The organism is Alteromonas abrolhosensis (assembly GCF_001953635.1).
Lineage (GTDB): Bacteria > Pseudomonadota > Gammaproteobacteria > Enterobacterales > Alteromonadaceae > Alteromonas > Alteromonas abrolhosensis.
This window is the reverse complement of the sequence record NZ_MEJH01000003.1, coordinates 576,715-692,057: the sequence shown is the minus strand read 5'-3', so window position 1 is coordinate 692,057 and position 115,343 is coordinate 576,715. Positions and strand designations below refer to the sequence as shown.

Sequence of the window (115,343 nt, the reverse complement as noted above, 5' to 3'; positions counted from 1 at the left end):
TTCACAAACGCTACAGTGCCCACATTCCTTTGGCACTTGAGTATCATCAAAATACGCTGATAGGTTGTAGCTTAAACAGGTATTAAGTTCGAAGAAGCTTACCAGCGCGGCAATGCGCTCAACTTCTTTTCGCTCGTTTTCAGCGAAATAGCGAGCCAACTTTTCTGCCAAATCGGCAGCTTGCAGTTTCTCGTAGTCAACGCGGTATACGTCAGTAATCAAGCGCGAGGCAAGCTCAATATGATTGTGTTCATGTAAATACTCTAACGCTGCTACTACTCTTGCGCGCTCTGCGCCGTAATGCTGGTAAATACTGTCGAAATCAACAATGCCCCACATCTTTTTCATGTTTGAGTGTGTGAATACGGCATCCAAAAAGCGAGCACGTTCTTCTGAGAAAAGGCCGAGTATGGTGGCTTTCTCTGAAATAAAGCGAAATTTGTATTCAGCAAAATAGGCATATAACGGGCGTATAACGTCGGCGAGCTCTAGCTGCACGAGTAGGGTTTTAAGTGGAAGCTGTCGGATATTGCTAGCACTCGATAAGCTATTTATTTGCGTCTCCCACTGGTAAATACCGTTTTCGCCATTAGCCGTTGAACTACTTTGCGCTGCTGAATTTATATGAGCAGGGGCTTGTGACTTAATATCGTCAATTACGCGTTGTATGGCGCTTTTATCTGGTGTGTCGCCATAAACGAAGTTTTCTATGGTGACTAACCCATCAAGGTTTGCTAATACCGTGCAGTTTGCCGCTTTACCGTCTCGTCCACCCCGGCCAATTTCTTGGCTGTAGTTTTCAATAGACTTCGGCAAATCATAGTGAATGATAAAGCGAATATCCGACTTATCAATGCCCATCCCAAAGGCGATAGTAGCCACAACAACTTGAAGCTTATTGCTCATAAAATCTTGTTGGATACTTTGTCTTACTTCATTGTCGAGGCCAGCGTGATAGGCCTTTGCAGCAAACCCATGTTGTTGTAGGTAGTGCGCTACTTCCTCAGCACTACTTTGAAGCGTAACGTAAACAATGCCTGCTCCTTGTTGCTTGCGAATCTCTTCGAGTAGGGCTTGGTTTTTGTTTGGTTCAAGTACGGGGCGAACACGTAGATTTAAATTAGGGCGATAAAACCCTGTTTGAATAATGTTGGCTGGCGCAATATCAAAGCGAGCCGACATATCTTCTTTTACTTGTTTAGTGGCAGTAGCAGTGAGAAGCAGCACCAAAGGAATATTTAGCTCTTTTTGATACGCCGGAAGCTTTAAATAGTCTGGGCGGAAGTTGTGGCCCCACTCAGAGATACAGTGTGCTTCGTCAACTACCAACATACTTACCTGAACAGATTCAATGAACTGTCTAAAGCGTTCGTTCTTAAAGCGTTCTACCGATACCATCAGAATTTTACACTGGCCCGAGCGTACGTCGCTCATCACTTGCTTGTTTTGCTCGGGCGTTAGCGTGGAGTCGATACTGGCCGCTGCAATGCCTTTGCTATGTAAAAAATACAGCTGATCTTTCATCAGCGCCAATAGCGGCGACACAACCAAGGTCAAATGCGGTAACTGTGTAGCAACAAACTGATAGCACAGTGATTTGCCTGAACCAGTAGGAAAAATCGCTAATGTTGAATGTCCACCAAGCAGCGATTCTACGACCTCTTTCTGGCCCTCACGAAACGCCGAAAAACCAAACAAACGCTGCAAAATATTGGGGTCAGAGTACATTAATAAACTTCCAAATCGCGCTATAAAAAATGGGGTCAGAGTACATTAATTTATTTCCAAACAGTTTGTGGTTAAGTGTTCGCAGGTTTGAGCTAGTCGGCCCAAAGCGACGCGCGTAAAAATAAAGGGGTCAGAGTACATTAAGCTATTTCCGAGCAATCAGCGGTTAACTGCTCACTGATTTGCGGTGGCCTACCCAACGCTTCATGTTTTAAGCGGTGCCCAGTTAGGCTTTCAATTTGCTGTTTAAATGTATCGCTTCCTAGTACTAGTCCTCTTCGAGTACCGCTTTGAATTTTATCAATGTCAGTTTGAGGGAGTTCATCATCAAACAGAGCGCGGTAAGCGGCAAGACGCTGGTTGCCTGAAGCTCCTAAATTTAGGTATACAGGATGAGGACTGTGCAGTGACGAAGGTGTGCCTAACGCATTTATTCTGTAGCTTGACCATTTATATTCAACCGGCTTTTCGACCATGTTCGCTCTTACAGGGTTCAGCTCGATATATCTATAAACCGTGAGAAGATATTCGTCGTTAGAGACAAGACTGGAATGAAACCTTCCTTCCCACAACGTTCCAGAGCGCTCATATTTGTGGTTAAAGTACCTCACATACATGCGGCCAAGCGCTTGCATCATTTTGCTTACGCCAAGGTTATCAAGCTTAGGAGTGCAAAGTAAATGAACATGATTGGTCATTAATACCCAAGCATGTATGCCTACATTATATTTTACAGAGAACTTTTTAAGCCAGCTGATGTAAGCGATGTAGTCGTTTTCACACTTAAAGCAAATTGAGCGGTTATTGCCTCTTTGGATAACATGTTGAGGATAGCCAGCGGGAGCTAAACGGGGTTTCCTTGCCATACTTTAATCAAATCCCTTTCGATATTCTCTCTATTAAAATGAGCGAGTTGAGCAAAGGCTACAACCCTGTACCTGTCAAAACTGGTCTAACGGGCAAGCTGGAAGAATGAAATGAATGGCTTAGCTGGCTGTCCTAAATTAGAAAATGTACTCTGACCCCATTATTCGTATCCCCAGGGGGCGGTTGGCGTTGCTATGGGGTTTTCGAGATCAAAATCTACCTGTACTTCACGGGCAGGACGAATTAGTCGATAGCTAAAGCGGGTAGGGTAGATCATCATTTGCCAGACGTTATCTGTTGATGCCGCAATCCCCGATTCTATAAAAAGCGCTTTTGAGTATGCATCTGCAGGAAACGACTGCACCTGGGGGAACCCTTCATCTACAGTGTGGCCGCCATACATGGTTGAAGAATGAAAGCTGCCATCTTCATTTCTATGATCGTGCTTCAGCATAAGACCTGCGCCGGTTTTCGTTAGAATCCAAGTGCGGGATGCATCGTCACCCACGTGAAAAGGAATTTGAATTTCCGAGTCTGTGCACTTTCTTACGTGCATAACAAGCTTTGCATCACCGAACGTATTACCCACATTGTCTTTGCTAACGTTGCCCTGAAATGCTTTACCGCAGTGCGCCTTTATCGTATTAAAAAACATATCGTGGTTAGGAATCGAGACTAAAGGTGCCTCTTTAGCAAGCGCAGCACTGCTTATTACAGCAAGTCCATAAAAGAGATAAGCACAATATTTTGTCATTTCTTAATTCGTCATTACAAATTGATACATGCTTAGCAGTGTAACCCATCTGAGTAATGGGGTCAGTGTACTTTATTAATAAGGACTGTGGCGTAATGTGAGATAGGAGAGTGGCTGCATTACTTGGTGAAGCCGTGGGGTTGCCACGGGGAAATACTCGGAAAAAATGTACTCTGACCCCATTTTTTCTGAGGGGGCAGTTCAATACTTGGAGTAATGGGGTCAGAGTACTTTATTAATAAAGACTGTGGCGTAATGTGAGATAGGAGAGCGGTGGTATCACTTGGTGTAGCTGTGGGGTTCCTGCGCGGAAATACTCGCAAAAAATGTACTCTGACCCCATTTTTCAGCGTGCGGGAAATGTACTCTGACCCCATTTTTTGGGGTGTATAAGTGGTCGAAACGCATATGTATTCGCAATATAAATATTGCTGATAGTTGTGGCGTGTTAGCTTAGCACTACATTCAGCGTTTAATTTTCAGAGCGAAATAATCACATGAATAAATCAAAACAACTGTTTACGCTAATTACCTCAGAAGGTGAACTTCAGGTATCGTTAAAAGAAGTTGATGTTCCAGAGCCGAAGCCGCACGAAGTGATTGTGCGTATGGAAGCATCTCCTATTAACCCGTCAGACATGTGGCCAATGTTTGGCCCGGCAAGCTTGGATAAAGCGACCTTCGACGCAGACAAAAAAGCATTGATTGCACCTGTACACAAGCCATTGTTAAATCGAATTAAGTCGCGTTTAGACCAAACTCTGCCTATCGGAAACGAAGGGGCTGGCACTGTGGTTAAGGCGGGTGATAGCCCAGAAGCACAGGCGCTAATGGGGAAAACCGTATCTATTCTTACTGGCGCAGCGTACACCGAGTATGCATGTGTGCCTGTTCAGGCATGTTTGCCTCACATGGACAGCACCACGCCACAACAAGCCGCATCGTCATTCGTTAACCCACTGACCGCGCTGGGTATGGTTGAAACCATGCGTATGGAAGGCCACAAGGCGCTAGTACACACCGCAGCGGCATCGAACCTTGGGCAAATGCTGAACAAGATTTGTTTAGAGCAGGGCGTAGAGCTTGTAAATATTGTTCGCAGCCAAAAGCAGGTAGATATGCTTAAAGAGATCGGCGCGAAAATTGTGCTCGACTCAAGTAGCGAGAATTTCAAAGCCGAGCTTTATCAGGCTATCGACAGCACGGGCGCAACCCTAGCGTTTGACGCAATTGGCGGTGGTGAGCTAGTTAGCGATATCCTTACCATGATGGAAGCGTCGGGCAGTAAAGATGCAAAAGGCTTTAACACCTATGGTTCTGACAGTAATAAGCAAGTGTATATCTACGGTGGTTTAGACTTCTCACCGACTATTTTGAATCGCGCTTATGGCATGACGTGGAGCATCGGCGGTTGGCTACTTATGCGTTTCTTAGGCAAGCTTGATAAGAAGCGTGTAGGCGAGCTTTACCAAAAAGTGGCTATGGAAATTAACACCACTTTTGCGTCGTCTTACACCAAGGAACTCAGTCTTGAAGAAGCGTTACAGCCTGAGAATGTAGCGCTGTATAATGCTAAAAAGACCGGTGAGAAATATCTGATTGTGCCAAACAAGGGATAATCAGCGCAGCGTTTAAATACAGCAATTTCAGCTTAATTTTATTCAATAATAGGGTCTGTTGATCTTTGGTGTACAAACTGCGGTTTAAAGTACATCAAGGGGCTACAGACCCTTTTTGTATTCGTTATCAGTCAGCTGCAAAGAAGCTGAAATACGCTTAAAATGATGCGAAGTAACCAGTAAACAGTAACCAAAATAAAAGGTATTTCAGAAAACATGCCTGAAGGCCCAGAGATTCGTCGCGCTGCAGATAAAGTCGAAGCGGTGATAAAAGATATCCCCCTAGAAAAAGTAGAGTTTGGATTAACTCAGCTGAAACCCTACGCGAAACAGCTAGAAGGCGAAAAAGTCTTGCGCATGGAAACCCGCGGCAAGGCGTTAATTACCCATTTTAGCAATGGGCTCTCTATGTATTCACATAACCAACTCTATGGCGTGTGGCATACCTGTAAACGCAATAGAATGCCGGATACAACCCGCCAGCTAAGGGTGGGGCTTCACACTGAAACTCACAGTGCTATTTTGTATAGCGCGTCTGACATTAGTATTTGGCCAACGCAGACTATTCACGAGCACCCTTTTTTACAAAGAGTTGGACCCGATGTACTCAACAATTCGGTGACAGAAGAGTTGGTATTAGAACGTTTACGTTCAAAAGCTTTTTATAACCGCGCACTAAGCGGCTTATATTTGGATCAGCGCTTTATGGCAGGGCTGGGCAACTACCTTCGCAGCGAAATATTGTTTGCAGCAGGTGTTCACCCCTCACTTAAACCTTCTCAGTTAGGTGATGATCAGCTACGCAGCTTGGCACATCACACCTTAGCAATATGCAAACGCAGCTATGAAACCGGTGGCTATACCGTGTACACAGAACTACGCGAAGTGCTTGAAGCAAAAGGCGTTAATTTTGAAGGTACGCGGTTTATGGTGTTCGACAGGGAAGAGCAGCCTTGTAGAATCTGCGCCACTCCAATAAAACGCCAAATGTATAATGGGCGGCGCCTTTATTGGTGTAGCCAGTGCCAGGCGAAGTAATCTACCCCAATTTTTTATGATCAATAAATAATCTGTTTGACTTATTTCCAATTACAATTAATTATATCCGTAACTGGTTACGGAGTTTTGTGAAGTGAAGTCATTTAATGAATTGGGGCATATTGCATTAGGTACTGCCTTACGTCAGCTAGCCGCGCAGGTGTCAAAGGATGCGGAAAATACTTATGCGAAATTTGGGTTTGCGATAGAGCCAAAGTGGTTCCCCGTATTTTATGTGCTCGCGTCAAAAGGTGCTGATTCCGTTGTGAATATCGCTAAAGAGATAAATCATTCTCACGTGTCGGTGAGTAAAATCGTAAAAGAAATGAAAGCACGCGACCTAATTGAAAGTTACAAATCGAGCGACGATTCACGGGTTACGTTGGTGGCTTTAAACGATAAAGCGAAAGCGATGGTGCCCCAAATGGAAAAGCAGTGCGATGCCATAGACGCTGCCATGCGCGAACTAAAGGAAGAAACGGGTATCGATTTGTGGGAAGCGGTGAGTGTAGTTGAAAGGCATCTTCGATATCGCCCCATAAGTGCCAGAGTAGACGGTGACTCGCCTGATATTAAGGTAGTTGATTATGCGCCAAAATATCGCGATGCATTTAAATCGCTCAATGTTGAATGGATAAGCAAATATTGGGAGCTCGAAGAGCCCGACTTTAAAGCGCTCGACGACCCTGAAGGCTACATTTTGAATCAGTCGGGTGTGATATTGATCGCGTTGGATAAGGGCGAACCCATAGGCTGCTGTGCACTTATCAAACAAACTGACGATACGTTTGAACTTGCCAAAATGGCGGTGTCTCCCAAAGCTCAAGGCAAAGGGGTAGGGCTGCTGCTAGGTAAAAGTATTGTTGAAAGAGCGAAACTGATGGGATTAAAGCGGCTTTATTTAGAGAGCAACTCGGTGCTTAAGCCCGCAGTAAGTTTGTACGAAAAGATAGGGTTTAAGCACATTAAGGGGGCGTCATCGCCTTATGCGAGATGTGATGTGCAGATGGAGCTACAGTTAAAATAGTCAGGGTGTACAAGCGCACAAAGAAAGTACGCGTAAGAAAAGGCAGGCTACTAACGACCTGCCCGGTGCTTTACGTACATGAACACTAACATCACGTTTAAGCCAAATATGGCAATATACAACGACCCAATAGTGGCATCTCTGAAACTAAAGAATTGGGCCACGGTGCCTGCGCCAATGGTGCCTAGCATCATACCCACCCGAGTGGCGTTTGAATAAAACGCTGAAGTAAAACCTGTCAAATCAGGCGCTTGTCGTTGCAGTAAGGTCAATCCAATACCGGCATATAAACCGTAGAACAGCGCGTTCAATATTTGAAGGGTCAATAGCTCCCAACTCGACTGAGAAAAGTACACGCCAACGTAGAAGCAACAGCCGAAAATAAATGCTACTGCCATGATACCCGCAGGAGGGAAGCGTCGGGCTAATTTGGCTGCTAGCAGCATAGTAGGTATCTCAAGTGCAGCCACAACACCCATCATTAGCCCGGGCAAATTTTCCGGCAACCCCAGTTCATTCATTACGTACAAAGGCATAGATGATAAATACATGACATTGCCTGCCATTCCGGCAAGTATGGCCAACCCAACAAGCCAAAAAGGCAGCGATAAAGAGCCCTTTAGAGTAGTGTTGAGTGAGTGTTGATTGGCTTTTTGTGGAGGCACAACCTTAACCACAAAAAGCGTCGCAACAACCACGCACGCGATAGCCACAGAAAAGGACGCTGCAAAGCCAAAATTGGCAACCAGCGTAAATGCCAGCGGCGGGCCTACCACCCAAGCGAGAGAGATGGCCGCGCGAACTTTTGAGTTAAATGCGGCTAAGTCGATGTCTTGGTTTTTTGCCCATAATCCTGAAACAGTCAGCATTTGAGACACTGCCCCAGCGCCTACTGACATAAACAATACGCCAGCAAGGAACACGTGCCAAAACTGCTTGCTAAAGATAAAGGCGATCATGGCGATGCCCACGCAAACCATGGTCAGCCCGTAAAGGCGATTTGCGTTAAAACCTTTGTCTGCCAAGTGCCCTAGATACTGACTGATCACCAACCCTGATAGCGTAACGGAAACCATATAAATACTTATATAAATGGGCTCAACGTTGATCTCGTCGATGAGAAAGTAGCTCATGAGCGGCGTAACAAACGACGATGTTAGCCCTGTTAATAGACTTAACAGTAAAAAAGGAAGTTGTGGAGAGAATGCGTGACGCGATGACATGAGGATACGAGCTCCGAGGGACTGTTAAACGTGGTTGACCGAAATTCGTAAAGAAAAGGTCGCAGCCCTTAATAACGAGGGCGCATTATAAGTGCTGCGTATCTCATGTCTATGACAAAGCTTTTATTAGTTATACCGTTTTAAATACTTAGTTTACTTCATGCGCCCAGGCCCATAGCGCTTTTTAAATTTAAAGAAAGCTCGCAATTTCGCTAAGCGACTTTTTTTGCATGGCGTGTGCAGGAATTGTGGCGTTATCCGCCGGATAGCCCGCAATAATAAGCATATAAGCACGCTCGTTATCAGGCCGTTGACAGACTTCGGTTAAAAAGTTCATTGGTTTTGGTGTGTGGGTCAAGGTTGCTAAACCTGCGTTGTGAAGCGAAGTAATAAGCATACCCACCGCGATACCCACCGATTCGTGCACATAGTAGTTTTGGCTTTTTTCGCCCGTTTCTGTTTCACCAAATTTTTGACTGAATACGGCAATAAGCCAAGGCGCGGTTTCCAGATAAGGTTTACTTGCATCAGTGCCTAACGGCTTAAGGTCATCTAGCCATTGTTGCCCAGCACGCCCATTATAAAAACCGCGCTCATGCGCTTCAGCCTGTACGCGTATTTGTTGTTTTACTTCACGCGACTGTATTGCGGCAAAATGCCAAGGCTGATGATTCGCTCCACTAGGTGCAGTGCCAGCGGTCAAAATACAGTTTTCAATTACCGCTTTATCAACGGGTCTGTCGCTAAAATGGCGAATGCTGTGGCGACGCTGCATGGTTTTCAAAAACTCCTCGCTGCGAGTAAGCATTTGCTCTTCAGGGTATTCAATAAAATCAGTTAGCGGAGAATGGTCGTGAGGCTGCATTTATTATCTCTTTTTTATTCCTTTTAATTACTCTAACGTTTGTGGCACGTTTATAAAAATAAAAACGCGCTAAACCGACTCTGTTGCACACTGCGAAATAAAAAATGGCGTAAAGAAGTATGCACAATAAAAAAGCGACTCACTCAGGCAAAAGTGAATCGCTTTGGTGCAATATGTTGATAGTAAAAAGTACTGTTAGTGGCGTTTGAACGGCGGGCGAGTACCGCGTTTCTGAGTATCAGTTTGCTCTTCTAGCATTTCAAGTTGGGCAACGTCATACACAGGCATCATGGTTGTCACTCTGCGATACGGTGGCTTGCCGCGCATGATGACTTCTTTCACTTCTACGTATTCAATTGCTTCTTGCCCTACAGATTCCAATTGCGCCACATCGTTCACCGATAAGCTTATAACCTTACGTTTAAACGGTGGCTTCCCTGAATAATCAACAACTTGTACATCAACTGTTTCATCAGTTGATGATGTCATAGCTTGCGCCGCGTTTGCAGAAAAACCAAGTGAAACAGCCGTAATTAATGAACCCAATAGATAGCGTAATTTCATGTCGTGTCCTCTGGTTGACATATTTACTTTTCTACATTGTATGAGCGAAAAAGTTCTAAACAATGGCGATTGGTGATAGCTGATTACTATCACCTAATTGAATATGAAGAAGTTGAGTAATCAAACGAATTTAGAGCGGTTAAACGGGAAGTCGCATTGTGATGACGGTATGTTTAACAATGGTGCGAATGAGGAGTGGGTCTGCACTAAGATGGTGCTTTGGCTGGGCGTATTTTCAAAGAGTATCGCTAAAATCAACCAGTTACCCTTTGGTCTTTATCTTGCTGCGAATTAATACCTTTTGAAGAATCGACAACGGGTTTACACGCGGTGAACGTTAAAGTCAGAGCTCCTTTATTAACCCTGCTTATTTTTTTAATAGGGTGTACGTCTGCCGTGTCAGCGATAGAACAAAATATTCCACTTTCACAGAGCAAGGGCGGTACACTATATCTAGAGGCAACCTTGGAATCGAATATAAAGGCCTCGTTTTTATTGGATACAGGTTCAAGTTTGCTTACTCTCAACCAAGCAACGTTTGATGCCCTAACGCAAAACCAAAAGCTACTTGCCACCCGAACCTCTGCTGCCAGAATGGCGAACGGAAAGATCGTTAAAATATCTCAGTATCAATTAAATTCGGTTCGCATAGGCAATACATGCGAAGTAGGGCCGGTGGAAGTGGCCGTGCTTCCCAAAGGGAACAATATTCTGGGTATTAACACCTTGATGCGGGTCGCGCCTTTAACTATTACTTCAGATTTCGTGACTTTAGCAGGCTGTGAGTAGTGTCAGTTACCTGGCCTGCTGACGACAGCGCTAACAAATACTAATAAAAAAGCGAACCCGTAGGTTCGCTTTCAAATTTACTTTCTTTGCTGGAAGGTTAAATTAATCGTCGCACTCGCTAACGTCGCCGCCCATTTGCTCTTTCATTTTTACGCAAGCTTCATAAGCTTTCTTCGCTGCGGCGTCTTTAAATTCGCCTGCTTTCTCAGCCGTTGCGTCATACGCGTCAGAGGCCATTTTCTTGCTATCTTCGTATGCGTCTGAAGCCATCTCTTTGCTGTCATCAAAGGCATCAGAAGCCATTTCTTTACCGTCTTCATACGCCTCAGAGGTCGCGTCTTTGGTTTTATCCCAAGAATCTGCAGCACTTTCTTTTGCACTGTCATAGGCATCAGCTGTTGCTTCGCCCGCTTTTTCCATCTCTTTTTTTACTTCGCTTTTTGTCTCTTCGCTAGACTCAGTACAGCCCATTAAAGACAGTAACAGTGCTAACGCCATTGCTTTAGTTTTCATTGTGAAGCTCCTTTTGCTGGGATAGTGGCTTATTTCTAAGCCAGTCAACATGGTGTGGCCGAATAGGCATTGTGAAACCACTTGCTACGTGCCATTTTATGGTCATATTCGGCAAGCTGCATATTCGACGAATCCAGTCTAGCCTACTTACCAGGTAAAGTGTAAGTAGACTTTATGAGGAAAAATGAAAGGTTTATAACCAAAAACAAACCTAGCTAAGATGGAACAAAGAAGTTGGATATCCTGTTCTGCAAAGCGTGATGTGGATTACTCTTCTGGGCCTTGTGTGGTGAATATAAGATGTCGACGCACATCTTTTAACACTACGCCTTTTTTAAGCAGCGCTGCGCTTAATTTTCGCTGCCACTTCTTTAGCTCGGGCTCAGCGTTTGACACCGCCTCTTCATTTTCGAATTGAAAGCGAAGCAGTAAAGAACCCGGGAATTGATGATACTGAACGTCAAACCAACACTGTTGCATACCTTTTAACTCTTCAAGCGCTTGTGCTTCAAGGCTATCGGCTACACTAAAAACCAGTGCTTGCTGTTTGAGTTGAACGGCAGAAAGTTTTTTCATTACAACTGCTTCTCTATAGACACTTCAACGCTCTCGGTGACATCCGCACCTTCAATAGTTAGCCACATTTGTCCATCTTGAATAGTAACCTGTATTTGCATAGAGCGATGAACAGCATTGGCCAAAGTAGAGGCGAGTGATTCAGGCAAAGTAAACACCGACAAATTCTTTCTTGTTTGCAGCTTGTTTTGCTCCTTCTTCCACCACGCATCGAAGCTGTTGTCAGCGTATGAATAAATCATCATTTGCTGGCTTTGATTACAGCCCTTTTTAATGCGCTGTTCAGAGGGTTGGCCAAGTTCAATCCACAGTTCAATTTCATCGCTAAAGCTTTTCTGCCATAGATCTGGAACATCATCGTCAGAAAGCCCTTTGGTAAACTGCAGGCGTTCATGAGCGTTAGCAATAAAGGCGATAATGCGCAGCATCATTCTTTCGTCGTTCTCAGACGGATGACGGGCAATAGTTAAGTTGTGATCGTTGTAGTAGTTGCGATCCATATCGGTTATGGATATGTCAGCTTTAAAAATGGTCGCTTTAAGAGCCATGGTGTTCCTGCTTAATTCTTTTAAGGTTTTTGGTAAACCTCTCGTGCTATGTAAATTGAGTCGCATAGCTAGTTATGGCGCTATAGTACCAGCAAAATGCGCACTTCGCTGTAGATGAGTGTTACATCTTGTGAGGGCGTGTTGATTTTCGCTGAAAAACTGCGCAGTAACGTTCAACACCCCCTAGCAATAGTGCGTTTATTTTTAAGCTTGGTGAAATTTCTCATTGTTCATCTCGGTCATATGTTGGCGTTTCGTACAGCGCGACTAATTGCAACAGTAAACAAACTGAAACCTGAATATGAAGGCGGAGAACGATTAATGAAGAGACTTGTAGCCATGGCAGCGTTGGTATTTGCCACTATTGTTGGTACCCCGAGTGTATTTGCGCTTGAACGCGGTATTATTGCAGAAGACGCGAACTCGGTAACGCCACTGCTTAATGGTCAATTTGCGCCTAAAACAACCCTTAAAACGGCAGACGGTTCGCCAGTTAGCTTACAAGCACTCACCATGCAAAAGCCCAGTATCGTATTATTTTATCGCGGCGGGTGGTGCCCCTATTGCAATGAGCAACTAGCACAGCTAAAAGATATCGAAAAAGATTTGGTGGATATGGGCTACCAGATTTTGGCAATTTCGCCTGAATCACCTGAACGTTTGCAAGAGCAAAAGCTTGAAACTGAGTTCTTGGTTACGCTTTTATCTGACGACAAATTGAACACCATTCGTGAATTTGGCGTTGGTTTTTATTTAGATACCGTGACTGAATTAAAGTACAAAACCTATGGTATTAATTTAACAAAAGACGAAAGCGGTAATAGTGTTTTACCTGCGCCCAGTATTTTCATTCTCAATAAAAAAGGGCAGGTTTTGTTTAACTATGTTAACCCAGACTACAAAGTTCGCCCGTCGGCAGATTTAGTGTTAGCGGTTGCGAAAAGCCTCAAACAAGAAATGTGATGTTCTGCGCAAGCCTTATCAAGGTGTAGTCCTTGGTAAGGCTTGTCACCAGTACGCCATTGCACGGTGAACGTCTTTTTCGCTGCCATCATTTTTTGATGAAGTAAAACTGGTTAGTGCATAATCAATTACACGATCAGTACAAGGTCCTTCAGCAGGCCCGTTTAGTTCAACGCATTAAACTGCTAGCCATTAAAAACTCACCCGGCAAGTAAAGAAGTGATTTGTTTAGCTAGACGTTTGGGCTCGATGTAAGTATCGCCTTTACAATTGTTCACGACATTTAACAGCAGAGTGAGTAGCCACTTGTTGGCTACGCTTCGCTGACAAACAGCATGAAGGGTATTGAGTTCTAGCTCACTTGCCAACGCTAGCAGTCCATCAGTGTTTTGCGCCGCTGAAAAACTATTTAAAAGTCGGTTAGCGGTGTAACGACGCCACGCCATGTGACAGCTGTCGAACTCGCAGGTCAGGTCAACGGTAAGCGCTATTTGTAGAGCCCAACTCAACGGCCGATAGTGTAATAGGTGTTCGGTGAGTAGAAATATCTCAAGTGCGTGGTCAACAAATAAAGAGGGCTTAGCAAGTTCACTTAGCTCGATAATAGGAAACAACCCTTCCGTAGCGAACATCGACTCGACAAATTCAAACGTGTAATAGCCATTTCCATGAATTGTGATAAGACAGTCTTCAATTTCATCTAGAAGCGCTTCACTGGAATGATTGCCGATGTGGTCAAGCGCTAAATTATCCAAATAATTAGCTATGTTCGGATAGGTATTATTAATCTCTGCCCAATCACTTTCTTTCGAGTTACGACGAATTCGCTGACTTTCTAAATAGCCGTCATATTTCCTTAAATCGATAGGGGAGTGCGTAGCGTCATTTGCATAAACCCATGCTGCCCATCCCATCATTGGCGACGTGCTTAAACCTAGCGCATGGAGCTCGTTAATGGAAGAACCTGGTGAATCGACCACTTCAACCAAACCATGAGCCGCCATTACGTCCTTTCCCATAAAATTTTGTTCCTCTTGCATATATTCGAACGAATACACGCCATTACGCCAGCCAGCTAAATAGCAGCCTTCAATACATTTTCCGCACATGGTTGTTTTCCTGTTTTTAGTTTCGTTAAAAAGTAAGTTGGTTTTCAGGCAATAAGATTGTTTGTAAATAAGGGGGCACCGATGGAAGGGGAAGGCGATGCATTGACCGAACTTAAAACAATTTTGCAGTAATAAAAAGCACTGTTTTGTCCCGCTATAAAAAAGTTATTTCCCACCTTCAACGAAAATAAAAAACTTACTTTGATTATAAATGCCACCGGTGGCATTATTGGTTGATGTGAATGATATGTTTGCTAGAAGTAATAAAAATATTAACCGGAACAATGGAGCTTTTATGCCGCGCTTTATTTCAAAAAAAGGTCACTTGGGTAATCGACGAAAGCGACACGTCGTCGGCCGTCTCATCGTAAATTGCATGGTCTGTATTATTCCTTTATTCAGTTGTGCCAATGCGTCGGCATCTACTGACGAAGACTGGAAAATTGCTGAGCAAATTGTAAATCAGATTCAGCTGCCGAATATTCCAAATGAAAAATTTGTGGTTGATGTGAGTGATACTTCACTAAGCGCAGCGCGAGCGCCAATTCAAAGTGTAATTGACAAGGCTTCGGCCAGCGGCGGCGGTATTGTTGTGGTGCCTAAAGGAACATGGCAAGTAGACGGTCCTATTCGTCTTAAAAGCAAAGTGAATTTGCACCTAGAGGAGGGCGCTACTCTGCTTTTTTCCGGCGACCCTTCGCACTACCTACCCGTGGTTAAAACCCGTTGGGAGGGGACTGAGGTATTCACCTACTCACCGCTAATTTACGCGCTAAATGTAGAAGATGTGGCCATTACAGGTAAAGGTACTATCGACGGAAATGCCCAATCGGCGTTCATTGGCTGGTATGAGAAACAAAATACAGATATGCATGCGCTTCGTAAAATGGGGTTTGATGGTGTTCCAGTAGAGAAGCGTCAGTTCGGAGAAGGGCATTACTTGCGCCCTCCGCTTATTCAGTTTTTCCACGCCAAGCGAGTGCTGCTTGAAGATTATACGGCCCTGAATTCCCCGTTTTGGGTTAATCATCTGGTTTATACGTCTCATGCTACGGTAAGACGAGTGAAGGTAGAAAGTCACCTGTACAACAACGACGGGTTAGACATTGAGTCGAGCCAGTTTGTGCTTGCTGAAGATAATCACTTTAGAACCGGTGATGACGGTATCGTTATTAAGTCTGGCAGAGACGCAGACGGTCGAAATATAGGTATACCTAGCACAGACATTGTTGCACGAAACAATGATTTAGGCGGGGAAGACGGCATTGGTCTTGGTTCGGAAATGTCTGGCGGCATTATGCGCGTATTTTTCGAGAACAATGTCTTGCATGAGGGAGACTCAGCATATCGTTTTAAAAGCAACTTAGACAGAGGCGGGCGCGTAGAAATGGTTCGAATTAGAGGCAGTAAAGTGGCTTCGTTTAAGCACTTATTCTGGTTCCAGCTAAACTATCCCAGTAATTTACATGGTAATTTCCCGGCTACCTATACCGACATTATTATTGAAGATCTAACGGTAGAAAATGTGGGAACGGTTTTGGAAATTCACGCTCCGGACGCAGCCCCTGTGCACAACGTTAAATTCAAAGACATTAAAATTAAGGAAGCAGAAGAAATTCTTATCCTAGAAAATGCCGACGATATTAGCTTTGAAAATGTCACCATAGGTGAGCAGGTCTGGAATAGCACGTTTTCTTCGCTGCACATTGAATCTGTTACTCGCTAGAAAACAGGTTAAACGCGATAGGTTGTTCGCATTGGTCGTGTATTTTTGATAATTTATTGACGACTCCCTTAAGAGATATGGATTGTGAACCGAAACTTTGCTGTCAAAATACTGCTAATACTAGCGATTGTGTTGCAATCGTCTAATGCAGTGTCAGCTTTGTTAGACGCTCACCAAGTCGATGCACAGCATCTTGAGACGGTTCACGATCATGCCTCTGATACTAAAAGTGTTATTGAAGATCAAGTCACAGACGCCGGTGATGATGATCACAATATAAACGACTGCCATCACTGTGGGCATTGCAGCGGCAGTCACTTTTCTTGGGTTTTAGTAAAAGCTTTTTCACCACATACCGCTTTCAATAACTCGGGAAAAATTCTTAAAGAAGGGGCTTCTCCCTTCCGCATTAGTGGATTCATTTACCGCCCTCCCATTGCTTAACGTTTGAACTAATTGGCCCTTTGGCGCCGTGGAAAAAATTTAGTTAAAACAAACGTTGAGATTATTATGAAGAACTCTAAAACGGTCGTAGGCTCAGTCCTGACGACATTGTTGTGCGTGCCTGTCAGCCGCGCAACCACAGCGATAGAAAACGACAAAAACATTGATGCACCTATTCAGTACTTCCTAGCACAAGAAAGTGGCTCGCATCAGCATGAGAAAGCGCACGAGTCTGAGGAAAATCATAAGCCTAAGGTAAGTCATCAATCTGAGGAGGTAGTCCTTACTGAGCAGCAAAGGCAACTTGCAGGCGTTCAAACCTCCGTAATAGAACCTCGTATTTATCACCAACGCGTTTACGCGCCTGGTGAAGTAAAAGTAAATGGATACTCAAGCTCATTGGTGTCTCCTCGGACTGATTCGGTAGTGATTAGTCGACACGCGGCGCTTGGGGATGAAGTGGAAAAAGGGCAGGTGCTTGTCACCTTGTTCAGCGAAACCATTGCCCAGTCTCAAGCCGAATTTCTTATTGCTTCATCCAATTACAGTCGGGCAAAAAAGCTAGACAAAAACACCATAAGCGAAAGCGCGTTAGTTGAAGCTGAGAATCGTTACAAAGCGAGCTACGGTGAGCTAATTGCATTTGGACTTACTCCTAACGCGATTTCAAGCATCACTGCTTTAGACGTTGACGCTTTCGGTCAGTATGAGCTTGTCGCCGTGCGCGATGGCGTGGTGTTGCAAGACAACTTCATGCAAGGGCAAAGGGTGTTAGCTGGCGAAACAGTCATGTTGCTGGCAGACGAGAGCGACATTTGGATAGAGGCCAGCTTGCCAGCCACCAGCGCGTTTCCTGTTCAGGTAGGCGATACGGCGCAAGTCATATTTAACGGTGAACATTTTACCGCGCAGGTTATTCAACAGTCGCACATTATCGATCCACTTACCCGCACTCGCACTGTCCGCTTAGCTATACGCAATACCACCCATAGCCTTCATGCCGGTATGTTCGTCGACGTACTGTTTAGTGTGCCCACTCCATCTCCTGTAATGGCAGTACCTGAAACTGCAATGGTGAGAAGTACCGACGGAGACTGGCTTATCTATGTTGAAAACGAAGCATCGGGGGCATTTACCCCTGTTGAGGTTCAGCGAGGGGAAGCGCTAGGCGAATATCGACGCATAGAGGGCGTAGAAACTGGAACGCGGATCGTTACCCACGGTGCATTCTTTGTCGCCTCTGAACTAGCGAAAAGCGGATTTGATCCGCACAACCATTAGGAGGCTAATTATGTTTAATCGAATAATAGATTGGTCGGTAGACAATAGTATTTTAGTGGTTGGGCTGCTGTTAGGTGTAATTACGGGGTCAGCGATGCTTTTGCCGTCGCTGAATTTGGACGCTTTCCCTGATGTAACCAATGTTCAGGTAAGCGTTAATACCGAAGCGCCGGGGCTTGCTGCTGAAGAGATTGAGCAGCTTATTACCTACCCAATTGAAGCTGTAATGTATGCATTGCCCAATGTTGAAGAAGTGCGCTCCATCTCAAAAACCGGGTTTTCAGCGATTACCGTTGTGTTTAAAGAGGGGACCGATATTTACTTTGCCCGTCAGCTTGTCTTCGAGCGCTTGCAAACAGCAAAAGCCTTCATTCCTGAAAACGTAGGAACGCCAGAAATGGGGCCAAATACGTCTGGGCTAGGTCAAATTTATCAATACTCCCTCATTGCAGATGACAGGGCGAAATATGATGCAATGGCGCTGAGAAGCCTTAACGACTGGGTAGTAAAGCTACTGCTTATGCCCGTAGATGGCGTGACAGATGTGCTGTCGTTTGGTGGGGAAGTTCGCCAGTACCAAGTGAACGTAGATCCGTCAAAGTTACTTGCTTATAGGTTATCTCAACAGGACCTTGTTACAGCGTTGCAACGCAATAACACTAATGTTGGCGGGTGGTATCTTGAACGGGGGCAAGAACAACTTGTTGTGCGTGGAACGGGGTGGTTCGCAAGTGGTGAGCAGGGAATTCACGATATTGAGCAGGTGCCGGTAAAAACGGTAGATGGCGTGGTGGTAACTGTGTCTGATCTTGCTGATGTTAAAACAGGGCCTGAAATACGACAGGGCGCGGTCACACTGTCTCAAAGGGCATCTGATGGCAAGCTAGAACAGTTTGGTGAAGTGGTAACAGGCATAGTATTAAAACGGATGGGGGCTAACACCAAAGCTACCATTGATGGTATAAATTCAAGAGTTGCGCTTATTAATCAAGCGTTACCCGAAGGGGTACGTTTCACGCCTTTTTATGATCAGGCAAACCTGATTGAAAAAGCAATTTCTACCGTAGTTAAGGCATTGACCATCGCCTTCGTTTTTATCACCATCGTTCTCGCTCTATTTTTAATGAACGTGGGCGCAACGTTTCTTGTGCTAATTACCATTCCAATCGCCATAGCAATGGCGTTGGCCATCATGGCTTTCATGGGGCTGTCTGCAAATTTGATGTCGCTTGGCGGAATAGCGGTGGCTATTGGTATGTTAGTAGACGGTTCCGTTGTGATGGTTGAAAACATCTTTAAGCGATTAAATACCAACACTTCGAGCTCGCATGAAGATGCCCAATCTTTCAAATCATCTGTAAAACTAGCGGGGAAGGAAGTTGCCAGACCTATCTTTTTTGCTGCATCGATAATTCTAGTGGTCTTTGCTCCTTTGTTTAGTTTTGAGGGAGTAGAAGCCAAGCTTTTTCAGCCTATGGCTATCAGTATTATGCTTGCTGTACTTTGTGCCACTGTCGTTGCGCTGTTCTTCGTTCCAGCCTTAGCCACATTTCTATTTAAACGAACTAGGGATGTGAAGCCGAGCGCTATGTTGATACCTGTTGAGCGCGCTTATCAACGGGCACTTTCTTTTACGTTGCTGCATACCAAGTGGCTAGTGTTAGTGGTTGGTCTGCTTCTGGTTTCTGCTGTTGCCCTTGTGCCAAAAATTGGCACCGAGTTTGTTCCTGAGCTAGAAGAAGGAACAATAAACTTGCGTGTTACCTTGGCACCGTCTTCAAGCCTAGAGACTTCATTAGCGGTAGCCTCAACGTTAGAAGAAAAGCTGTTGGCATTTCCCGAAGTAACTTATGCGCTAAGTCGTATAGGCCGCGCTGAAATAGGCGGCGACCCAGAACCGGTCAACAACATCGAAATTTACATCGGGTTGAAACCTGTTTCAAAGTGGGAAAGCGCGAGAAATCGTGATGAGCTACAGCAAAAAATGCAGGCTGAATTGTCGCAGTTCCCCGGCCTTCTACTTAACTTTTCTCAGCCTATTGCCACCCGTGTAGACGAACTGCTTTCCGGTGTGAAAGCACAGCTAGCGGTTAAATTATTTGGGCCAGACTTAGCTGTTCTAAGTGCTAAGGGACGTGAAATAGAGAGCGTTATTCAAAACGTAAAAGGAACCAGAGACGTGGCGATAGAACAAATTGTGGGGGAAGCTCAGCTGGTTATTGCTCCTGACAGACAAGCGTTATCACGCTATGGCTTATCGGTGAGTGACATAATGGAAGTGGTACAAGACGGGGTAGGAGGTGTCGCTGCAGGTCAAATCATTAACGGAAATGAACGCTACGATATTTACGTTAGGTTAAAAGAAAGCGCACGAAAAAGCAGCGACACCATAGCAGATATTCGACTACAATCGCCCAGTGGTGCCTGGCTCCGTATTGGCGATATGGCATCGGTATCTTATGAATCCGGACCTCCGCAAATACGCCGAGATGACGTTCAGCGTCGCGTAGTGGTGCAAGCGAACGTCCAAGGAAGAGATATGGGCAGCGTGGTTCAAGAGATACAAAGCGCCATATCTTCAAGGGTGGATTTGCCCTCGGGATACACGGTTCAAATAGGTGGGCAGTTTGAGAGCCAACAGCGAGCTCAGAAAAAATTGTCGCTCATCGTGCCGCTTTCTTTGATATTGATTGCGGTTCTGCTTTTCCTCGCGTTTAATTCCCTGGGTCAAGCGATGCTCATACTGGTTAATGTGCCACTTGCCATCATCGGAGGCGTGTTCTCTTTGTACTTTTCCGGCCAATACCTGTCAGTACCAAGTTCAGTCGGCTTCATAACACTATTCGGTGTTGCCGTATTGAATGGCGTAGTGATGGTGGAAAGTATTAATCAACGGGTGAAAGGGGGAATGGCTGTTGAAAGCGCTGTTTTCACTGGTGCTACATCCAGGCTAAGGCCGGTTCTGATGACGGCGGTAACGTCTGCATTAGGGTTGATACCCATGTTGATGTCTAACGGTGTCGGCGCTGAAATTCAGCGGCCGCTCGCAAGTGTTATCGTAGGTGGGCTGGTTACTGCAACGCTTTTAACACTCTTTGTGTTACCTGCCTTGTACAGCGTATTTTCGCCGAAACAAGCGGCTAATTAATTGTGGGCGAACCTATTTAGGTTCGCTGGCTTTCAGTTTCGACCAGCTCAACAACAAGGCGTAAATTACTTTGTGTTGATACCGCATTAAATGGGTAGCAGGTAACTAAATAGAGCTGCTGCCCATTTACATCTACTTTCATTGCCGAGGCGGCATCGACTATCGTCTTCGATACAACCCGATAGGTTACCCACTGTGAGTTCGGCAACTGTAATTGCATAATATCTCTGGCTCTCACCTTCTTTAAGAACGTGAAGTGAGTATCTCTATGCCCGCCTATCACACTACCACCCTGTCCGAGTGGGGGCGAGTCGGTGTGGTGTCCAGGGCCAAATGCAAGGGCATTTCCTTGTGCGCCTTCTAGTACATACAACTGTGTTTCGCTTTTGGCATGAACCAGCTTGCCCACTGGCCAAGTATCAGACCAACGCCAAGGCTTCTGGTTAGCGCCAGTGGCTAGCGTTTCTTCCCACGAAGATTGAATTAAATATTGCGCCAGCTCAGCTTTCAGTAATATCCAGCCAGCTTTGCCAAAGCTGGCTGTGGCGACCAAGACTAAGATGATGGTAAAAGAGTATTTAATCATTGTTTGTCCAAGCAATGTTCAGTCAAAAAATAAAGAAATGAGCTTAAGGTGCTAACCTCGTCCCCCCTTTGTTTCGCAAAAAGGCGATGCTGTGAAAAAGCGACAATAAAAGCATGGCAATCATGCCTAATACGACATGTTCAGATACACCCGCTGCGGTTTGGGGGTAACTGATTTGTCTGAATTGCATTCCCTGTGGCATTAAGTTTCTTACGTTTTCGGTGGAAGACGGTATGCCCTGTGTATTTGCTATTTTTTCTTCAATAGCAACGAAGCTGGTGAACTCTGTTATCAGTTTATGGGGCAGGGCTACAGCAAGTATGTCTTGTTTTACTTCTTCTACATTTCGCCCTAATGCTTTTTCATCCATTAACGCCGCCACTTTCTTTCTTGCCCAAGCAGTCGCTACGCCAAGGTGTTGAGTAGAACCTGTCGACGATGGCGATATAGCTACCGAACGGGTCCACTCGCGAGTAGTGCCCTGCTTGTCTACAAGTGCGCCCTGAAGAGTTATTTTTCCGCTTGTACCGGCGTTATGAGGCAGTTTCACATTCAAAAGCAAAGGAACACCCGCGTATAAATCAGGGATCTTAGAAGGGTAAATCTCTGCTGACTGTGCATAGCCAGCCGGAAGAGTGAGGCTCAAATCACTCAACACAGGGCTTTCTAATTTATAAAGCAAGCTATCCATTTGCTGTTTAATATCTGCCGTATTGCTAACAAAAACATAGCTTCCGCGACCAAATTGAGCGGCTCGCGTCATAAAATAGCTATTAGGCGCGCTTCCTATGCCCACTGTAAAAAGGCGCGCATCACCGAGTTCGTTCTTTATTTGGGAGAACAATGCAGCTTCATTGCCTACCGCCCCATCGGTGATAAAGACAACTTGTTTTATATAGTTTTCAGCTGTCGTGCGTTTAAGTGCGGCATTAAGGGCTGGCGCCATTTCAGTGCCGCCACCTGCATTGAGGTGCTTTACAAAGTCCCTCGCATATTGCTTGTTTCGTGTTGTTCCCTCTACCGAGGTTTCAAACAAACGCGTGGTATCATTGTTAAATGCAACAACATTAAATCGGTCTTTCTCACTCAAGCGGTCTATCGCTAATTGTAAACTCTCTTTTGCGTCGACAATCGGGCGACCTCCCATCGAGCCTGACGTGTCGATAACGAAGGTGATATCGCGATCAAAATCCTGTAAATCTTGGCTCTTCACTTGTGGCGGCATTAGCATAACAAGGGCGTAGTCATGCTGACCTTTCGATTCAGTGAAAATAGCTGCTTGTGGTGCACTAGAGGGCGAAGGCTGCCACTCTAGCCAAATGTCTCGGTCCATTTTGATATTGCTTTGATTAAAGGTGACAAGATAATTACCTGTCGATTCTGACCAATTCACACGGTGATTTCTGCTAGTGACGCTATTAAGCGTTAAACCGGTATTTAGTGTTGCGTTGAACGTAAGTTGCGGGCCTTCATTGCCTTCTCTCATAAAAGGCGTGATAGCTCTGGCATCGGGTACCTGATCTGTGGGTTCTCCCCAACCTGTACCTGATATTTCAGCCTCTATATTCTCGTTAAACTGATTTAGCGGAATGCCGGGCGAATAGCGAGGAGTGAGCGTAGTAGGCAAGTGAAAAGTAAATTTTCCATCGCGGTAGTCTACCTGTTGGACATACTGAAGTGTCACCGTTATTTCCTCACCCGGCGCTATATTCGCGACCTGCTGAGTGAATAAGTTTGGGCGTTGTTGCTCTGTTAAACTGGCTTTTTTTCCCGCTTTTTTGGCCGCTTCAAATGCTTCTTTCGCTTCTGCCTTCGGCTTAATTTGCCCCCGAATTATTCTGTCTCCTATACGCATTTCCATACTGTTAATCGCCGCGTTTTCATTAAGCGGAAAGGTGTAAACGGCATGCTTCCATTCATTACTGGTGTTAGTGAATTTTTGAGAATAGGTAACATGAGCAATCATGCCATTCACCTGTAAATCCACGTCAGTTGAATGCAATAGAGCGGGGGAAGACTCACCGTCCACGCTTTGCAGCATCAATTCGCCAGACTCAGCGCGACTTAGCGGGCTAACTACTACACCAAGCAAAAAGCACAGGAAGGAAGCAAGGATAAGCAACCTGTGATTACGCGGCTTGGCTGCATGTTGCCGTTCCCTAAACCAAGGTTTGTGAGTATTGGCAGGCATTAAATAATCCCGTTTGGGTGTTTTGGAAAATAGCATCAGGTAAGCTCGCTTTAGTATCGATACTTACCATTTAACACCCTGAATAGGGCGAATTGTGAACAGAGATTATGGCAATCTAATGGGCAATGGTGGCGAATAACAGATTTTAGAAATTAGTCATTTGTTGGTCGAAGCAAGATGGTCGCTGAAGTCCCGCGATATCGGAATAACGAAAAAAGTATGTAGTTTGTACTTTTACTTTACTGGCCCAGAGCATCAACCAGCGTATTGAATTTAGTTCTTCCTACTGGAACACTCGCGCCCGAGTGCAGGTGTGCAATGTACTTCGCGCCTGAGTGTTGTTCAATATGCTTAACTTCATCAAGAGGTAACGCATAAGAGCGATGAACTCGCATAAATCCTTGAGGTAGAATTTGCATTAACCTGTCTAAGTGCTTGTCATGCAATATGGTTTGATTGTCTTTAGTGGTTATTTCACTGTAGTGCCCAGCGGCTTGAATGAATTGAATGTCATCAACTTGAATAAAACAGAGCACATTGTTTTTGCGATATGACAACCGCTGACATTGGCCCTTAAATTGATGCAGAGAAAAGCGTTCTATCGCTTTACTTATTCTTTCTTGAGTAAATGGCTTACCAATAAAATCGAGTACGCCAAGCTCAAACGCTTCTAAAGCCCTGTCGGTATTCGCTGAAACCACCACGGTGTGATAAGGAGCGGCAAGCTGTTGATGAATTAATGAAAAACCGTCTTTTCCATGCAAATTCAAATCTAGAAAGAGCAAGTCTGTGTCGCGGTTAGACAAATGCTCTTCTGCATCATCGAGGCTGGAAAAGCGATGAATAGTGGTTTTATCGTCGGTACACTGGTCTATAAAACGAGCAAGTCGTTTGGCAACCATGGGTTCATCTTCTACTAGGGTAATATTCATCATAGCGTTTGTAAGGTGATTTGTTCGGTCTGCTCGGCGTGCGCGTTACTTTGCCCACCCGAAACGAACGATGTTGGAAATGTGAGCTTAGTTACCCAATAATTGTCTTCAATAAATTCCACTAGCTTCCAGTCATTACCAAACGCTTCTGTGAGCCGGGCTTTAATGTACTTGGTGCCAACACCGGTTCCATCTTTATTCTCTGATGCTAATGTCTGGGAAGAATAGTGTTGAGTAAGCTGAGCTTTAAACAGCAAGGTAGTTGAAGGTCTTTTATTCTTATCATGCCTGGCATTCTCTACGGACACACCCTGTGCTTCATCCTCTTGGTGTTCAGAAAAGCTAAGACTAAATTGATACTCTCCCGAGCCGTATCTGTTGTGGCTAAACGCATTTTCTATGAGGGTGAGTAATACTCCGGGAGGAATAAGCTGCTGCCCTTTGTTTTCTGACATCTCCGGCTTTTGCAGTGAAAAGTGTGCGTCGAAGCGGTATCCCATAATTTTGAGGTGACTTTCACAAAGGGCGACTTCCTGCTGTAAAGTAATTAAGGCTCTATCGCTTAAGCTGGCCATTTGGCGAAACTCCGATGCTAATGCCTGAATAAACCCAATGGCTTCTTTAGGGGCGATTTCAATCCACTCTTCAATTGCGGTTAGGGTATTGAGAATAAAGTGAGGCTGTAGCTGCTTCTTTATAAGCTCAAGCTGCAGACGCTGGGTGGTAAGCGTTGACTGCGTAAGTGCACGCTGTCTCTCAGCATGGGTCTGGCTTAGCACGAGTAGTAATAAAAGCGCTAAGCCACTAAACGAAACAAAGAAATATTGGTCCATAAACGAAAATCGGTTTATAAGAACCGGTGAAACAAATACCACTATTCCCATGGTCATTAACCACGCGTACTTCTTCCGTTTATAAATACTGGCCACACCAATAATAAAGCTAATGAGCAAAGACACACTGAACAACAAAAAGCTGCGGTAATCGTAACCATCGAAATATAACAGTACCCCACAACTAGCCATAACCAACACAAGCAAGGTACTGATAAACCAAGTTTTTGAATAGCGGAAGAAAGACAGGAAAAAGAGCGGTAGCACCAGGCTGATAACAAGGGTTAATCCAAGGACGATTTCCATTCTAAGGATGTGCCACTGGTAGCTGTAACCGAATAGACCTCGCCATGACTCGGCCAAGATTAATAGAATCAGCATGGTGCATAGGCAGCTAAACCACAGGTATGCAGGCTCTTTGAGCGATGAAAAGTACACCACAAATGAATACATGGCGACAAGAACCAAGCCACTTAGCATCATTAAGGGCAATCGGATACGCCACTCATTAATGGCGGCAAGAGTTTCGAAGTCGTCTGCAAATACCCAAAATCCACTACTTTGCGCGGTATCTGGACGAAACTCGCTGCTCAGCCTTACCATCACCGTGTTATCACCAGTATTCAGGTGCTGTGAAGGTAGAATGAATATACTGTCTATTTCACCTGGCAATTCTTTGCTATCGGCTGTTGCAGGCATGCCGTTATCACCAATGTGATAGCCGTTCAAATAAACAGAAAACGCGCCAAGTATAGAAACAAACAAGCCTTTAGGCGCACTCTCGGTCTGTTGTACACCTTGCGACCCATTTGATGTTGCGTTGAACGCAAGTGCGAACTTGAGCCACCTTACTTCATTAGACAGTTCGATGTCCGACTGGGAGTGAGCCTGCCATCGAGGATCGTTCTCCGCTGGTACTTCCTCTTGCCCAGAATAGAGGATGCTGACCTGAGAAGGAAATGTCAGTGAATGGGTGGGCTGTTCGTGCAAAAGTACAACGCCCCAAATGAGCATTGTCATTAGCATTAAGTAGAACCAATTGAGTTTTTGCACGGGAAGTTAGGGCGTGTTGTTTGTTGTTATTGTTAACACAGTACACAGTTTTTAACTGTTAATGAAGTCGAAGTAATGCACTTGGGGAATGCCTGATGCAGTTCAGGAAATAGGTTGCCGTAAACCGAATAATTGACGCTACATTTGGCTGAAATTTATACGGAGAGTAATGTATGACACCCATTAATAAACTAGTAGCCTTTATCCTTTTACTTTTGTGGTATGCGCCACTTGAAATAGCCCACGCAAATGACAACCAACTGTTGTCTCAAGCAGAACTCAACGAGCTCTTAAAAGAATACAAATTAAGTGGCGTAAGCGTCGCGGTAATCGACGACTTCAATGTTGTCTATTCCGCCACAGCTGGGGAAAAGGTGTTCGGCTCAGGTGATGCCATTAACCAGTCAACGGCCTTTTCTACCGCTTCTATTTCCAAGCCAGTTACCGCGCTACTAGCGGCTATGCTCGAAGAGCAAGGCAAGCTTAGTTTAGACGACTCTGTAGCTAAGTATCTCACCCGTTGGACACTGCAAAAAGAGCAGTTTCCCAACCCAGAGGAAATTACCTTTCGTCGGTTACTCAGTCACACTGCGGGCACCACACAAAGTGGGTTTGCTGACTTTTATAAAGGAGACGTTGTGCCAACGGCTATCGATAGCCTAAACGGAGTAAACGTACCTCGTTATGACTCGCCTATCAGCTTAGCATTTAAGCCTGGTGAAACTTGGTCGTATAGCGGCGGTGGCTACGTTATTGTGCAAATTGCGCTGGAAGATCTAACTGGAAAGACATTGCCTGAATTAGCAGAAGAAATGCTATTTAAGCCCCTTAACATGGCAAACACTTCAATGTATCAACCTGACAGCCCGCTATTTTTGAAAAATGTGGCAAGCGTTCATCACGACGATTTGAGCGTGATCCAATCTGGATATCCAATTTGCCCGCAAATTGCGCCTTCGGGAATGTGGAGTAATGCCCTTGATATGGCAACATTGATTATCGAAATGCAAAGAGCACTAAATGGCGATGATACAAAGGTAATCTCGCAAGCAGTGGCGCGTAATACTACTCAAATTGAAACCCTCGATGTTGTAGGTGGTTGGGGACTAGGCTGGATGCGTCTTGAGGCTAAAGGCAACCTAGAGTGGTTCTCTCATGGTGGTTCAAACACGGGAACAGGAGGGCAAATCATGGGCACAATGCGCGATGGTAGAGGTATCGCTATATTCGGTAACGGCGGCAACCCTGCTCGAATTCCGGTTATTGAAACAGTTATTGCAACGGTTGCGGAAAAGCTCGACTGGAAGAAAAGCTTGCCCGTGGTAAAGCAAAAGGTTCCCCTTGAACTGTTAAATGACTTTGAAGGTAAATATCTTGCAGGCTTTGGAGAAACCATCGAAATCAGCAAGCAGAATAACCAGCTTTTCTACCAAGGAAGACTGTTGCTGTGGAGTCATATCGAAAGTGGGGAGCTTGTTTACCTTGGTGACGGAGAATTTGGTGTGGAAGGTTATCCAAACCGACTTTCTCTTGAAACAGTAAGCGGTAAAAAGCGGCTGAAAGTGTCGCGAAAGGGGAGCGATAAGGTGTCGTATTTTGAATCTGCCCCAGAATAGGGGCAGTAAGATGGACAAGGCGAGTGTGTTACTCGCCTGCCATAGCACGACCTTTGGTTTTAACACTGGCTATCAGCATATAAATACTGGTAGCAAGTAAGCACGCAAATAAGTAGCCCATCAACCCTTGAGGGCCTACTAAAAAGTTATCGGCAATGAGTGGGCCTACTACTGAACCCACGCTGTAGCTGAAAAGCATGACCTGTGTGGCGCATACAATGAAGCTAGCATCTAGTTTGTCGCAGGCGAGATTTATTGCCACTGGGTATAGGGCAAATATTGCCATACCTAATAGAAACAGACCTGCTCCCAAAGCGTATATACCGCTAACCGCTGCGGTTAATGTTATGGCGGCGACACCCAGTAAACAAAATAGTGCCATGAGTAACGTGCGGCCTAAGTACTTGGATAGCGCAGGAATTAAAGGTTGAACTGCCATAGCGCCTAAAATAATTAAGGCCATTAAGCTACCCAAATCGTCATGAGCAATGCCGCGGTTTAATAGTTCAAGAGGCATTAAGCCGTAAATGGCACCTAGGGTTAAGCCCGACACTATGCAACCAATAATTGCGGCATGATTTAGTTTCGATATTTGCTTTAGTGACAGCGGCGTACTGTGGGAAGCTTCAGGCTGTTCGCTCTTTGCAAACAAAAGTACGCCAATGGCTAAAATCAACATGGTGAAAATGGCAGCAAAAGGAAGCATGCCGCCTACGCCAATAGCGCCAATACCTAATTGACCTAAAGAACTTCCCCCGTAAAGTGCGCCCATGTATAAGCCTAAACGTTTGGCTCTATCGGCTTCGTCGCCGTGTAAAAGCCACGACTCTACGATAACAAATACACCCGCTACAGCAACGCCAGCCACTAACCGAGCCACAAGCCAAACCGCGGTGTGAGCAAACAAAGGCATTACTGCGACAGTAAGTACAAGGATGCCTAAACACAGTGCAAAACCGTGCTTGTACCCAATGCGGGTGACCAGCGGTTCAATGCTAAGGGCACCTACAAGTAATCCTGCGTAAAAGCTACTGGCAAGCCAACTGGCGATAGCCGTGTCTAGGTTGTAATGGCTGAGCATTAGTGGGATCAGACTCATCAAATAGCCAGACGCAACTGCGTACATACCCAGCGCAATAACAGGAACAGAGATTCGCGCTTTGGCTGGCGGAATTAAGGTGTTGTCCAAGGTAATGCCTTACATCAGAGGAAAGAGAAGATAATTTCGCGGCGCGAATATGAGGCAAATTTTGATATAGGTAAAATGAAAAGAAATGCTCGTAAAGATGCTAAAAATTGATGGTGAGGAAGGCGCTGCTAGATAGTGCATGCGCCTCAGATAGTTTAAGCATTAGTGCCTTAAATCATCCGGTGTATGATCTGCCACAAATGCATTTCTTTCGCCCATGGGTCTGTCTTCACCCACCGTACTGTCTGCAGTAGTTTGGAGCTCTATCGACGAGTTCACCTCTGCACCGATTAGAATGATATACGCGGTTAAATACAACCACATGAGCAAGATAATAATTCCCCCAACGGAGCCGTAGGTTTTGTTGTAACTTCCAAATTCATTGAGGTATATCGAAAAGCCATACGAGGCTACTACCCATAATAACGTGGCAAAAACTGAACCCGGCGTCACCCAGCGCCACTGGGCTTCTCTTCGGTGAGGCGCATAACGATATAAGGCAGAGAGCGCAATATTAAATAGGGCCAGCATCACCGGCCAAGTCACCCACATGGCTTGCTCGGTACTAAGGGCATTTGACGTCATCCAGCTTATTGCTTCGGGTAAAATAGTGATGCAGGCAAGGGACACAATTACAGTAAGGATCATAAATATGGTGCAGGTGATGCGTGCCAGGATACCTTTGAAAAAGCCTCTTCCTTCCGCCTCGCTATAGGTAATGTTGCATGCTTTTATCAGGGCGTTAGCGCCTTTGCTGCTGCTCCACAGTGATAAGAGCAGAGTAAATAAAAAACTCCAGCCTAATGCAGTATCCGACTTCTCGGTTAAATTTTTAAGCTGTTCTTCAATGATGTAGCGACTGTCATTTGGTACTACATTTACCAGCAACGCCATATGACTTTGTAGTTCGTCGGGTGATACAACAAGGCCATACAAGGCAATGGTTGCCCCTAGTAAGGGGAAGATAGCCAGCAAGCAGTAAAAGGCAACGCCAGCGGAGATAAGAGGAATGTTGTCTTTTTGCAGGCTAGTGAAAATGCGCTTTGTAATACTCCACCAACTTTTCAAAGAAAGCTCAAATGCAGATTTAGCGTGGTTAAAACGTTCCTTGCTCATGTGTCCTCATGCCTTGCCTAAACAATAAAACTCTTAAAGCTTGATACATGAAAATTTCGCTGTCGGCTTACATCACCTTAAAAAAAGAAGCGAGAAACAAGCTCTGTAAATCGTTCACAAAATATGAATATGTGCGTGGCTATCAATGGTGGTGAAATTGTTGGTGTTTCATTTATTGCAATTGAATCAATGGCTTGCGTTTCTTGGTTTGGATGGTTTGTAATTTGCACCTTCAACAGCATCGTCGCTAGATAGTAAGAGCTAGGTTATGCCATGCACAAACTAACGCGTTCACCTGATGTGATTTGCTAAAGGTGGTTGGCGGACAGTTATTCCTGTCGTGTGGCGACCCCTGTTTTTACTAGCTTTACATTTCGTCTTTCAGAAGGAGAGAACACTATGAGCAACACCCAAAACCTTAAAGGCAAAAAAATCGCTATTTTGGCAACCAATGGTTTTGAGCAAAGCGAGTTGATTCAACCAAGAGACAAGTTTATTGAGCAAGGTGCTGAAGTTGATGTGCTATCTATTGATGATCAGTCCACGATCAAAGCATGGGACGAAGACAACTGGGGAAAAGAAATTAACGTTGATAAACAAGTTACGTCTGTAAACCCTGAAGATTACGATGCCCTTGTGCTACCCGGCGGTCAAATCAATCCCGATGTGTTGCGTACCAATGAAGATGCTATTGCCTTCATCAAAAGTGCAAACAGCGCGGCAAGTATTAAAGCTATAGGTGCTATCTGTCATGGTCCATGGTTGCTGGTGGAGTCTGGGTTAGCGAAAGGTGCAACACTCACTTCGTTTCCTAGTATCCAAACAGATCTCAAAAATGCTGGTGCGACCTGGGTTGATGAAGAAGTGGTGACCCACTCAAAACTAGTCACTAGTAGAAACCCAGATGATATTCCAGCTTTCGTAAGCAAAATTAGTGAATTGGTCGCCCAGTAAAAAGGAGGAAGTGTATGTCCACCTCAGCTACAGATAAAAAGGTTATCGCGATAACGGGGGCTTCCAGCGGCATTGGCGAAGAAACGGCAAAGCAACTGGTAAATAACGGTTTTAACGTTGCCCTCTTAGCGAGAAGTGAGGACAAACTGCGTGCCTTGGTTGAAGAGCTTGGCAATGATAATGCATTTGCTGTCAAAGCTGACGTAAGCGACTTTAATGAGTTAGATAAGGCGTTTAAACAGGTAAGCGAATATTTCGGTCGTATTGACGGCATTTTCGCCAACGCAGGGCGCGGCGCGAAAGCCGCCGGCATTGAAAAGGGGGACGTAGATGACTGGGATGGCATGCTGGGCGCAAACGTAAATGGACTGCTTTATACCGCAAAAGCCGGATTGCCGTACCTGCGCGATACGCAAGGCCACTTCATCATTACGTCTTCGGTCGCCGGTCGAATAGCTCTCAAAGGCTCTGTATATGGGGCAAGTAAGTGGTTTGCTTATGGTTTCGGTCAGAACCTCGCAGAAGAAATGCGCGAGTGGGGCGGCCGCTGTACCACTATCTGTCCTGGTATGGTGAATACGCCATTTTTCGATGAACCTAAGGAAGATAAGCTTCAGCCAGCGGATATCGCAAAATCGGTATTGTTTGCCCTAAGCGCAGAAGAGTCAGCCTGCGTTCGCGAGGTTTATGTTATGCCGGCGAAGTAAACGAACTAAACACGGGCAAGAGATAGTCTATTCAAGCAAAGGGCAGGGTTAGTCACTGCCCTTTTTTATTTGCGCCTTTACGTTTAACCTGACTTATTAATTTCATGAAGCTATTCAGATTAGCCAAATAAAGTATTTTCCCCATCCTGTTACCCCTAATCTAGGCTGTCAATAAGCGCTAGCTGAGTGAGATAGTCGATTTCTAATTCCTCTTTGAAATGGCTTTCCCAAAGGGCTCGCGGCGCAAGAACGATAACAGGAGAGTAAGATGTCTAACGAGTTTACAGGTAAGACCGCTATTATTTCCGGCGCCGCTGGCGGTATAGGATTAGCGCTGGCAGAGGAATTGGCTAGGCAGGGTATGAATATCGTCATGGGCGATATTGATAATGCTGCATTAACCGAATCGGGTAACGACTTACGTGAGAAAGGTTTCGATGTATTGACTTGCACCCTTGATGTTACCGATTACGCTCAATGGGAAGATATTGTAGCTAACGCCAAAGAGAAGTTTGGCAAGGTACATATGGTCATCAATAACGCTGGTGTTGGCGGTACGCCGGGGAAAGTTGAAGATTCGGAGCATGAGACCTGGCGCTGGGTAATGGACGTCAACGTTATGGGCGTACTCTATGGCGCACAAGCATGCGTGCCAGCTATTAAAGAGCACGGCGAAGGAGGCTGGGTGCTAAACGTGGCGTCGATGGCAGGAATGATGGGCATGCCATATGCGGCGGCCTACTGCGCGTCAAAGGCTGCGGTTGTCTCTATGACAGAAAGCTGGGTATCAGAACTGAAACCTTTTGGAATCCATACTTCTGTATTGTGTCCAGCATTCGTGAAAACCCGCATTCACGAGTCGTATAGAAATAGGCAGCAAAAATACGCAGTAGCAGCTGAAAAACGCATTGATAAAGAAAAGCTTAAAGCAGGAGCTCAAGCAGCCACTAAGGCAGTAGAGTCGGGTATTGCTGCAACAGTACTCGCGGAGCGTGTGGTAGAAGCGCTAAAGGCCAAGCAAACCTATATTTATACTCACCCTAATTATCGCAAGGTTACCACGGCGCGTTTTGATGCTATCGACAGCGCTTTTGTGGATGCCGAGCAGAGTCCGGTTGTTGGTCACCTTATCAATGACGAAATTGTTACTTTTTAGAACTACGCACACTGAGGAACAAGATTTTCGTTTTCAACTTTTGTAATGGGTCGTTGGTCGTGTGCTACATTGTAACTTTAAGCATTTGTTAGTAATGCTATAAAGTGGTAATGCTACAAATTCATAAAGGGGCTTGAGCCTCTATAAAAACACACTGGATAACAATAATGAAAAAGCTTCTTAAAGCGGCAGTTGCTGTATCAGTTGCACTTTCGTGCACGCCCGCCTTTGCAGACAAAAACGAAAAAAATGAAGTCTTCACCAGTTCAACGTTCAAAGCTATGGAGCTTAGAAACATTGGGCCTGCATATATGTCTGGGCGTATCGCTGATATCGCAATCGATCAGAATAATCCCTCAACATGGTATACCGCGGTTGGCTCAGGTGGCGTATGGAAAACCACCAATGCGGGCACGACCTGGACGCCAATCTTCGACGACCAGCCTGTTTACTCTATCGGTGATGTAACGATTGCGCCAAGTAACTCAAACATCATCTGGGTGGGAACCGGCGAAAACAACGGCGGTCGACACATCAGCTTCGGCGATGGTGTATACAAATCGTTAGACGGCGGGCAAACGTGGAAGAACATGGGGCTGTCGAAGTCAGAGCACGTTTCAGACATTATTATCCACCCGACTAATCCAGATATCGTATGGGTGTCAGCTCAAGGACCATTGTGGAGTGGAGGCGGCGAGCGCGGTCTATACAAAACCACTGATGGTGGTGAAACATGGAATCAAGTGCTTAAGCCTGCTGACAAGTGGACTGGAGTAACGTCGCTACTTATAGATCCGCGAAACCCAGATAAACTTTATGCTGCTACGTGGGCACGCCAGCGTTCAATTGGCGCCTATGTGGGCACCAACGAAGGTGCAGGTATCCACACTTCAAATGACGGAGGCGAAACCTGGACCGAACTTAAAACAGGTTTACCGGAAGGTAACATGGGTAAAATTGGCATGGCTATTTCGCCCATGAACCCAGACGTTATTTACGCCACCATTGAAACAGACAATCGTGGAGGCGGTTTCTATCGCTCAGCCGACCAAGGCGCTAGTTGGACCAAGATGTCAGATGAAGTAGGTGGCGGAACAGGACCACATTACTATCAGGAAATTTTCGCAGACCAACATCAATTTGACCGGGTTTATATTGCCAGCAACTACAGCAAAGTGTCGGATGATGGTGGTAAAACGTGGACGCCCATCAATACCAAACGAAAGCACGTAGACGACCACGCTATGGCGTTTCATCCTACCGATCCAGATTTCGTGTTAATGGGGTCTGACGGCGGTATCTATATGTCTCACGACAGAATGGCAAACTGGCGCTTTATGGCCAACTTACCACTCACGCAGTTCTATAAAGTGGCGCCAGACGACTCTAAACCGTTTTACAAAATTTACGCTGGCGCACAGGATAACTCTACTCAAGGTGGCCCTTCGCGCACCATGCGTGAAGAAGGGATAAAGAACAAAGATTGGTTCTTAACCTTGGGCGGTGATGGACACGGCCCTGCGGTAGAGCCTGGTAACCCTGACATTATGTATTCGCAGTGGCAGCAAGGAAATTTGGTGCGTGTTGATACGACTACCCGAGAAGGGGTGTATATTAAGCCGCAGCCACTGCCAGGAGACCCGGCAGAACGATACAACTGGGACGCGCCAATTAATGTGTCGGCACACGACCCGGCGCGTATTTATTTTGCCTCTCAGCGGGTTTGGCGAAGCGATGATCGCGGTGATAGCTGGACGGCAGTGTCGGGCGATCTGACTAAAAACGGTAATCGCATGCACTCGCCACTAATGGGGCGCACGTGGTCAGTGGAAGCAGGTTGGGACCTGTACGCCATGACAGAGTTTCATACGATTGCCAATTTTGCTGAAAGCCCGGTAGATGAGAACATTCTATGGGCGGGTACCGATGACGGTATTATTCAGGTGACCACCAACGGTGGTAAATCTTGGAAAAAGATTGAGCTAGACGATATTAAAGGTATTCCAGCTAATTCTTACGTTAACGATATTCGCGCTGACTTATTCGACTCCAATACTGTATACGTAGCGCTTGATAATCATAAATACGGTGACTATAAGCCTTACTTAATCAAGTCGACTAACTTAGGAAAAAGTTGGACTTCATTGGCCGATGACTTACCTGAAAAGCATCTTGTATGGCGTATCGTGCAGGACCACGTAAACAAAGACTTATTGTTTATCGGTACTGAGTTCGGTGTGTTTTTCTCGATAGATGGTGGCAAAGACTGGGTAGAGTTAGACGGTGGAATGCCAACTATCTCGACGCGCGACGTGAAAATTCAGCGCCGTGAGAATGATTTAGTCGCTGGTACGTTTGGTCGTGGGATTTACATCCTTGATGACTATGCGCCACTGCGCTCATTAACCAAGAAGTCGATGCAACAAGACGCGATCTTGTTTGCGCCAAGCCGCCCAGTAAAGTGGTTCCAGCTAGATGATAATCACACAGATTCTGACGGTGACGATCGCTTTGTAGCCGAGAATCCGGAACACGGTGCCACGTTTACCTATTACCTTAAAGACAGCTTGCTTACGTCAAAAGAAAAGCGTCAGGAAGCAGAGAAGAAGTTAATCGAAGACAAGAAGTACCCTAAGTATCCGAGTTGGGAAGCGGTAGAAGCGGAAAATCAAGAAGCTGCACCAGCAGTATACGTGGAAGTTCGTGACAGCGATGGCGATTTGGTTAAGCGTGTTGAAGGTAGCACGAAGAAAGGCTTACACCGAATTACGTGGGACATGAAATACTCACTAACTATTCCGCTTACCGACAAAGACAGCGATAACGATGGCCTAATGGCATTACCAGGTAGCTATACCGCGACATTATTTAAGCGTGAAGGTGCTACGGTAACGGCATTATCCGAGCCTGCTCAGTTTGTGTTGGAGCCTATCTATCAAGGTGCGCTTAAAGGAGCAACACCTGCTGAAATTGAAGCATATGGAAACGCGGTGACCGACGCACAGAAGCGCGCCATGTCATCGACAACAGTGCTTAAACAGTTGAAAGAGACCATGGAGCTACTACGCACGGCAATTGACCGCACGCCTAGTGATGTGAAAAATCTGGAAGCGCAATATGCTGCTATTCAAGATGAAATCAATGGCGTGAACAAAATTCTATTTGGTCTATCGTCTCGTGACAAAATGGGAATTAAGCCTGCCAATGTGTTAAGCCGTTTAGGCTATGCTCGTTCTGCATTGGGTTCGTCTTACGGCCCAACTCAGCAGCATAAAGACCAGCTTAGTTATGCTAACGAAGGGTTGAATGAGGTAGTAACTCGAATAGGTGCCTTACAACAGCGCACTGTACCATCATTGCAACAAGCTGTGGTTGATGCTGGTGGTCCTTGGACTACAGGGCTACCTGTAATCGCTAAATAGCGACGTAGCAATTTGCTTGTTAGTACGCGGCAGTAGACTTGCTGCCGCGTTTTCCTTTTTTGCCAAGTTTTATCGGTACTTACTTTTTCTTAATTGCGTACCGGTTAGTGAGACCATCATTGTTTTCTTTTTCATTAGCTTCCAATCGCTTTTCTCCCTTTAAATCATCATCTGGCTTACCCGCATCCTTTGCAGCATTATTTTTTCCACCTATATCACCTTTCAGTTATGCCCAAGACACACCGAATAAAGATGTCGAGCGCTACACGGTAACGGCTGCCAGGCCCTATTACGATGAGACCCTTTCGCGCATTTTTACTCAATATGCGTTTGATAAAAGCCGTCTCGTTACTCCCTTGCATAGCAATGACGTGCTGCTTCAATCTCCATCTGTGTCGCTTAATGGACAGGGTGGACAGATTCAAAGTATCAATATCCGAGGGTATTCGCGGTGGCGAATTCAAACACTTCTCGACGGCGTACCGATTGTCAGCGACAGGCGGGCAGGCTCTAGCATAGGTTTTATTCCGCCTGATTTTATATCGACAGCTTCGGTGCTGCCGGGAGCCGCTTCGACTTACCTCGGTTCAGGGGCAATTGGAGGTGCGGTGAACATGCACCTTACTGAGACGCCAACCCCATACTTAAGCGTGGGCTACAGTAGCAATCAGCAAATGAAAGCCTTGAGCTATGCTGGCACTACAAGCCGCTTAGACAATAACGGCACTCTATTTGAAGAGAGTGGGACTGACTGGAGTATTTCATATAGAAACGCGAATAACGGAAACGATGCCGCCGGAAACCCGCTATATGATCAGTTTGAGCAAACAGGGCTATTTGTGAGACACAGGCCTGAAGAGGGCGTAATAAAAGAAGTCTGGACGCTTTATTCTGACAATGTAGACATTGGCAAGTCGAGCAGTGATTTTCCAGATAAAAGAGTGAGTACCTACCCAAATAATACCCATTGGCTTGGTAAAGTAACTTTCGCCCACAATCTATTTGCTGGAGATGTGTGGTGGCATCAGTCAAGTCTTGATACCTCTGTATTACGGCCAGAAAGCCGCATCAACGAAAGTAAAAACAAGGCTTTTGATTATGGCTTCAATGTAACCACCGATACTCAGTGGCAAAACTGGGATCTGAATTGGCAAATTCAAGTTTCAGGGCGTGAAGGCGTTGTGGCAGATGAACGAGAATTTGCCTTAAACCCAACAATTGGAGTGATGCCAGACTCTATACCGAAGAGCCTTCCGTCACAATCAGTGTCGCCTGAACTCGCGTATGAAGTGCGCACCCTTGATGCCAGCGAATTAAATACCGCAGTGGTTATTGATATTTCACGTCAGTGGCAGCGCTTGTCACTTGCGCTGGGTACAAGGGGGGATTGGCAGCGTCAGTCTGATAATGCGACGGTTAAAAACAGCCAGTCAAACACTAATCTAAGTGGTTACGCGGGAGCGAATTACCTGCTCTCGCCGCATTGGTCGGCGAGCGTTTATGTTTCCAGTGCGTTTCGAAATCCGTCTTTAACCGAGCGCTTTTTTGCTGGCGAAACTCCGCGTGGTACGGTGCTAGGCAGTGTAAGACTTAAGACGGAACAAGCCCTTGATACCCAAGTGAGTCTAAATTACAGCGGTGAGGAACTGCAGGGCTCCATAGAAATCTTTCATCAGCAAATTGATAATTATATTGAGCGCACAACGATTGCCGAAGATGTACTGCAATATGCAAATTTAGACAGCGCAACCATTGAGGGAGTGAGCTATCAGCTTCGTTGGCAATCAGTTACTCATCCTCTGGATGCCCGCCTAAGCGGCATGTGGATTAAAGGTGAAGACAACCTCGGTAATACCATCGCAGATATTCCTGCAAATAATCAGCGGTTAGATGTAGGTGTGAATTGGCAGGCTACACGCTTTTTTACGGTTATCGCGTATCGTGCAGGTAAGACAGATATCGCCGATGGAGAGCGTAGTCTTCACGAAGTATTTACACTGGATATTGGCGCCGAGTGGCAGATGAATGAGCGAATTCAGCTTCAAGCAAGTTGGAGCAATCTTACTAATCAACACTATTACTCGAGTGCCGATGACAAAGCGGCGTTCGCACAAGGTGAAAGTGTGCAGCTGGCACTAACTTACTTGTTATGAGTTGCGAAAGGACTGTTGGTATTTATTCTTTCGGTACTTGCTTTTTAGTGTGGTGATCAACATAACAATACCCGTCACCCAAAGTACGAAGAGTAAGATAGCAGCGGGTAAAAACAGCCATAATTTGGCACCGTCGAAGAACCAACTGCCGTCATGAATGGCTTCGATGGTGTCTGTCCGACGATAAGCTACCTGAAGCACGTCACCAGTTTGTGCATTGAGCTGAACTTCCCAGTGGTTCTTTCCGCGTACTTTAATGATGCCTTTGGCGGGGCGCACATCTAAACGGTCGATGTCATCCCAGTCGTTTAAGTTGGCTTGAGGCACCTGCCTTACAGCATTTAAGACGTTGTCGAAGGATAGGGTAGGTCTGCTGTTTTGCGCTTTTTGTGTGGGAGGTTGGATCCAGTCGAATTCTTTCTTAACTTGCAACAGCAAGCCGCTAGCGATAACGATGATCACAGGGATAAATATAACCAGCGACAGCCACAAGTGAATGCTTCGACTGTATTTGCGAAATGAAACCGACATTTAGAGCACTTAAAACAAACGAGAAAACTCGCCTACTATAAGCGAAACCTCACGCCCCAGTAAAACGCTCTGGCGTGAGGTTTATACACTTTGACGAAATTTAGTTGTGCTTTAATCCCTGCATAACTTTATCTAGCGTTATCGGAAAATCTCTCACTCTCACGCCACACGCGTCAAAAATTGCGTTAGCGATAGCGGCACCTGCACCGGTTATTCCCAGTTCACCGATACCCTTTGCACCAACTGGCGATGCTGCAAAATCGGGCTCTTCTAGAAAGTCTAGGCTTACTTCAGCAATATCTCGATTCACCGGTATGTGGTATTCAGCGAAGTCTGGGTTCACAAAGCTTGCGCTATCTCTATGGTGGTGTATACCTTCCGTAAGGGCATAACCGGCTCCCCACACCATACCGCCTTTAATTTGAGAAGACGCGGTTTTTAGATTCAAGATTCGACCCGCGCTGAACATACCGTACTGACGAAGCAGTCGAACTTCGCCAGTTAGTTGGTCAACTTCCACCTCGGCAAAGTGCGCACCGCATGAGTATTGCTCATCATCACTAGTGTCATCTTCAGACACTTCTCCTGTAGCTGATAGCGGGTACTCACTTTCTGAAATATATTCAGAAACAGAGGCGTAGTTTGCTGATGCCTGCATATCACTTGCTCCTGTATTGGCATCGTTATTCGATGGTCCAGGAGCTACAACTTTAATTTCACCATCTTCAATGGATAACTGTGCATCCTTAAATTGGGTGGGAAGTTTGCTACGGATATCGTTAACAAGTGACTCACACGCCCGCTTCACGGCTGAACCGGTGCTAGCTGCCCCAAACGAGCCACCAGATCCGGAAGACGCGGGGTATCGGCTATCGCCAAGTTCAACCGTCACGTTTTCGATAGAGGTTTGCAGGGCGTCGGCAGCTATCTGAGTGAGTATGGTATAAGTTCCCGTGCCGATATCAGTCATGTCTGTGCGTACGGTCACTTTCCCTTGCTTATCAACTTCAACTTGCGCTGAGCTTTCTACCAGCATGTTAACGCGCATGGCACTGGCTACGCCGTGGCCAATCAATTTACCTGGGTTAGGTTGCGCTTTATGCTGCCAATTAAATTTCTGTGCACCTTGGCGAAGGCATTCACCCAGGTTGTGCGTGGTAAAAGGTTTACCACTCATAGGGTGTACAATTGGTAAGTTTTGAATTCGGAAGGTTAGGGGGTCTACCCCTGCGTTGTGGGCAAGCTCATCTATTGCAGATTCAAATGCTAACGAACCTATAGCGTCACCAGGCGAACGCGTTGAATCGATAAGCGGTAAATCCACGTCTTTTACCCTGTGTGTACTTTCGATATAGGACGAGTTGTAAGTGACGCGAGCACCAGCGCCAGTAGCCTCCGCAAATTCGTAGCCTTTCGCTCGGGGCATCGCACTTTTGTGAACAATGCTCGTAAGTGCGTTATCTGAATTCGAGGCTAGAGAAATTTTCTGAGTACTGTGACCACGGTGTGGAGTGTTATAAAAAAACTGGCGTCGGCTTAACACCACCTTTACCGCCCGTTTCAGATATCGCGCACCGATGCACGCTAAAATAGCATCGTAGTGCAACCCGAGTTTAGAGCCAAATCCGCCACCTATAAACGGACTTTTAACAACAATATCATCTGCGTCCATTTCTAAAGTAATAGCCAGTGCCTCAACGGCAGATGCAATAATCTGAACACTGCTATAAACCTCAAGTTTTCCATCGTTAAACTCTGCCACGGTAGCATGCGGCTCCATAGCGGCAGAAATTTGCGACGGGGTGGTGTATGTGGATTCTATCCCGTTAGCGATGTCATTCTTACTGGGCTGCTCACCACTGGTGGCATCGGGTTCAAAACCACCGTCTAACGAATCGGGTTTCTGAGTTGCTTCCTCAAAGCCCGTAAGCAGATCTGGTTTTTTTCCTTCAATAGTGAAAGAGACTAAACTCGCTGCGTAGCGCGCCTGCTCTAAAGTGTCTGCCACTACCAGCGCTACTGGTGCTCCAAAGTGACGAATGTGGGGCTCGTTTAGTACCGCGCGGCTTTGTGTGAATCGGCTTTCATCAGCCGGTTTACTGAAGGCCTTAAGTGGCCCAGCATTTTTGTAGGTGATAACAGCGTGAACGCCTTCTGCCTTTTCGGCTTGGCTTGTATTAAGCGAGGTAATTTCGCCTACTGCCGTGTCACTGGCCACTAGCCAGCCTATAAGTGGCGTGCGCTCACTCATGTGTTCAGCAGCATATTTTGCCTTGCCAGTGACCTTTTTAACACCGTCTACGCGGTTTACCGCTGTTCCAACAGTCTGAGAATTAGGCGTTGTCATACAAAGCTCCTTGGTGATTAGGGTGCTCTAGTTGATGTGCTGATAGCTCGGTAAGTACTTTAACTAGCGTGCGGCGCAGTAGTTCAGGTTTGAAATCGTTGCTTCCATAGGTTTTCGTGTGAGATAACTCAGCGTCGGCCGCGTGTGAAATAACTTCTGGTGTTATTTCGGCGCCATCCAGCACGCGTAAAGCTTTTTCAGGATACCAAGGCTTTGTTCCCACACCACCAAACGCAAGACGGATAGACTTAACGCTGCCACGTTCCAAAGTGAGTGCCGCGGCAACAGAGACAAGCGCAAAGGCATAAGAAGAACGGTCTCTTACCTTATGGTAATACTGGGTTCCAATGTCTGACTTCTTAATGGTGACGTGGGTGATCAGTTCACCGTGTTCTAGAACGTTTTCAATATGCGGCGTATCTTCGGGCTCTTTATAAAACTCTCTCAGCGCAATTTGGCGGGTGCTGCCGTTTGCCTGTTGAGTATGTACTTGCGCGTCAAGTGCAATCATGGCTACTGCCATATCAGAAGGGTGTGTGGCGATACAATGCTCACTCGTTCCAAAAATGGCGTGAATACGGTTCATACTGTCAATAGCCGAACACCCTGAGCCAGGCTCCCGCTTATTGCAAGGCTTGGTTGTGTCGTAAAAGTAGTAGCACCTTGTTCGCTGGAGAAGATTGCCAGCGGTAGTCGCGCGGTTACGAAGCTGCACGGTGGCACCACTTAAAAGTGCTTGAGCTAGAATGGAAAGGTTTGGCGTAGTATGGGCGAATTTTGCCAGACTTGAATTACTCACCATAGCGCCGATATGGTAGTGGGTGTCGTCTTCTGTGATCGTATCAGCGTTCTTCCACTTAGCAAGATTGATAAGTGTATCTGGGGTTTCAACCTGTAGCTTCATCAGGTCGATGAGGTTAGTTCCCCCTGCTAAAAATCGCGATGATTCTTCAAATGGCAAGCTGCTAAGTGGCGTTTTATCGGTAAAGTGATGGAGGTCGAATGGCTGCATTATTGTTTCTCCAAAGCAATGACGTCGGTTATTGCATCAACAATGTTGGGGTAAGCCCCGCACCGGCAAAGATTGCCACTCATTCGTTCACTAATGTCCTCTTTCGCACTCGATTTACTGCTATAGGTCACAGCGCTTGGATCGCCGTTCGCCATTTCGCGAAGTAAAGAGACGCCTGAACATATTTGGCCGGAGGTGCAGTACCCGCATTGAAATGCATCTCTTTCAATAAAGGCTTGTTGAAGCGGATGGAGTGAATAATTAGCATCGCTTTGGCTTATACCTTCAATAGTGACTACCTCACAGCCCTCAAGCTGAAAGGCAAATACCAAGCAGGCGTTAACTCTCTCGCCGTCGACAATAACGGTGCATGCACCACACTGGCCGTGGTCGCAGCCCTTTTTTGTGCCAAATAAAGACAAATGCTGATGAAGAAAATCGAGAAGTGTAGTTCGTGGATCTTGAGGAAGACTCACGTCTTTCCCATTAAGGTTAAGTGTTGTCATGGAAGTGTCCTTTTACCAATGAGCGCAATTTCGATACTCCGTTGAAATAAGCGCGACTAGAACTAAACATCCCTACGGCGAAGTACCACTTTTGGTTTCAACACGCATACGTAATTTAATGAAAGTAAAAATGAAGCAGATAACCTTGTAATAGATGCATCAGTCGAAGTGGTGTAAAATGGGCAGAATGAGCTCTTAGGGTGCAGTAATAGCAATTCAACCACGCTATTGACTCTATGCCATAACATCACATCAATTTATTCAATTACACGTCAGGCCCTTTTCATGATCCACAACGATGTTCTACGTCGCCTTCGTTACGCTTTAGCTATAAACGACACCGCTGCTATAAGCATTTTTAAATTAGTGAATTACGACATGGAAATTGACTATTTACATGCTGTGATGAAACGAGAAGGTGAGGAAGGGTATCTTCCGTGTCGAGACAAAATTATCGCGCTATTCCTCGATGGCTTGATTATAAAAAATCGTGGGCGTCAAGAAGGGCAGGAGCCTCAAGAGTTAGGGCCGAAGGAACGTTTGAGCAATAACGAAGTGCTGCGCAAAATCCGCATTGCTATGAGCTATAAAGATGACGATATGATTGAGGTCTTAAAGCTGGCGGGGTTCAGAATAAGTAAGGGTGAATTGTCTGCATTTTTTAGAAAGCCAGATCACCGCAACTTCAAGCCTGCGGGCGATCAGGTTGTTCGCAACCTGCTTCAAGGTATGGTGAAAAAATATCGACCAGAGTCTACGCGTCAAACCACACAAAAAGGTCCGAAAAACACCTCAAACCCTGTGAGTGCTCAATCAGTTAAATCTGATAAGAGCCCAAGCAATTATAAAGCATTCAATGCAAACGATACGCGCAAACGTACTAATTCCAAAGTTGCGCCAATGAAAGACGAAAACTCAAACTCAGTTTGGGGAAAGCTACCGAAAAAGCAGTAGTGGTAGTAAACGCAGCAGCGGTTAAGTGCGTAGTAAAGTAGACAGAATGCTATTGTTGTAAAGCAATCATCCACCAATTTCAGCGTTAGCTAAACGGCAATGCCAATGGCGCTGCCCTAACAACTTTTTACGCTGCAATAAAGCAACGACGATAAGGACGATTAATATGAGCCGACATTTCGAGCAAGCCGAAGGGTTATGTGAAGAGAAAGATGCTGCCACACAAGGCTTTGTGTTTAACCAAACCATGTTGAGGATTGCTGACCCCAAGCGCTCGCTAGACTTTTACACGCGAGTGATGGGAATGACGCTAATAAAGCGCCTGGATTTTGAAGAGATGAAGTTTAGCCTTTATTTTTTGGCCGCAGGCGATGATTTCTCTGATATCTCAGACGATGCCGATGAGCGCACGCAACAAACCTTCGGTCGCCCGGCTATGCTAGAGCTCACTCATAATTGGGGCGATACGCCCGAAACCGTTAGCTACCATGACGGCAATTCAGAGCCAAAAGGTTTTGGGCACATTGGCTTTCATGTACCTGATGCTGAAGCGGCCTGCGCGCGATTTTCATCGCTCGGTGTGCCTTTTCAGAAAGGACTTAATGATGGCTCTATGAAAGGCATCGCGTTTATTAAAGACCCTGACGGTTACTGGATTGAAATCTTTAATGCCTCAAACGTTTCCGCCACTTGCGCGCCGCACTTGAAGAAGTAGCGAAGTTATTCTCTGCCGACTTTTCTTGCTGTTTGCTTCGGTTAAGGTGGCAGATTGCTCTAAAAACGCAAAGTTAATGAAAAACGGGTAGCCTAACTAAATTGGCTACCCGTTTTTTATACTGGTTTATACCCGTAAGCACCTGCCGCTCCATAGCATGTCATAAATGAGTGCTGTCGCGAAATGCGTCGCTTAAACAACAGGTTAAGCACATTCAAATAACCTGCTTTATTATTAATTAACAGTGGGTGAGGTCAAACCATCAATTCGCCTCTAAGGTTAACTCCACGCCACTAAACTCTTTACGTAAGTCGTGCTGAGTATTAAGTAAGAATAGCCGGTTGGCTTCAATCTCGGCTGTGTTAGCCAAATAATTTTTTACCGCCTTACTTCTCGCATCAGCTAGCACATTCAATTCACTTTCTGGAATATCAATGTTGTTACGTAGTTTGTTGTATCGGGCAATGCTTAATGCTCGCTGTACTTCTGTTTCATTTATAACGTTTTTGTTGCCATTACTATTTAACTGGCTCTGCTCTTTGGCAAGGTTAGGGTACAGCTTCGCCACCATATCTGTGCGTTCTTGAGTAAGGTCAGGCGTAAATACTTCTACATAGTAACTTAAAAGCGAATTGGCCAACGGGCCTTCTAACGGGATGCTGCTACCGGTTATAGAGGTAGCTGATGAACTATCATTGCCGTCGGCACCTGCATTTAAGCCTTTTGTTTGGCTATTCTCGACAGTATTGGTGGTGACAGAAGTATTATCCGCATCGGCTTGCCCGCTTCTTGTTAAAAGCGTGTGGTTCAACTGACGTTGTGCCAGCGCACTTGCGTCACTTATCGCGTTTACAGTGCCTTCTATGTTGACTCTTAGCCCCGGTCGTTTTTTAAGGGCTTTAGCCAGCGTATCTAATTTTTCACGAGCGTCGGCGTTTAGCGTTTGTTCACCAAATGCAAATTCAACGTTGTCGAGTTCATCGTCACTGCCAACCAGGTTGGCGAGTAATGAAAACGGTGCGGTAACAGCTTTTGTGATGATGTTGCCAATAGCATTAAGGATAATGGAGCCAAAGCTAAAATCCGGATTGTCTATATCGCCAGACACATCTAAGCCTAAGTCGATAACGCCATTGCTATCTTCTAACAGCGCAATTGCAAGCCCAAGCGGTAAACTTAACGCCTGATCTGAGTTTGACTTCTTGCCCAGTGTTAATTGGTCGATAACGACGTGGTTTTTACCTTCCAGTGCTTTTCCATTAAGTTTGTATTGCACATCTAAAGACAGCAGACCTTTGTCAATGTAATAGCCCATGTAAGTGCCAGAGTAGGGGTTGACCGAGGTAAGTTCAGCGCCTTGGACTGAGAAATTTAAATTGAGGTCTACATCACTTTTGAGCGGGTGGATAGTGCCTGCAAGTTTTACCGGGGCGTAGTTGTCTATCTTTCCTGTGATATCCACATTGGCTGGTTGAGTAGAGCTTGAATCTATACCCAGCACCTTTCCATTTAAGCTTTCTATGGTAGATGCAAACTTAGGCGTTAATGAGTGGTCAGCGAAATAAGCTTTTCCGTTTTCGATGGATATGGCGTTAACTTTAATAGCCAATGCGTCGGCTTCTGACGATTCATTTTCAGTGTTTGTAGGCGACACTTTGTTGGCGTTGCTCGTGGTTTTAGTGACCTTAGCACCTTCATCACTAGAAGGTTTATCTACGCTGCCATCTTCGTTTGAAGCGACAACAAGTTTACCTACATTAGTTTGTTTGGATTCGTCGATAATTAGTCTTGCAAACGGTGCTTGAAGGCGAATGTTATCTACGCTTAACTGGTTTGAAACCTGGTCAAATTCTATATCGTCTACATTTAACGACTGCCACTGTAAAAGTGGCGTTTTAGCGTTATCAAGTACACTTAAGTTTGTAATACTCGTACTGGCCTTAGCATTGAGAGCAGCAGAATCTTTCTCGTTAATTTCTGCGTTAAACTCGGCATCAAGGTTAAATAGCCCTTCTTCGAGGGTTACATTTGCATATGGTGAAATGTACTGCTGGAACTGATTTAACAACAGCTGCTCAACTGTCGCCTTTCCTCTAATTGCTTGATCCGCAATATTCACGCTACCGCTGCTGAAAAGTGTACCTTTGGGCGTAGTGGTAAACGCTTGTGTATCAGCACCAACATGTAGGCTTGTACTGTAGGTAATCGGTTTAGAAAAGTCGCTGGTGACTGCTCCAGTTTTAATATTGACGCTACTGATTCGATAATAGGTGCCGCCACTTACGCTGCGCTCTACCATATCAATGGTGCCGTTGTTAAATACGAACTGCTGAAGCTCAACATACCATGACGTATCTTGGCTTTGCTTTTGTAAGTTGTCAGCTGAAGCTAGAGTGCCTTTAGAGCTTTCTGAGCCTGTTTCACTCTGAGCTTCTTGTGATGTGCCTTCATTAACCTGAGATTCGCTATTGCCTGCCTGTGCTTCGCCTTCGCTTAAATTCGATTCTCCATTATTTAAATCAGCTTCGCCTTTATTTAAATCAGCTTCGCCTTTATTTAAATCAGCTTCGCCTTGAGCCTCACGCTGCGCGTTAGGACTTTCATTAGGCGTTTCGCCAGAGGAGGTTTTAGCAGTGGCTGTCGCCATTTCTTTAGGCGTAAACAAGCGCTGTAAGTCGAGACCCGCCTCGTCAAGCAAGCCCAATACCCGCACGTCATCGAATACAACCTCAGAAATACTCACTCGCTGATCTAAGGCATGCACGTTTATGTCGTGAACGCTAAAGGCGGGCACCGCAAGTATTTTCTGTGAACCTCTCCCCCCGTCTGCCTCACTTAAGGCTGAGCCAGCGTTAAAGGTAAGGTTGTTAATAGCAAATTCGCCGCGTTCTAGAATAAACTGAAACGCTTTGTCTTGCTCAAACACTTCGGCGTGCAGGCTTAAGCTAGCGGTACCGTTTACTAAATTTGCTTCTATTAGGTCTTTTGAAAGTGACCATAGCGGTGTAAGTGCCACGTCGTTTATAGCAACGTCGGTGGTGATTTTTAACGGAGATAACTGGAACTCGCCATTAACGGCTATTTTGCCTTTCTCGGCGGTGAGTAAATTAAACTGATACTGATTAAATGCCAGTTCACCTTTCGGTTGGTCGGTTGTTTGATCTGTTTTGGCGTTTTTATCAGATGTCGCAACCTTATCTGACTCTTCGCCAGCACTTCCACTGATTAGCGCGTGGGTATCTAAATCTTGCAAAGCCACGTCTAATTCTGGGTAATCCAGTAGGGTTTCAGTGACCTTGTCTTCAATAACCACATGCCCTTCGCGAAGTACAAAATCGCCCAGGGTAATTCTGGGAATTTGCCCTTCTTTAGAGCTTTCAGACGCTGACGGTTCTTTCGCGCTGCGCTCTTCTATGTGACTAAGAATGTCAGAAAAATTGAACCGTTGAACGTTATTATCAGTGCTTAAGCGCGCGAGAGAAATATAAGGGGCGTCTACGGTTAATGATTCAATGGCCGGCGTGAAAGAGAAGAGTGATTGCCAGAATCCAAAGTCAAGCGAAAGGTCCCCAACACTGAAAAAGTGTTCACCGTTATTTGAAAAATTAGGGGCAGAGTAAATAACAAAATGGCTTATATCTATCTTCAGCAAAAATGGGTTTATCGTAATCTCTTCAACAGTCGCATTTCTGCCAATATTTTCCTTTACTAGGTTGGGTAATTTTGCCTTTAACACCGCAGGTGTGACTATACCGATAAGAAGAGCGTAGGTTAGATAGGCAAGAACAAGATAGGTAGATACCCGAAACCATTTGGGCATTGCTGAAAAACGAGACATTGCATTTTGCATAGGCGAATAGGCTGCGTTAGTGAGTATGAAAAAGAGAAGCAGGCGTTGCTATTTCACTAAGTTGGGAACCCCTGCAAAAAATAAAGGCGCACTAATTTTGGCTATCGATTAATAGCCAGTACACCTTAAATAGGTTACAGAGCCGTTAGCAAATTATCTAGGCCAGATTTAAACAACGCCTGCGTTTCTTCATCGGCATTTACATTTAAATATGAGCTAATTTGAGTGACAAAGCTAGCAATCATATCGGTTGAAAGACCTAAGGCTTCAAACTGTTGCTTTAAATCATTTACTGATTTTAGCGTAGAACTATATTCCGACGCTTTGTTAAGTAAACCCGACAATGACGAGCTAGAGCTTGCAGCTGAGTTACTGCTTAGAGAAGGCACGTTTTCAAGCAGGCTTTCAATACCTGGGATGCTATTTTCCAACTGCGCGTAGTCTGCACCTGAGAGGTTGCCTTGAACGTAATTCATTATAGACGCTATACCGCCTTGTGACTGTGTATCTGATACGTTAAGGTTTCCAGCCACTGAATTTACTAAGCTACCTAAATCGATACTAGAAGCGGCGCTGGTTGCTATGTCAGTTAGGCTGCTAGTGGTAACAGTAGATTCCGCTTTCTTAGTTCCTAAAAGGCCTTTTAGCTGATCGATATTCGCATTGGCGTTTGCGGTAAAAAAAGAAAGAGCAAGCACAGCGGGTGCTAGAGCAAAACGATTCATAATAGATTTCCTTTTTGTACACCGAGGGAAAGATCCATGAGGTGTAAAGCGTTAGAAAATAATCGTAGCGAATTCGCGTTCGATTATCTAAACCTTCCATAAATTAGAAGTTTTTAGGTGTGTGATTACTCACATTTTAACCTAGTAAAGCTGCAATTTCCGTAGAGAAAATGTAAAGACACTTTGAACAATTGCAGGGGTACAGGGTATTGAGGCGCTAGTGTGAAGCAGGCAAGAATTAAGTCAATTAGACAAAACACTAAAAGGAGCACCGCGCTCCTTTTAGTATTCTGATAAATTTTTTGCTTACTTTTCCTGTTTAGGTGGGATTATTATGCGTTCTACCTCTGTGGATGCGTTTTTCTCAACACTTGCGGTATCAAGGGCAGCGCCAAGTTGGTAGTCTAATTGTACAAGAAGACCAGTTTGTCTCATTCCTTTGCCACCTTGAATACGAGGTTTGTATTCCCATTGCTTTAGGGCAACTATGGCACTTTTATCAAACACGCCAGCAGGTACTGATTTTACTACTTTTACATTATCTGTAGTGCCCGTTTCAGTAATATCAAAAGAGAGCACAACAAAGCCTTCTACATTTTCTTTTGCTGCCTTTTCGGGGTAGGTAGGTGGAACGCGTTTAACAGGTGACGCCTGGTTAATCTTGGCTTCAGATTTTGTCTCTGCTACAGGAGCATTGGCTAAAGCCGTGTTTATTGTAAGCATGGCGGCAATTGAAAGTACGCCTGCAGCCAGTACTTTATTGCTACGCACAGGTTGTTTAATAGCATTTAAACGTTTGATCATAGTACTTTTTTCTCCAAAGGTTGGGTAAAGCCCTCTTGTACGGTGCAGGGCGTTTGAACAATGCTCGGCACACTGCACGAGTGCTTTTGCATAAGTTAGTTTTTCGGTGTCTGTCTTGTCTTTCAATACAGCGTGATCACAAGCCAGTTCTTGATTGATTCTGAAAGATTTAAGGGCGAGCCAAACAAGCGGGTTAAACCAAAATACAATGGCGATAATTAGCGCTAGTGAGTTCCACAGATGGTCATAGTGTCTGCGGTGGACGTTTTCATGTTCCAACACCAAAGCTTGTTGCTGTTTAGAGAAAGCACTTTTGAACGAGAAAGGGATAAGTATTTTGGGTGAGATAAAGCCAAACAGCATGGGTGTGGAAGCTTTGTCAGAATAATAGGCGTTGGTATGCAAGGCACGACGTTTTCCTATCGAAGCCCATATTGAAAGGTGGTGCGCCAAGACATAGGCTGTGACTATGCTTACGCCTACCGCCCAAATGGCAAACCAGGTTTCAAATTCAACGGTGTTCAGTGTGGGGTTTACGCCAACCACGTAACGAGCAAAGCTATTCGATGGAATGCTAACCAACGACATTGGAATGTTATTGACTATCAGGCAGCCTGGTATCAACGCCCATAGCTTATAGGTCAGCGAAGCCCCAATTTTATTAGTGAAAAAGTGCTCGCACACCATGAGTAAAATAAGCGATAGCGACAAAATACCTTGCTGAGCAACAATCCAATCAATCATTGTTTTCTTCCCATTCCTTGATAAGGGCTTTTAGCTCGTTCACATCTTGTTTAGACAGCGAATTTTGATTCGCAAAACCGGCAACCATAGGAGCAATCTTGCCCTTAAATAGTCGACTAACAAAACTCGTGGTTTCTTTCTTTGTATAATCTTCACGAGCAATTAGCGGATAGTAAAGGTACTGGCGCTGTTGCTTTTCAAACCCTAACACTTCTTTTTTTACCAATCGGCCTAGCAGGGTTTTAACGGTTTTCTCGTGCCAATCTTTTTTATTATTAAGTCGTGCAATAACCTCATTCGATGTGGCGGGGTGGTCGTCCCAAAGCACATCCAGCACTTCAAATTCAGCGTTTGAAATTTCAGGTTTGTCTGACATTTTATTCATAACTGCGACGTCTTTTCTTTTGATTACATTTGTAGTCCATAGCTTTAGATTACACTTGTAATTTTAAAGTGCAAGAATTTTTTTGCATATTTTTTAAACGGGGGAGGGGGCGAAGTAATAGGCTTGTCTCTGGCTTCCTAACCAGAGCACCCGTCAAAGCGGATTAATACAAAACAGTAAAATTGAGTTCGTTGGCTTCTAAGAATTCGCCGAGTATTCGTGACTGCTGGTTCCCTCGAGGCACCATTACATAGCAAGGTGGCTTTGGTGTTACCTCTTGTAGGTCGTACCATAAGGTATCTAGCACATCATCGCCGTGCTTCAGGAATGTTTCTCCCCACGAGGTGGTGTACAGAATGGATACGTCTTCCACGGTAGCTTTTTGACGAAGGGTGGGGAAGTTCACAATGGCAAAGCACGCCGTTACGCGTTCAGGTGCCAGCAAGTCGTTACGGGATAACGAAGATACTTTTACCGGCGGGAAGTATTTGCACAAATGCTTAAGCAAGTCGTTTAAGTCTAGTTCGCTTACTTCGCCATAGTTGTAATCGAGATAAACTTTACTGTTGGTATCTATAATCTTACTCGACACAAGCCACACCATTAGTGCTATTGCGGTGGAGGCTTGAGTAATCTTTTGCGATTCATCCATAATGCCAGATTTACTGAGTAAATCTCCTGCATAAGCCGACCACACCTCATCACCATTTTTAAGCTGGCGCATGGCAATGGTGATTTTTTCGCAGTAAAGGCTCTCGTCAAAGGCGCGTCGCAAAAACTCGATTTTGTCCGCTTTTTTCGCGTAGTACGTGCTTAAGCGCCGACCTAGAACTGTCATATCTTTTTGGTCCATCACCTGTTGATGATGACTGATCTCTTTAGAAATACGGCGATAGCACTTTAATAGAAAACGGTGAATTCGACGACTAAGCTGCACTCGTTCATTAAAGGTCCAATCTTGCTGGTTATCTAAATGAACAATGAGTTTACGGCTCCATCCCCACTGTTTAGCATACGACGCCATAATTTTGCGCTTAAAATTCGCTTGTTCACCCTCTACAAGCGGTTGGCTCAATGCGCTGCCGCATTTTAAGTATAAGCATTGTTGTAATACGGCAATGTCTTCGGCCTGGCCATGCTTTTTGTAATGAGCGATGAGTTCATCGAACATTAGGGCATAGGGATCGATATCTGCAACGTGTCCCGGCGCCTCGGCACCGCGATGCACATGTTTTTTCAATAGGTTACACAGTGGTTGACCGTGAGAAATATTGGCAAGGTAAACTTCAAGCTTTGCCATTTTTAACACTGACTTGAACGGAGAGTCCATGGCCTTGCCCAGCTGCCAAATAGCGGCACCAAAGAGCTCACTTGCATCTAGTCGTTCCAAGTGGCCTAAGTCCATGAACCAGTCCACATCAGGTGAACCGCCTTTTTCTAAACTATTGTAAATCGCTCTATATTGCTTTTCAGTCGTCTTTTCTGGAGTTAACCACCAAAATGGTGCTTTGCCTGCTACCACAATATTGGTGTTGTAAAACTCGGCTTTTAAAAACATCGCTTGCGCAGAGCCTGCGCTTTCGCCCTCGGCCACGCCAAAGTCATTTTGCCTTACTTTGTCTATTTCAGATAAAAAGAAATGAACTTCAATGCCAAAGGTTTCGTCAGCCCACTTTTCAATAGCAGTAAGCTTTTGTTGAAGTAACGCAAGTGCCGCCTGCGAAAAGCGATTACCATCGATACATACCCAAAAATCAAAGTCTGAGTCGTCAGTCTGCGCTATTGTGCCTACGCTGCCCATTAAAACAAGCGCATCGACAGCGCGCTGCCTAGGCCAAATCTGCTTAATATCTGCAAATAAGTGACTTTGTGCTGGAAAACAGCGCTTAAGCGCAAGTTCTACATCTGGGCGAAACGAGTAATTGTTGATACCAAACGGTACAGTTTCATCTGAAGTAGGCGGAGTTACATATCCTGGAAGGGCTTCGTGATTAACGTGCACAAGAAAAGGAAGCACATGGAATAAAGGTCTGTGCTTTTCAGGCATAAGCGTAAGCGCACGCTCAATACGTGCTTTGTTGTATCTTAATACGCGCAATAACCTAATGGTAAGGTTTTGCTGAACGGAAAGCGGCTGTTGCGCTGCCATTATGTTAATCTGCACTTCATCATGCAGCCAAGCATAGCGTTATTTTGAGCCGACTTCCTCTAATTTCGCACAGAAAAAGTGATTCTTAATTCGCTGAATTCTTTGCGTGTCTGCACTAATTTGAGAGAAAGCGAAAGATTTACGCTTTTTTAAATTCCGTTAATGCTTTTACTGCTTCTCGAAAGCTTCTATCAAAGCCGCAGTTTGCCCATCTGAAGTAAAGCCGAAACCGTTTTGATTGAATGCCAGCACATTATCAGATGTCACCGACAAACGTGCCTCTTTTAAAAAAGACTGAATAGCAGCGTCGTCAGTGCCTTCTTCTTTAAGCGTTGACGCAAACGATGTTGCATCTCCCCATTCTTTAAACTGAGATAGGCGCGAGGTTTGTTGAATAAGCGAAGTAAGGTTACTGTCTTTCTCTAAATATTGTTGAAGACGCAAAGTCGTTTTATCGAGCTCCTTGTTGCCATCACTGTTACCAATCTGCAGTTTGCCGTCGCTAATCGTTAGCGGCGTATCATCTGAAATACCAAGTTTTGCCGCTAAATCGCTTAACGCTGTGGCAAGCTTTTGCCTATTAAAGTCAAGGTAGTTAGCGATTGTACTGTTATTAAGTGCGGCTTCTCCGCTTTCAATCTTTTGCAGGTAAACGTCGACCTGGTTACCTTTAAGTTCGCTATCGAATGTTGTGAATGCATCGCCTAGGGCGTTAGCCTGCTTTGATTTTTCTACAACATCTTGAAGCGCACTTTTAGCATTTGCAGTGTCACCTAAATAGTTAAATAGAGAAGATGAAGAAGATAAATGACGGTAAGTAGTATCCATTTCGAACTCTGCGTGGCTCACTTCGTGTTTTATGTAATCAAAAGTGAGGGTTAACCTTCCCATCATTACGCAATTTCAGCGCCAAGTTCTTCGTTAAGGGGATGATGCTCGAAAATATGGGGCTTTCTTCAGCCCCAAAAGATCGTACTTTTCCTAGCGGGTAGTAGGTGTGGATTATCGGTTAGCGGGATATTGTTCCAGTAGCTTAACGACAAGCTCATCAAGCTTATTTTGAATACTGATGCTATCTTTTGATTCCAGCTCTACCGCTCCCGATGCACTGTATATAAACTTACCATCTTTCACCATATCAATTTGAAGCCCTTGTTGCAGGGTGGTTTGTTCGCCCACAGGAATGCTAAAAATACTGCCTAATGATATGCCGCCTGAGCGCCCGTAGCTTCCTGTACCTAAGCCTAAATTCAGTGTGGTGCCGTCATCTTTTGCCGTGGTCGATGGCAAGTACCCCACTGAAATATCGGCATCTTCTTGTGACGTAGGGGTAAGACCTTTCTCAATTAACCGTTGGGTGATGGCCGAGGATAGGTGGTTGGCTAGTGTTTCGTTAATTGGGTTTAACGGTGACTGAATATAAAAGGTTTTAATATTGGCGAAGTTTTGCGTTTCATCCATATTCACCTGTGGCTTACTACTACTGCATGCGGCAACAGCAAACACGCATGCCATCAAAAGTATTACTGTTTTTAAATATTTCGCCATTTGCTGGAAGCCCTGGTCACGTTTTCTCATAGTGCTGCTATGCATATTTCACTCACTGTAACTTTTCGTTAGTAAAAGAGACCTGTTGAGCATTGCCACCCGAATTTTGATTTAGGTAACAGCGTTTAGCTTGTAAAGCCGGTCGCTAATCTATTCATTCAACAGAAACCTTAATAACGTATCTCTTATACGAGCCTTGATAATATATCTCTTAAACGAGAAAGCACCGTGCTTTGGATCTCAGTAACGCGAATTGCAAAACAATTCGCGCTACTATACGAATAGTAAAACCTAAGATGCAGATAGCAATGTGAACGTTCATAACGTTTAAGGCTATTTAAAATAGCACTTTCAACACAGTAGAGTTTGAGGAGCGAGCAATGAACATATTAAAAGGAAAGTGGGGCGCGGCACTCGGTTTGTCGGCGACCCTTGCTGCGACGGGGCAAGCTTTCGCCAACTCAGAGTTTGAATACGGCCCCGTTTTCGATAAATTCGGTAAACATGCCTCGGTAGATGGCGTTAAATTTGCCGAAAATCAAACTTTTAAAGTGGCATTCGATGTTGCCAAAGCAGCTGAGCCGGGAAAGGTTAATCGTAGCATTGAATCACTTGCGCGTTTTATTAACATGCACGTAGCTAACGGTGTGAAAAAAGAAAACCTATCGTTAGCGCTGGTGGTCCACGGTTCTGCCACGGAAGAAATGCTAAAGACAGAGCACTTCAAACAGCGTAAAGGCCAACCTAACGGCAATGAATTGCTGATTAGGGCATTAATTAAACAAGGTGTTGAAGTGATTGTTTGCGGACAGTCTGCCGCTGCCCATGGCGTCGAGAAAAACGCATTAATTGACGGAGTGAAAGTGGATTTATCAGCCATGACGGCCCATGCGCGCTTGGCGCAAAAAGGGTATTCAGTGAATCCTTTTTAAGTTGTTTAATACGTTCGAACAACGTGTTTGTAGAGAAACAATGGTTTTATGCATCGATGTATGGCGGTAGTCTGCTTAAAACCTTGAATTTAACGGGGGAATACAGGGGCAAGGCTACCGCATTAGATGAAGCCCACCAAACGCACAGAGCCTTCCCCCGATATTGACTAGCTAGACAACACCGTCCCAAGCGCAATAATTTTTTCAAACGGTGTGGTGTCGGGAAGTGTACCTAACGCGAAGCCACTGGCGTTGCTCAGTCTTGACTCACAAAATGTGTGAGCAATGTCGGCAAGGGTGTCCCCATTGGCGAGTAACGTACATGCCTGAAGCGCGAGTGCCATTTGTTCTGTCAGGTAACGGCTGCGCGTTTCCATATTCTGGGTATTTGATAACTCGTCGAGTAGCTTACTAAGGTAAAGGTCGTAATGCTTGTTTTTACCCGTTTGCGTTTTGAGTTCATTAAACAAGGCTTCTTTGACATTTGGTTCTTTGGCAAGTGCCCGTAATACATCTAGGCATTGCACGTTGCCACTTCCTTCCCAAATCGAGTTTAACGGCGCTTGACGGTAGTAACGTGGCATGGGGTTTTCTTCAACGTAACCAATTCCGCCTAAACACTCTTGAGCCTCATTCACAAACATAGGTGTGCGTTTACAAATCCAGTACTTTCCAATTGCCGTGGCAAGTCTTGCTAATGCAGCTTCATGGTTGTTACGCGACGCGCTATCAACCGCCTTGGCAACGCGCATAGTAAGTGCGGTGGCGGCCGCGCATTCAACGGTAAGGTCTGCCAACACATTTTGCATTAAGGGCTGTTTGACTAAGGTTTTACCGAACGCATCGCGATGACTTACGTGATGTAATGCGTGTACCAACGCCTGGCGCATAAGTGCTGACGAGCCGATCATACAGTCTAAACGGGTTAACGACACCATATCGATGATCACCGGTACACCACGGCCTTCTTCGCCAACTAAGTATGCCTTAGCTTCTTGAAATTCCACTTCAGACGAGGCGTTACTCCAGTCACCTAACTTGTCTTTTAAGCGTTGAATTCGCACGTTATTGAGTTCGCCATTTTCCAATATCCTTGGCAGTAAAAAGCAACTTAGACCGCCTTCTGCTTGTGCAAGAATTAGATGAGCGTCGCACATAGGTGCAGAGAAAAAGAACTTGTGTCCTACAATAGTGTAACTGCCATCATCCTGCTTCAAAGCGGTAGTAGTATTGCGTCTCACATCTGAACCACCTTGTTTTTCAGTCATACCCATACCTATGGTGAGACCGTGCTTCTGACTTGGTGGCAGGGAACGTGGGTCGTAAACACCATTAATCGTTTTATCTAAGTAGTAAGGCGGCAGTTGCTTTCCGTATCGCATGGCCGGGATCGCAGCATGGGTCATTGTCAGTGGGCACGATGTGCCAGACTCAGCTTGATAATGCATGTACATCAGCGCCGCGCGAATAGTGTGTGCACCCTCCTGACTTTCGTGCTTCCACGAGTAATTGTGTATGTGATGTTGCATCGCGCTTTCCATAAGCGCGTGATAGCTGGGGTGAAACTCTACGTTGTCTGTGCGGCGGCCATAGCGGTCAAACGTCTGGAGCACAGGTTTGTTTTTATTCGCCAGTTCCCCGTGAGCCATAAGCGCATCGCCGGCAAGTGCCCCGTAAGTGTTTAACAAATGCTCGTCATGCTGGTGGGGCTCAGGTAAGTGTTGGTCTACCAATCCGCGCAGTAGCGCATCATCGCGCCACAAATTATAGGGGGCAGGAATGGAAGGCTGGTTTTCTACAACGTGCGTTACAAAGCGGTTTGATAAAGTCATGGCGATTCCATTTAATGTGCACACAGAGCGTATCTTTATATTAGAGCACTACATTAAAACATTACATTTATGGTTGTAAATTAATAAATTATGTAATGTTTGTGCCGAAGACGCGTTTGTATAATGATGGATAAACGCGTATTTGGCGTTATATCAAGCAAATACCTAGGCCTGGTTGAGATAAAGAAGTAAGTGAAATTTGCAACAAATTAAAGAAAAGAAGCCCGTAGCACGAAAGTTACTGCTTAAATTGTTGGGCTCTAGAGACAATATTCAAATGAATGCCAGCGCAGCTGTGCGTGTGGGAGCGTTGTTCGATATTTCTGAAAACAACATTCGCGTTACGCTGACGCGTTTGCAGGCCGCACAGCTGATTACCCTTGTTGAACGTGGATACTATAAGCTAGGTGATAAGGGCATTCGCTTTGCTAGAGAAATACACCAGTGGCGGGACGATGAGACTAACCTTGTCCCTTGGAACCAAGATTGGGTGGTCGCCCTAACCAATGCGCTCCCCAAGAGTGATAAAAAACAGCAAAGAACGAATGAGCGTGCACTTAAGTTGTTAGGCATGACCAAGCTCGCGACTGACGTATTTGTAAGGCCGAACAACCTTTTGGGCGGAGCGAGTGCGGTGAGAGAAAAGCTTCACACCCTTGGTCTATCGAGCAAAGTGTTAGTGTTTAGCGCCAATAATTTTGACAGCAAGATGCAAACTAAGGCAATGGGCTTGTGGTGCCATTTAAACCTAGAGGCGCTATATCAAGAAGGTTGCAATGAAATAGAGGAATCTATTGCTCGTTTGTCGACCTTACCTCTTGAAGAAGCCACGAAAGAGTCTTATGTGATAGGAGACAGGGCATTGTATCACTTGGTGTTTGACCCTTTATTGCCATCTCCCCTTGTAAACGTAGCAATGCGTGAGCGCTATCGTAATCTAGTGAAAATGTACGATGACGTTGGTGCAGAAATATGGCATCGCTTTTTGAGTCAACAGTAATCTTGGGTAAAGGTGAGCTGCCTTTGCAAGATATATTAAATATTGAGAGCGTCTAGGGAGTCCACATACAGCGTATACATCTGTTGTGTTAAGCAGCTAAAAGTAAGCGGCAAATGACCGTTTGGTCGTATAGAAATCTAAATTTAATTAGCTCAATTGGAAGTAGCCTATATGGAAGAGAGAATGACCGCATCAAGACCGTTGTTTAAGCATATTCGCAATCATACTGCGCTTTTTAATGAACTATCTCAGTATCGAAATACCGCAGTAAACAACTTGGGGTTTTCAGGTTACGAATTCCACAAAACCCCCAAATTTGTGACCGAAGACGGAAGTAGGCTTACCATTGAACCAGAGCGAAGCATTGTACTGCCTAACGTAAACGCTCTATCGGGATTGAAAAAAAAGCTTACTCACGCTATTCCCACGTTGCACATGGTCGAACATAGCGAAATAGGCTATCGCTATCCAACGGCAGCGCTGGCAGGTTTAGACGCACCATTTATTAAGCGTATGCGTTCTGAGTATTTTCATAAAGTGGATGAAGACAGAAGTATTTGTCGCCCGGTTAACTTGTCCTACGGCATCAAAAGTCGCGGGAAAGCCGATAATCGACAAGAGTATGAAGTATGGATGCCAGACGAAGCGCCTGATCAAAACCCGCTGCCGCTGCTTATCAACATGTATGGTGAGGACTTGCCAGATGATGTAAGGCACTTTGTCGAACAACCCTCACGCGTTCACGGTTGGATGGGGGTTAAGCGAGCAGCATTTGAGGCGCTTTACACGAACAAGCAGCATTGTGGTGACTTGATAATTTGTGTGGCCATGAGTGTTGACGCGTACAACATAGGCGCTAAACCTGATTTGGCCTATTCCCCAGAAGCTGAAAGTTCTATTGCGGTAAGTAACGCTGAATTTGAGTGGGAAATAGAAGGATATTATGCGCCTCGTGGCTGGGCGTTTGATCATGATGAAGTGTGGGCAGCAATAAATCACACATTAGAAGCCGTTAACGAGCCACTCGATAATTTATATGGCAACGAAATCATCCCTATTGCCGAAAGCAAGACTGAGCGAATTTTGTCAACGTTGCAGTCACTTGGCGTAAGTCAGGAAGAAGTAGATGAACTCGACCTACAGCCATGGGAATTTATGCTTACCGAAAGTGAACATAGAGTAAAGGCACACGACCCGAGTCGATCGGTCAATTTGCTGGGTAGACTGAACCGACTCTTTTACCAGCCAGAACAGCAATTACCTTCGCTTAATTGGATGCACGATCTCATATTATGACCTGTCGCAGCTAATTCTTTTGCTATTAATTAAAAACAAGGCGCGCTGAGTGCAATTTCATGCGCGTTTTTTTGTGCGTCCCACCTAGCCACTCTGTAACGAAAAAGACTTATATGTAAAATTTTATATAAATTTTGTTTGTTTTTGTAAATAACTTTCATTTTTGGCGTGATCTGTCTGTTTAAATTACTATTTCTGTAATTAAATTACGAAAAATGCTTTATTTTTTGAAAGTATTGTTCATAATGTACACATCGCTTAGGTGATATCTAATTTAGTTACAAAATAGGAATTCAAAAATGAAACTGTCTACTTTCGCTATTGCTCTAACATTATCTGTTGCTGCAACTCAATCTTTTGCAAAAGATGTAGTACTTAAGCCTCTTAATGACAACATTGAAACACAAGCGTGTTTAACTGCAGCTAAAGAAGGTTTTGGTCCTGCTTTACGTCTTATTCGCGCAAATGGCTTTAATGCTGAAGAATTCAGTGCATCTGTACGTTGTAACGGTGAGTCACTTCGCACTTTTGCTTACATGTACAAAAACAACAAGGCGACTGAAAACGCAAAAACTGTGGCACTTGTTGCTAAGAACCAAGACGTAGCTTCACAGGCATGTTTAGAAGCGCTTTCTGTAGGTAAAGAAGCTGCGCTAGCGAAATTTGGTTTGGAAGGCGAAAACATTATCTGTAACCACAAAACAATGTCTGACTTTGTGCGTGAGTACAGCGCTGAAAACGTAGTTGTTCGCACTGCTGCTGAATAAGACCTCGTTTTAGGATAGCAACCTACTGCTAATATTTTGTACAGTTTCATGGCCTTTCGCTTGAAAGGGCGAAAGGCCTGACACTTTACGCTTCACTTGTTTTACAATTAGGTTAGTCTTTTCATATTGGCTAGCATTCTAGCTACACAGTCAATTTGTACGTTTACAAACTTATCTCAAATTAGACATGACACTCTTCTTATTGTCATTGATTTTCATCAGAATAAATTAAATGAAACTCAGTCTGTCTGCCGTCTAAATACGTCACTGACTCACCGTCAAAAAACGCATCTTCTTCCAGCATAATTCTTATTTCTTTGTTCCATTCTTCTATAAAGCTTGCCGCATTGAGTTCTATGGAATAGGCCGTGTTTGCAAACATTGGGTAGTCACCTTGAATTGGTACACCTTCTTGTGCGTCCCACATTCCTATCGTCGGGCCTGCGGCATGCCCGTGAAAACCAAGTGGGTGAGTATAAATAGCGGGCGTTAGTCTGTTCTCGATTGCTTGCTTTCGAGTTTTACCCAAAATGGCGTTGCCTGTTCTTCCCACTTTAAAATTACTAGTAAGAATATCTTGCAGTTGGTTACCAGCTTTAAGCGCGTTTTTAAGTGAGGCAGGGGCGTCGCGTTCCCCCGATTTTAGCACGTAAGCATGCTGCTGCTGATCGGTGTTAAGCCTAAGGTAAGTAATACCAAAATCAACGTGAATTAAATCACCCGGACGAATGATGTTTTCGCCAGGGCGCTTGCTAAATGCTGTTATCTGATCAAAAGCTGCAGCGTCTTTGCGCTGAATTGAAACAGTAGGATGAAACCAATTGGTAAGTCCTAACGCGCGAGTTTGATCGCGCAGCCACCATACTACATCGTCAGTGGTGGTCACGTTAGGCGTGATGACTTCGTTTGAAAAAGCAGTTGCTATTAGTGAGTGGCCAATTTTAGTAAGTATTGGGTAATATTGCATTTCCAGGTCACTGCGCGTTTCTAACCAACCGATTGCTAGCCTTTCGCCGCTCACAACACGACGCTTAAATTTTTCCGAAAGCACGGTCATAAACTTTTCATGTTCGGTTGCGGTCATGCCGTCAGCTAGCGCAAATGCATCAGAGGTATTAATAGCAATTTTTGATGGATTACGGGTCTCAATAATGCGTTTTAATGCTTCCCATTGGTCGGGCTGGGCTTCTTTATCCCATGCTTTCTTAAATAACGAGCCCACCGCATATCGCGCTACGGCGAGTCTTTCTAAAGGCTCACCTTTACCGGGGTTGTAAATAACTAGCATGGTATGTCTTCGTGCAGATATCCAAGTAGAAGGCAACATGGTTTTTAGTACGGGGTCTTCATTGTACTCACGTGACATAAGCACCCACATGTCGATGCCTTCCCGCTCCATTATTTGTGGCAATACGGTTTCAAAGCGTTCAACGGTGATCTTATCAATAAGTTCACTGCGTTGTTTCATACTGAGTATGTCGTTAGCCCATGCGTGTACTGATAGGGTTAACATCACAAAACTTAGTGTTACTGCGAGTGCCTTTCTCATTCTTGCTTCCTGTCTTGTATTGATGCAATTGCCCGTGTTCTTGTAATAAAGAACAAACTTTGACTTACAGCTAACACGGGCCGATAGCATTCAATCTAGCATCATTTTCATCTACTCAGCTAGGCTGAAATTCACGCGTAGCTCACCACTTCTATTTCAATATTCTGCTGAGCCATGAAATAAAAGCGTCTGCCTGGCTCGTAATCGCCATGACTGAAAGTATTGAAATTTAGCGCCAGCACCCGCTGCTCTGTTTCGTCTAAATTTGGCACAACAATACCGATGTGGTTGATATTGGCCAGGGTTCTATAATCGCTTTCGATTTCATTGATGGTTTTAGGTCTGTAAAGGGCTAGGTAGTCGTTGTCGTTCCCCACATGCACGGTGTAGCCGTCGTTTTTTGCGCCGCCGCTCCATCTTACTTTCCATCCAAATAGTGTGCAAAGTAAGTTGGCTAGTTCGTCTGGGTTTTCAACGGTGATATTTGTGTGCTCTAAGTACGCAGTAGTCATGTGTTTTTCCTTGTGTAGATAATCAACGAAAAACAGCTTAATATCTAAAGCTAACTTTAGATCAAGCGTTTTTTTACACGCTATTTAAAAATTGGAAAAAGGGGGCGTTATGGCACCAGAACCTATGGTAAGTATTGGTTTTATAGCTAAACGTACTGGCAACGCTGTTTCATTAATTCGTTATTATGCCAACGAGGGGCTTATTCCTTCTGTGCGCACAAATGGGGGAAATCGAGCGTTTCCTCGTTCTGTCATTCGCAGAGTTTCCTTTATTTTAATTGCGCAAAACATGGGGTATTCCCTTGCTGAGATAAAAAAGCTGTTGTCTACGCTCCCTGATAACAGAACGCCGACACAAGCCGATTGGGCAAAATTAAGCACGGTGTTTAATCAGCATATCGAGGCAAAAATCGCGGCGCTGACCAGTTTGAAAACGTCGCTAGAAGGCTGTATTGGCTGCGGGTGTCTGTCATTAGAACGCTGTAGGCTTTACAATACCGACGATAAGGTGGCTGCCCAGGGTAGTGGCGCCCAGTTGCTCGATGAAAACGTGCAATCCCAATTTTTAGTTTCACATAAAAAGTAACGCTACATGCATCCAAAAAATCTCCACAAGAACGGCTATCCTATGGATGCGCTGTGCCAGTCATATCCGGCGCTTAAGCCTTTCCTGGTGCGTGCCAAAAGCGGTAATACCAGTATAGATTTCACTAATCCGCAAGCAGTGAAGGTGCTCAATGCTGCCTTACTTCATCACTACTATCGCCTTGAATACTGGGATATTCCTGACGGTTACTTATGTCCGCCTGTACCTGGCAGGGCGGACTATATTCACGGTATTGCAGATTTGTTAAAAGCAACAGACTGCCATGGTCAAAATGTACGAGGGCTGGATATCGGCGTGGGTGCTAATGCTATCTATCCTATAATTGGTATTACTTCCTACAACTGGATTTTTGTAGGTAGCGATGTAGACGATGCTGCAGTGAAAAGCGCACGAGCCATTGCTAGCAAAAATAAAGTATTAACCAATAAATTTAGCGTTCGCAAACAGGCTAGCAGAGCAAACATATTCAGCGGCGTTATTGAAGAGAATGAGCACTTCACTTTTACCATGTGTAACCCGCCGTTTCATAAGTCTGCACAGGATGCGCTTTCTGGAACTCGCCGAAAAACATCCAACTTGACCCGCAACAAGCAAAAGCGAAGCGGAGAAAAGTTCACCGGTAATCAGGCGCAAAGTTTTGGAGATCGCGCATCTAAGTTAGGGGGCAAACAAGCTCCTTACCAAGGGCAGGACGTAAACTTCAACTTTGCGGGCCAAGCAAATGAACTATGGTGTGAAGGGGGCGAACTCGCCTTCATCCAGCGCATGATTCAGGAAAGTGTTGCGGTGAAAGACAACGTGAAATGGTTCACTTGCTTGGTGTCAAAGAGTGCCCACTTGAAACCAATTAAAACCAGTATTGATTACTATGGTGCATCGCTGTGTAAAGTGGTTGATATGGGGCAGGGCAGCAAAGTGAGTCGGTTTGTCGCTTGGACATTTTAGCTGTTGTATCAATTAGCTAAATTAAACGAGTAAAGTTGAGATAGCGTGCACGGCTTAGTACGTGCACGCGTGGCACTTGCTAGGCAAAGTGGTTCTTGTTTGTAAGAACCACGCGCCATTTTAAGATTTAGAAGCTAAAGGTTTTCGATACGCCAAACACAATACGTTCATCGGCGGTATCAAAATCTAGGTTGGTGTTTTCCGCAGCAATTTCGAAATCAAACCCTTCATAGCTTGTTTGGTAAGCCAAACGGTAGTGGTAGAAAGAGGTGTCATCACCATTCCACAGCCACTTGTCGCTGTCTAGCGAGTTAGATACGTCAAAACTTGCACGTAAATTGTGATTAGGCGCGAGCTCAAAGGTGTGGGCAATCATCGCGATAGCGTGTTTTGCGCCTGTCCCAAAGTAATCCCACGTATACCAGAAGTTTAGTTCTGAACTACCGTAGTCGCTCGCATAACCAAATTTGGTATACACCTCCGGATAATTTCCATCACTTGAATCATCGCCACCGTGATAAGAGTAATAAGCAATGCCGTAGTCCAAACTCACCGTGTCGGTTAGCATTTGGTAGCGCCCCACGTAAAAATCCCATTCAAGGTTTGTCTCGCCACCAAAATCTACATTAGACGCCCATGTGCCTGCGTAGGTACCGTTGTCAAATGCTTTATCAATGCCGCCCTGTAGCGCTGGGTCGTTTTGCGTTTGGCTAACCCCGTTGAAGGTATAATCAGATACAGCAGAAATGTTGGCGCTCCAGTTAGCGAATGTAGCTGAAGAATACAGCGTTGCTACAACTGCGGCTGTGAAAATGTGAGTTGATGTAAAAAAAGAATTCAATTTTTTCATTGTTAAACACCTGTTTTTATCGTTGTTTTATTTGGCCCGCTTATTATTCGGCGCTTGCGCTGTGGCTAATTGCGGGCAACACTTACCCCCATTGGCTCAATAGTGAGCCAATGCAAACGAGGTAAGAAGTTATTGATTTAGTTAGTTAAGATTTTCTATTTTGGTAAAGTCGATTTTGTTTTCTTTCGGCGAGGTTTTGATGGCCGCTACCGATTTAAACTTCTGACTTAATATGAATGCAAAGCAGCTAAAGAAGATGGCAATAACTAACGCACCCACCCACTGTATTTGCAAGAAGTCGAGTTTGAACAAGAGTGTAAGTAGTGAAAGCGCAACTACGTTAATCACAATGTAGTTAACTTTACCTATGCGCTCGACTGTCATATTTAGGTTGTCTGTGTATAGCCTGATTAGTGAATCCAGTGAATTGATCACAAAGACGATACCCACGCACACCATGGCTAAGTTGGTTATACCTTCGGTAGGAATACCAGCACTATGGTAGTGATAAAGTACCGAGAACCAAGCCGCGATAGGGATAGATGGAATGATCATCATAGCCAGCATAACTTGATATGTTCTTAGGCCGCCTACAAAGCGAGATGTAAACTGACCTATCATGATACTCCAGCTGAACCACCAGAATAGATAGAACTCGTGATATTCATTTATTGGTAGTACGAAGTTGTCAATATTCGCAAAATAACCACCAATTAAACCAAGGTTGGCGAAATAAGCCGACATCTTGCTTTCACCAAATACAAACGCACCCGCCCACATGCCAACAATAAGGGCAATAAATACCCATGTGGTTGTCAGGCTTAAAATTCGCACATATTTAATGCTTGTACTTGAATAAACCGCAAAGGCTATGGCTGCGAACACAATGAGGTAAAACGCGGGCACTACCGATTCGCCATCGCCTATTGTTGGTAAGTACCAAGGGAGGTTAGACAGCAACAAAAAGGCTGTAAACGCGCAGGTGCCGATAATGACTACGTTATTGACGAATTTAACCAGCGGCAATTCGAAAAATTTTACTTTGGGTTCGATTACACAGAAATAAAAACAAGTAAGAAAGTAGAATCCCCAAATTAAGAATCCCCAAAACCCAAACTCAATAGCGAGCGGATTGGTGAATGCGTATTCAGGACTTGCGCTTATGTCAGCATAACCTGCAAATTCAGTGAGCGGGAACATAATGAGACCCACGTCCAAACCCGAGGTAAAAAGAATAGCAATAAAGGTAAAGGTTTTGACTGGCATTACGCCAACCACTTTCATGTTGCCCCATTTAAATAAAATGTAAGCTACAGAAAGTAGAGTGAAAATAATGCCTGCACTAAGCCATACTGTCATTATCACCCTCCCAATATTGATAAAAATGAAACATGTTTTTTCCTTTTTTCGTTATATAAAAGCCCACCCATCTACATGCTGAAGCCGCTCTAATCGGCCAAATGTAGGCACTGTGGAAGGTGCGCTCTTTTAATAAATAAGCGCACTGGTGCAAAATAGTTTAACTACCTAGCGTTGTTGGGTTTGCCAGTTTGGATGAATATCCACGGGCACATTTTGTGGCGGTAACGCCGGTTTCCCTAGGATAATATCTGCCGCCTTTTCCGCTACCATGATGGTTGGCGCATTCAAGTTTCCGTTCGGAATGGTTGGGAAAATAGACGAGTCCACCACGCGTAAACCCTCAATGCCATGCACATTGGTTTGAGAATCTACTACTGCCATTTCATCTTCACCCATTTTGCACGAGCACGATGGATGGTAAGCACTTTCAACGGCTTCACGCACGAAGGCATCTATTTCTTCATCCGTCTGAATGTGCTCGCCAGGCTGAATTTCGCCGTCTCTGAAGTCGTCGAACGCTGGCTGTGCGATGATTTCTCTTGTAAGTCTTACGCATGCTCTAAACCCTTCGATATCATCTTGATGTTGCAAGTAGTTGAACAAGATTTTTGGTGGCACCGTTGGGTCAGAAGACTGAACGGTTACGCTACCTCTACTTTTGGGTTTGTTGTGGCCCACGTGCACTTGAAAGCCATCGCCATCAAACGCTGATTTACCGTCATATCGGATGGCTGCTGGCAAGAAGTGGTACTGAATATCAGGCCATTCCACATCAGCTTTCGAGCGAATGAATGCGCATGATTCAAAGTGGTTCGTTGCCCCTAATCCAGAGCGGGTAAATAACCAACGAGCGCCGATCAAACCTTTTGAAATTAAGCCCAGTTTGCGATTTAACGTTATTGGCTGCTTGCACTTGTACTGGAAATAGAATTCCAAATGATCTTGCAGGTTTTGGCCCACACCCGGCAGGTGGTGCTTAACTTCAATACCCGCTTTTTCAAGAATGTCTTTATCGCCAATTCCAGAAAGTTGCAGGATGTGCGGTGAACCAATAGAGCCGGCACTTAAGATAACTTCGTTAGACGTTGCTGCAGTTAGAGCTTTGCCGTTAACCACATACTCTACGCCTTTCGCCACTTTATCTTCCAGCACGACCTTAGTAACCAATGCGCCAGTCACTATGGTTAAATTCTTGCGTGATTTTATCGGATCAAGATATTCACGGCTTGCTGAACTGCGTACACCGTCTTTCACGGTCATATGCATAGGCCCAAAGCCTTCTTGTTGCTTGCCGTTATAATCACTTGTGATGTCGTAGCCCGCCTGTTCGCCGGCTTTAATGAACGCCGTGTAAAGCGGGTTCTTCATTTCGTTGCCGTTATTAACACCGAGTTCGCCATTGCCACCACGATAAGCGTCGTTACCTTTGTACCAGGTTTCCGCCTTCTGGAAATAGGGCAGGCATGCTTGATAGTTCCAGCCCTCTGCGCCGTGAGCTTCCCATTCATCAAAGTCTTTGGCGTGGCCGCGTACGTATACCATTCCATTAATGGATGACGAGCCGCCCAACACTTTACCGCGCGGGCAATGCATTTCACGGTTGTTTAAGTACGGCTCTTTTTCTGTATTGAATTGCCACGCATACTTGTCGGTATTCATAGGAATAGACAGCGCCGTTGGCATTTTTATGAAAATGCTTTTGTCTGAGCCGCCGGTTTCAAGTAGTAGTACCTTGTGATTTGGGTCTTCTGATAAGCGGTTAGCCAGCACACAGCCCGCTGAACCTGCTCCAACAATAATGTAATCGAATGTCTGCATATGTACTCCTTCTTAGGCTTAAAACGGGCTCTCAATTTGACTCATACCTACATAAACCGACTTGGTTTGTGTGTAGCTATTAAGCGTTTCGACGCCGTTCTCACGCCCAATACCTGACTGCTTGTAACCGCCAACAGGCATTTCAGCAGGAGAGTTCCCATAGGCATTTATCCAGCAAATACCTGCTTGTAGCTGGTGGATAACGCGGTGGGCACGCTGAATATCTTTACTAAATACACCCGCAGCCAGACCTAGCTCGGTGTCATTTGCGCGAGCGATCACCTCGTCTTCATCATCGAACACCAACACGCTCATTACTGGGCCGAAGATCTCTTCTTTAACGATGGTCATATCGTCGGTGCAGTCTGTGAAAATTGTTGGTTCGACAAAATAGCCATTTGGTGCAGATGCCGGAGAGGCTGCATTACCACCGGTTAGCAGCGTTGCGCCTTCTTCTTTTCCTTTGGCAATGTAACTCAGTACCAGCTCTTGGTGCTTCTTAGAAATAAGTGCCCCTAGGTTTACGTTAGGGTCTAGCGGGTCGCCCATAACAATGTTGTTTTCGGTACGGGTTTTAAGCTCATCAATAAAGGCTTGATACACAGAACGTTGAACGTAAACACGGGTGCAGTTAGTGCAGATTTCACCTTGGGTATAGAAATTACCCAGCATTGCGGCACTAACAGCCTGGCTAATGTCGGCATCTTCAAATACCACAAGCGGTGACTTCCCGCCAAGCTCCATCGTAACGTCTTTCAAGTTAGACGCAGCGGCGCTTTGCATCACTTTTTTACCTGTGCCTACTTCACCAGTAAACGATACTTTTTCAATGTCAGGGCTGTTTGTAAGCCACTGGCCTACTTGTGCTGCGCCTTGAACCACATTGAATACGCCGTCAGGTACGCCGGCTTCGGTGAAAATTTCAGCCAGTTTTAGTGCACCCATTGGCGTTTCTTCTGACGGTTTAAATATAAACGCATTACCTGCGGCAAGAGCAGGACCAGACTTCCAGCAAGCAATTTGGATAGGGTAGTTCCATGCGCCAATACCAGCACAAATACCTAGTGCTTCTTTGCGCGTATAGAAGAAATCGCCACCCACTGGCTGCTGGGTACCTAGTTGTGTAGGGGCAAGACCTGCATAATACTCAATAACGTCAGCGCCAGTTTCAATATCTACACAATCCGCCTCTTGAATAGGCTTTCCGGTATCGAGTACTTCTAACTTAGCGAGTTCGTCATTACGCTCACGAAGCAATGCAACCGCTTTATTAAGAATGCGGGTTCTTTCAATGGGCATCATTGCCGACCACACCGCAAAACCTTCTTTCGCGCTTCTAATTGCTTCTTGTTGAATAAACTCATCAGCCACTTCTACGTGGTAAATTACCTCACCGGTTGCGGGGTTGGTTACTGCAAAGGTTTCTTTGCTTTTGTTTGCCATCGGCTTGCCGTGAATGAAATTCTGATAAGTCGGTAATGACATGCATAAACTCCTACTTTTAAAAAGACTAAAACGTTCGCCAATTAACGGGTTCCGCGCGTTAACTTCTATTGCGTACAACTTGATACGTAGAAATCGTTGCAAAACGATGAATAGTGTTGAAACTATTTTTCTCACTTATATGTGAAACCCGTCGAAATAAATCCTTCATACTTCGCCAAAACTATGGTGACTTGCTGCGCAATAGTCGTATTTCTGCGGGTTTTAAGACGCACTTTTGTAAGCCTTTCTACGACAAGTTTTATTTTAATTGGTCGTTCAATAAAAATAAATTGTATAGTGTTCTAATTATTGTTTCAACTTGTGAGCATTACTTAACGGTGTGTTGCCAATTCTTTAATACGCTAATTTGTTATGTAACTTTATGATTTTAATGGGCTAAATGCTTTACATTAAATATATAAAGATTTGACTAACCTTGTATGGAATTCACACTAAGCAAAGGGTTGACCCGTGAAAAATGTTTAACTGAAACTAATTGGGTGGCAGCTAAGAAGCGAAAAATTACGCACTTCAGGTAAAGGGATTAACGCCGATGCAGTTGCACGGTAAAACTGTGGGGTCTTAAGAGAGACATTTTTAAAGTGCGATAAAGCGATGGCGGAAGAGAGGAAATTAAGCCGAGCTGAAAAGTAAAGAAAGTACGCATAGCTGCGTTTCTCTCTTTACTTTTAACTATGAAACGAATGCTTAGGCGTTTCCTAGCGGTTAAACTCAGTTTTTAATGAGGTAACGTCCTACCGAGAATAAACGTAGGAACACGTCACCGTGCTTTAGCTGTTTACACTACAGTGGTAATAACCTGAGTTAATGGACAAGGTGGCAACATCGCCTTTATTCCAAAACACTACATTCTTGTTGTTGGTGTATTTGGCGCCAGATGCTGAACGGGATAATTGCACGATATGATGAGTATTGTTTAACGATAAGGCCAATGTTTCCGGCCCGAGCGTATTTACACGTAACGTAGCTATATTGGCGTTAGGTGTTTCGCATTGATACGTTTTAGACGATCCCTGTTCCTTCGAGCTAACAACGTCTTGTTTTTGCGATGAAGCAAGTTCAGACGATATAGTATTTGCCTGGTTGTTGGATGTCGATTGTGAAACCTGAGCAGTGATAGCTTTAATTGTCTCACTGCCATTACTGTCGTAAAGCACAAGCCAAGTATTACCCACTATAGAATATTTCGTCGACGCAGTAAGCATGTCAATGAAGCGCTGTTCTTGTTTCATCAGCGCAGGCGCACACGCCTTTTTAGTAAGGATGATATTGTTAGTAGAGAACGACGCTGTTGCACTTTTATCACTGAATACTTTCTCGGCGTCGCCCGCTCTCAGCGCCGCAGTAAATTGATTACAACCGGTACTGCCGCTCACTCTGCTCGTGTCACCATTTGAATTTACGTTAACTGTGACATGGCTGAAATCGATAACTCCTGCTTGGTCTATACTTTCAACCTGCCAGTGACTAGCAGCTAGCGTAAGTTGTTTACTTTCAGTTTGTTCTTCACTGCTTTTTGCACCATGCCTTTCGCTTTCATCTGAATAGAGAGAGGATACTGAGCTGCACGCCGTTAGAGAGAGAAGTGCTGAACTCGTCAAAGCCCAAAGGTACTTCCTGTAAGTCATGAAAACTCCCATTTTTTTTTATCAATTTCACTATGATTCCCTATTGCCAACTAAGTTCACCTTTAATGGCTAATACCAACCGGTGGGAAAACACGTCACTTTGCCTGCACTTTGTCGTTGAAACGACAGTCCAAAAGAACATTCACGGAGTAAACTGAAACCTCGATATAACTTGTGGTTAATGCAGTATGAAAAATTTAGAACAGCACTTGAGTGAATACGCCAAGTATCATAGAGATCAGAGAAATATATACACACATTACGTCGGTATTCCGCTAATTGTTTTTTCGGTTTTCTGTCTTCTTAGTAAACCAGCTTTTCTCGTTAGCGCCCCAATTTTTGGGGACATGACTATAAGCCCAGCCTTGTTCGTGTGGGCGATTGGTAACGCGTTTTATATTAAGCTAGATGTAAAACTTGGCATAGTGATGACGTTGATCACCGGCGCTATGGTCTATTTTGCTCAGCCCATCGCTCAATATGACGTAGGGGTATGGCTTGCTGTTTCGCTTGGCATTTTTGTCGGTGGTTGGATATTGCAGTTTATCGGTCATCACTTTGAGGGGAAAAAGCCAGCCTTTGTCGACGATATTATGGGCTTAGCAATAGGGCCATTATTTGTGCTCGCGGAGTTGAGCTTTGAGCTAGGCCTTAGAAGTGCACTTAAAGACGAAATTGAACGCCGTTCGGGGCCAATTAAGCAATAGTAGTAAATAATGTTGATGCTTAAGCTGATTGCTTGGAAATTTTTCGAATATAGCGCTTCATAAGCAACGGGTTAAAACAAACTGTTGTAACCCGTTGCTTTAGATTAAGTGTTTATGTGAACAGCCTGTCGAAAGGAGATGCTAAAAACACCCACAATGAGGCCATACTTGTACAACATTAACCTTTCATTTTTTCTAGCGTTTCTTTGCGAAGCTGAAGCTTAGATTCGGCAAAGGACTGTCTAGGCAGCATCTTCAATTTTTCTGCATAACCCATGGCCGTCGCTAAAACTTGTTCTTGCGGTACAGCCGCGTCGATAAAACCCGCTTTAACGGCTTCTTTACCTTGGTAAATCCGTGAAAAAAGCAATGCTTCCGTTTGAGACGTATTTACTAGTCTGGCTTTGGCTAGCTCCATACCGAAAGGCGGGAGTACCATACCAATGGCGGTTTCATTAAGACCATATTTGGTGTCTGCATCTTTACCAATGCGTAGATCGGCAGCCATAAGCATAATTGCGCCCATTGCAATGCTGTGACCTTCTGCAGCAACGACAACAGGAAGAGGGAAGCTATAGAGGCGCACGATTAACTCAGCGCCTTTTGACACTAGCTCGTGTTGCTTAGTTTTATCGTCGGCTTTCATTACCGATAAATCAAACCCTCCGCAAAACTTACCTTCACCCCCGTGTAATACAACCGCTTTCGCGTTTTGCTCGGCTTCATCAAGTGCGTCGTTCAACTGCTGTATAAGCTCAAAGCCTACGGCGTTAACTTTTCCGTCGTCAAAGGTGATTACTGCAATATCGTTATTTATAGATAAATTAAACGCCATGGTATGTCCTATAACTTTCTGAGTAGGAATTAATGTACGTCACACTCTATTAAGCGCAACTTTTTAGCAGTGATTGTAGGTAATTGATATCTATTATGATAGTGCTTTACACGTCATCTTCGGGATATATGCGCTGAATATCGGTGATAATTAATGAAAGTTCTGAAATAAGCTTCCTTTTTTACCAGTGTCGATCTTCTGCGTTATTAGTACGCCATTTCACACGCTTTGTCATACTAAAACACCAGTTTTAGCTGCTTACTTCGCCATTGTTTCGAGCGTTGATTGAGCGTGTGAAGCGAGACACTTTCAGTGGCTATTTGTTTGGCAAGGCATAACGCGGCGCTGACTTGCTCGTCGGTCAGGTTTTTGTAGGCAGGCGAGGGAATAACCTCATACCATGCGCAGCCGACAATATTGTCCAAAATCACCCGTAGAAAACAGTGGTCATGATGTATTGGCCAGGTGTTTTTCTTCGTTGAAGCAATAGAAGGGAGCACATTTTTCGCGTAGTGTAGAAATTCTCGGAGGTTCTTCGTGTGCTCTGTTGAATTCGAAAGATAAGCGTGTGGGAATTGGTTCTGAAGGGAAGGTGTGTGCATGAGTGATTTAGCCCTCGTCCAATTCGTTTAGGCACTTTTATTACGACATAGCAAGAGTTTACACGACACCAGTGAAATTCAGAGTTACACTATTTTTAGTTTTACTGTGTTTAGTTTATTGATTCTTAGTTTTATGAGTTTTAGCCTAGCGCTAAATGCTCATTATTAATTACATGGTTGGTTAATGCGCCCTCATTTAAAAATTCTTGTTATAGAAGATGCTGTTGATTTATTGGAACAAATCACCTCGAGTATAGGCAACACCATCACTTACTTTGACCGTAGTGACGTTGAAATAAGCTTGCTTGAAGCGAACTCCGTTGCAAAGGCACTACAATTTGTTCGTGAAGACGGTGACATTCAGGCTGTGGTATTTAGCTGGGATGTGGTGGCGAAGGTTAAAGAGCTGACAGACGTAGTGCCATTAAATGGCGTATCTAATGAAAATATGAGCTCCGCAGCTGAAAGCGTTAGTTCACAAAACGCGAGCGAGAAAACCACCAGCGAAAAGCCGTCTGCACGCAACGCAGTAATAGACAACAATGCCAGAGTTATCGACGCCATTAAACGCATTCGCCCTGAGCTTCCCGTGTATGTCTTAGGCGATGCAGTAAAAGGGTTGGATATTGTAAACCAAGCCAATGGCATTGAATCGTTCTTCTATCGTAACGACATTATTTCAGACCCAGAATCCATTTTGGGCTATATTATCAATGACTTTGATGACAGAAATGAAACACCGTTTTGGACTGAATACAAAGACTATGTAGTGGAGTCTAACGACTCATGGCATACGCCAGGCCACAGTGGTGGCGCAAGCTTTAGAAATTCACCGTATATCAGTGATTTTTACCGTTTCTTCGGGCGTAACGTATTCGTCAGTGACTTATCGGTAAGCGTTGACTCGCTGGGCTCCTTATCAGATGGCACTCACGCTATCGGAAAAGCGCAAGCCGCTGTTGCCAATACATTCGAAGTTCGCCATTCCTATTTCGTCACGAATGGTTCTTCGACATCAAACAAAATCATTTTGCAGACGTTGTTGCGTGAAGGCGACAAAGTAATTGCCGACAGAAACTGCCACAAGTCGGTGCACTACGGCATTATTCAGGCGCGAGCCATGCCAGTGTATTTAGACAGTGTATTTAACCCTGAATACGGTATTTTTTCACCGCCTAGAATGGCGCAAATTAAGCAACTTATTGAAGAGAATACCGACGCTAAACTTATCGTACTAACGGGTTGTACCTATGACGGGTTACTTACCGATCTTAAGCAGGTGGTAAATTTAGCCCATGAGCATGGCATTAAAGTGTTCATTGACGAAGCGTGGTTTGCGTATTCTTTGTTCCACCCTGCATTGCGTGACTACTCCGCTATCGCAGCTGGGGCAGACTATATCACTCACTCTGCCCACAAAGTGGTGTCGGCGTTCTCGCAAGCATCGTTTATTCACGTGAACGATCCGGATTTCGATAAAGACTTCTTTAAAGAAGTGTTTGCTATCCACACCAGTACCTCGCCTAAGTATCAACTAATTGCGTCGCTTGATGTCTGTCGTCAACAGCTGGAAATGGAAGGCTACAAAATCCTTAATGAGCTATTGAGCAATGTTGCCGAGCTCAAATCGCAAATGGCCAAGTTCAAGCGACTTAAAATACTTTCGCCTAGTGACTTTGCGAATATGTTTTCTCACTTTGAAAGCGATAACATTGGGCACGATCCGCTTAAAATCTTAATTGACGTATCTGCGCTAGATTACTCCAATCAAGAGATTCATCGTTTCTTAATGGATGAGGTCGGTTTAGAAATCGAGAAGTTTACCCACAGCACTATTTTAGTATTGCTTACGCTAGGCGGAATGCGCTCGAAAATTGTAAGATTATACAATGCGTTAAAACGCCTTGATGATGGCGCTGTTAATCTAAGCAAGCGCAAAAGCAAAAGTCCGTTGCCGGCAGACATCCCGCCAATTCATTTAGATGATCTTCCGTCGAAAGCGTTTTTCAGCCCTAGAGAAGCCATCCCGTGGCAAAACAGTATTGGACGTACAGCAGCTGGTTTAATTACACCTTACCCTCCAGGTATTCCGCTTATTGTTCCGGGGCAAAAAGTGGAGCAAGCGCATATTGACTATCTTCAGGCACTGGCAAGCCAGAAGCTCACCGTTCAAGGTATTTACGACGGTGAAATTTATGTCGTTGCTGAAGAATAAGCTGAACTAATAAATAAAAAGCACATAGTTAAAAGGAATTAAAAAATGATGAAACGTTCTTTGCTCGTATGCTCCTTGGTTTCAGGACTGGTCGCTTCACCTTTAAGCGCTAGAGATTACTTAACGAGCGAACAGTTACCCGAGTGGTTTAACACATCATTAGAAAGAGAGGCGAGGGATTTGCCTCGCACCCGAGTATCGCTTCCGGTGTTTCCTATCAACGCTACCGCTATTGGTACGTGGTCTAACGCTACTCAAGTTGATGACTATTGGTATTTTACCGTTGATATCGGTTCAGAGTCTCCCGTGGAGTGCTGGGCTTTTCAAGACTATGATGGCTTAGCAAATTCACTTGTGAACATGATGAAATATGCAGTATCAAATATTTCAAAAGCACAGGAGAAAGTGCTCGATAGCCAGTTTAATTTTAGTTTAGATATGTCAACAATGGGTGATACACCGGTATTCGCCTACAACTTGCTGTACAACTTAGGCGAGCCCGAACAACGAGTATCTGGATTGCTCAAGGGAATGTCGGCCGAATCTGCAAATGGTCTTCAGGTGTGTTTGCACAACGAAATTGGCTATAGAGAAACCTTCAAAGATGTGTTTGCCTCTTTTATAAACGCCGTAGACAGAACTTCAAATCCACAACCTTTCTTCTTCGCGATAAATGGCATGAAAATGCATGGCGAATTAGTGGGAGTGGTGTCGGAAAAATTCATAAAAGATGCTGACGGGGATGTAGAAATTGTTGAAACAACGTCTTTAATATTACCCGTTGATGAAAACACGGTGGCATCTACTGACGTCCGTGTTCGCTCATGGAGTCGCGCTGATGGTACTTTAATTAACGCATACCAATACACAGTAGAAAATAGTGAGTTAAATTCTGCAATGGGCGTGTCTAAGCCAGATGATGAATGGGTGTTAGAAGGTGAAATACAAGGAAAAGCAATTTCTTCTGAACTTGCTTTCGCCGGAGAATTTACATCAAACTTTGGCGCTTATCTTGAAACGCAAAAATTAGCTGCCTCAGATAAGACGTCGGCAACCTATTATATATGGAGCGCTGACACTGACCCCACCCAGGCGACAGCCACAGAACTGAAGAAAAATGGCACTGAGAATGGCCTACTAAAACTGACTGCGGATGTTATAGGCTTTAAAGTCAACTACACAGTAGATGAGGCATATATCGTGCAAAACGCTGAAATGAAGATGGGGCCTATGGATTTCCACATCTCACCCATGTATGTATCAGGTAAGCCGACTGAGCTGTAACTTAGCTATCGATAACTTATGAAACATCCACTAGTCAGAATTAAAGTCGCTACCATAACCTTGTTGCTTGGCCTTTTGGCTGCAACCCCTGGGTATTCGCAAAGTACACCTAAATTCGCGGTAATTCCCCTAACGTTGAGCGACAATGTGTCATTGCCCCTTGGTAATGAGATATTGCTCGATGTGAGCGTCTACGATCCCGACTTTGTTAGCTCGGTTTTAGACCAGTGGAGTGGCATAGAAGTAGTGGGGCACCGCGATGGTGTATTAAAGCTTTCTATAAGTGACAATATGACGGCGGTGGCGGATGCCCAATCCCCACACCCTCAATATCTTGCTAATACATTCGTAATCGACTACGAAGAAGCATCGGTAAAAGAGGTAGTCTCAGCGTTTTTAGCGGAACATGGCAAGGGTGTAATCACAAAGAAAGTAGGTAGTAGTACTAGCCATGAAGAATCGAAGTTGGAAAGCAATCCTGCTGAGATAGGCGCGAAGATAGAAGCATTTGTTGCAAACTATATTACTGAGCCTTCTTATATTCACAACTTCTCTTTTGCATCGACTGTTGCTAAATCTAGAAGCGGAGATTGCACAGAATACGCGGTGCTCTCTGGGGCAGTAGCACGAGCACTCGCTATTCCTGCCAGAGTAGTTATTGGTACTATAATAGTTGAAGATGACAGTAGTGTAGAAGCGATTGGTCATGCATGGAATGAGTTTTGGCTTGATGGGCATTGGCGGCGAATAGACGCAGCAATGTACGGTGCTGAACCTCTCAAAAAGTATTATTTACCCTCACATATCTTAAATAACGAGGGGCCTGGTTATGCTCTGGGTTTATCGAAAGCGGTATTAAATGCCCCAGAGCGCATTACCGTTGTTTCTGAGAAAGATAGATAACACCTTCTCTTATCGGAATTTAATAACGCCTTTTTTACTCCACTATCAAGACTTGTCGCTTTGCGTTTTGGGCTTCATACCTTACACTTGCGCCGAAAGTTATAAAAAGGGCAGTGCAAATGAAACTAAGTGACGTGAAAAAGCTTCATCAAAAGAAATTTAGAACGCAGTTCGGATTCTATTTGGTGGAAGGAGAGCACTTAGTTTTAGAGTTAATTAATGTTGCTCAGCATAACAGCAGTACATTAGGTGATATCACCCTTTATGTAACGGCTGAGTATGAGACATGGCTGAAAGAAAGACTTGATTCTTCAGTCTCTCATATGAAGGTAGAAACGGTATCGTCGCAACAAATGCAGCAACTAAGTGATACCAAATCACCTCAAGGTATTATTGCTCGCGTTCCACTTCCTAACACTTCGTTATGTTCAGAGCGGTCACAAACCAACATTTCAGCAAACAAATCCAGTGCCGAAAAGTACATTTATTTGTATGAAGTTCAAGACCCTGGCAACTTAGGCACCATACTAAGAACGCTAGCGTGGTTTGGTGATTTTACATTATTACTAAGCCCAAATAGCGTAGATCCATACAACTCGAAAGTTGTACGCTCAAGTATGGGGGCTATTTTCCATGTAAACATGGAATTAAACGTGGCGCTTGAGAGCCTAAGGGAGCGGTTCGAACGCTTCGCTTTTTTGGATATGAACGGTGACAATATCACCTCTAACACTTTTGGTGATTACCAGTGTTATCTGTTTGGCAATGAAGCACGCGGAGTACCTGTTGAAGCTCTATCACAGCTTAACGCAAAGGCGTATACCATTACGGGAAGCGGTAAGATTGACTCGCTAAATTTAGCCAGCGCTGTGAATATTTGCGCTTATGAATTAACACGTTAAGTTCAGCCCCTCAACTCGATTACGATAGGAATTAACCATGGCATTACAATGGTTCCCTGGGCATATGCACAAAGCCCTGAAAGAAATTAAAGAGTCGCTTAATCAAGTAGACATTCTTATTGAGGTGCTTGACGCACGTATTCCATATTCCAGTGAAAATCCAGAGATAGCAAAAATACGCGGCGACAAGCCCTGTATTAAAATTCTTAATAAGTACGATCTGGCAGATCCAGAAATTACCGCGCGCTGGCAGGAAAGCTTAGAGAAAGAGCGCGGCGTGAAGACGATTACGACCTCTAGCGATAACCCGGGCAATAGCAAGCAAATTATGCAGCTTGTTAAAAGCATTTGTTCGTACAAAGAAGGCCAGCCCAAAGCTATTAAGGCCATGATCACGGGTATACCTAACGTTGGCAAATCAACGCTAATTAATATTTTGGCCGAGCGAATCATTGCGAAAACAGGTAACGAGCCTGCTGTAACGAAAAGCCAGCAGCGCATTAATTTGGGCAGCGGTATTATATTATTCGATACACCGGGAGTACTGTGGCCTAAGCTTGAAAACCCACATTCAATTTATCGGTTAGCTTCATCGGGCGCCGTTAAAAACACCGCGATGGAATACGACGATGTCGGTTTTTTTGCAGCCGATTATCTAATCAAAGCGTATCCAGAGGTAATGAAAGAGCGCTATAAGCTGGACGAGCTGCCCGACACTGAAATTGAATTTTTAGAAGCCGCCGCTAAAACGCGCGGGGCAATTCAAGCGGGTGGCCGCGTAAACCTTCATAAAATATGTGAGATCCTGCTTAAAGAACTGCAGTCGGGCAAGTTGGGGCGAATAACGCTTGAGACTCCAGAAATGCTGGAAGTCGAAAAAGAAGAAATGGCACTTGAGGCGGCGAAGAAAGCTGAAGCGAAAGCCAAGCGTAAAGCAAAATTCAAAACAGGCTCGTTGACGCCAGATAAGAAAGATCGGAAAGAAAAACGAGAAGAGAAGCGTCAAGAACAAAGCCGTAGAATGAAGAAAAACAAGCGCTAACCCAAAAATAGACTTAATCGATTAAGGAAGAGGTTGCAAAAATTCGCCATTACTTGATACTAACATTAGGTTAACAACTTTTGTCGGATATTTTATGCGCGTATTTTTGCTCCTTCTATTGGCCGTCTCCTTGCCTTCAATAGCTAATGAGTTGTCGGTTCTCTCCCCAGATAAAAAAGTAAAGTTATCGTTCACAGATGATGGCGAATTAGCGCAATATCGGGTGTCATTTAACGGAGAACCCGTTTTAGGGCTCGGTAAGCTTGGTTTTACTTTTGCAAAAGCTCCTCCTTTATACCGCGACTTCAAGATAGAAGAGGTGAGCAGGCACTCTGTAGATCAAACATGGCAGCAGCCGTGGGGAGAGCAGCGAGATATTCGCGACAATCACAATGAGCTTTTGGTCAAGTTCTATAACCCTAGTGACAAAGACCGCACTTTTCTTGTAAGAGCCAGAGTTTTTAACGATGGCATTGGCTTTCGCTATGAGTTGCCAACAAGCGGAAATCGAATAATTACTAGAGAGCTAACTGAATTTAACTTGGTAAACTCTCATCAAGCCAAAGCGTTTTGGATCCCCGCCCATGGTCGAGATAGATATGAGTATGTGTATCAAGCCACTAACCTGCAAGACGTTCACACCGCTCACACGCCATTCACGGTGAAATATGAAAATGGCACTCATGTCGCTATCCATGAAGCTGCCCTTGTTGATTACGCGGGTATGAGCCTTAAAAGGCAAGAGTTGGGGCGTTTTACTGCGTCGCTGGCACCTCGTCACGACGGGAGTTTGGTGCATAAAACTGGTAGTTTTGTTACCCCATGGCGCACTATTACGTTAGGAAATGACGCAACGGATTTGATTAATTCGTACCTTGTTTTGAATCTTAATGAGCCAAATAAGCTCGGTGACGTGAGCTGGGTTGAGCCAGGCAAATACATAGGTATTTGGTGGGGAATGCACATTGATGAGTATACGTGGGGCTCTGGAGACAAGCATGGTGCTACTACTCAGCGCACAAAGCAATACATGGACTTCGCCGCTAAACACGGTTTTGATGGTGTATTGGTTGAAGGTTGGAATAAAGGTTGGGATGGTGATTGGATAGCGAATTCAGAGCTATTTTCTTTCACAGAAAGTTATCCAGACTTTGATATTGAAGCGGTGACCAGCTACGGCGAGAAAGTTGGCGTGAAGTTAATAGGACACCATGAAACATCAGGAGGAATAACCAACTACGAAGCGCAGATGGAAGACGGTTTTGCCCTGTACAACAAGCTGGGGGTTTCTCAAATTAAAACGGGCTATGTTGCCCATGGCCAAAATCTCAAAGTGCGCGACGACAACAACGTACTGCGCTATGAATATACCGACAGCCAGGACGTGGTAAATCATTTCATTAAAAACGTCACAACCGCTGCGAAATATCAGTTGTCTATCAACACTCATGAATCGGTAAAAGATACCGGCCTTCGCCGTACTTATCCGAACTGGATATCGCGAGAAAGCGCTCGTGGTCAGGAGTACAACTCAGGGTGGGCGGCGCCTAATCCACCCAATCATATTCCCATGTTGGCGTTTACTCGCATGCTCGCTGGTCCGATGGATTTCACACCTGGCATTTTCAATTTTGACTACATAAGAAAAAATGACGGCGGAATAGAGTGGGGCAAAGGAGAGGTTATGCGCCCTCAAACAACGCTTGCCAAGCAACTGGCCCAATACGTAGTACTGTATAGCCCTATCCAAATGGCTGCAGACTTGCCTCGTAATTATGAGAATAATTTACCGGCGTTTCAGTTTATCAAAGACGTCCCTACAGACTGGTCTCATAGTAAAGCGCTTCAAGGGGAAGTGGGCGAATATATTGTAATGGCGCGTAAAGCGAGCAAGCACAAATCCTACTCTGGAAACGATTGGTATGTTGGTGCAATTACGAATGAAGAAGCCAGAGAGTTATCACTACCGCTAACCTTTCTAGAGGAAGGTCAACAGTATGAAGCGCAGCTCTATCTGGATAGAGAGAAAGCGCATTGGAAAACAAACCCCTACGCAATGAACATCGAGAAAAAGGTAGTCACGTCTGCCGATGTCTTGTCATTAAAGCTTGCACCATCGGGGGGAGGAGCGATACGCTTTAAATTACTAGCGCAATAATAGACAGGGTGTGATGTTGGATAAGATTCAGTATTTTGATAAAGCGTTGTTTGAAACGCTTAAACAGTCGGCTGAGGAAAGTCCTCGCCGACGGGCTAATTTGAACGTACATAAATCTTATACCGACATGGTACAGCGTTTGTTTATTGCAATGATGCCTGACTCCTACGTGCGGCCTCACCGACATGTACAGCCTCATAAGTGGGAGTTCTTCATGGTGGTAGAGGGCGAATTAGACATTCTGTTTTTCAGCGACGATGGAGACGTTGAAAACAGAGTAACGCTAACCGCTCGTGGAGAGACCTGCGGAATTGAGATTCCTCCTAATACCTGGCACGCAACGGTGTGTCATAGCCCAGTAGTTTTCATGGAAGTTAAACAAGGGCCTTACGAAGTCACCGATGATAAAGGTTTTGCAAGCTGGTCTCCTGAAGAAGGAAACGACCAAGTCCCCAATTTTCTAGCATCACTCAAGCAAGCGGCGGTGGGTGATAACGTACGTTTTTTAAAGCCTCTACTTGCCTAACAAAGCGCTTATAGCCGGCTTTCGGCACTTTCCTTTTTGGAAAGTCATTGCTATTGCTTATCTACATGGTATGGTTAAGGATAAGTGACAGAAGGCCGCTGCTATATATTTAAAAAGCACCGAGGCCAATACATTTAGCTTAGTCGCGGCAAAGGGCCGATTGTACAAGCACATTGTGAAAAGAGAATTATCATGCAAAACGTTTCAACTGGTTATTTTTATAATTTTAATTACTGATTGCACCTGACCGTCGGTGTTCAGGGGCAAGTATTGGCTTCTGGGCACTGCAGGTAGAACGTTTTGCAAAAGCCCAGAAGGTATCACCATCTGGGCTTTTTTAATGCCCGTAATTCTCGGTAAAAGACAATGAAAGAAATCACACTAGGTGACATCAGAAAGCAGCACAGAGTTAAACAGGAAGTCGTAGCAATGGCGTTATCAGTCACGGCTTCTGGCGTAAGTAAATTGGAATCGAAACGTATTCAGGACGTTTCACTTCAACGTGCAGCGGCTTATTTAGCAGCGGTTGGTGGTAACATGAAGATTGAAGTGACTATGCCCGATGGCGCTACTTTGCAAGTAGGGTAGTGAAATTGTAGCTAAGACATATTTGGTGTTCTTCAAAAGTGTGTATTCACTAGGTAGTGTTTACCAATAATAGGGCTTTGTTAAAGAAAGCTGGCTCTGTTTGTCTAGTGCACGCATCGAATAGGCATATTTTTACGACTAATCGCTTTAACTAAAATACTCCTGGGTTAAAATAAAGCTAAACCGATTACAAGGAGTCTTACATGACCGTTCACGAAATTACCCACCCGCTTATTGCGCATAAACTGGGGCTTATGCGTTACGCTAAAATTAGTAGTAAAGACTTTCGCGAGCTTGCTTCTGAAGTGGGGAACCTTCTGACTTACGAAGCAACGCGAACACTGCCTACCGAAAGGGCTAAGATCAAAAGCTGGTCGGGCGATGAGGTAGAAGTAAGACAAATTAAAGGCAAAAAAATTACTGTCGTTCCTATCCTTCGTGCAGGCCTAGGTATGCTTGAAGGCGTACTTGAACTAATTCCAAATGCGAAGATTAGCGTAGTGGGTCTGTACCGTGACGAAGATACGCTTCAACCGGTCGCCTACTTTGATAAAGTAGTTAAAAATATTGATGAACGTACCGCACTGATTGTTGACCCGATGCTAGCCACTGGCGGTACTTTGATTGCAACAATCGACCTTTTGAAAAAGAAAGGCTGTCGAAAAATAATGGGGCTATTCCTTGTAGCAGCGCCTGAAGGCATTAAGGCTGTTGTTGAAGCCCATCCAGATGTGGATATTTTTACTGCAGCTATCGACGATAGATTGAATGAAAAAGGCTATATTCTTCCAGGCTTAGGCGATGCTGGAGACAAGATTTTTGGCACGCGATAACCCGCCAGATTTCTAAAATTTAAGCTGTTGAGCAATTTGTTACACAACTTATCGAATTTGCACCAAATTTCACGCGTTAAACGTTTAAGTTAGTGATATAGTCAAAGGGTAGTCATAGCGTACGCTTACTACCCTTTTTTCTTGTTGATTCAGGGTAGTTAGTTTCGTGAAAAGAGCTAAAAACAATGAATAAAACAAAACTTACCCTAAAAGATGTGGCTGAACAGTTGGGCGTATCAACGGCAACCATTTCAAATGCATTCAACCGCCCAGACCAACTATCAAAGGCAAAGCGCGAAGAGATTTTAGCGCAGTGCAAAAAGATTGGTTACAGCGGTCCAAATAAAGCTGCGCAAATTCTCAGGAAGGGCACATCAAATATTGTGGCATTGGTGTTAGCCGACAGCATTTCATATATGGTGAGCGATCCTGTCGCCAGTACCTTTATTAAAGGTGTTTCTTCTGCACTTCAGGAGAATGGAAAACACTTGCTACTCTATGCGGGTGACTCTGAGAGCATTCTTGATGTTGTAGATTTTGTCGATGGTTTCATCTGTTACGGGCAACCGCGCAATAGCAATTTGGTGAAGGAGCTAGCTGTATCGCCGAAGCCCGTGGTCACCGTGGACTTTGATATTGAAGACAAGCCGTCTATCAATATTGATAACGAAGAGGCGGCGTACCGCGTGGCGTCTCATGCGTTAAATGAAGGCGACAACGTAGCTATCTTTGGGCTTCGCCTTATCGATTCTCCTTCTACCTGTCGTATTTATGATAGTCCTCTGATTGACGTGGATAGCTCAATTGCTCATCGTCGACTTGATGGTTATTTAAGGGCCGCACAAGAAAAGAACGTTACGGTAAGTAATGAGCGTATTTGGCACCTTCCAGAAAGTGACAGACACTTTGCAAGACAGGCTGCCAAAGAAGTATTGACCAGCTCTCCAAGACCTAATGTGGTTTTGTGTATGAGTGACATTATAGCCCTTGAGCTACTTCACTTGGCCTTAGATATGAATATTAAGGTACCGGAAGAACTGAAAATCACAGGGTTTGATGGTATTGGTGAAGCAGAGCGTGCACGCCCACGTCTAACTACAGTTTGCCAGTCGAGCAGTGGCAAAGGCGTAGAAGCAACAAAAGCATTGCTTAATCAAGTAACAGCAAAGAGTACGCTGCCATTTGAACTGAGAGTGGGAGAGACGGTGTAGGCTGAACCTTGAGGTTCAGCCAGCTCTAAATAAGGCAGATTGCTTATCAAAGTTTAACGAGCAGCGATTAAAAAATGCGGCAAGTTTCTTCTCTTCAAAAAGATCACCGCTTTCCTTCAAAGAAGCGGGTTGATTAAGCGCTGGTGGCGGGTAAATACCATAGCCAGACAACAAACAATGCCATGAGGTTGTGCTGAAATGTCGTCCAATACCTTGCCGCTTAATTTCTTCAACAATGTCTCCTTTTCTGTACCACACATCAAGTAAACTAAGCAGTGATTCAGACAGCTTCATATTAGCTCTGTTGTCTCGCCAGTAGTCACTGTCATTGCGCCCGTTTAGTTTATAGTGACACACGATATAGTCTCGGACGCGTTCAAAGCGCTCTGTCACTTCCTGATTAAACGCCTGTCTCTGTTGTGAAGTTGTTTCGTTGAAGGAATAGTTGTCAGCGAAAAGCTCGATACTTGTTTGAACTAAGTGTAACGCCGTTGCTTCTAAAGGCTCTATAAACCCTTGTGATAAACCAAGGGCAAGGCAATTCTTCTCCCAGTGCCTTTCACATTGACCTACACGCATAGACAAATGTTTTGCTTCAACGTCGGTATTTTCTAATCCCAAGGCGCGTCGTAACTCACATTCTGCTGCGTCTTTATCTTGATAGCGCTGACTATACACATACCCGTTACCCGTGCGGTTGCGAAGCGGTATCTGCCAGCGCCAGCCGTTCGACATAGCGACGGACTCGGTTTCAACTGGCAAACTAGCACATGCAGGAGTAGGCAAAACTACGGCCGAGTCATTAAACAGATTATTGCCGAAGTCTTTGAACGATACGCCAAGCGTCTTTTGAAGAAGTAGCCCCGCAAAACCGGTGCAATCTATGAATAGGTCGCCATCAAGTGTCTGTCCGTCTTGACAAACGAGATGTGAAATGTCGCCAGACGGTGTGGTATGCACCGATTCAATATTGCCAACAATGTGTGAGACGCCTTTTAATTTAGCGCGCTCACGTAAGAAATGGCCAAGCTTGAGAGAGTCAAAGTGATAGCCATACTCTATATCGAATGGAAAGTTGTGCGAGGGAAGAGGAGCAAGGTTTTTCTTTGCCAAATACCCCGCCATTAGAAACTTATCCGGGCGGGTTTCAACATCGAGCCCTAGTCGTCTGGTCAAAGCGTTTACGTGAAAAGCCCGTTCGCTAAAAACGTCCAGCTGGCTAATAAATGGGTGAGAGTAACTTTGCAGGTCGTTGCCAGACCAGCCAGTAAACTTAATGTTCACTTTGTAGGTTGCCTGACACTGCTCCATCCACTCAAATTCTGAAATATCAAGGGTTTGGAAGAATCGCTTTAGGGTAGGTGTCGAGCCTTCGCCTACACCTATCGTACCAATGTCTTCTGACTCTATGAGTGTAATGGCCACAGCTTCATCGGCCCAGCGGTGGGCTAAAAGGTTGGCAGCCATCCAACCTGCTGTGCCGCCTCCAGCAATAACAATTCGGTGTGGTGTTGTCATTAAAGGCTCTGCAATAAACCAAGGATGAAATTAAACAGTATCAGAGTTGCGCATTACTGCCACACTTTACATGGCAGTAATGCAAAGCACATATCAATTGTTAAAAGATGCGTGCCATTTTTTACGTGCGTTCAGAGGGTATGACCCCTCTTAATAGAACGAATAGTTGAGGTTTAACATATAAGAAGGACCAAACTCGCGGCGAAGCGTAACAATGCCCGCATCATCAATGGTTTCTTCTTTCTCATCAGTCAGGTTGACGCCTTGTAACGACACTCTTAGCCCTTCCAAGTACTCAATTCCGCTATCTGCAAAATCGTAGCTAATTTGAGCATCGACTTGGGTAACGGCGTTACGAGTTGCTGGCTCAATTTTGTTTGAACCACCACGCTGATAAGTGAGGAACTCAGAACGATCGGTTGCCGCAACCCTAATCTCAAAGCCGTTCATCTCATAGTACGCTGTGATGCTGTACGTATTGTCTGATTGGCCTGGAATGGCTGTGCCATCTTCAAGCTCCGCATCTAGAATTGTCGCAGAAGCGGCAATACCAAATCCATCCAGTGAGTCAGTGAGCATTCTCAAGGGAACGTTGGCCGTTAGCTCAATCCCTTTCATTTCACCTTTAAGGCCATCTTCGAAGAATGAATAGAAGCCTTGGTCTGGCGGAGTTACTAAATCGCCCACTTCGTAAGGCGTGTCTTGCGGGCCGTAATTACCAGCAACATCCACGATCCTGTCATGGAATCCAGGGATGAAGTAGTTAGCGCCGTCATTGGTCACGTCATTGGTGAAATCAATAAGCTGGTTACCGTCACGGGTCCAATTAACCAAATCTTTATAGAAAAGCGCTACTGATACGTAACCCTCACCGTCGAAATAATTTTCGAATGAAAGGTCAAAGTTATTGGCTTCTAGCGGACGAAGGGTGGGGTTACCCGTAAATTTAGACCAAGGCGACCCAAACTCTCTTACCGCCGCTTCAGAATTTTCTGTGGCAATCAGTTCAATATTTTGGTCAAACTTAACAAAACCCGACGCTTTCATTTGATCGATACGCGCTCGACTAATGGTTTTCGATGCCGCCAAACGCAAGTAGCGATTTTCATTGAGTTCGACACTTACGTTCAGGCTAGGTAGAAAGTGAGAGTAATCGTCGCCATCGGTAATGATACAGTCTGCATCAACCACTTGGTTGCCATCGTCGTCACACACGGCAAAGTTCGGTCCCACAATACCAATGAAACCGGTTGAGCTTTGGTCCGTTTGTACATATTGTGCACCCACGTTACCTTTTACATTGAAACCTTGAACTTCAGTCTCAAAGTCTAGCTGGGCGTATAATGTGGTTACTTCTTCATCAATGGTGTAGGTATCACCTAAACGGTCAGGCTCTAGAAGCCCTGCATCATTAAGCGTATATTCACCATCGTTGTAAGGGGCAAAGCCATCGTAAGCTACAACGTAACCCATACCAGCCCAGGTTAAGTCAGCTAACCCGTTATACAGGTACTGCTCAGGGATCGCCTCAGAAAATGGATATGACGACGCAGTTGCAAAGAAACCTTTGTTATCTTTTGCTTTGTATCGGTCGCTATAGTTTACGCCAGCCGTTAAGGTGTTGAATATCCCCCAATCTACATAGCCTACTGCCTCGAAGCGTATTGTGGTCAGCTCTTCTTCAAAATCAGCAAAGTTCAGGAAGCCATCTTGAGCGTTGAAGTAGCTGTAGGGTTGACCATTTGCTTGTAAAACATCCGTAGTAAACTGGTCGGCAATGTTAGCCATACCGCCACCCCAAACTTGAGGGCCCGCTAGTTGTAACATGGTGGGATCAGAGAATGCATCAAGGCCGCTACTGCCGGTAAAGAAAATACCATCAGTGCTCATTTCGAATTGACGTGAACCTAATTGTCCTTCGCCGAGCGCACCAGAACGCGCTAAACCAGCGTATGATTCACCACGCAAGTCACGTTTGTTCGACTCACTATCTGCAACGTCTAAAGTGAGAGACCACTCATCGTTTAAGTCGTACTTGATATTTAAACCGAAGGTTTGAAGCTCGCCATCTTTTTGCGCGGGGTCTGTGCGCAGTACTGGATTTGCGTTAACTTGTGTGCCCGAGTTATTAATGCCTGTACCGCTTACATTCGCCGCAGCGAAGGGTTCGATGAAACCGCGGATAACACCCGAGTCAGAATAATCAATATCTAGCGCATCAAATACGATATCTAGTCTATCAGTAGGGCGCCATTGAAGAATGGCTGAAATTGTATCGCGTTCTAGAACGCGGCTAATGGCCTGGGTATCTAGGCCGAACGGAAGTACTTGACCGTCGTCGTTCTCACCGTATCCCCAAACGCCGTATTTTCTTTCGTTTCTGGGGGACTCTGTAGATGCAATGGCAAGTGCGAGGCCCACAGTGTCATCGGCAAATTTTTCTACAAATGAAAGGGCAAAACGATTACCGCTATTGTCGAATTCAGGGTTATCTGAATCGTTTCCACCTAGCTCATAGACACCAGTAACGGTAAGTGTTTCTTGTGCCGCAAGAGGGCGTACTGTCTGTAAGTCAACCGTGCCGCCTATGCCTTGGACAATAAGCGAAGCGTCAGAGGTTTTGTAAATAGTTGCGCCTGTCATGATTTCAGCAGGGTATAAGTCGTACTCTACGCCACGGTTGTCACCAATACCGATAAGTTCGCGGCCGTTTAGTGATGTACCCGTAAAGTCTTCTTTGAAACCACGTACTGAAATGCCCGACGTTCTTCCCCCAACGCGCTCGCCAGAAAGGCCTGGTAAGCGAGCAAGAGATTCTGCAATGGATGAATCCGGTAACTTACCGATATCTTCAGCAGAGATGGCTTCAACGATAGAGTCGTTATCCATCTTCACCGCTTGGGCGCGCATTAACGAGCCTCGGATACCCGAGACTTGAATAATTTCTACTTGTTCGTCTTCTGGTGTGTCTTGAGCAATTACCGAACCGCTATTTAGGGCTGCGGTAATGGAAAGCGCGATCAACGCGGGTTTGAACGTACTGTTGTGTTTCATGAGTGATACCTTGCTGAGTGTGTTAAACAAAGGTTTTGTTATTTACAACGTTTTAACAATAGTAGGTGTTAAGCTCAGAAGCAAGTGTTTTCTTAATTGTTTAAGAAAAGAGTTTTTAATTACGGTCTACATGCCTTATTTGAAAGCCACTAGTAATACTTAATGCTTTTTCCTGATCCTAAGTGAGTGCGCCAAGAATAACTCGGTAAGACTGATTGAATTCGGGAACAGAATGGAAGGGGTAAACGATTGGTTGATTTAGAAAGAGAAGCGGACAATAAATACTATAGCCCGCACCAGATAAGAGACTCAGTGACTTTTTTTACGGTTGATCACTAGATATGAAGTTAGTCCCAAACTAATTCTTTAAAGTGCTTACGGCACATCGACTCGTAGGTGTCGTTGCCACCAATTTGAACCTGATCACCGTTTTTTACTGCCTTACCGTTTTCGTCTAAGCGCACTACGAAATTGGCTTTTCTGCCGCAATGACAAACTGTTTTCAATTCAAAGAGTTTATCAGCCCACGCAAGTAGGTAATGACTACCTTCAAAGGTCTCACCTAAAAAGTCGGTACGCAGTCCATAGGCCAATACCGGTACATCAAGTTCATCAACGACTTCTACGAGCTGTCTAACTTGGTTTTTAGTCAGAAATTGAGCCTCATCGATGAATACGCAGTCTGGCTTTCGTTGTTCGCAATCTTGACGAATAGCTGTAAACAAATCATCGCCTTTTGCATAGAGTTTGGCATCTGCTTGTAAGCCAATGCGAGAGGTTACCTTACCAACGCCGTATCGATCATCAAGTGCAGCGGTGTAGATAACAGAGTGCATGCCACGTTCACGGTAGTTGTAAGCTGATTGAAGGAGTGATGTAGATTTACCTGCATTCATTGCAGAGTAATAAAAATAAAGTTGAGCCATGGTGTTAGTAGTTTTCGTTATACCAAGAAATTAGGTCGTTGGCGTTCATGGGTTTGGCAAAGTAAAAACCTTGTAGATAGTCGGTTCCAAGCTGCGATAAATGTTGCCTTTGCTGCTCGGTCTCAATACCTTCCGCTATAGTTTTACATCCAAACTCTTTTGCCATTAAAAGTGTCGCCCTTATTATGGTATCACTCTCTTCAGAGCTATTCTGTATAAAAGAGCGGTCAATCTTAATAAAATTAAAAGGCATTGACTGAAGGCGGTTTAAAGATGAATAACCTGTACCAAAATCATCAATGGATATTTTGACATCACGCGCTACAAGTTCACTCACTCGTTTGGTCACTAACTCTTTATTAATGGCGAATACACTTTCAGTTATTTCGAGGTAAAGCCGCTCTGGGGCGATCTTCGTGGTAGTTAGTGCATTGTCTAACACTTTGAAAAAACTGTCGTCGAGCAGTTGCGCCACCGACACATTTATCGACATCGCCAGACCGGGTTTAAACTGCCAATGAGAAAGGTCGATAAGTGCTCGGTTCAATACCCACGCGCCAATTTCTGGCATTAAACCACTGCGCTCGGCAAGGGGAATGAATGTGGCGGGTGAAATATGTTCCTCATCGCACTTCCAGCGCAAGAGGGCTTCTACAGAAGATAAAGCGTTGGTTTCAACATCAATGATTGGCTGATAAAAGACAGTAAACTCTCGATTTTCAATAGCTGAGCGCAATCGTTCACAAAGACGTTGCTCTCGTTTAATTTCGTTGTGCAGTGTTTCATTGAACACACCGATAGAGCCCCTTTGTTTGCGCTTTTGATCGTACATAGTCAGGTCGGCCTGTTGAATTAAATCAACAGCACTGTCGCCATGCACGGGGAACATGGCGATACCTATTGTGGCGTCTAGAGTTACTTGGTTGTCGTTTGCAATGATTGGAATGGTAACGCCGCTTCGCATAGCGTGAGCGACGGCTTTGGCAGTATCTACATTTGCATAGGGAATAACAGCAACGAATTCATCACCTCCCCATCTGCCTAAGTGATTTTCTTCCGTGTAATTGCGAAGTCTGTTAGCAATTTCCGCAAGCACAATATCGCCGACTTTGTGTCCCAAGCTATCGTTTACCTGCTTAAAACCATCTAAATCGATGAATAGCAGGGCAAGTGAGTTGTCCAAAGCGCGGGTGGTGTCGATTAAGCTGTTGAGATGTTTTAGAAAGCCGTTGCGATTAAGCAAGTTAGTCAGAGGATCTCTGTTCGATAAACGGTACAAATCAGCAGTTCTTCGCTCCACTTCCGCCTCTAGATTAGCATTGGATGCATCGAGCTTTTCGTTCGAAGCAATAAGCAGTTTGTTAACTTTCTCCGTTTCGCTACGCTCTATTCGCATTTGTTCCATCAGGCTGTTATTTCTAGCTTTAAGGTGCAACGTACTAATAAAAAATCGGTGGTAGCGAAAGGCACTGGCAAAAATACCAAACCAGAAAACCAAACCAAGCACACCTAAGATAAAAAACTTACCACTGGCGTCAATGATTGCGCATATCGACATGGGGACGAGAAGGGCAGTGGAGTAAAAACTAACAAGCTTTTTATTAGGAGACAGCACAGTGCCGGCGCCTCCCGCCATCGCAGCAAGAACTACCATCGTTGCTGCAAGTTCAATAGTGGTCATTGACGAGTAGAAAAGCACGGCGTAAAGCGCCCAAATAGTACCGGTTATATACAGTCCAGTGGAAAACCTTATTAATGCAGGACGAGGGTTGTAGGGCTTTCCTGCTAAGTTTGTTCGCCAATAGAGTGCATCTATTAGCCTTAGCAGAGATACGCAAACCATTACGCCCCATACTTGTAGCTTTAGAGTAAAGGTCGATGGTGAATCACTTTCGAAGAAAAAGACTAAGCCCGAAAAAGCAAAAATAGTCATCAAGAATCCGACAAAGCTATTACCGATTAGCATGTCGGTGGTATCTCGTTCTATTTCAATTTCTGATATGGATTCGGGATGCGTATTCAACCGTATAAAGCCTTTATGACATAATCATTAAATTCAAATGTGCTACTTCAAAAGCAAATGTAGTCCTACAAGGTCGAGCGCACTGTGCTGATGCTAATGCACTAAATATCTGTAGTATAGGACAAATATAATACATCTGATGGTCTCATTTAAAAATCGGACGAAAGTTCACTGTTCCAATTTGCTCAGCGGTGCCTCGTAATTCCTTAAACGTGAGTTTCATTCAGCTGAGGAAATATATTTTAACACCTCATCTTTATGACACTGTTTCAGCTAATGCAATCTCCTTGTCTTAATCGATAATGTTAGTTCTTTGTTATTTTCGAACGGCATGAATGATTAACTTATCCTCTGCCTTTAACCTTTAGTATATAAAAGGTTAAGCGATACACTTTTAACAGTTAAAGCGCTTCACAGAGTGTTTACAAATATATAGCTTTGTTATAAATTCTTAATCGATTAAGTTTTATTGTATTGCCGTATCCCTACCAATAAGGGGCAGAGGCTACCTTGGATTTAACAAATTCAACACATTGCCGGAGAAAAAATGAAAAAACATCACACACTCAATGCTTTGACCCTAGCGATTTGCGCCGCTTTTTCAGGGGCGGTTATTGCGCAGGAATCATCAACAGCTGATGCTGACACAAAGTCGAAAGAAAAGTTCGAACAGATTGTGGTTACCGCTGCACCGGGTGGTGCAACAATGCAAGAAGCTAGTGTTTCTGTAAGTGCATTCGATGAAGACGATATTCTTAAACTAGCTCCTCGTTCTACCGCTGAGGTATTTCGCGCGTTACCCGGTATTCGTGCCGAGTCTTCAGGCGGTGGCGGTAATGCAAATATTACTATTCGCGGTATTCCACTTGCGACGGGTGGTTCTAAATTCTTGCAAATCCACGAAGACGGTTTACCTGTTTTAGAATATGGTGATATTAACTTTGGCAATGCCGATAACTTTTTACGCTACGACTGGTCAGTAGCGAATGTGGAAGCAGTGCGCGGTGGTTCAGCGTCAACATTTGCAAGTAACTCACCAGGCGGTGTTATTAACTTGATCAGTAACACGGGCGAAGTAGGTGGCGGTGCCATTGGTACGTCATTTGGCGTCGATTACGAAGAGTTTCGTTTAGATTTTCGCTATGGCGGTGAAATTAGCGACGACCTTTACTACCACATTGCTGGCTTTGCCCGTGGTGGAGAGGGCCCGCGAGAAACGGGATACAATGGCGATCAAGGCGGTCAGGTTAAGTTCAATATCACTAAGATGCTAGATAACGGTCACATCCGTTTCTTCTATAAAAATCTTGATGACAAAGTATCAACATACCTACCTTCTCCGGTATTGGTAAAAGGCGATGGCAAATATGGCCCGGTACCTGATTACGATGCTAGCTCACAGGCATTAAACTCAGCTTACAACACAAATATTTCTACTTTTGACAGCTATGGTAACCCAGAGAATCGCGACGTCCGCGATGGCATCGAATCAAAAGTAAGCTCATTTGGCGTTGAAGTTGACCTCGAAGTGGCTGAAAACTTGTTCTTATTAAACAAGTTCCGTATTTCAGATATCTCAGGTGGTTTTATCGCGCCATTTACTGATGGATTCCCAGCGGGCCCTGGCGATGTATCGAATTTCGCTTCTGCACTTTGTGCCGGCGCTACTGACGGTGACGGAAATGCGCTGAATTGCGACAGTACAAGTGTTGTGCTCGCGAACGGACCTGGCGCTGGTGAAGTGTACACAGGAGAAGCATTTACAAACCTTCAGTTCGACACTCGAATCAACGATTTGGGTAACATGATCAACGATTTCAGCTTGCGAAAAGAGTTTGATAACGGTATCGACCTCACAGTAGGTTATTACTACTCAAACCAAGACATCGCCACAAGTTGGTCAAGCTGGCAGACATTTATTCAGACCCTAGACGGTGACAATTCACAGCTTCTAACAATTACAGATGGCGATGGCGTGGAACTTGTTTCAAACGGTTTATTGTCACCAAGCTTCCTTTCATGGGAGTGGGACTTAAACTATGTAACAAAAGCGCCGTACATGAACGTTGGTTTTGAATTGTCAGATAACATTCTTATTGATGCATCGGTACGTCATGACACGACCGAAGCTTCAGGTGAACTCATCAGCTCATGTTGCGGTGGAAATGCTGACTTTGACCTAAACGGTAACGGAACTATTGAGCAAATTGAAGATGCTTCAGCAATCAACAGCGGCTTCATTAGCGGTGGTGTTATCAACTTAAATCGCGCCGGTGCGTCTTCTCAAATTGTTGATTACAGTGCGAATAATACGTCTTATTCAATCGGTGGTTCGTACCTACTAAGCGCCAGTCAGACATTCTTTGCCCGTTACTCAAAAGGTGGCCGTGCTATCGCCGATCGTTTATTGCAGATAGGCGGTACATTGAATACAGACGGCAGCTTAACAAGTACAACATCGGGTTATGATACAACGAAGCAATTCGAGGTAGGTTACAAATACGGTACGAAAGACCTCATGGTTAACGCAACCTTGTTTGATACTGTTACTGAAGATACGCAAGCAGAGGTAACCAGTGGTTTAACCTTTATGCGCGAATATGAAGCAACAGGTTTAGAGCTTGAAGGCCGCTGGACAGCAACTGATAATTTCGTGCTATCCGGTAACTTAACGTGGACAGACGCTGAAATCAGTAAAGACGTAAACAACCCTGCACTTGAAGGAAATACTCCACGCCGCCAAGCAGATTGGATTTGGACTATTACCCCTGAGTACGTTACTGATACATGGTCTGTTGGTGCCTCACTACAAGGCTCGACAGAGTACTATGTTCAGGACAATAACGACCTTAAACAAGAGGGTTATAACCTTGTAAACTTGTTCGCCACTTATTGGGTGAACGACCAATTTTCTGTGTCGCTTAATGTGAATAACGCTACTGATGAATTTATCATCACTGAGTCAGAAGAAGGCTCAGCAGAAGTTGGTAGCTACATCAGAGCCCGCCCATTGAACGGCCGTACTACAGTGTTGTCGCTTAAGTATATGTTCGACTAGCAAACGTAGATGTAGTACGAATGTGTACTAGTGAATGTTCAAGCAACGCCCGCACTCAATGCGGGCGTTTTTTTATTCGCTCTTTGCGGTTTTGAGTAGCTGAAGCTGCTTGGCAATAGCCGCAGATAGTTCATCTATTAAATGGCTATGTTTCTTGTGAATAACATGCACCAACTCGTGTTCTACAAGAGGGATGTACTCAATTCCCGATTGTTCGAATATGGCTTCTTCAGAATAATCGCTCGGTAAAATAGCATAATCGAATCGCCCGTTGAGTAGTAAAGTGATTACATGATGAAAGTCATCAAATTCAAAGATGTCGGCATTCAACTCGCCAGGTTTGGCGTGCATGTTAAAGAAAAAGCGTGTGGTAACAGCTATCGCCCTATCGGGTTGCTGAATAATGCTTTTATTACACTCTACCCCTCGTATACATAATAAAAACGACGCGCCATGAGACAGTGCCGGAGGAACAATTACAATGTTGTTGTCAGGCTGAGAAGCTACGTCATAGCGAATAATGTCAGCATCTGTCATCCCTTCATTCAATAGGCGTAAGCCTCTTTCCCCACCCACTTTTTCGAATGTAACCTCGATACCGATATCTTGATACGCTCGCTTAATAAGAGGTTTATAGAAGCTGCTCACTCGGGGATGATTTAATTCTCCAACAACGAAATTAGTATCATCATGCTGAGCCTGAACTCTCGCACTGAATAAAAGAATTAAAGAAAAGAGAACAGCAACCGTTGAAACGGTCTGAAAGAAATCAGAGCGTATCGTTTTCACAACACAAATCCTTGTTAAAGAAAATAACGATAATCTAAGGGTAGAGTATGAACTGAACAATGAAAAGTGAATGTGAGTGACCCTAAACAAAAAGCCCCATCTCAAGGACGGGGCTTTATCAAGGACGCTGTTGTCTTTTATTGCTTACGCAGCGTTTTGACCGCCATCGATTGCTTTAAGCGTTTGAGACGCTGGAACAAGTTCCATATCGAACGTGTATTCATCTACACGCACTGCAAGCTTGCGCTTTTCGTTATAGTCGTGAAGCTTAGCGGCTTCATCAGCCGTTACTACGCCTTTTTCTTGAAGCTTGTTAAGTGCATGTTCAAAAGAAATGAACGGAACTACAGGCTCTTTGCGAAGTGCTTTTTGCACTTTGCCAAGAAGGTGCGCTACCGCGTGCTTCGCTTTGAACGCTTGCTCGTTGATGTCGTTGCCATCTCCAGGCGTAACGCGAACAAGGTGAGTCAGCTGCTCTTTCACGCTGTTATCTTGCATAGACGCGATAGAAAGCTCACGCACTAGGTCATCGCTGATACCCGCAACACTGTTGGTGTAGGTATTTGTAAGAAGACGCATTAGACCACGTGTCGCCGTGTTCGGGAAATTGTTGATAAAGTTAACAATTGCCTGATCAGCTTGTTGTAAAGACCACTGCATAGCGTATTCGAAATACGGTAGCGCAAGTTTTCTGTCTTCAATGCGCTGCTCGTAGAAACGAATTGCTGCCATTGCACCGTATAGGTAGCTCATTACGTCACCTAGACGTGCTGATAAAAGCTCAGCTTTCTTAAGGTCACCGCCTAGTACCGCAAGTGACAAGTCAGCAAGTGGTGCTAGTTTTGCAGAGATGCTGTTTACACGCTTCTCATACTTGCGAACTTCTGGTAATGCAGACTCGCTCTCGCGTAGGAAAGGAAGGTATCCTTTACCTAGGCTGCGGAATGCATTTTTAACGCTGAAGCCAACTGTTTTACGAAGCACTTTGTTGAACTCTGCATCCGCAGAACTTTCGTTGCTGTGGATTAGGTCAACCATGTCTTTAAGGTAAGGGTGACAACGCATTGCACCTTGACCAAAGATCATCAGGTTACGGGTAAGAATGTTTGCACCTTCTACAGTAATAGCAATCGGAAGCGCAGAGTAACCGCCAGCTAATGTATTCTGAGGACCACGCTGAATTGCTTTACCTGCCTGAATGTCCATAGCAGAGTTCATCACATCACGACCTAGTTCAGTCATGTGATATTTAGCAATAGCGGTAACTACTGATGGCTTAACACCTAGGCCTAGGCCTTCAGTTGTTAACACACGCATCGCTTCAAGTAAGAACGTCTTACCCGCGATGTCTGCCATTTTCTCTTGGATACCTTCAAAGCGACCAATTGGAAGACCAAACTGCTCACGTACGAATGAATACTCAACCGTGCCTTTAAATGCTGATTGTGCAGTTGCTACACCCATTGCTGGAAGTGAAATACCACGACCTGCACCTAGACAGCTAACTAGCATCTGCCAACCACGACCAATGTTCTTTTGACCACCAATGATGAAGTCCATAGGAATGAACACATCTTGACCACGAGTAGTACCGTTGTAGAAACGTACGCCCATTGGGTCGTGACGGTTACCAAGTTCAACACCTGGGTGAGACTTAGGTAGAAGGGCACAGGTAATGCCAAGCTCTAGTTTGTCGCCAAGTAGTTGGTCTGGATCGAATACTTTAAACGCAAGACCTAGTACGGTCGCAATTGGTGCAAGTGTAATGTAGCGCTTGTCCCAGCTTACGCGTAAACCAAGCACTTCTTCACCGTTGAATTCGCCTTTAGTTACGATAGCCGCGTCAGGAATAGCACCAGCGTCAGAACCTGCTTCAGGGCTAGTAAGCGCGAAGCACGGAATATCGCGACCGTCTGCTAGACGAGGTAGCCAGTAATCTTGCTGCTCGGTCGTACCATAGTGCATGAGAAGCTCGCCTGGACCTAATGAGTTAGGAACCATAACGGTTACTGCAATGGCACCGCTTTTCGCTGCGATAGTGGCAACGATAGTAGAGTTTGCATACGGGCTGAACTCAAGACCACCAAATTTCTTTGGAATGATCATAGAGAAGAAACGGTTCTTACCTAGGAAATCTAAAATCTCCTGAGGGATGTGCTTGCCGTTGCCTAGTTCAAAATCATCGACCATGTTCAGTAACTCAGTTACTGGACCGTCCATAAATGCTTGTTCTTCTGCGCTCAGTTTTGCCTGAGGGATATCGCGTAGTGCCTGCATGTCAGGCTTACCCTGATAAATAGAAGATTCAATCCACACGTCACCCGCATCTAGGGCTTCTTGTTCTGTGATTGAAATTGGGGGTAATACTTTCTTTAAGCTAGTTCTGATACTCATAATAACTCATCCGCTCATCTGACCAGTTGTATTTCTTTATACTACAACAAATTCACAAAAGATCAAAAAAATTCGCTACGTCAAGCCCTGTGCAACATGTTTCTCCATTTTTATCAATGGTTTATGCTTAATATAAAGAGGCTTGTTTATAGTGAAATATACGTACGTGAGAATTTTATGGATAATTAAATTTTTGTGTGGGTTATGTTAATCACTGTTTTGAATGTAAAATTTCCTTATACCAGACTAAGGACGTTGTGATGCCCCATAAATATAACCGCCTGCCTTTCGCTATCCGGTCGCCTATTATTTCGCTTGCTCTCGTTTTCATTGTCACTGTAGTCGCAATGATTGGGGCTCAGAATTTGTATTTTAGAGGCGATTATAAAGTGTTCTTCGAACCAGATAATCCTCAGCGGCTCGCCTTTGAAGAAATGCAGAACATATTCAATAAAAGTGAAAACGTAGCGTTTATGATTGTGCCGGAGGACGGCGAAGTACTTAAGCCTGCTACGCTTGAGCTTGTCGTCGAACTTACCGAACAAGCGTGGCAGTTGCCCCTTTCTACAAGAGTCGAGTCTATATCTAATTTTCAACATACCTATGACGAAGATGGGGACTTGGTGGTAGAGGATTTAATAACGCAGCAACCTTTGAGTGCAGAGGCTATTAATGATATCGGTGATGTCCTTACCAATAGCCCTGAGCTCTACGGTCGTTTAATTTCTAGATCAGCTGATGTGACGGTAGTGGATACGACTATTCAGTTGCCAGACGGAGATCAAACACAGCAAGTTATCGAAATTGCCGCTGCGGCAAAAGAAATGAAAAGCATGTATGAAGCCAAGTACCCAGGGCACGAAATATATCTAACCGGTATGGTCGTAATGAACGACGCATTTGCTGTTGCAGCTCAACAGGACGCGGAAACACTTATCCCACTTATGTTTTTGCTGATTTTTGTTGCCATCGCTCTCATTGTCCGCTCGTTATGGGCCGCAGCATTTACCATTGTTGTTGTTTTAGTGTCAGTCGCTATTACCATCGGGATTACCGGCTGGTTCGGCATTTATTTGAGTACCGCCACTGTTAACGCACCTACAATGATCACTACCCTTGCTGTGGCGGACTGCATACATATTATTGTCGGCGTAAAGTATTATCTAAGCCAAGGGCTAGGAACAAAAGAAGCGATACAGAAGAGTATAGATGTAAATAGAAAGCCAATATTTATAACCAGTATCACGACTGCAATCGGATTCATTATGCTCAACTTTTCAGCAGTGCCAGTGCTTGCTCATTTGGGCAATATGACGGCACTTGGTGTGATGTTAGCCTGCGTTTTCTCACTTACGATACTGCCTTCTTTGCTGATCTTACGCCCCCTTAAGCCTTCTACAGCAATTCGCAACACTGTGTTTAAGCATTGGGCGCTAGTAGTTAATACGCATCATCGCAAGTTACTTCCTGTATCGCTTATCGTAATTGCTGGCATTAGTTTATTTGCGACAAACAATGTTTTAAATGATGTGGCAGTAAAATATTTCGATGAACGCAGTACCTTTAGGCAGGCGGTGCAAGTCAATGAAGAAAAGCTTGGTGGAATGTCTAACATTGATTTCGTTATCTATACGGATACGCCATACGGCATTACAGAACCCACTTTTTTGCAGGAGATTGAATCGTTCGCAGAGTGGCTTAGGGCGAGGGAAGAGGTTAATCATGTCCTCTCATTTACTGATACACTTAAACGATTGAACAAAAACATGAATGGGGATAACCCTGATTACGCTGTTATTCCTACAGATGGAGAGTTGGCCTCTCAATATTTGCTGTTGTATGAGATGTCTTTACCGTTTGGGTTAGACCTTGGAAATCAAATTGATATTGATAAGTCTGCTCTTCGGGTCATTGCGGTAATAGATAATCTAGGTAGTCGAGATATCACTGCCTTAGAAAAAGAGGCTAAAGCATACTTTTTAAACCAGACAAACGGGTATCGTATCGAAGCGGCTAGTCCACCTCTCATGTTTGCGCACATTGGCGAGCGCAACATGAAAAATATGGTTTGGGGGAGTGTATTTGCGCTGGTTCTAATATCAATACTCATATTATTCGCCCTTAAGTCGATAAAACTGGGCGGTATTAGTTTAATTACTAATTTATTACCTGCTGCAATAGGTTTCGGTGTTTGGGGGCTGATCTCTGGTGAAATAAATATGGCCTTGTCTGTTGTAATCAGCATGACGATGGGCATTATTGTCGACGATACAGTTCACTTCTTAACGAAGTATCAAGTGGCGAAATCACAAGATTTATCTGCGGCAGACAGTGTTGTTTATGCGTTTGAAACCGTAGGTATGGCATTAACAACTACTACAGTTGTACTAGCAATGGGGTTTGCAGTACTAGCGTCTTCAAGTTTCGTTTTAAATGCCCATATGGGTATGTTGACGATTATCATTATATTGGCGGCGCTATTGGTTGATTTTATTTTCTTGCCAGCTTTACTTGCATGGTTGGGAGATTCAAAGACGGTCCATAAGGAGTCTTAATATGAAGAGATTATCGAAAAGGTTTTTTTTACTAATCGTATTTATCGCGGTGCATTTTAGCGTAGCTGCAGAGATTCAGGGGGACGAAAAGGCTATTGCCATAGCTAAAGAGCGTAAAGCAAGAGACATTGGCTGGGGTACAAACGAAGCTAAGGTTCTTATGGTGCTGAAAAATGCACAGGGAAATGAAGCAACACGAGAGCTCAAAGTTAAGACATTGGAAGTAGTGGACGATGGTGACAAAGCATTAACTATCTTTGAATCGCCACGTGATGTGAAAGGTACTGCTTTTCTCAGCTTTTCACATGCGTTGGAGGCAGATGAACAATGGATCTTTTTGCCAGCGTTGAAGAGAGTTAAAAGAATATCTTCTAAAAGTAAAAGCGGCCCCTTTGTCGGGAGTGAATTTGCGTTTGAAGATATGACCTCGTTTGAGGTAGAGAAATTTTCTTATGTGTTTTTAGGTGAAGAAAAAGTGAATGGAGAGGAGTGTTATGTTCTAAAGCAAACTCCTCAATATGAGTTTTCTGGTTATTCGTACCAAAAAGTGTGGATAGATAAATCACATTATCGCGTACAAAAAATAGAATTTTATGACCAAAAAGAAGCGCTGTTGAAAACGCTTGAATTATCTGATTATAAGCTTTTTAAAGATAAGTATTGGCGACCAATGAAAAGCTTTATGCGCAACGTACAGACTAGGAAGTCAACGTATCTGTTAACTGAAGAAATGTCATTTGATACAGAACTAACAGACAGTGACTTTGATAAAAACAGTTTAAAGAGAGTTAGATGATTAGAAAAATTCTCGGCCTCGCACTCTCGGTAAGTTTAACCCCCTCAATCAATGCGGTAGAAGTGACAGGTTCAGCCGGCGTTGATTTGCGTTACTACTTACAAGATGCGTTATATCCACAGCAAGAGCGCACATATAGCTCACTATTTGTCTCTCCTGAGCTCTATAGTGAGTTCAACGAAGGGCAAGATACGCTTATTTTCAAACCATTTTATCGTGTTGATGAGCACGATTCTGAGCGAACTCATGGCGACATCCGAGAGTTACAATGGGCACACTATCAAGATGACTGGGAAACAAAAGTTGGTATAGGTAAGGTTTTCTGGGGCCAGACAGAGTCACTTCACCTTGTTGATATTATTAACCAGACTGATGCGGTTGAATCGGTTGACGGGGAAGCCAAACTAGGCCAGCCAATGGTTAGTTTTTCCTATTTTTCTAACTACGGCAATTTCTCTGCTTTTGTTCTTCCGTATTTTAGAGAACGCACGTTCCAAAGCAGTGAAGGGCGTATACGTCCACCTTTGGCAATTTCTGATGCGATTTATGAATCATCCAATGAAGAAAGCAACGTTGACTATGCCTTGCGTTGGCAGTCATCAATTGGTGATTGGGAAGTGGGATTGTCATATTTTACAGGAACGACAAGAGAGCCTGAGTTGGTAACCACTCAATCTTCTGATGGAACAGTGTCTATAAATCCTTTTTACGCCCAAATTGATCAAGTGGGATTGGATCTTTTAAAGGTGAGCGGCGCTTGGTTACTTAAACTTGAGAGTATTTATCGTAAAGGGCAGTCTGAGGACTTTGCAGCTGTCGTTGCTGGATTCGAATATACCCAAGAAGGCGTCCTTGGCAGTCGTTATGGTTTAGGTTATTTGGCTGAGTATCAGTATGACCAGCGAGATGATAACTTTTTCGCTATTGGCCAAAACGACTTAATGTTAGGATTGCGAATTATTGCCAATGATATCGCTGGGTCGGAAATATTGTTGGGTTTTGTAAAAGACTTGGATGAAAAATCCACCTATTCCGCATATCTTGAGGCAAGCAGTCGATTGTCTGCCAACTGGCGCTGGAAAGTGGACGGGTATTTCTTTTCATCGAATGACGAAGAAGATCCATTTTTCTTCTTAAGACGTGATGACCACGTCCAATTTTCATTAGAGTACTATTTTTGAGGTTAGGGATTAAATGAAGCGGTTTGTATGGATAGTTGGTGTTGTATTCTTAGGGTTTTCTCAGGCCTATGCTGCACCAAAAAACTATGGATTAGTCACAATAGCCTACAATGATTTTGACACGTCTGGCGTTAGCGACAAAGAATTTGCTTATAGTGCAGCTTTTGGAAAACAAATACATAAGCAGTGGTATGCAGAGTTAGGTTATTTGAACCTTTTCGATTTTTCGAATGATAACGGCGAAGCCACAGGAGACGCACTATATTTATCTTTACTCGGTAAAGCTAGCGGGGCTACTGGCGAGTTATTTTATAAAGTCGGGGCTGCTAAGGTGGATGTCGATATTGCAATGCAGTGTGGAGATGGAGACACCTCAATCGTATGTAGTCAACAAAACAGTCTGGCAGCTGGAATTGTAGGTTTAGGCTATGACTATTATGTAGGTCTTAGATCAATGGTACGCATTGAATATACCCATATGTCGGGTGAAGATAGTTTTTCGACAAATATGTTTAATATCGGCTTTAGGTATAACTTCAACTGACCTCTATTAGGTTTGAATCCAAATATCGTTTGGTGGTGTAAAAATAGATAAATTCTCAACAATGGATTTACAATGAAAAACGAATTAGACAGCAAGTTCTTACTTCAGGTTTTCGATAAGATTCGCCAACATGGCGCGAAAGAAAATGAACAGTACAAACTTAATGGGATAACAGCGTTTACAGACCACGACGGTTACACGCTTTACATTGAAGATGTTAATGTGAAGCTGCAGTTCGGCTTTCACAACCAATACCATTTTGACTATGACTCAAAAGAGCAATATGAATCGTTTGAGAAAAAGTTAAAGCAAATAGATAAAGAATACTAATGGTCAGGCTTACGCTTTCATAAGAGAAAGCAGGCCGTGGCCATTAAAAAGGAATGTTGGACGAGCTTAAGCTATCTTTTGACCGCAAACTCCGTGTGAGCGGTCTGTCCTAATTAGCCCCATAAAAAACCTTCTGTTACAATGCCGCCACTTCGTTTTAAAGGAAATAGACATTGGCGGCGGCAATAAAAGCTCCTAAATTTAAACTAGCCTTTTTAGGCCCTAAATTTTGGCCTGTATGGTTAGGTGTTTTCGTCCTCTATGCCATTACATGGCTGCCCTTACCTGTAATCCGCGCTATTGGTGGCGGTACCGGTAAACTTATCGCATTAATAGTGCCTAAACGCGCTAAAGTCGCAAAGCGAAACTTGGCACTGTGGGACCCCACGCTTACACCTGGTGAAGTAGACGCGCTTTACAAAGAAAACATTCGACGTACAGGTATGGCGTTATATGAAACCGCCATGGGATGGTGGTGGCCTAGCTGGCGTGTAAAACGCGCCATTGAAATTGAAGGCACCGAACATGTTGAAGCGGCATTAGCCAGCGGCAAAGGCGTATTCGGCATGGCCCTTCACAACATGAACTTAGAGTTTGCGTGTCGGGGAATTGGCTTTTTTCATCCCAGTATTGCGTTTTATCGCAAGCACAACAATCCGTTAGTTGATTACCTTCAGTATCACGGGCGAAATCGCTCAAATAAATACATGATTGATAAACGCAATGCTAAGGCATTACTTGCGGCGCTTGATGACAAAGAATTGTGTTTGTATTTGCCTGACCAAGACTACGGTCCGAAGCAAAGTATATTTGTCCCATTTGGTGGGGTAAAAGAGACCGCGACCACAACGGCAACGCTCATGTTTATTAGGCGGAGCCACTCTGAACCCATGCTTATAACGTCGCAATATACGAAGCGCGGTTACAAAATTAAAATATATCCACCGCTTTCTCAATTAGGCGATATGGAAGATGCTGAAGCATTAACATTGCTCAATCAACATGTAGATGCGGCAGTGAAAGAGCAACCAGAAAGCTACTTGTGGATGCACAAAAGGTTCAAAACCAGACCCGCATCTAACCCAGAGTCTCTGTATAAATCACTATAGTTGGGTATGAATAAACACCTAGCGATGAAAATTAGATAAATAGAATAATAGGCTTATCGTCTAGAGGTAGACTAAAATAGAAGAATTATGCTTAAGTTCATACACATAGCATAAGCTGATTTTCGATTAAAAGTGGCTACACATTGGTAAGTTATGGGACAGACAAGTTATTCAAGTTCATCGTTTTGGGCAAAGCAAATTGGCATAGCGGCAGTGCTTGTTATCATTGCGGGCGTGCTCATCTATATGCTTCAAACTCAGGACCAAGAGCCTGTTCCTCAAGGGCAGGCGGAAGAGAAGTCTGTCTCACGTGGTTTAAGTGAATTCTATCGAGACTTTCGAATGTCGGCTACCGACCCGGTGGAGGACGAGCAGGGGGATTTCGTACTGGATGTTGCGGGCGTCGATCCAAATTTAGACAATAAGCTTGCGCAAATGTCTAGCCAAACCCGCCCAGTTGAAAAGAACTGGACCGGTGAGCATAAATACCGCACGTTCCAGGAAGGAAATACATTACGCGAAGCAATTTCGCAGTATGCACAGGCCGAGGGGATGCAGGTGATATGGAACCTCGAACAAGATTTTGTTATTAAGCACCAGTTCCAATTAGACAACACTGTAGCGGGTTCATTGGCTAAGATTGCCAGCGCCATAGATAGTAGTTTCGAGGGGCAGGTGAAAGCTTATTTGTGCGCAGAACAGCGTTCGCTGGTGGTGACGGCCGAAGAAACGGAGTTCCTCACCACCAACTGCCGTATAGTTAGAGGTTAATCGTTCTCGGTTAATCGTTACACGTTCCAAACAGTGTATCCCAATGTTGGGTTACTTGTTCTCGGATGGCGTCTAGCTCTTCACTTTGATCTGCATACTTAGTATCCGCTAACGTTAAGTGATGATATTGTTCACGCAGTTTTAAGTACGCTTTTTGTAATTTGTGTGCAGTGGTCGCATCAATGATGTCACTCTTAACCGCTGCGTCGAAAATGCGCAGATTGTCCGGGTACTCCATCATGGCTGAATGTAAGTGCGCATTAGCCAACACAAGATATTGAGCCATGAACTCGATGTCGGTAATACCACCGACACACTGCTTTAAATCAACCTTATCGTTGTTCTTTGAAAGCAGATGTTCGCGCATTTTTAAGCGCATTTTGCATACGTCTTCAGCCAGCGCGTTCACGTCTCTTTCCCTTCCTAATACGGTATTTCTTACACGTGTAAAATCGCTTAATAGAAGAGGGTCTCCACAAATAGCTCTGGCACGCACCAACGCTTGATGTTCCCACGTCCACGCTTCTTCTGTCTGATATTTTTCAAAACCGTCAATATGACAGCACAACAGTCCTGCATTTCCAGAAGGGCGCAAGCGGAGGTCTGTTTCATATAATTGGCCAAACAAGGTCTTAGTATTGAGAAGGTGCATAATGCGTTGCGCCAGCTTAATGTAAAATTGCTGTGCCTCAATAGACTTCTTGCCGTCTGTACTTACCCCGCGAGGGGCGCTATGTAAAAAGACCAAATCTAAGTCAGAGCCATATCCGAGTTCATACCCGCCTAGTTTTCCATAGCCAATAACTGCAAACCCTTTGTCGGTTCCTTCTAAGTGTGCTGGAACGCCATAGCGCTGCTGCATTTGCATCCACGCTGCGTCTACCACGTTTTCCAATATTACTTCAGCCAGTACCGTAAGCTTATCGCTCACGTTGTTTATGGGCAGTGATTCACTGATGTCGCTGGCGGCGATACGTAGCTGCTGGCAAAGCTTAAACTGCCTCCAGCCATCCATAAGCATTTCAACATCATCTTGTTCAATACGAAGCATGGTTTCACGCAGCTCCAGCTGATATTCCTGTTTGCTGGTATGAATATCGGTGTTCTGCTGACCGAGGTATAACGGCGTGAGTAATTCATCCAACAATAAGGGAAAGCGCTTAATTTCTTGGGCAATCCAGTCACTGCGCTCACATAGCCTTACTAACTGCTTGAGTACGTCCGGGTTTTCGAGCAATAGGTCAAGATAGGTAGTACGGCCAGTAATCGCTTCTATTACGCCAAGTAAACGGTCGAGTACCTGTGGGATGTAATTTGGGTGTTGGTTAATAAGCACATACAAGATTTCAGGGAGTAGCTTATTTAATGTATCTTCGCCCTTTTGGCCAATACGATAATTGCGCTGCTTATCTTTGAAGGCAATAAGAATAGAAAATATGCCTTTAATATCACTAGAAGAAAGGTGTTCGCTAAAGGTTTCAGTAAACTCATCTTCTTGCAGCGCTAAACGCCATGCATCTTGGCAGGCAGTGAAAAGCTGGTCTTCTTCTGAGTGCGTATCATGGGATTCCTCAACTAATTCATTGAAGTGTGTGTGAACACGTGCCATGACAGCATCTAAATGTGCTAAAAAGTCACGGTAAGATTCAAACCCCATTACTCCTATTAGTGCGTTTTGTTGCCAAGGTAATTCAGGAAGGGTCTGGGTCTGCTGGTCTTGAGCTTGTTGAAGCGTATGTTCTACTTTTCTTAGGAACAGATAGTCCTGCTTAAGTTGTTGTGTTACTTCACTTTCGACAATATCGAGCTCGGTTAGAGCGTCTAAAGTGCGAAGTAATGACTTACTTTGTAATGCTGGCTCTCGTCCTCCATGGATCAACTGAAAGCTCTGAGCAAAAAATTCCACTTCCCGAATGCCACCAGCGCCGAGTTTTATATTGTTACTCAGTCTGCGTCTGCGTATTTCTGTGGCGATCAGCTTTTTCATGTTACGGAGAGCATCCAGAGTAGTGAAGTCTAAGTAACGGCGGAAGGTAAAAGGGTGTAAAATGCTGTTTAACCATTTCACATCTTGCGAATCATCATCGTTAATCACCCGCGCTTTTACCATGGCAAAGCGCTCCCAATGGCGACCTTGGTCTTGGTAATAGTCTTCAAGTGCGGCGAAATGCATTACAAGTGGTCCGGAATCGCCAAAAGGGCGTAAACGCATATCAACGCGATAGACTTGGCCATCATTAGTTACTTTATTCAATGCTTGAATGAGCTTTTGCGCGACCTTGGTAAAAAACTGCTGGTGCTCTAAGCTTTTTCGCCCTCCTTGGGTTTCGCCTTTTTCAGGGTACGCAAAGATTAAATCGATATCAGAAGAAAAGTTGAGTTCTTTCCCTCCTAATTTCCCCATTCCCAGGATATACATGTGCATATCTTTGCCGTGACTTTGTGGTTTTCCATAGCGCGCTGCTAAGTGTTGATAAAGCCAGTGGTATGCACCGCTAATGAGTACATCGGCTAATGCAGAAACATGTATAAGTGATGTTTCTATGGGTTGCTTGTTGAGAACGTCGAGGAAAGCAATTCGTGCCATCTCTTTGTTTCTGAACTCCCTCAATACTTGCATTAGATCATCTTCGCTAACAACGCCTTGTAATTTATCGTCGAGGGCTGTGTGGTAGTCAGAAGATATGGTAGCGCCAACGGACTGGAGTTCTTCACTGTTTTCTAAGGGGCGATAATGTTCAACGATTCGAGAAACAAACGAGGGCTTTTGAATCAGTGTTTCTGCTAAGAATGCTGAACGGGAAAACGCTTGTTTTAGCGTTTCACTATGGGCTTCAACAATCACTTTGTCATTTTCACTCATTGCCGGTGCTGTTAACAACTGCTGCCAAAACTTTTCAGCAAGTTCTGCGTTTGTCATGCTATTTTCGTTGTCTATTGGCATAATGCTCGCGTCTTATGAGATATCACTCGTGTTAAACGGATGAATACTCACAATTGTAATTGCAAGTACTCAAGGCTAAGTGTTGCTGGACCCATGAATATATGGCCCAAAATTCACTGTCGGCAAGTGCCTGCTAACCCTGGGTGTAATACATAGGTTGTTAGGCCCTGACTAAAATAAATCTGAACAAGTTCGATGTCATCGTTGTACAAATTTGTATCGGATGAATGCTATTCATTTAGCTGTCACTGATATTTCGATGTAAATGTGAAAATAATCAGACGAACTTTGTGTGTTCAAGGAGCAAAGATAACGTGGAAGCCTTAGTAAAACTAGTACCCCTAACGCAAGAACTGTTGATTTACCTCGCTATGGATGTAGCGATAGCGTTAGTACTGCTAATGATTATGAAGTGGCTGACGGGCGCATTTAGAAAATACTCAGTAACAGAAGAGCTAGGTGTAAAAGATAACTTCGCATTTGGGATCAGCATTGCAGGCGGCATGCTGTCGCTGTGCATCGTATTAAGCTCTGTTGTTGGACGTCATATTGGCATGGGTTACAAAGAAGCGGCGATTGGAATGGTAACCTTCGGTATTGTGGGCATTATACTAGTGAAATTTGGGCGTTTCGCTCACGATAAACTGGTACTCAATAAAGTAGATACCCATGCCATGATAGCCGATAGAAGCGTTAGTGTTGCACTGGTTGATGCTGCGAGTCTTGTTGCAAGTGCAATCGTTTTGCGCAACATCATGGTGTGGGTAGATGGCAGTGATATGAATGCGCTTATAGCAATTGTAACGGGGTTTACTGTTGTCTTAACTATGCTGCTTGTCATGACGCGAATTTTAGAATTTAGGTATGCGAGAGACAATCAGAACGATTCATTCCAAGGGGCGCTGGAAAAAGGGCAGTTAGCACTTGCTATCGAGCATACCGGTAACTTACTTGGTACAGCAATGATTGTATCTGCGGCCAAGAATTTGCTCATTTACAACCCGTCCGGCTACGTGAGCAACGTAACGGGCTGGTTGATTGTCAGTGTAGGTCTGGCGATTGCACTTCACATTCTGGTACTAGCGAGCAAAAAAATTATCTTATTTGGCATGAATTTCCGTCAGGAAGTTGATCAACAGCATAACGTTGGCGTAGCTGCACTCGGGTTCACGCTCAGCATTGGTAACGCTATGATCATCAATGGTGTGCTAGGCGGGTAGGGGAAAACCGTTTTATAAAGAATTGATGAATTATACTAATCTTCGAATTGGGCTCGAATACACAATAATTCATGGAGTTGCCCTTTATGAATAATTCGATTTTTCTGAGGGCGACTCATTCTTTTTACTTCATACTCAAGCTTTGAAGCGTGGGATTTATCAGTAACTTCGAATACCGCTTTAAAACTCAGTGGTGCTTTGCCTTTTAAGGCTTTTGCGCCACCTTTTAACTCTCCTCTATGCTGGGCGATACGGCGCTTGGGGTCTGTGGTAATCCCTGTATAAATGTGCCCGAGCTTGTTTTCGACTAAGTAAAGATACCAAGGTGGTCTTGAGGTTCCCCGGTGGGTATTGTCGTCGTTGACTGATATACTTTGTGACAATGTAATTCAATGTAAATTATTACTCTTAGCCTAATGTTAGCAGAATTATCCAAAGGCTAGGCGTAAATATAATACTTCGATAATTGCGTAATGTTGGTTACCATAGAGAATCAGCGCGCTGTATCGATAATAGGTATTTACGCTTATAGTTTCGAACGCACATTTTTAATGGAAAAACGGTAAATTGCATGTACGAAAGTTATTATGGACTTAACTCGAAACCGTTTCAGTTAACCCCAGATCCAGAGTTTTTCTTCGCAAGTAAGTGGCACAAACGCGCCATGTCCTATCTGCAGTACGGTCTTTCCCAAGCTGAAGGTTTTATTGTTATCACCGGTGGAATAGGAACCGGAAAAACTACCGTTGCAAACAGCCTGCTTGAAGAAATTGAAGACGACATCGCAGCTGCTCAGATAGTAACGCCTAAGCTGTCGCCAGATGAGCTGGTAAAAATGGTCGCATCTAAATTTGATATCCCTACGGAAGGGCGTTCAAAAGCCGATATATTAAAAGCACTTGAAATCTTCTTGTACGATCTAAATAAAGTAGGTCGACGTGCGTTGTTACTTGTGGATGAAGCACAAAACCTACCGCTTGAGACTATCGAAGAGTTGAGAATGCTAAGTAACTTTCAGCTAAACGGTAAGCCGCTAATTCAAAGTTTCTTACTGGGGCAGGAAGAGCTTCAACCCATTCTGCGAGCGCCAAATATGGAGCAATTTAGACAGCGAATTGTGGCGTCTTGCCATCTTGCTCCGCTTTCGTTGGAAGAGTGCAAAGAATATATTGAGTACCGTTTGCACCATGCAGGGTGGAACGGTTCACAGTTATTTAGTGATGAGGCATTTGAACGAATTCACATGTTCTCTCGCGGTATCCCACGAAAAATTAATACGCTAATGGACAGAGTAATGCTCTATGGCTTCTTAGAAGAGTTAGATAACTTCGATGCTGTTGCAGTTAATGAGGTGATTGAAGAAGTTAAAGCCGAAATGTTTGAACCGGAAAAAACTGGCGCAGAAGTGACAGAACATATGGGCTTTGCTGACCACCCTGAAAGCCAAACCATCATGACGCCTAAAGGCAACGTTATTCGTGACTCTAAATACTATTTAGATATGCTAGCTGAGTTAGTCGACGCCTTAGATGATGCTATTTCACAGAAAGTGAAAATGACCCAGTACGTGGATAAACTGATGAAGAAGAAGTTTAAGACGTATGTGCGGCTTAAGAGTGATGATAAGAAAGAATAGTTGTAAAAAAAGCGCCTTTATGGCGCTTTCTTGTTTACTGGTACTTATAAATGATTGAAAGTGACAAGCGCCTATCTGAGAAATCATTGCCAAACAAGCCTACTCCCGCATTAATATCACCAGACTGGTCTACATAGGTAAAATCGACAACTGCAGTTATGTATCGTCCCAGTTGGCGCTGAAGGGCAACACTGCCACGCCAATTGTCGGATTCTCCATCCAGATCTTCCTGCTCAGCAGTTTGAGTAATATTGGCGTAGGTAACTTCCGCATTTAAATTAGTGTAGCTTCCTAGCTTATAGACCAAAGTTGTTCCAAGGGAGTAAGTTCGTCTAAGGCGATCTAAATCGAGGTAATCATCTTCAGCATAGCGAGACGTTAAGGCCACTGTGATGCGAGAAAAGTCATAGCCTGCCTGAAAATTAGAGCTTTTTCTAACAATTATATTATCGTCAAACTCGATAACTTGAGACGTTAATTGAACAAGTTGTTCACTTGCATCAGGTTGATAACTTAGACTATTAGGTTGAAAGCAGTCAGCAATAGAGATAGTTGCTGAAGGACATACGAACACACCAAGGTTTTGCGGATTGGCTAAAAGCCTAGACGTATTTGTTACGTCCTCACTGTAATTAAAATTTGTACGCAAGTACTTAGAGTTATAGCTTGCGTCAAACGAGGCAGCTTCGCCGTAGAAGCGTCTACCGTAGGAACCCGATAAATTCGTTCTAGGACTCAATGCCCAGCTAAAATCTAAACCTATAAAGGTCTCGCCGTCATTTTCTTCAACATCAGAATCACTGGTGTTGGCAGTAATGGCAATATACCTATCTTCGCTTTGCCGATAGGACAAGCCTATTCCGTATGAGTTAAATTCACGTGTGCTACTTGTTGTGTCGTCACGGTTAGAAATTTGGTTTGCTTCGTGCTGTGCCGCTAATCTGACACCGATGTTCTTTAAAACAGCAACCTCTACAAAAGCGTTTCCATTTCGAGTAATAAATTCATCATCGTTATTTTGTGCGCGATCAGTGTTTATATATGCACCGTTTATCTCCCACATAAATCTCTGAGGATTATCGCCATTGGAAGCGCCACCAAAAAGTTCCACTGTGTTATTGTTTAGAGCGTTACCACTGTTGAGCGTAGAGCGCTCAGAAGCGACATCTGAATAAGCAATGCCACCTTGAATTTTAATCCAATCCCCCTGATCAATATTTGTGAGCGCCGAAATTCGATTTGAACGAGTTTTCGAAAGGGAGTCTGAGTTGTTTAAAAGATCTGATACCAAATAATTATTGGCGTTAGTGTTTTGATAATTTAGCGCACCTTGTGCCTCAATTTGTACAAAACGGTCCAGTGGTTGCCACACAAGACTGTAAAGGTATTCTTCAAAGGTATCATTGCGGCTATCGTCAACTTTATCGCGTTCTAAATGCGTTATAGAGCCAGTCCAAAAGCCAGTAAATGTCTTTGTATCGAGACTGGCATTGATAGTTGGTGTTACCTGAAAAGTATCTAATGAAAGTTGACCCTCTGACTCAGAGTCTACATCTTGAAAGATATATTCAGCCTCAGCTTTGCCAGTAATTTTTAACTCTGCGAACGCATCTGATGTGCAAAAGAAAGAGGTACCTAAAAACGCACCCCATAACGTCAATTGCTGCCGCCTTTGTGTTTTAATTTTCTCGCTCGGCATAATAATATCCATAATATCCACTTCCATCAGTATCGTGGTGTATTGATTTATTCACAACGAACCCGATAGCCATTTCGGGATTTAATCGCTCCACCGACATTTTGATATCGTTAATCTTCGTCTTCCCTTCCTCTACCACGACTACTGCTTGACCTGCGAAGTTTGCCAAAATCGCACTTTCGTTAATACCAATAAGAGGAGGTGTATCAAAGATTACAATACGATCTGGGTATCGATTGGCGAATTCATCTACAGTCTCGTGCATTTTTTGACTAGCGAGCATCTCTGTAGATAAATGATGTGATTTTCCTGCGGGAATAATTTTAAGCTTATCGATGTTTGTCGGGTAAAGCACCTCAGAAATATCTTCTACATCTCCCGTCAAATATTCCATCAATCCTCTTCTCCGCTCTAAACCTAATGTATTCAATACATTTGGTTTGAGCACGTCAGCATCGACTAACAATACTGTCTTATCTTGCTCCGCTGCAATGCTAAGCGCTAAGTTAGTTGCTGTGAAAGTCTTACCTTCAGAAGGGCGGCTACTGGTAACCATGATAATGTTCGGATTATTGAGCGTTTTTGATAGAGGGCCAAAGGCGTTAGCGATTAGCTTACGCTTAATTTCTCGATACTCTTCATTAATTTGCTTACGCTCACCTATTACCGAAATGTGCCCCTTGTCGCTAAGCTCTTTTAAGTTTAGGTTAAACGGAGGAAATTCGTGTAGGGGCTCACGTGGCTCAATTTCTTGTGCCTTGTTTGGTAGTGGTTCGTCACGCGAAATCTTGGTCGTCGACTCAGACTCTTGCGCTTCAACAGCACTATCATGCTCAAAGCGTGGAGATTCTTCCTGCTTTTCTTTTTGTTGCTTTTCTCGCTCAGCTTTTTGTCTTTGCAGAGCTTTTTCAATTGTATTTTTCATTTAAAAGAACCTCTCTGCAATATTAATATTCATTATTTCAGCGGCAATAAGCACGCCGTATATCATAACGATTGCACCCGAGGAGGCGAGAAAAACGAGTAGCCTACGATTGTTCTTTTTGTTTATTCGCTCAAACTCTAAGTGACTCACTGTTCCCCAAACTGGGTAGTCTGAAAGTCTCAGTAGTTGTTTTGGTCTGACAAGCACCGGGTTAAGTTGGCTTATAAGGAAAGCTAAACCAATACCTGTACCAAATCCAAGAATAAGAACGACGGTATAAAGAATAATTCTGTGAGGTCCAGATGGCTTGTTTGGCACCATTGGTGGCTCAATAATACGAAACTGTAGTTCCTCAGCCGATACATCTGCTCTACGAGACAGATCTGCAGCTTCACGACGTGCTAATAGTTCCTCATATTTCTTCTTAAGGATGTCATAATCACGATTTAGTGCCGTAGACTCAGCTTCTATTTGAGGAATAAGATCAACTTTTGACTCTAG

93 protein-coding genes (2 of these 93 only partly in view) are annotated in these 115,343 nt (G+C 44.5%); 45 read left to right on the top strand and 48 right to left on the bottom strand.

Annotated features, from left to right (window positions below):
- From BGK61_RS05140 to BGK61_RS05130, 3 genes are all read right to left on the bottom strand, one after another.
- Nucleotides 1-1,728, bottom strand: the 5' portion of a protein-coding gene (locus BGK61_RS05140; protein ID WP_076012049.1) for a RecQ family ATP-dependent DNA helicase. Its footprint begins 264 nt before the window's first position; 1,728 of the gene's 1,992 nt are visible here — the first part of the coding sequence; it begins with the start codon at nt 1,726-1,728; its stop codon lies beyond the left edge, outside the window.
- Between the two features lie 140 nt (nt 1,729-1,868).
- Nucleotides 1,869-2,594 carry a transposase gene (locus BGK61_RS05135; RefSeq protein ID WP_076012048.1) on the bottom strand — a complete coding sequence of 242 codons (726 nt, stop codon included), beginning with the start codon at nt 2,592-2,594 and terminating at the stop codon, nt 1,869-1,871.
- Nucleotides 2,595-2,755: 161 nt separating this feature from the next.
- Nucleotides 2,756-3,349 carry a hypothetical protein gene (locus BGK61_RS05130; RefSeq protein WP_076012047.1) on the bottom strand — a complete coding sequence of 198 codons (594 nt, stop codon included), beginning with the start codon at nt 3,347-3,349 and terminating at the stop codon, nt 2,756-2,758.
- Between the two features lie 497 nt (nt 3,350-3,846).
- On the opposite strand from BGK61_RS05130, the gene BGK61_RS05125 reads away from it, so the two are divergent.
- From BGK61_RS05125 to BGK61_RS05115, 3 genes are all read left to right on the top strand, one after another.
- The gene (locus tag BGK61_RS05125; RefSeq protein WP_076026022.1) at nt 3,847-4,968 is read left to right on the top strand and encodes a zinc-binding dehydrogenase; all 1,122 of its coding nucleotides are present in this window, start codon (nt 3,847-3,849) and stop codon (nt 4,966-4,968) included.
- A 216-nt stretch (nt 4,969-5,184) separates the two neighbouring features.
- On the top strand, nt 5,185-6,006 hold the full coding sequence (gene nei, locus BGK61_RS05120; protein WP_076012923.1) for an endonuclease VIII: 822 nt from the start codon (nt 5,185-5,187) through the stop codon (nt 6,004-6,006).
- A 94-nt stretch (nt 6,007-6,100) separates the two neighbouring features.
- Nucleotides 6,101-7,033 (top strand): helix-turn-helix domain-containing GNAT family N-acetyltransferase, encoded by a 933-nt coding sequence (locus tag BGK61_RS05115; protein ID WP_076012922.1) that lies wholly within the window; start codon nt 6,101-6,103, stop codon nt 7,031-7,033.
- Between the two features lie 50 nt (nt 7,034-7,083).
- Here the strand turns inward: BGK61_RS05115 and BGK61_RS05110 are convergent, their stop codons facing one another.
- From BGK61_RS05110 to BGK61_RS05100, 3 genes are all read right to left on the bottom strand, one after another.
- Nucleotides 7,084-8,256: a sugar efflux transporter gene (locus BGK61_RS05110; RefSeq protein ID WP_076026021.1), complete on the bottom strand. Its 1,173-nt coding sequence runs from the start codon at nt 8,254-8,256 to the stop codon at nt 7,084-7,086.
- 190 nt (nt 8,257-8,446) lie between these two features.
- Nucleotides 8,447-9,121: a nitroreductase family protein gene (locus tag BGK61_RS05105; RefSeq protein WP_076012299.1), complete on the bottom strand. Its 675-nt coding sequence runs from the start codon at nt 9,119-9,121 to the stop codon at nt 8,447-8,449.
- A 195-nt stretch (nt 9,122-9,316) separates the two neighbouring features.
- Nucleotides 9,317-9,685 carry a hypothetical protein gene (locus tag BGK61_RS05100; RefSeq protein WP_076012298.1) on the bottom strand — a complete coding sequence of 123 codons (369 nt, stop codon included), beginning with the start codon at nt 9,683-9,685 and terminating at the stop codon, nt 9,317-9,319.
- Between the two features lie 103 nt (nt 9,686-9,788).
- On the opposite strand from BGK61_RS05100, the gene BGK61_RS05095 reads away from it, so the two are divergent.
- Together BGK61_RS05095 and BGK61_RS05090 are read left to right on the top strand one after the other, a co-directional pair.
- The gene (locus BGK61_RS05095; protein ID WP_076012297.1) at nt 9,789-9,980 is read left to right on the top strand and encodes a hypothetical protein; all 192 of its coding nucleotides are present in this window, start codon (nt 9,789-9,791) and stop codon (nt 9,978-9,980) included.
- 101 nt (nt 9,981-10,081) lie between these two features.
- Complete coding sequence (locus BGK61_RS05090; RefSeq protein ID WP_232298212.1) at nt 10,082-10,474, top strand: retropepsin-like aspartic protease; 393 nt, start codon at nt 10,082-10,084, stop codon at nt 10,472-10,474.
- Between the two features lie 102 nt (nt 10,475-10,576).
- On the opposite strand, the gene BGK61_RS05085 is transcribed toward BGK61_RS05090, so the two are convergent.
- The 3 genes from BGK61_RS05085 to BGK61_RS05075 all read right to left on the bottom strand — a co-directional run bounded on the left by BGK61_RS05085 (nt 10,577) and on the right by BGK61_RS05075 (nt 12,111).
- Nucleotides 10,577-10,987 carry a hypothetical protein gene (locus tag BGK61_RS05085; RefSeq protein WP_076012295.1) on the bottom strand — a complete coding sequence of 137 codons (411 nt, stop codon included), beginning with the start codon at nt 10,985-10,987 and terminating at the stop codon, nt 10,577-10,579.
- A 267-nt stretch (nt 10,988-11,254) separates the two neighbouring features.
- Entirely contained in the window at nt 11,255-11,563 is a 309-nt protein-coding gene (locus BGK61_RS05080) for a hypothetical protein (RefSeq protein WP_014999186.1), read from the bottom strand.
- Nucleotides 11,563-12,111: a YaeQ family protein gene (locus tag BGK61_RS05075; protein WP_076012294.1), complete on the bottom strand. Its 549-nt coding sequence runs from the start codon at nt 12,109-12,111 to the stop codon at nt 11,563-11,565. Before BGK61_RS05075 ends, BGK61_RS05080 begins: the two co-directional genes overlap by 1 nt.
- A 321-nt stretch (nt 12,112-12,432) precedes the next feature.
- Between BGK61_RS05075 and BGK61_RS05070 the strand changes: the two genes are divergently transcribed.
- Entirely contained in the window at nt 12,433-13,074 is a 642-nt protein-coding gene (locus BGK61_RS05070) for a peroxiredoxin-like family protein (protein WP_076012301.1), read from the top strand.
- A 200-nt stretch (nt 13,075-13,274) separates the two neighbouring features.
- On the opposite strand, the gene BGK61_RS05065 is transcribed toward BGK61_RS05070, so the two are convergent.
- A complete protein-coding gene (locus BGK61_RS05065) occupies nt 13,275-14,183 on the bottom strand; it encodes a hypothetical protein (protein WP_076012293.1) in 909 nt (302 codons plus the stop codon).
- Nucleotides 14,184-14,478: 295 nt separating this feature from the next.
- Here BGK61_RS05065 and BGK61_RS05060 point away from each other — a divergent pair, with 295 nt between their 5' ends.
- The 4 genes from BGK61_RS05060 (at nt 14,479) to BGK61_RS05045 (ending at nt 20,782) form a co-directional block, all read left to right on the top strand.
- Nucleotides 14,479-15,909 (top strand): glycoside hydrolase family 28 protein, encoded by a 1,431-nt coding sequence (locus BGK61_RS05060; protein WP_108721588.1) that lies wholly within the window; start codon nt 14,479-14,481, stop codon nt 15,907-15,909.
- Between the two features lie 84 nt (nt 15,910-15,993).
- A complete protein-coding gene (locus tag BGK61_RS05055) occupies nt 15,994-16,353 on the top strand; it encodes a hypothetical protein (RefSeq protein WP_076012292.1) in 360 nt (119 codons plus the stop codon).
- A 66-nt stretch (nt 16,354-16,419) separates the two neighbouring features.
- On the top strand, nt 16,420-17,634 hold the full coding sequence (locus tag BGK61_RS05050) for an efflux RND transporter periplasmic adaptor subunit (protein WP_234349510.1): 1,215 nt from the start codon (nt 16,420-16,422) through the stop codon (nt 17,632-17,634).
- 10 nt (nt 17,635-17,644) lie between these two features.
- Nucleotides 17,645-20,782 carry an efflux RND transporter permease subunit gene (locus BGK61_RS05045; RefSeq protein ID WP_076012290.1) on the top strand — a complete coding sequence of 1,046 codons (3,138 nt, stop codon included), beginning with the start codon at nt 17,645-17,647 and terminating at the stop codon, nt 20,780-20,782.
- A gap of 16 nt (nt 20,783-20,798) precedes the next feature.
- Here BGK61_RS05045 and BGK61_RS05040 read toward each other — a convergent pair whose 3' ends face one another.
- The 4 genes from BGK61_RS05040 to BGK61_RS05025 all read right to left on the bottom strand — a co-directional run bounded on the left by BGK61_RS05040 (nt 20,799) and on the right by BGK61_RS05025 (nt 26,344).
- Nucleotides 20,799-21,368 (bottom strand): class GN sortase, encoded by a 570-nt coding sequence (locus BGK61_RS05040; protein WP_076012289.1) that lies wholly within the window; start codon nt 21,366-21,368, stop codon nt 20,799-20,801.
- 43 nt (nt 21,369-21,411) lie between these two features.
- Nucleotides 21,412-23,559 carry a marine proteobacterial sortase target protein gene (locus tag BGK61_RS05035; protein WP_076012288.1) on the bottom strand — a complete coding sequence of 716 codons (2,148 nt, stop codon included), beginning with the start codon at nt 23,557-23,559 and terminating at the stop codon, nt 21,412-21,414.
- Nucleotides 23,560-23,798: 239 nt separating this feature from the next.
- Nucleotides 23,799-24,494, bottom strand: a complete 696-nt coding sequence (locus BGK61_RS05030; protein WP_234349509.1) for a LytR/AlgR family response regulator transcription factor — start codon at nt 24,492-24,494, stop codon at nt 23,799-23,801.
- The gene (locus tag BGK61_RS05025; protein WP_234349508.1) at nt 24,491-26,344 is read right to left on the bottom strand and encodes a sensor histidine kinase; all 1,854 of its coding nucleotides are present in this window, start codon (nt 26,342-26,344) and stop codon (nt 24,491-24,493) included. Before BGK61_RS05025 ends, BGK61_RS05030 begins: the two co-directional genes overlap by 4 nt.
- 206 nt (nt 26,345-26,550) lie before the next feature.
- Between BGK61_RS05025 and BGK61_RS05020 the strand changes: the two genes are divergently transcribed.
- Complete coding sequence (locus BGK61_RS05020) at nt 26,551-27,993, top strand: serine hydrolase domain-containing protein (RefSeq protein WP_014999175.1); 1,443 nt, start codon at nt 26,551-26,553, stop codon at nt 27,991-27,993.
- A 28-nt stretch (nt 27,994-28,021) separates the two neighbouring features.
- Here BGK61_RS05020 and BGK61_RS05015 read toward each other — a convergent pair whose 3' ends face one another.
- Nucleotides 28,022-29,182: an MFS transporter gene (locus tag BGK61_RS05015; protein ID WP_014999174.1), complete on the bottom strand. Its 1,161-nt coding sequence runs from the start codon at nt 29,180-29,182 to the stop codon at nt 28,022-28,024.
- A gap of 162 nt (nt 29,183-29,344) precedes the next feature.
- Nucleotides 29,345-30,298 carry a YihY/virulence factor BrkB family protein gene (locus tag BGK61_RS05010; RefSeq protein WP_014999173.1) on the bottom strand — a complete coding sequence of 318 codons (954 nt, stop codon included), beginning with the start codon at nt 30,296-30,298 and terminating at the stop codon, nt 29,345-29,347.
- A 399-nt stretch (nt 30,299-30,697) separates the two neighbouring features.
- On the opposite strand from BGK61_RS05010, the gene BGK61_RS05005 reads away from it, so the two are divergent.
- The 5 genes from BGK61_RS05005 (at nt 30,698) to BGK61_RS04985 (ending at nt 38,690) form a co-directional block, all read left to right on the top strand.
- Nucleotides 30,698-31,252: a type 1 glutamine amidotransferase domain-containing protein gene (locus BGK61_RS05005; RefSeq protein WP_014999172.1), complete on the top strand. Its 555-nt coding sequence runs from the start codon at nt 30,698-30,700 to the stop codon at nt 31,250-31,252.
- Nucleotides 31,253-31,266: 14 nt separating this feature from the next.
- Entirely contained in the window at nt 31,267-31,959 is a 693-nt protein-coding gene (locus BGK61_RS05000) for an SDR family oxidoreductase (protein WP_076026020.1), read from the top strand.
- A gap of 268 nt (nt 31,960-32,227) precedes the next feature.
- Nucleotides 32,228-33,115 carry an SDR family NAD(P)-dependent oxidoreductase gene (locus BGK61_RS04995; RefSeq protein ID WP_014999170.1) on the top strand — a complete coding sequence of 296 codons (888 nt, stop codon included), beginning with the start codon at nt 32,228-32,230 and terminating at the stop codon, nt 33,113-33,115.
- Nucleotides 33,116-33,282: 167 nt separating this feature from the next.
- Nucleotides 33,283-36,537: a VPS10 domain-containing protein gene (locus BGK61_RS04990; protein ID WP_014999169.1), complete on the top strand. Its 3,255-nt coding sequence runs from the start codon at nt 33,283-33,285 to the stop codon at nt 36,535-36,537.
- 119 nt (nt 36,538-36,656) lie between these two features.
- On the top strand, nt 36,657-38,690 hold the full coding sequence (locus tag BGK61_RS04985; RefSeq protein ID WP_076012895.1) for a TonB-dependent receptor: 2,034 nt from the start codon (nt 36,657-36,659) through the stop codon (nt 38,688-38,690).
- On the opposite strand, the gene BGK61_RS04980 is transcribed toward BGK61_RS04985, so the two are convergent.
- The 4 genes from BGK61_RS04980 to BGK61_RS04965 form a co-directional block, all read right to left on the bottom strand.
- Entirely contained in the window at nt 38,685-39,221 is a 537-nt protein-coding gene (locus tag BGK61_RS04980; protein ID WP_076012894.1) for a PepSY domain-containing protein, read from the bottom strand. The genes BGK61_RS04985 and BGK61_RS04980 overlap by 6 nt on opposite strands.
- Nucleotides 39,222-39,321: 100 nt before the next feature.
- A complete protein-coding gene (locus BGK61_RS04975; RefSeq protein WP_076026019.1) occupies nt 39,322-41,568 on the bottom strand; it encodes a xanthine dehydrogenase family protein molybdopterin-binding subunit in 2,247 nt (748 codons plus the stop codon).
- A complete protein-coding gene (locus tag BGK61_RS04970) occupies nt 41,555-42,580 on the bottom strand; it encodes an FAD binding domain-containing protein (RefSeq protein ID WP_076012530.1) in 1,026 nt (341 codons plus the stop codon). Before BGK61_RS04970 ends, BGK61_RS04975 begins: the two co-directional genes overlap by 14 nt.
- Nucleotides 42,580-43,086, bottom strand: coding sequence for a (2Fe-2S)-binding protein (locus BGK61_RS04965; RefSeq protein WP_014999164.1), 507 nt, complete (start codon nt 43,084-43,086; stop codon nt 42,580-42,582). The genes BGK61_RS04970 and BGK61_RS04965 overlap by 1 nt, the downstream gene beginning before the upstream one ends.
- 285 nt (nt 43,087-43,371) lie before the next feature.
- Between BGK61_RS04965 and BGK61_RS04960 the strand changes: the two genes are divergently transcribed.
- Both BGK61_RS04960 and gloA read left to right on the top strand, forming a co-directional pair.
- A complete protein-coding gene (locus BGK61_RS04960; protein ID WP_014999163.1) occupies nt 43,372-44,040 on the top strand; it encodes a YehS family protein in 669 nt (222 codons plus the stop codon).
- A 166-nt stretch (nt 44,041-44,206) separates the two neighbouring features.
- Nucleotides 44,207-44,755: a lactoylglutathione lyase gene (gloA, locus tag BGK61_RS04955; protein WP_014999162.1), complete on the top strand. Its 549-nt coding sequence runs from the start codon at nt 44,207-44,209 to the stop codon at nt 44,753-44,755.
- A gap of 262 nt (nt 44,756-45,017) precedes the next feature.
- Here gloA and BGK61_RS04950 read toward each other — a convergent pair whose 3' ends face one another.
- From BGK61_RS04950 to BGK61_RS04920, 7 genes are all read right to left on the bottom strand, one after another.
- Nucleotides 45,018-48,605, bottom strand: coding sequence for a DUF748 domain-containing protein (locus BGK61_RS04950; protein WP_076012529.1), 3,588 nt, complete (start codon nt 48,603-48,605; stop codon nt 45,018-45,020).
- 134 nt (nt 48,606-48,739) lie between these two features.
- Entirely contained in the window at nt 48,740-49,330 is a 591-nt protein-coding gene (locus BGK61_RS04945; protein ID WP_076012528.1) for a DUF2780 domain-containing protein, read from the bottom strand.
- 306 nt (nt 49,331-49,636) lie between these two features.
- A complete protein-coding gene (locus tag BGK61_RS04940; RefSeq protein ID WP_076012527.1) occupies nt 49,637-50,878 on the bottom strand; it encodes a M56 family metallopeptidase in 1,242 nt (413 codons plus the stop codon).
- Nucleotides 50,871-51,263 carry a BlaI/MecI/CopY family transcriptional regulator gene (locus BGK61_RS04935; RefSeq protein ID WP_014999158.1) on the bottom strand — a complete coding sequence of 131 codons (393 nt, stop codon included), beginning with the start codon at nt 51,261-51,263 and terminating at the stop codon, nt 50,871-50,873. Before BGK61_RS04935 ends, BGK61_RS04940 begins: the two co-directional genes overlap by 8 nt.
- A gap of 163 nt (nt 51,264-51,426) precedes the next feature.
- Entirely contained in the window at nt 51,427-53,412 is a 1,986-nt protein-coding gene (locus BGK61_RS04930) for a class I adenylate cyclase (RefSeq protein WP_076012526.1), read from the bottom strand.
- 168 nt (nt 53,413-53,580) lie between these two features.
- Nucleotides 53,581-54,306 (bottom strand): hypothetical protein, encoded by a 726-nt coding sequence (locus tag BGK61_RS04925; RefSeq protein WP_234349526.1) that lies wholly within the window; start codon nt 54,304-54,306, stop codon nt 53,581-53,583.
- A gap of 108 nt (nt 54,307-54,414) precedes the next feature.
- Nucleotides 54,415-54,990 carry a DUF4136 domain-containing protein gene (locus BGK61_RS04920; protein ID WP_076012525.1) on the bottom strand — a complete coding sequence of 192 codons (576 nt, stop codon included), beginning with the start codon at nt 54,988-54,990 and terminating at the stop codon, nt 54,415-54,417.
- 350 nt (nt 54,991-55,340) lie between these two features.
- Between BGK61_RS04920 and BGK61_RS04915 the strand changes: the two genes are divergently transcribed.
- Nucleotides 55,341-55,892, top strand: a complete 552-nt coding sequence (locus BGK61_RS04915) for a DsrE family protein (RefSeq protein WP_014999154.1) — start codon at nt 55,341-55,343, stop codon at nt 55,890-55,892.
- A 167-nt stretch (nt 55,893-56,059) separates the two neighbouring features.
- Here the strand turns inward: BGK61_RS04915 and BGK61_RS04910 are convergent, their stop codons facing one another.
- Entirely contained in the window at nt 56,060-57,724 is a 1,665-nt protein-coding gene (locus BGK61_RS04910) for an acyl-CoA dehydrogenase family protein (RefSeq protein ID WP_076026018.1), read from the bottom strand.
- Nucleotides 57,725-57,923: 199 nt separating this feature from the next.
- Here BGK61_RS04910 and BGK61_RS04905 point away from each other — a divergent pair, with 199 nt between their 5' ends.
- The 3 genes from BGK61_RS04905 (at nt 57,924) to BGK61_RS04895 (ending at nt 60,787) form a co-directional block, all read left to right on the top strand.
- The gene (locus BGK61_RS04905) at nt 57,924-58,724 is read left to right on the top strand and encodes a PaaX family transcriptional regulator (protein ID WP_076010988.1); all 801 of its coding nucleotides are present in this window, start codon (nt 57,924-57,926) and stop codon (nt 58,722-58,724) included.
- Nucleotides 58,725-58,907: 183 nt separating this feature from the next.
- Nucleotides 58,908-60,020, top strand: a complete 1,113-nt coding sequence (locus BGK61_RS04900; protein ID WP_014999151.1) for a hypothetical protein — start codon at nt 58,908-58,910, stop codon at nt 60,018-60,020.
- A gap of 299 nt (nt 60,021-60,319) precedes the next feature.
- Complete coding sequence (locus BGK61_RS04895; protein ID WP_014999150.1) at nt 60,320-60,787, top strand: hypothetical protein; 468 nt, start codon at nt 60,320-60,322, stop codon at nt 60,785-60,787.
- 205 nt (nt 60,788-60,992) lie between these two features.
- On the opposite strand, the gene BGK61_RS04890 is transcribed toward BGK61_RS04895, so the two are convergent.
- A complete protein-coding gene (locus BGK61_RS04890; RefSeq protein ID WP_076010987.1) occupies nt 60,993-62,336 on the bottom strand; it encodes a M24 family metallopeptidase in 1,344 nt (447 codons plus the stop codon).
- Nucleotides 62,337-62,467: 131 nt separating this feature from the next.
- Entirely contained in the window at nt 62,468-62,848 is a 381-nt protein-coding gene (locus tag BGK61_RS04885) for a VOC family protein (RefSeq protein ID WP_014999148.1), read from the bottom strand.
- Nucleotides 62,849-62,957: 109 nt separating this feature from the next.
- On the opposite strand from BGK61_RS04885, the gene soxR reads away from it, so the two are divergent.
- Nucleotides 62,958-63,434: a redox-sensitive transcriptional activator SoxR gene (gene soxR / locus BGK61_RS04880; protein ID WP_014999147.1), complete on the top strand. Its 477-nt coding sequence runs from the start codon at nt 62,958-62,960 to the stop codon at nt 63,432-63,434.
- A 6-nt stretch (nt 63,435-63,440) separates the two neighbouring features.
- Complete coding sequence (rlmF, locus tag BGK61_RS04875) at nt 63,441-64,400, top strand: 23S rRNA (adenine(1618)-N(6))-methyltransferase RlmF (protein ID WP_044556828.1); 960 nt, start codon at nt 63,441-63,443, stop codon at nt 64,398-64,400.
- A gap of 127 nt (nt 64,401-64,527) precedes the next feature.
- On the opposite strand, the gene BGK61_RS04870 is transcribed toward rlmF, so the two are convergent.
- The 5 genes from BGK61_RS04870 to BGK61_RS04850 form a co-directional block, all read right to left on the bottom strand.
- A complete protein-coding gene (locus BGK61_RS04870) occupies nt 64,528-65,250 on the bottom strand; it encodes a TorF family putative porin (RefSeq protein WP_014999145.1) in 723 nt (240 codons plus the stop codon).
- 141 nt (nt 65,251-65,391) lie between these two features.
- Nucleotides 65,392-66,609, bottom strand: coding sequence for a choline transporter (locus BGK61_RS04865; RefSeq protein ID WP_014999144.1), 1,218 nt, complete (start codon nt 66,607-66,609; stop codon nt 65,392-65,394).
- Between the two features lie 168 nt (nt 66,610-66,777).
- The gene (betA, locus tag BGK61_RS04860; RefSeq protein WP_014999143.1) at nt 66,778-68,430 is read right to left on the bottom strand and encodes a choline dehydrogenase; all 1,653 of its coding nucleotides are present in this window, start codon (nt 68,428-68,430) and stop codon (nt 66,778-66,780) included.
- Nucleotides 68,431-68,448: 18 nt separating this feature from the next.
- Nucleotides 68,449-69,915, bottom strand: a complete 1,467-nt coding sequence (betB, locus tag BGK61_RS04855) for a betaine-aldehyde dehydrogenase (protein ID WP_014999142.1) — start codon at nt 69,913-69,915, stop codon at nt 68,449-68,451.
- 791 nt (nt 69,916-70,706) lie between these two features.
- Nucleotides 70,707-71,564, bottom strand: a complete 858-nt coding sequence (locus BGK61_RS04850) for an META domain-containing protein (protein WP_076010986.1) — start codon at nt 71,562-71,564, stop codon at nt 70,707-70,709.
- A gap of 188 nt (nt 71,565-71,752) precedes the next feature.
- Here BGK61_RS04850 and BGK61_RS04845 point away from each other — a divergent pair, with 188 nt between their 5' ends.
- Nucleotides 71,753-72,271, top strand: coding sequence for an Mpo1 family 2-hydroxy fatty acid dioxygenase (locus tag BGK61_RS04845; protein WP_076010985.1), 519 nt, complete (start codon nt 71,753-71,755; stop codon nt 72,269-72,271).
- A gap of 178 nt (nt 72,272-72,449) precedes the next feature.
- Here the strand turns inward: BGK61_RS04845 and BGK61_RS04840 are convergent, their stop codons facing one another.
- Nucleotides 72,450-73,106, bottom strand: coding sequence for a crotonase/enoyl-CoA hydratase family protein (locus BGK61_RS04840; RefSeq protein WP_076010984.1), 657 nt, complete (start codon nt 73,104-73,106; stop codon nt 72,450-72,452).
- A gap of 236 nt (nt 73,107-73,342) precedes the next feature.
- The gene (locus BGK61_RS19700) at nt 73,343-73,531 is read right to left on the bottom strand and encodes a hypothetical protein (protein ID WP_234349438.1); all 189 of its coding nucleotides are present in this window, start codon (nt 73,529-73,531) and stop codon (nt 73,343-73,345) included.
- A 361-nt stretch (nt 73,532-73,892) separates the two neighbouring features.
- Between BGK61_RS19700 and BGK61_RS04830 the strand changes: the two genes are divergently transcribed.
- The 10 genes from BGK61_RS04830 to BGK61_RS04785 all read left to right on the top strand — a co-directional run bounded on the left by BGK61_RS04830 (nt 73,893) and on the right by BGK61_RS04785 (nt 85,370).
- On the top strand, nt 73,893-75,923 hold the full coding sequence (locus BGK61_RS04830) for an aminotransferase class I/II-fold pyridoxal phosphate-dependent enzyme (protein ID WP_076010982.1): 2,031 nt from the start codon (nt 73,893-73,895) through the stop codon (nt 75,921-75,923).
- A 45-nt stretch (nt 75,924-75,968) separates the two neighbouring features.
- Nucleotides 75,969-77,207, top strand: a complete 1,239-nt coding sequence (locus BGK61_RS04825; RefSeq protein ID WP_076010981.1) for a hypothetical protein — start codon at nt 75,969-75,971, stop codon at nt 77,205-77,207.
- 18 nt (nt 77,208-77,225) lie between these two features.
- Nucleotides 77,226-78,110 (top strand): transglutaminase-like domain-containing protein, encoded by an 885-nt coding sequence (locus BGK61_RS04820; protein WP_076010980.1) that lies wholly within the window; start codon nt 77,226-77,228, stop codon nt 78,108-78,110.
- A gap of 119 nt (nt 78,111-78,229) precedes the next feature.
- On the top strand, nt 78,230-79,012 hold the full coding sequence (locus BGK61_RS04815; protein ID WP_076010979.1) for a TrmH family RNA methyltransferase: 783 nt from the start codon (nt 78,230-78,232) through the stop codon (nt 79,010-79,012).
- Nucleotides 79,013-79,049: 37 nt separating this feature from the next.
- A complete protein-coding gene (ylqF, locus tag BGK61_RS04810; RefSeq protein ID WP_014950271.1) occupies nt 79,050-80,054 on the top strand; it encodes a ribosome biogenesis GTPase YlqF in 1,005 nt (334 codons plus the stop codon).
- Between the two features lie 94 nt (nt 80,055-80,148).
- Nucleotides 80,149-82,212, top strand: coding sequence for a glycoside hydrolase family 97 protein (locus BGK61_RS04805; RefSeq protein WP_014999133.1), 2,064 nt, complete (start codon nt 80,149-80,151; stop codon nt 82,210-82,212).
- Between the two features lie 13 nt (nt 82,213-82,225).
- On the top strand, nt 82,226-82,738 hold the full coding sequence (locus tag BGK61_RS04800) for a WbuC family cupin fold metalloprotein (protein WP_014999132.1): 513 nt from the start codon (nt 82,226-82,228) through the stop codon (nt 82,736-82,738).
- Between the two features lie 366 nt (nt 82,739-83,104).
- The gene (locus BGK61_RS04795) at nt 83,105-83,326 is read left to right on the top strand and encodes a helix-turn-helix domain-containing protein (RefSeq protein ID WP_014950268.1); all 222 of its coding nucleotides are present in this window, start codon (nt 83,105-83,107) and stop codon (nt 83,324-83,326) included.
- A gap of 203 nt (nt 83,327-83,529) precedes the next feature.
- Nucleotides 83,530-84,159 (top strand): uracil phosphoribosyltransferase, encoded by a 630-nt coding sequence (gene upp / locus BGK61_RS04790; protein ID WP_076010978.1) that lies wholly within the window; start codon nt 83,530-83,532, stop codon nt 84,157-84,159.
- 185 nt (nt 84,160-84,344) lie between these two features.
- On the top strand, nt 84,345-85,370 hold the full coding sequence (locus tag BGK61_RS04785; RefSeq protein WP_076010977.1) for a LacI family DNA-binding transcriptional regulator: 1,026 nt from the start codon (nt 84,345-84,347) through the stop codon (nt 85,368-85,370).
- A 15-nt stretch (nt 85,371-85,385) separates the two neighbouring features.
- Here BGK61_RS04785 and BGK61_RS04780 read toward each other — a convergent pair whose 3' ends face one another.
- The 4 genes from BGK61_RS04780 to BGK61_RS04765 all read right to left on the bottom strand — a co-directional run bounded on the left by BGK61_RS04780 (nt 85,386) and on the right by BGK61_RS04765 (nt 92,891).
- Nucleotides 85,386-86,888 carry a tryptophan halogenase family protein gene (locus tag BGK61_RS04780; protein ID WP_076010976.1) on the bottom strand — a complete coding sequence of 501 codons (1,503 nt, stop codon included), beginning with the start codon at nt 86,886-86,888 and terminating at the stop codon, nt 85,386-85,388.
- A 150-nt stretch (nt 86,889-87,038) separates the two neighbouring features.
- Nucleotides 87,039-89,942: a TonB-dependent receptor gene (locus tag BGK61_RS04775; RefSeq protein ID WP_014999128.1), complete on the bottom strand. Its 2,904-nt coding sequence runs from the start codon at nt 89,940-89,942 to the stop codon at nt 87,039-87,041.
- A 347-nt stretch (nt 89,943-90,289) separates the two neighbouring features.
- Nucleotides 90,290-90,868, bottom strand: a complete 579-nt coding sequence (locus tag BGK61_RS04770) for a thymidine kinase (protein ID WP_014999127.1) — start codon at nt 90,866-90,868, stop codon at nt 90,290-90,292.
- Nucleotides 90,869-90,872: 4 nt separating this feature from the next.
- On the bottom strand, nt 90,873-92,891 hold the full coding sequence (locus tag BGK61_RS04765; RefSeq protein ID WP_076010975.1) for a putative bifunctional diguanylate cyclase/phosphodiesterase: 2,019 nt from the start codon (nt 92,889-92,891) through the stop codon (nt 90,873-90,875).
- A 547-nt stretch (nt 92,892-93,438) separates the two neighbouring features.
- Here BGK61_RS04765 and BGK61_RS04760 point away from each other — a divergent pair.
- A complete protein-coding gene (locus BGK61_RS04760) occupies nt 93,439-95,949 on the top strand; it encodes a TonB-dependent receptor (RefSeq protein ID WP_076010974.1) in 2,511 nt (836 codons plus the stop codon).
- A gap of 72 nt (nt 95,950-96,021) precedes the next feature.
- On the opposite strand, the gene BGK61_RS04755 is transcribed toward BGK61_RS04760, so the two are convergent.
- Nucleotides 96,022-96,738, bottom strand: coding sequence for a type 2 periplasmic-binding domain-containing protein (locus BGK61_RS04755; protein WP_076010973.1), 717 nt, complete (start codon nt 96,736-96,738; stop codon nt 96,022-96,024).
- A gap of 144 nt (nt 96,739-96,882) precedes the next feature.
- Nucleotides 96,883-99,132, bottom strand: a complete 2,250-nt coding sequence (locus tag BGK61_RS04750) for an acyl-CoA dehydrogenase (protein ID WP_014999123.1) — start codon at nt 99,130-99,132, stop codon at nt 96,883-96,885.
- Nucleotides 99,133-99,392: 260 nt separating this feature from the next.
- On the opposite strand from BGK61_RS04750, the gene BGK61_RS04745 reads away from it, so the two are divergent.
- The 7 genes from BGK61_RS04745 to BGK61_RS04715 all read left to right on the top strand — a co-directional run bounded on the left by BGK61_RS04745 (nt 99,393) and on the right by BGK61_RS04715 (nt 106,418).
- Nucleotides 99,393-101,687: an efflux RND transporter permease subunit gene (locus BGK61_RS04745; protein WP_014999122.1), complete on the top strand. Its 2,295-nt coding sequence runs from the start codon at nt 99,393-99,395 to the stop codon at nt 101,685-101,687.
- A gap of 1 nt (nt 101,688) precedes the next feature.
- Nucleotides 101,689-102,483, top strand: a complete 795-nt coding sequence (locus BGK61_RS04740; protein ID WP_014999121.1) for an outer membrane lipoprotein-sorting protein — start codon at nt 101,689-101,691, stop codon at nt 102,481-102,483.
- A complete protein-coding gene (locus tag BGK61_RS04735) occupies nt 102,480-103,664 on the top strand; it encodes a hypothetical protein (protein WP_014999120.1) in 1,185 nt (394 codons plus the stop codon). The genes BGK61_RS04740 and BGK61_RS04735 overlap by 4 nt, the downstream gene beginning before the upstream one ends.
- Before the next feature lie 13 nt (nt 103,665-103,677).
- A complete protein-coding gene (locus BGK61_RS04730; RefSeq protein WP_014999119.1) occupies nt 103,678-104,208 on the top strand; it encodes a hypothetical protein in 531 nt (176 codons plus the stop codon).
- 72 nt (nt 104,209-104,280) lie between these two features.
- Nucleotides 104,281-104,538 (top strand): DUF3081 domain-containing protein, encoded by a 258-nt coding sequence (locus BGK61_RS04725; protein ID WP_014999118.1) that lies wholly within the window; start codon nt 104,281-104,283, stop codon nt 104,536-104,538.
- Nucleotides 104,539-104,711: 173 nt separating this feature from the next.
- Nucleotides 104,712-105,647 carry an LpxL/LpxP family Kdo(2)-lipid IV(A) lauroyl/palmitoleoyl acyltransferase gene (gene lpxL / locus BGK61_RS04720; RefSeq protein ID WP_014999117.1) on the top strand — a complete coding sequence of 312 codons (936 nt, stop codon included), beginning with the start codon at nt 104,712-104,714 and terminating at the stop codon, nt 105,645-105,647.
- 153 nt (nt 105,648-105,800) lie between these two features.
- Nucleotides 105,801-106,418 (top strand): TcpQ domain-containing protein, encoded by a 618-nt coding sequence (locus BGK61_RS04715; protein WP_014999116.1) that lies wholly within the window; start codon nt 105,801-105,803, stop codon nt 106,416-106,418.
- A gap of 10 nt (nt 106,419-106,428) precedes the next feature.
- Here BGK61_RS04715 and glnE read toward each other — a convergent pair whose 3' ends face one another.
- The gene (glnE, locus tag BGK61_RS04710) at nt 106,429-109,362 is read right to left on the bottom strand and encodes a bifunctional [glutamate--ammonia ligase]-adenylyl-L-tyrosine phosphorylase/[glutamate--ammonia-ligase] adenylyltransferase (protein WP_014999115.1); all 2,934 of its coding nucleotides are present in this window, start codon (nt 109,360-109,362) and stop codon (nt 106,429-106,431) included.
- A gap of 314 nt (nt 109,363-109,676) precedes the next feature.
- Here glnE and BGK61_RS04705 point away from each other — a divergent pair, with 314 nt between their 5' ends.
- Nucleotides 109,677-110,582, top strand: a complete 906-nt coding sequence (locus tag BGK61_RS04705) for a DUF350 domain-containing protein (protein WP_014999114.1) — start codon at nt 109,677-109,679, stop codon at nt 110,580-110,582.
- Between the two features lie 35 nt (nt 110,583-110,617).
- Here the strand turns inward: BGK61_RS04705 and BGK61_RS04700 are convergent, their stop codons facing one another.
- On the bottom strand, nt 110,618-110,965 hold the full coding sequence (locus BGK61_RS04700; protein WP_014999113.1) for a GIY-YIG nuclease family protein: 348 nt from the start codon (nt 110,963-110,965) through the stop codon (nt 110,618-110,620).
- Between the two features lie 188 nt (nt 110,966-111,153).
- Between BGK61_RS04700 and BGK61_RS04695 the strand changes: the two genes are divergently transcribed.
- Complete coding sequence (locus BGK61_RS04695) at nt 111,154-112,218, top strand: XrtA/PEP-CTERM system-associated ATPase (protein ID WP_076010972.1); 1,065 nt, start codon at nt 111,154-111,156, stop codon at nt 112,216-112,218.
- 34 nt (nt 112,219-112,252) lie between these two features.
- Here the strand turns inward: BGK61_RS04695 and BGK61_RS04690 are convergent, their stop codons facing one another.
- The 3 genes in view from BGK61_RS04690 to BGK61_RS04680 are tightly spaced (each overlapping or abutting the next) and all read right to left on the bottom strand, a layout consistent with a single transcriptional unit that may run on beyond the window.
- Nucleotides 112,253-113,929 (bottom strand): porin family protein, encoded by a 1,677-nt coding sequence (locus tag BGK61_RS04690; RefSeq protein ID WP_076010971.1) that lies wholly within the window; start codon nt 113,927-113,929, stop codon nt 112,253-112,255.
- Complete coding sequence (locus BGK61_RS04685) at nt 113,898-114,842, bottom strand: XrtA-associated tyrosine autokinase (protein WP_014999110.1); 945 nt, start codon at nt 114,840-114,842, stop codon at nt 113,898-113,900. Before BGK61_RS04685 ends, BGK61_RS04690 begins: the two co-directional genes overlap by 32 nt.
- Nucleotides 114,843-115,343, bottom strand: the 3' portion of a protein-coding gene (locus BGK61_RS04680; protein WP_014999109.1) for an XrtA system polysaccharide chain length determinant. The gene runs 1,068 nt beyond the window's last position; only the last 501 of its 1,569 coding nucleotides appear in the window; its start codon lies beyond the right edge, outside the window; its stop codon occupies nt 114,843-114,845.

Excerpts from the sequence above, each read along its gene's own strand:
- BGK61_RS04685 (WP_014999110.1), bottom strand. The coding sequence starts at position 114,842 with ATGAAAAATACAATTGAAAAAGCTCTGCAAAGACAAAAAGCTGAGCGA.
- BGK61_RS04830 (WP_076010982.1), top strand. The coding sequence starts at position 73,893 with ATGCGCCCTCATTTAAAAATTCTTGTTATAGAAGATGCTGTTGATTTA.
- BGK61_RS05060 (WP_108721588.1), top strand. The coding sequence starts at position 14,479 with ATGCCGCGCTTTATTTCAAAAAAAGGTCACTTGGGTAATCGACGAAAG.
- BGK61_RS05000 (WP_076026020.1), top strand. The coding sequence starts at position 31,267 with ATGTCCACCTCAGCTACAGATAAAAAGGTTATCGCGATAACGGGGGCT.
- BGK61_RS04775 (WP_014999128.1), bottom strand. The coding sequence starts at position 89,942 with ATGAAACACAACAGTACGTTCAAACCCGCGTTGATCGCGCTTTCCATT.
- BGK61_RS04845 (WP_076010985.1), top strand. The coding sequence starts at position 71,753 with ATGAAAAATTTAGAACAGCACTTGAGTGAATACGCCAAGTATCATAGA.
- BGK61_RS04745 (WP_014999122.1), top strand. The coding sequence starts at position 99,393 with ATGCCCCATAAATATAACCGCCTGCCTTTCGCTATCCGGTCGCCTATT.
- BGK61_RS04800 (WP_014999132.1), top strand. The coding sequence starts at position 82,226 with ATGTTGGATAAGATTCAGTATTTTGATAAAGCGTTGTTTGAAACGCTT.
- BGK61_RS04750 (WP_014999123.1), bottom strand. The coding sequence starts at position 99,132 with ATGAGTATCAGAACTAGCTTAAAGAAAGTATTACCCCCAATTTCAATC.
- BGK61_RS04740 (WP_014999121.1), top strand. The coding sequence starts at position 101,689 with ATGAAGAGATTATCGAAAAGGTTTTTTTTACTAATCGTATTTATCGCG.
- BGK61_RS04815 (WP_076010979.1), top strand. The coding sequence starts at position 78,230 with ATGAAACTAAGTGACGTGAAAAAGCTTCATCAAAAGAAATTTAGAACG.
- BGK61_RS05070 (WP_076012301.1), top strand. The coding sequence starts at position 12,433 with ATGAAGAGACTTGTAGCCATGGCAGCGTTGGTATTTGCCACTATTGTT.
- BGK61_RS04920 (WP_076012525.1), bottom strand. The coding sequence starts at position 54,990 with ATGAGAAAACGTGACCAGGGCTTCCAGCAAATGGCGAAATATTTAAAA.
- BGK61_RS05130 (WP_076012047.1), bottom strand. The coding sequence starts at position 3,349 with ATGACAAAATATTGTGCTTATCTCTTTTATGGACTTGCTGTAATAAGC.
- BGK61_RS04950 (WP_076012529.1), bottom strand. The coding sequence starts at position 48,605 with ATGCAAAATGCAATGTCTCGTTTTTCAGCAATGCCCAAATGGTTTCGG.
- BGK61_RS04990 (WP_014999169.1), top strand. The coding sequence starts at position 33,283 with ATGAAAAAGCTTCTTAAAGCGGCAGTTGCTGTATCAGTTGCACTTTCG.
- BGK61_RS05065 (WP_076012293.1), bottom strand. The coding sequence starts at position 14,183 with ATGTGCGGAAAATGTATTGAAGGCTGCTATTTAGCTGGCTGGCGTAAT.
- BGK61_RS04885 (WP_014999148.1), bottom strand. The coding sequence starts at position 62,848 with ATGACTACTGCGTACTTAGAGCACACAAATATCACCGTTGAAAACCCA.
- BGK61_RS04730 (WP_014999119.1), top strand. The coding sequence starts at position 103,678 with ATGAAGCGGTTTGTATGGATAGTTGGTGTTGTATTCTTAGGGTTTTCT.
- gloA (WP_014999162.1), top strand. The coding sequence starts at position 44,207 with ATGAGCCGACATTTCGAGCAAGCCGAAGGGTTATGTGAAGAGAAAGAT.
- betB (WP_014999142.1), bottom strand. The coding sequence starts at position 69,915 with ATGTCATTACCGACTTATCAGAATTTCATTCACGGCAAGCCGATGGCA.
- BGK61_RS04980 (WP_076012894.1), bottom strand. The coding sequence starts at position 39,221 with ATGTCGGTTTCATTTCGCAAATACAGTCGAAGCATTCACTTGTGGCTG.
- BGK61_RS04940 (WP_076012527.1), bottom strand. The coding sequence starts at position 50,878 with ATGATTGATTGGATTGTTGCTCAGCAAGGTATTTTGTCGCTATCGCTT.
- soxR (WP_014999147.1), top strand. The coding sequence starts at position 62,958 with ATGGCACCAGAACCTATGGTAAGTATTGGTTTTATAGCTAAACGTACT.
- nei (WP_076012923.1), top strand. The coding sequence starts at position 5,185 with ATGCCTGAAGGCCCAGAGATTCGTCGCGCTGCAGATAAAGTCGAAGCG.
- BGK61_RS04890 (WP_076010987.1), bottom strand. The coding sequence starts at position 62,336 with ATGAGAAAGGCACTCGCAGTAACACTAAGTTTTGTGATGTTAACCCTA.
- BGK61_RS05075 (WP_076012294.1), bottom strand. The coding sequence starts at position 12,111 with ATGGCTCTTAAAGCGACCATTTTTAAAGCTGACATATCCATAACCGAT.
- BGK61_RS05020 (WP_014999175.1), top strand. The coding sequence starts at position 26,551 with ATGACACCCATTAATAAACTAGTAGCCTTTATCCTTTTACTTTTGTGG.
- BGK61_RS04910 (WP_076026018.1), bottom strand. The coding sequence starts at position 57,724 with ATGACTTTATCAAACCGCTTTGTAACGCACGTTGTAGAAAACCAGCCT.
- BGK61_RS05135 (WP_076012048.1), bottom strand. The coding sequence starts at position 2,594 with ATGGCAAGGAAACCCCGTTTAGCTCCCGCTGGCTATCCTCAACATGTT.
- BGK61_RS05085 (WP_076012295.1), bottom strand. The coding sequence starts at position 10,987 with ATGAAAACTAAAGCAATGGCGTTAGCACTGTTACTGTCTTTAATGGGC.
- BGK61_RS05030 (WP_234349509.1), bottom strand. The coding sequence starts at position 24,494 with ATGATGAATATTACCCTAGTAGAAGATGAACCCATGGTTGCCAAACGA.
- BGK61_RS04820 (WP_076010980.1), top strand. The coding sequence starts at position 77,226 with ATGAAACATCCACTAGTCAGAATTAAAGTCGCTACCATAACCTTGTTG.
- BGK61_RS04760 (WP_076010974.1), top strand. The coding sequence starts at position 93,439 with ATGAAAAAACATCACACACTCAATGCTTTGACCCTAGCGATTTGCGCC.
- BGK61_RS04840 (WP_076010984.1), bottom strand. The coding sequence starts at position 73,106 with ATGGCGTTTAATTTATCTATAAATAACGATATTGCAGTAATCACCTTT.
- BGK61_RS04870 (WP_014999145.1), bottom strand. The coding sequence starts at position 65,250 with ATGAAAAAATTGAATTCTTTTTTTACATCAACTCACATTTTCACAGCC.
- BGK61_RS04935 (WP_014999158.1), bottom strand. The coding sequence starts at position 51,263 with ATGAATAAAATGTCAGACAAACCTGAAATTTCAAACGCTGAATTTGAA.
- BGK61_RS04795 (WP_014950268.1), top strand. The coding sequence starts at position 83,105 with ATGAAAGAAATCACACTAGGTGACATCAGAAAGCAGCACAGAGTTAAA.
- BGK61_RS05110 (WP_076026021.1), bottom strand. The coding sequence starts at position 8,256 with ATGTCATCGCGTCACGCATTCTCTCCACAACTTCCTTTTTTACTGTTA.
- BGK61_RS05010 (WP_014999173.1), bottom strand. The coding sequence starts at position 30,298 with ATGAGCAAGGAACGTTTTAACCACGCTAAATCTGCATTTGAGCTTTCT.
- BGK61_RS05045 (WP_076012290.1), top strand. The coding sequence starts at position 17,645 with ATGTTTAATCGAATAATAGATTGGTCGGTAGACAATAGTATTTTAGTG.
- BGK61_RS05035 (WP_076012288.1), bottom strand. The coding sequence starts at position 23,559 with ATGCCTGCCAATACTCACAAACCTTGGTTTAGGGAACGGCAACATGCA.
- BGK61_RS05040 (WP_076012289.1), bottom strand. The coding sequence starts at position 21,368 with ATGATTAAATACTCTTTTACCATCATCTTAGTCTTGGTCGCCACAGCC.
- BGK61_RS05125 (WP_076026022.1), top strand. The coding sequence starts at position 3,847 with ATGAATAAATCAAAACAACTGTTTACGCTAATTACCTCAGAAGGTGAA.
- BGK61_RS04970 (WP_076012530.1), bottom strand. The coding sequence starts at position 42,580 with ATGCAGCCATTCGACCTCCATCACTTTACCGATAAAACGCCACTTAGC.
- BGK61_RS04895 (WP_014999150.1), top strand. The coding sequence starts at position 60,320 with ATGAAACTGTCTACTTTCGCTATTGCTCTAACATTATCTGTTGCTGCA.
- BGK61_RS04995 (WP_014999170.1), top strand. The coding sequence starts at position 32,228 with ATGTCTAACGAGTTTACAGGTAAGACCGCTATTATTTCCGGCGCCGCT.
- upp (WP_076010978.1), top strand. The coding sequence starts at position 83,530 with ATGACCGTTCACGAAATTACCCACCCGCTTATTGCGCATAAACTGGGG.
- BGK61_RS04960 (WP_014999163.1), top strand. The coding sequence starts at position 43,372 with ATGATCCACAACGATGTTCTACGTCGCCTTCGTTACGCTTTAGCTATA.
- BGK61_RS04975 (WP_076026019.1), bottom strand. The coding sequence starts at position 41,568 with ATGACAACGCCTAATTCTCAGACTGTTGGAACAGCGGTAAACCGCGTA.
- BGK61_RS04825 (WP_076010981.1), top strand. The coding sequence starts at position 75,969 with ATGATGAAACGTTCTTTGCTCGTATGCTCCTTGGTTTCAGGACTGGTC.
- BGK61_RS05050 (WP_234349510.1), top strand. The coding sequence starts at position 16,420 with ATGAAGAACTCTAAAACGGTCGTAGGCTCAGTCCTGACGACATTGTTG.
- BGK61_RS05025 (WP_234349508.1), bottom strand. The coding sequence starts at position 26,344 with ATGACAATGCTCATTTGGGGCGTTGTACTTTTGCACGAACAGCCCACC.
- rlmF (WP_044556828.1), top strand. The coding sequence starts at position 63,441 with ATGCATCCAAAAAATCTCCACAAGAACGGCTATCCTATGGATGCGCTG.
- BGK61_RS04805 (WP_014999133.1), top strand. The coding sequence starts at position 80,149 with ATGCGCGTATTTTTGCTCCTTCTATTGGCCGTCTCCTTGCCTTCAATA.
- BGK61_RS04725 (WP_014999118.1), top strand. The coding sequence starts at position 104,281 with ATGAAAAACGAATTAGACAGCAAGTTCTTACTTCAGGTTTTCGATAAG.
- BGK61_RS04900 (WP_014999151.1), top strand. The coding sequence starts at position 58,908 with ATGACCGCATCAAGACCGTTGTTTAAGCATATTCGCAATCATACTGCG.
- glnE (WP_014999115.1), bottom strand. The coding sequence starts at position 109,362 with ATGCCAATAGACAACGAAAATAGCATGACAAACGCAGAACTTGCTGAA.
- BGK61_RS04945 (WP_076012528.1), bottom strand. The coding sequence starts at position 49,330 with ATGAATCGTTTTGCTCTAGCACCCGCTGTGCTTGCTCTTTCTTTTTTT.
- BGK61_RS05100 (WP_076012298.1), bottom strand. The coding sequence starts at position 9,685 with ATGAAATTACGCTATCTATTGGGTTCATTAATTACGGCTGTTTCACTT.
- BGK61_RS04965 (WP_014999164.1), bottom strand. The coding sequence starts at position 43,086 with ATGACAACACTTAACCTTAATGGGAAAGACGTGAGTCTTCCTCAAGAT.
- BGK61_RS04925 (WP_234349526.1), bottom strand. The coding sequence starts at position 54,306 with ATGATGGGAAGGTTAACCCTCACTTTTGATTACATAAAACACGAAGTG.
- BGK61_RS04735 (WP_014999120.1), top strand. The coding sequence starts at position 102,480 with ATGATTAGAAAAATTCTCGGCCTCGCACTCTCGGTAAGTTTAACCCCC.
- BGK61_RS04785 (WP_076010977.1), top strand. The coding sequence starts at position 84,345 with ATGAATAAAACAAAACTTACCCTAAAAGATGTGGCTGAACAGTTGGGC.
- BGK61_RS05105 (WP_076012299.1), bottom strand. The coding sequence starts at position 9,121 with ATGCAGCCTCACGACCATTCTCCGCTAACTGATTTTATTGAATACCCT.
- BGK61_RS04930 (WP_076012526.1), bottom strand. The coding sequence starts at position 53,412 with ATGGCAGCGCAACAGCCGCTTTCCGTTCAGCAAAACCTTACCATTAGG.
- ylqF (WP_014950271.1), top strand. The coding sequence starts at position 79,050 with ATGGCATTACAATGGTTCCCTGGGCATATGCACAAAGCCCTGAAAGAA.
- BGK61_RS04915 (WP_014999154.1), top strand. The coding sequence starts at position 55,341 with ATGAACATATTAAAAGGAAAGTGGGGCGCGGCACTCGGTTTGTCGGCG.
- BGK61_RS05095 (WP_076012297.1), top strand. The coding sequence starts at position 9,789 with ATGAAGAAGTTGAGTAATCAAACGAATTTAGAGCGGTTAAACGGGAAG.
- BGK61_RS04695 (WP_076010972.1), top strand. The coding sequence starts at position 111,154 with ATGTACGAAAGTTATTATGGACTTAACTCGAAACCGTTTCAGTTAACC.
- BGK61_RS04715 (WP_014999116.1), top strand. The coding sequence starts at position 105,801 with ATGGGACAGACAAGTTATTCAAGTTCATCGTTTTGGGCAAAGCAAATT.
- BGK61_RS04780 (WP_076010976.1), bottom strand. The coding sequence starts at position 86,888 with ATGACAACACCACACCGAATTGTTATTGCTGGAGGCGGCACAGCAGGT.
- BGK61_RS04850 (WP_076010986.1), bottom strand. The coding sequence starts at position 71,564 with ATGACTTACAGGAAGTACCTTTGGGCTTTGACGAGTTCAGCACTTCTC.
- BGK61_RS04770 (WP_014999127.1), bottom strand. The coding sequence starts at position 90,868 with ATGGCTCAACTTTATTTTTATTACTCTGCAATGAATGCAGGTAAATCT.
- betA (WP_014999143.1), bottom strand. The coding sequence starts at position 68,430 with ATGCAGACATTCGATTACATTATTGTTGGAGCAGGTTCAGCGGGCTGT.
- BGK61_RS04865 (WP_014999144.1), bottom strand. The coding sequence starts at position 66,609 with ATGACAGTATGGCTTAGTGCAGGCATTATTTTCACTCTACTTTCTGTA.
- BGK61_RS04690 (WP_076010971.1), bottom strand. The coding sequence starts at position 113,929 with ATGGATATTATTATGCCGAGCGAGAAAATTAAAACACAAAGGCGGCAG.
- BGK61_RS05005 (WP_014999172.1), top strand. The coding sequence starts at position 30,698 with ATGAGCAACACCCAAAACCTTAAAGGCAAAAAAATCGCTATTTTGGCA.
- BGK61_RS05080 (WP_014999186.1), bottom strand. The coding sequence starts at position 11,563 with ATGAAAAAACTTTCTGCCGTTCAACTCAAACAGCAAGCACTGGTTTTT.